Source organism: Caballeronia sp. LZ032 (assembly GCF_031451315.1).
In the GTDB taxonomy this organism is placed as follows: Bacteria; Pseudomonadota; Gammaproteobacteria; order Burkholderiales; family Burkholderiaceae; genus Caballeronia.
On record NZ_JARUXP010000003.1, the window covers coordinates 57,533 to 168,459 of the forward strand.

General features: G+C 65.3%; 105 protein-coding genes and 1 riboswitch. Of the genes, 46 read left to right on the plus strand and 59 right to left on the minus strand.

The window, feature by feature from the left end; all coding sequences use genetic code 11:
• The 3 genes from QCE69_RS21670 to QCE69_RS21680 all read left to right on the plus strand — a co-directional run.
• Nucleotides 1-1,094: MFS transporter (locus QCE69_RS21670; RefSeq protein ID WP_309932915.1), on the plus strand; the 1,094-nt coding region annotated here is incomplete at its 5' end.
• Between the two features lie 77 nt (nucleotides 1,095-1,171).
• Entirely contained in the window at nucleotides 1,172-1,549 is a 378-nt protein-coding gene (locus tag QCE69_RS21675; protein WP_309932917.1) for a potassium channel family protein, read from the plus strand.
• Nucleotides 1,550-1,581: 32 nt separating this feature from the next.
• Nucleotides 1,582-2,283: an SDR family NAD(P)-dependent oxidoreductase gene (locus tag QCE69_RS21680; RefSeq protein ID WP_309923009.1), complete on the plus strand. Its 702-nt coding sequence runs from the start codon at nucleotides 1,582-1,584 to the stop codon at nucleotides 2,281-2,283.
• Between the two features lie 12 nt (nucleotides 2,284-2,295).
• Here the strand turns inward: QCE69_RS21680 and QCE69_RS21685 are convergent, their stop codons facing one another.
• From QCE69_RS21685 to QCE69_RS21730, 10 genes are all read right to left on the minus strand, one after another.
• A complete protein-coding gene (locus tag QCE69_RS21685) occupies nucleotides 2,296-3,339 on the minus strand; it encodes a sensor domain-containing diguanylate cyclase (RefSeq protein WP_309932919.1) in 1,044 nt (347 codons plus the stop codon).
• A 235-nt stretch (nucleotides 3,340-3,574) separates the two neighbouring features.
• Complete coding sequence (locus QCE69_RS21690; RefSeq protein ID WP_309932921.1) at nucleotides 3,575-4,786, minus strand: cyclopropane-fatty-acyl-phospholipid synthase family protein; 1,212 nt, start codon at nucleotides 4,784-4,786, stop codon at nucleotides 3,575-3,577.
• Nucleotides 4,783-5,571, minus strand: a complete 789-nt coding sequence (locus tag QCE69_RS21695; RefSeq protein WP_309932923.1) for a DUF1365 domain-containing protein — start codon at nucleotides 5,569-5,571, stop codon at nucleotides 4,783-4,785. The genes QCE69_RS21690 and QCE69_RS21695 overlap by 4 nt, the downstream gene beginning before the upstream one ends.
• Nucleotides 5,568-6,869, minus strand: coding sequence for an FAD-dependent oxidoreductase (locus QCE69_RS21700; RefSeq protein ID WP_309932925.1), 1,302 nt, complete (start codon nucleotides 6,867-6,869; stop codon nucleotides 5,568-5,570). Before QCE69_RS21700 ends, QCE69_RS21695 begins: the two co-directional genes overlap by 4 nt.
• 72 nt (nucleotides 6,870-6,941) lie before the next feature.
• Nucleotides 6,942-7,538, minus strand: coding sequence for a lipocalin family protein (locus tag QCE69_RS21705; protein WP_309932928.1), 597 nt, complete (start codon nucleotides 7,536-7,538; stop codon nucleotides 6,942-6,944).
• A complete protein-coding gene (locus tag QCE69_RS21710; protein ID WP_309932930.1) occupies nucleotides 7,535-8,656 on the minus strand; it encodes a cyclopropane-fatty-acyl-phospholipid synthase family protein in 1,122 nt (373 codons plus the stop codon). Before QCE69_RS21710 ends, QCE69_RS21705 begins: the two co-directional genes overlap by 4 nt.
• A 40-nt stretch (nucleotides 8,657-8,696) precedes the next feature.
• Nucleotides 8,697-9,476: a DUF1295 domain-containing protein gene (locus QCE69_RS21715; protein ID WP_309932931.1), complete on the minus strand. Its 780-nt coding sequence runs from the start codon at nucleotides 9,474-9,476 to the stop codon at nucleotides 8,697-8,699.
• Between the two features lie 174 nt (nucleotides 9,477-9,650).
• Nucleotides 9,651-10,391, minus strand: coding sequence for an anti-sigma factor domain-containing protein (locus QCE69_RS21720; RefSeq protein ID WP_309932933.1), 741 nt, complete (start codon nucleotides 10,389-10,391; stop codon nucleotides 9,651-9,653).
• Nucleotides 10,388-10,978, minus strand: a complete 591-nt coding sequence (locus QCE69_RS21725; RefSeq protein ID WP_309923028.1) for a sigma-70 family RNA polymerase sigma factor — start codon at nucleotides 10,976-10,978, stop codon at nucleotides 10,388-10,390. Before QCE69_RS21725 ends, QCE69_RS21720 begins: the two co-directional genes overlap by 4 nt.
• 171 nt (nucleotides 10,979-11,149) lie before the next feature.
• A complete protein-coding gene (locus tag QCE69_RS21730; RefSeq protein ID WP_309923029.1) occupies nucleotides 11,150-11,593 on the minus strand; it encodes an SET domain-containing protein in 444 nt (147 codons plus the stop codon).
• 92 nt (nucleotides 11,594-11,685) lie between these two features.
• Here QCE69_RS21730 and QCE69_RS21735 point away from each other — a divergent pair, with 92 nt between their 5' ends.
• Nucleotides 11,686-11,889, plus strand: a complete 204-nt coding sequence (locus tag QCE69_RS21735) for a hypothetical protein (protein ID WP_309932935.1) — start codon at nucleotides 11,686-11,688, stop codon at nucleotides 11,887-11,889.
• 11 nt (nucleotides 11,890-11,900) lie between these two features.
• On the opposite strand, the gene QCE69_RS21740 is transcribed toward QCE69_RS21735, so the two are convergent.
• Together QCE69_RS21740 and QCE69_RS21745 are read right to left on the minus strand one after the other, a co-directional pair.
• Entirely contained in the window at nucleotides 11,901-12,179 is a 279-nt protein-coding gene (locus QCE69_RS21740) for a hypothetical protein (protein WP_309932937.1), read from the minus strand.
• Between the two features lie 32 nt (nucleotides 12,180-12,211).
• A complete protein-coding gene (locus QCE69_RS21745) occupies nucleotides 12,212-13,267 on the minus strand; it encodes a DMT family transporter (protein WP_309932939.1) in 1,056 nt (351 codons plus the stop codon).
• Nucleotides 13,268-13,410: 143 nt separating this feature from the next.
• Here QCE69_RS21745 and QCE69_RS21750 point away from each other — a divergent pair, with 143 nt between their 5' ends.
• Both QCE69_RS21750 and QCE69_RS21755 read left to right on the plus strand, forming a co-directional pair.
• On the plus strand, nucleotides 13,411-13,725 hold the full coding sequence (locus QCE69_RS21750; RefSeq protein ID WP_309932941.1) for a hypothetical protein: 315 nt from the start codon (nucleotides 13,411-13,413) through the stop codon (nucleotides 13,723-13,725).
• Nucleotides 13,726-13,833: 108 nt separating this feature from the next.
• On the plus strand, nucleotides 13,834-14,172 hold the full coding sequence (locus QCE69_RS21755; RefSeq protein ID WP_309923039.1) for a cupin domain-containing protein: 339 nt from the start codon (nucleotides 13,834-13,836) through the stop codon (nucleotides 14,170-14,172).
• Here the strand turns inward: QCE69_RS21755 and QCE69_RS21760 are convergent.
• On the minus strand, nucleotides 14,169-15,071 hold the full coding sequence (locus QCE69_RS21760) for a LysR family transcriptional regulator (RefSeq protein ID WP_309923041.1): 903 nt from the start codon (nucleotides 15,069-15,071) through the stop codon (nucleotides 14,169-14,171). The genes QCE69_RS21755 and QCE69_RS21760 overlap by 4 nt on opposite strands.
• A gap of 144 nt (nucleotides 15,072-15,215) precedes the next feature.
• On the opposite strand from QCE69_RS21760, the gene QCE69_RS21765 reads away from it, so the two are divergent.
• The 5 genes from QCE69_RS21765 to QCE69_RS21785 all read left to right on the plus strand — a co-directional run bounded on the left by QCE69_RS21765 (nucleotide 15,216) and on the right by QCE69_RS21785 (nucleotide 19,939).
• Entirely contained in the window at nucleotides 15,216-16,157 is a 942-nt protein-coding gene (locus QCE69_RS21765; RefSeq protein ID WP_309932942.1) for a hydroxymethylglutaryl-CoA lyase, read from the plus strand.
• 7 nt (nucleotides 16,158-16,164) lie between these two features.
• Nucleotides 16,165-17,322 (plus strand): CaiB/BaiF CoA-transferase family protein, encoded by a 1,158-nt coding sequence (locus QCE69_RS21770; protein WP_309932943.1) that lies wholly within the window; start codon nucleotides 16,165-16,167, stop codon nucleotides 17,320-17,322.
• 112 nt (nucleotides 17,323-17,434) lie between these two features.
• A complete protein-coding gene (locus QCE69_RS21775) occupies nucleotides 17,435-18,874 on the plus strand; it encodes an MFS transporter (RefSeq protein ID WP_309932945.1) in 1,440 nt (479 codons plus the stop codon).
• A 285-nt stretch (nucleotides 18,875-19,159) separates the two neighbouring features.
• A complete protein-coding gene (locus QCE69_RS21780) occupies nucleotides 19,160-19,549 on the plus strand; it encodes a hypothetical protein (RefSeq protein ID WP_309932947.1) in 390 nt (129 codons plus the stop codon).
• A gap of 102 nt (nucleotides 19,550-19,651) precedes the next feature.
• Entirely contained in the window at nucleotides 19,652-19,939 is a 288-nt protein-coding gene (locus QCE69_RS21785) for a hypothetical protein (RefSeq protein WP_309934155.1), read from the plus strand.
• A 37-nt stretch (nucleotides 19,940-19,976) separates the two neighbouring features.
• Here the strand turns inward: QCE69_RS21785 and QCE69_RS21790 are convergent, their stop codons facing one another.
• On the minus strand, nucleotides 19,977-20,288 hold the full coding sequence (locus QCE69_RS21790) for a hypothetical protein (protein WP_309923053.1): 312 nt from the start codon (nucleotides 20,286-20,288) through the stop codon (nucleotides 19,977-19,979).
• An 879-nt stretch (nucleotides 20,289-21,167) separates the two neighbouring features.
• On the opposite strand from QCE69_RS21790, the gene QCE69_RS21795 reads away from it, so the two are divergent.
• A complete protein-coding gene (locus QCE69_RS21795) occupies nucleotides 21,168-22,325 on the plus strand; it encodes a porin (RefSeq protein ID WP_309932949.1) in 1,158 nt (385 codons plus the stop codon).
• 81 nt (nucleotides 22,326-22,406) lie between these two features.
• Here QCE69_RS21795 and QCE69_RS21800 read toward each other — a convergent pair whose 3' ends face one another.
• Entirely contained in the window at nucleotides 22,407-24,800 is a 2,394-nt protein-coding gene (locus QCE69_RS21800) for an ATP-binding protein (RefSeq protein ID WP_309932951.1), read from the minus strand.
• A 298-nt stretch (nucleotides 24,801-25,098) separates the two neighbouring features.
• Here QCE69_RS21800 and QCE69_RS21805 point away from each other — a divergent pair, with 298 nt between their 5' ends.
• Nucleotides 25,099-26,886 (plus strand): ShlB/FhaC/HecB family hemolysin secretion/activation protein, encoded by a 1,788-nt coding sequence (locus tag QCE69_RS21805; RefSeq protein ID WP_309932952.1) that lies wholly within the window; start codon nucleotides 25,099-25,101, stop codon nucleotides 26,884-26,886.
• Nucleotides 26,887-26,906: 20 nt separating this feature from the next.
• On the opposite strand, the gene QCE69_RS21810 is transcribed toward QCE69_RS21805, so the two are convergent.
• From QCE69_RS21810 to QCE69_RS21825, 4 genes are all read right to left on the minus strand, one after another.
• Nucleotides 26,907-29,255 carry a filamentous hemagglutinin N-terminal domain-containing protein gene (locus QCE69_RS21810; protein WP_309932955.1) on the minus strand — a complete coding sequence of 783 codons (2,349 nt, stop codon included), beginning with the start codon at nucleotides 29,253-29,255 and terminating at the stop codon, nucleotides 26,907-26,909.
• 277 nt (nucleotides 29,256-29,532) lie between these two features.
• A complete protein-coding gene (locus QCE69_RS21815; RefSeq protein WP_309923063.1) occupies nucleotides 29,533-29,901 on the minus strand; it encodes a hypothetical protein in 369 nt (122 codons plus the stop codon).
• 95 nt (nucleotides 29,902-29,996) lie between these two features.
• Complete coding sequence (locus QCE69_RS21820; protein ID WP_309923065.1) at nucleotides 29,997-30,341, minus strand: STY0301 family protein; 345 nt, start codon at nucleotides 30,339-30,341, stop codon at nucleotides 29,997-29,999.
• Nucleotides 30,328-30,759 carry a BPSL0067 family protein gene (locus QCE69_RS21825; RefSeq protein WP_309923067.1) on the minus strand — a complete coding sequence of 144 codons (432 nt, stop codon included), beginning with the start codon at nucleotides 30,757-30,759 and terminating at the stop codon, nucleotides 30,328-30,330. The genes QCE69_RS21820 and QCE69_RS21825 overlap by 14 nt, the downstream gene beginning before the upstream one ends.
• Nucleotides 30,760-30,957: 198 nt before the next feature.
• On the opposite strand from QCE69_RS21825, the gene QCE69_RS21830 reads away from it, so the two are divergent.
• Complete coding sequence (locus QCE69_RS21830) at nucleotides 30,958-31,713, plus strand: phosphatase PAP2 family protein (RefSeq protein WP_309932956.1); 756 nt, start codon at nucleotides 30,958-30,960, stop codon at nucleotides 31,711-31,713.
• 1 nt (nucleotide 31,714) lies between these two features.
• On the opposite strand, the gene QCE69_RS21835 is transcribed toward QCE69_RS21830, so the two are convergent.
• On the minus strand, nucleotides 31,715-32,794 hold the full coding sequence (locus QCE69_RS21835; protein ID WP_309932958.1) for a hypothetical protein: 1,080 nt from the start codon (nucleotides 32,792-32,794) through the stop codon (nucleotides 31,715-31,717).
• 241 nt (nucleotides 32,795-33,035) lie between these two features.
• Here QCE69_RS21835 and QCE69_RS21840 point away from each other — a divergent pair, with 241 nt between their 5' ends.
• The 6 genes from QCE69_RS21840 to QCE69_RS21865 are packed head-to-tail and all read left to right on the plus strand — an operon-like array spanning nucleotide 33,036 to nucleotide 39,458.
• A complete protein-coding gene (locus QCE69_RS21840) occupies nucleotides 33,036-34,289 on the plus strand; it encodes an MFS transporter (protein WP_309923072.1) in 1,254 nt (417 codons plus the stop codon).
• Nucleotides 34,286-35,524 carry an FAD-dependent oxidoreductase gene (locus QCE69_RS21845; RefSeq protein WP_309923074.1) on the plus strand — a complete coding sequence of 413 codons (1,239 nt, stop codon included), beginning with the start codon at nucleotides 34,286-34,288 and terminating at the stop codon, nucleotides 35,522-35,524. The genes QCE69_RS21840 and QCE69_RS21845 overlap by 4 nt, the downstream gene beginning before the upstream one ends.
• A 27-nt stretch (nucleotides 35,525-35,551) precedes the next feature.
• Complete coding sequence (locus tag QCE69_RS21850; protein ID WP_309818210.1) at nucleotides 35,552-36,454, plus strand: dihydrodipicolinate synthase family protein; 903 nt, start codon at nucleotides 35,552-35,554, stop codon at nucleotides 36,452-36,454.
• On the plus strand, nucleotides 36,451-37,449 hold the full coding sequence (locus tag QCE69_RS21855; RefSeq protein WP_309923076.1) for a 4-hydroxyproline epimerase: 999 nt from the start codon (nucleotides 36,451-36,453) through the stop codon (nucleotides 37,447-37,449). Before QCE69_RS21850 ends, QCE69_RS21855 begins: the two co-directional genes overlap by 4 nt.
• 12 nt (nucleotides 37,450-37,461) lie before the next feature.
• On the plus strand, nucleotides 37,462-38,697 hold the full coding sequence (locus QCE69_RS21860; RefSeq protein WP_309923078.1) for an amidohydrolase family protein: 1,236 nt from the start codon (nucleotides 37,462-37,464) through the stop codon (nucleotides 38,695-38,697).
• Nucleotides 38,698-38,747: 50 nt separating this feature from the next.
• Complete coding sequence (locus tag QCE69_RS21865; protein WP_309923080.1) at nucleotides 38,748-39,458, plus strand: GntR family transcriptional regulator; 711 nt, start codon at nucleotides 38,748-38,750, stop codon at nucleotides 39,456-39,458.
• Here the strand turns inward: QCE69_RS21865 and QCE69_RS21870 are convergent.
• The 5 genes from QCE69_RS21870 to glcC form a co-directional block, all read right to left on the minus strand.
• Complete coding sequence (locus QCE69_RS21870; RefSeq protein ID WP_309923081.1) at nucleotides 39,445-39,885, minus strand: aconitase X swivel domain-containing protein; 441 nt, start codon at nucleotides 39,883-39,885, stop codon at nucleotides 39,445-39,447. The genes QCE69_RS21865 and QCE69_RS21870 overlap by 14 nt on opposite strands.
• On the minus strand, nucleotides 39,872-41,125 hold the full coding sequence (locus QCE69_RS21875; protein WP_309923082.1) for an aconitase X catalytic domain-containing protein: 1,254 nt from the start codon (nucleotides 41,123-41,125) through the stop codon (nucleotides 39,872-39,874). The genes QCE69_RS21870 and QCE69_RS21875 overlap by 14 nt, the downstream gene beginning before the upstream one ends.
• Nucleotides 41,126-41,201: 76 nt before the next feature.
• Nucleotides 41,202-42,932 carry a D-lactate dehydrogenase gene (dld, locus tag QCE69_RS21880; RefSeq protein WP_309932959.1) on the minus strand — a complete coding sequence of 577 codons (1,731 nt, stop codon included), beginning with the start codon at nucleotides 42,930-42,932 and terminating at the stop codon, nucleotides 41,202-41,204.
• A gap of 7 nt (nucleotides 42,933-42,939) precedes the next feature.
• On the minus strand, nucleotides 42,940-44,253 hold the full coding sequence (locus QCE69_RS21885; RefSeq protein WP_309923086.1) for an MFS transporter: 1,314 nt from the start codon (nucleotides 44,251-44,253) through the stop codon (nucleotides 42,940-42,942).
• A gap of 214 nt (nucleotides 44,254-44,467) precedes the next feature.
• A complete protein-coding gene (gene glcC / locus QCE69_RS21890) occupies nucleotides 44,468-45,235 on the minus strand; it encodes a transcriptional regulator GlcC (RefSeq protein WP_309818218.1) in 768 nt (255 codons plus the stop codon).
• 237 nt (nucleotides 45,236-45,472) lie between these two features.
• Between glcC and fae the strand changes: the two genes are divergently transcribed.
• On the plus strand, nucleotides 45,473-46,006 hold the full coding sequence (fae, locus tag QCE69_RS21895) for a formaldehyde-activating enzyme (RefSeq protein WP_309923088.1): 534 nt from the start codon (nucleotides 45,473-45,475) through the stop codon (nucleotides 46,004-46,006).
• Nucleotides 46,007-46,043: 37 nt separating this feature from the next.
• Here the strand turns inward: fae and QCE69_RS21900 are convergent, their stop codons facing one another.
• On the minus strand, nucleotides 46,044-46,520 hold the full coding sequence (locus QCE69_RS21900; RefSeq protein WP_309932960.1) for a transcriptional regulator: 477 nt from the start codon (nucleotides 46,518-46,520) through the stop codon (nucleotides 46,044-46,046).
• Nucleotides 46,517-46,864 (minus strand): DUF6516 family protein, encoded by a 348-nt coding sequence (locus QCE69_RS21905; RefSeq protein ID WP_309932962.1) that lies wholly within the window; start codon nucleotides 46,862-46,864, stop codon nucleotides 46,517-46,519. Before QCE69_RS21905 ends, QCE69_RS21900 begins: the two co-directional genes overlap by 4 nt.
• A gap of 395 nt (nucleotides 46,865-47,259) precedes the next feature.
• On the opposite strand from QCE69_RS21905, the gene katG reads away from it, so the two are divergent.
• The gene (gene katG / locus QCE69_RS21910) at nucleotides 47,260-49,527 is read left to right on the plus strand and encodes a catalase/peroxidase HPI (RefSeq protein WP_309932964.1); all 2,268 of its coding nucleotides are present in this window, start codon (nucleotides 47,260-47,262) and stop codon (nucleotides 49,525-49,527) included.
• 150 nt (nucleotides 49,528-49,677) lie between these two features.
• Nucleotides 49,678-50,493, plus strand: coding sequence for an isocitrate lyase/phosphoenolpyruvate mutase family protein (locus QCE69_RS21915; RefSeq protein ID WP_309932966.1), 816 nt, complete (start codon nucleotides 49,678-49,680; stop codon nucleotides 50,491-50,493).
• On the opposite strand, the gene QCE69_RS21920 is transcribed toward QCE69_RS21915, so the two are convergent.
• The 5 genes from QCE69_RS21920 to QCE69_RS21940 all read right to left on the minus strand — a co-directional run bounded on the left by QCE69_RS21920 (nucleotide 50,474) and on the right by QCE69_RS21940 (nucleotide 54,842).
• Nucleotides 50,474-50,950 (minus strand): NUDIX domain-containing protein, encoded by a 477-nt coding sequence (locus QCE69_RS21920; protein WP_309923098.1) that lies wholly within the window; start codon nucleotides 50,948-50,950, stop codon nucleotides 50,474-50,476. The genes QCE69_RS21915 and QCE69_RS21920 overlap by 20 nt on opposite strands.
• The gene (locus tag QCE69_RS21925; protein WP_309932968.1) at nucleotides 50,947-52,245 is read right to left on the minus strand and encodes an adenylosuccinate synthetase; all 1,299 of its coding nucleotides are present in this window, start codon (nucleotides 52,243-52,245) and stop codon (nucleotides 50,947-50,949) included. The genes QCE69_RS21920 and QCE69_RS21925 overlap by 4 nt, the downstream gene beginning before the upstream one ends.
• Before the next feature lie 10 nt (nucleotides 52,246-52,255).
• Nucleotides 52,256-52,927 carry an HAD hydrolase-like protein gene (locus tag QCE69_RS21930; RefSeq protein ID WP_309932971.1) on the minus strand — a complete coding sequence of 224 codons (672 nt, stop codon included), beginning with the start codon at nucleotides 52,925-52,927 and terminating at the stop codon, nucleotides 52,256-52,258.
• Nucleotides 52,924-54,018 (minus strand): hypothetical protein, encoded by a 1,095-nt coding sequence (locus QCE69_RS21935; RefSeq protein WP_309932973.1) that lies wholly within the window; start codon nucleotides 54,016-54,018, stop codon nucleotides 52,924-52,926. The genes QCE69_RS21930 and QCE69_RS21935 overlap by 4 nt, the downstream gene beginning before the upstream one ends.
• Nucleotides 54,019-54,086: 68 nt before the next feature.
• Complete coding sequence (locus tag QCE69_RS21940) at nucleotides 54,087-54,842, minus strand: HisA/HisF-related TIM barrel protein (protein WP_309932975.1); 756 nt, start codon at nucleotides 54,840-54,842, stop codon at nucleotides 54,087-54,089.
• Nucleotides 54,843-55,089: 247 nt separating this feature from the next.
• On the opposite strand from QCE69_RS21940, the gene QCE69_RS21945 reads away from it, so the two are divergent.
• Nucleotides 55,090-56,436, plus strand: coding sequence for a pyridoxal-dependent decarboxylase (locus QCE69_RS21945; RefSeq protein WP_309923107.1), 1,347 nt, complete (start codon nucleotides 55,090-55,092; stop codon nucleotides 56,434-56,436).
• A 3-nt stretch (nucleotides 56,437-56,439) separates the two neighbouring features.
• Here the strand turns inward: QCE69_RS21945 and QCE69_RS21950 are convergent, their stop codons facing one another.
• From QCE69_RS21950 to QCE69_RS21970, 5 genes are all read right to left on the minus strand, one after another.
• Nucleotides 56,440-57,318: an isocitrate lyase/PEP mutase family protein gene (locus QCE69_RS21950; protein WP_309818230.1), complete on the minus strand. Its 879-nt coding sequence runs from the start codon at nucleotides 57,316-57,318 to the stop codon at nucleotides 56,440-56,442.
• Nucleotides 57,319-57,352: 34 nt separating this feature from the next.
• A complete protein-coding gene (locus QCE69_RS21955) occupies nucleotides 57,353-58,780 on the minus strand; it encodes an MFS transporter (RefSeq protein ID WP_309932977.1) in 1,428 nt (475 codons plus the stop codon).
• Nucleotides 58,781-58,863: 83 nt separating this feature from the next.
• Complete coding sequence (locus QCE69_RS21960) at nucleotides 58,864-59,550, minus strand: GntR family transcriptional regulator (RefSeq protein ID WP_309932979.1); 687 nt, start codon at nucleotides 59,548-59,550, stop codon at nucleotides 58,864-58,866.
• Between the two features lie 105 nt (nucleotides 59,551-59,655).
• On the minus strand, nucleotides 59,656-60,471 hold the full coding sequence (locus QCE69_RS21965; protein ID WP_309932980.1) for a cytochrome c: 816 nt from the start codon (nucleotides 60,469-60,471) through the stop codon (nucleotides 59,656-59,658).
• 10 nt (nucleotides 60,472-60,481) lie between these two features.
• Nucleotides 60,482-61,264: an IclR family transcriptional regulator gene (locus QCE69_RS21970; protein WP_309923114.1), complete on the minus strand. Its 783-nt coding sequence runs from the start codon at nucleotides 61,262-61,264 to the stop codon at nucleotides 60,482-60,484.
• A 191-nt stretch (nucleotides 61,265-61,455) separates the two neighbouring features.
• Here QCE69_RS21970 and QCE69_RS21975 point away from each other — a divergent pair, with 191 nt between their 5' ends.
• Together QCE69_RS21975 and QCE69_RS21980 are read left to right on the plus strand one after the other, a co-directional pair.
• Nucleotides 61,456-62,781: an MFS transporter gene (locus tag QCE69_RS21975; protein ID WP_309923117.1), complete on the plus strand. Its 1,326-nt coding sequence runs from the start codon at nucleotides 61,456-61,458 to the stop codon at nucleotides 62,779-62,781.
• 13 nt (nucleotides 62,782-62,794) lie between these two features.
• Nucleotides 62,795-63,241: a type II 3-dehydroquinate dehydratase gene (locus QCE69_RS21980; protein ID WP_309923118.1), complete on the plus strand. Its 447-nt coding sequence runs from the start codon at nucleotides 62,795-62,797 to the stop codon at nucleotides 63,239-63,241.
• Here QCE69_RS21980 and QCE69_RS21985 read toward each other — a convergent pair.
• From QCE69_RS21985 to QCE69_RS21995, 3 genes are all read right to left on the minus strand, one after another.
• Nucleotides 63,238-64,842, minus strand: coding sequence for an acyl-CoA synthetase (locus QCE69_RS21985; protein ID WP_309932982.1), 1,605 nt, complete (start codon nucleotides 64,840-64,842; stop codon nucleotides 63,238-63,240). The two genes, QCE69_RS21980 and QCE69_RS21985, sit on opposite strands and share 4 nt — an antisense overlap.
• A gap of 64 nt (nucleotides 64,843-64,906) precedes the next feature.
• Nucleotides 64,907-66,463, minus strand: a complete 1,557-nt coding sequence (locus tag QCE69_RS21990; RefSeq protein ID WP_309932984.1) for an MFS transporter — start codon at nucleotides 66,461-66,463, stop codon at nucleotides 64,907-64,909.
• Nucleotides 66,460-66,963, minus strand: a complete 504-nt coding sequence (locus QCE69_RS21995) for a MerR family transcriptional regulator (protein ID WP_309923124.1) — start codon at nucleotides 66,961-66,963, stop codon at nucleotides 66,460-66,462. The genes QCE69_RS21990 and QCE69_RS21995 overlap by 4 nt, the downstream gene beginning before the upstream one ends.
• Nucleotides 66,964-67,176: 213 nt before the next feature.
• Here QCE69_RS21995 and pssA point away from each other — a divergent pair, with 213 nt between their 5' ends.
• On the plus strand, nucleotides 67,177-67,785 hold the full coding sequence (gene pssA / locus QCE69_RS22000; protein ID WP_309932987.1) for a CDP-diacylglycerol--serine O-phosphatidyltransferase: 609 nt from the start codon (nucleotides 67,177-67,179) through the stop codon (nucleotides 67,783-67,785).
• Between the two features lie 17 nt (nucleotides 67,786-67,802).
• On the opposite strand, the gene QCE69_RS22005 is transcribed toward pssA, so the two are convergent.
• Nucleotides 67,803-69,014: an MFS transporter gene (locus tag QCE69_RS22005; RefSeq protein WP_309932988.1), complete on the minus strand. Its 1,212-nt coding sequence runs from the start codon at nucleotides 69,012-69,014 to the stop codon at nucleotides 67,803-67,805.
• A 162-nt stretch (nucleotides 69,015-69,176) separates the two neighbouring features.
• On the opposite strand from QCE69_RS22005, the gene QCE69_RS22010 reads away from it, so the two are divergent.
• Nucleotides 69,177-70,097, plus strand: a complete 921-nt coding sequence (locus tag QCE69_RS22010) for a LysR family transcriptional regulator (protein WP_309932989.1) — start codon at nucleotides 69,177-69,179, stop codon at nucleotides 70,095-70,097.
• Between the two features lie 153 nt (nucleotides 70,098-70,250).
• Here the strand turns inward: QCE69_RS22010 and QCE69_RS22015 are convergent, their stop codons facing one another.
• Nucleotides 70,251-71,807 carry a diguanylate cyclase domain-containing protein gene (locus QCE69_RS22015; RefSeq protein WP_309932990.1) on the minus strand — a complete coding sequence of 519 codons (1,557 nt, stop codon included), beginning with the start codon at nucleotides 71,805-71,807 and terminating at the stop codon, nucleotides 70,251-70,253.
• Between the two features lie 344 nt (nucleotides 71,808-72,151).
• On the opposite strand from QCE69_RS22015, the gene QCE69_RS22020 reads away from it, so the two are divergent.
• Genes QCE69_RS22020 through aroQ form a run of 3 tightly spaced genes read left to right on the plus strand, consistent with a single transcriptional unit; the run spans nucleotide 72,152 to nucleotide 75,130 of the window.
• A complete protein-coding gene (locus QCE69_RS22020) occupies nucleotides 72,152-73,570 on the plus strand; it encodes an MFS transporter (protein WP_309932992.1) in 1,419 nt (472 codons plus the stop codon).
• Between the two features lie 28 nt (nucleotides 73,571-73,598).
• A complete protein-coding gene (locus tag QCE69_RS22025; protein ID WP_409021224.1) occupies nucleotides 73,599-74,657 on the plus strand; it encodes a Gfo/Idh/MocA family protein in 1,059 nt (352 codons plus the stop codon).
• 26 nt (nucleotides 74,658-74,683) lie between these two features.
• On the plus strand, nucleotides 74,684-75,130 hold the full coding sequence (gene aroQ / locus QCE69_RS22030) for a type II 3-dehydroquinate dehydratase (RefSeq protein WP_309923135.1): 447 nt from the start codon (nucleotides 74,684-74,686) through the stop codon (nucleotides 75,128-75,130).
• Between the two features lie 90 nt (nucleotides 75,131-75,220).
• On the opposite strand, the gene QCE69_RS22035 is transcribed toward aroQ, so the two are convergent.
• Nucleotides 75,221-75,382: a hypothetical protein gene (locus QCE69_RS22035; RefSeq protein ID WP_309923136.1), complete on the minus strand. Its 162-nt coding sequence runs from the start codon at nucleotides 75,380-75,382 to the stop codon at nucleotides 75,221-75,223.
• Nucleotides 75,383-75,488: 106 nt separating this feature from the next.
• Nucleotides 75,489-75,752, minus strand: coding sequence for a hypothetical protein (locus QCE69_RS22040; protein WP_309932994.1), 264 nt, complete (start codon nucleotides 75,750-75,752; stop codon nucleotides 75,489-75,491).
• A gap of 482 nt (nucleotides 75,753-76,234) precedes the next feature.
• Here QCE69_RS22040 and QCE69_RS22045 point away from each other — a divergent pair, with 482 nt between their 5' ends.
• The gene (locus tag QCE69_RS22045) at nucleotides 76,235-77,434 is read left to right on the plus strand and encodes an amino acid aminotransferase (protein WP_309923140.1); all 1,200 of its coding nucleotides are present in this window, start codon (nucleotides 76,235-76,237) and stop codon (nucleotides 77,432-77,434) included.
• Nucleotides 77,435-77,449: 15 nt separating this feature from the next.
• On the opposite strand, the gene QCE69_RS22050 is transcribed toward QCE69_RS22045, so the two are convergent.
• Nucleotides 77,450-77,830, minus strand: a complete 381-nt coding sequence (locus QCE69_RS22050) for a hypothetical protein (RefSeq protein ID WP_309923142.1) — start codon at nucleotides 77,828-77,830, stop codon at nucleotides 77,450-77,452.
• 175 nt (nucleotides 77,831-78,005) lie between these two features.
• Here QCE69_RS22050 and QCE69_RS22055 point away from each other — a divergent pair, with 175 nt between their 5' ends.
• The 3 genes from QCE69_RS22055 (at nucleotide 78,006) to QCE69_RS22065 (ending at nucleotide 81,330) form a co-directional block, all read left to right on the plus strand.
• A complete protein-coding gene (locus tag QCE69_RS22055; RefSeq protein WP_309818267.1) occupies nucleotides 78,006-78,254 on the plus strand; it encodes a hypothetical protein in 249 nt (82 codons plus the stop codon).
• 68 nt (nucleotides 78,255-78,322) lie between these two features.
• Nucleotides 78,323-78,646 carry a hypothetical protein gene (locus QCE69_RS22060; RefSeq protein WP_309923144.1) on the plus strand — a complete coding sequence of 108 codons (324 nt, stop codon included), beginning with the start codon at nucleotides 78,323-78,325 and terminating at the stop codon, nucleotides 78,644-78,646.
• A gap of 155 nt (nucleotides 78,647-78,801) precedes the next feature.
• Nucleotides 78,802-81,330 (plus strand): glucose/quinate/shikimate family membrane-bound PQQ-dependent dehydrogenase, encoded by a 2,529-nt coding sequence (locus tag QCE69_RS22065; protein WP_309932995.1) that lies wholly within the window; start codon nucleotides 78,802-78,804, stop codon nucleotides 81,328-81,330.
• Nucleotides 81,331-81,346: 16 nt separating this feature from the next.
• On the opposite strand, the gene QCE69_RS22070 is transcribed toward QCE69_RS22065, so the two are convergent.
• A complete protein-coding gene (locus QCE69_RS22070; protein ID WP_309923147.1) occupies nucleotides 81,347-81,484 on the minus strand; it encodes a hypothetical protein in 138 nt (45 codons plus the stop codon).
• Nucleotides 81,485-81,678: 194 nt separating this feature from the next.
• Between QCE69_RS22070 and QCE69_RS22075 the strand changes: the two genes are divergently transcribed.
• Nucleotides 81,679-83,427 (plus strand): PQQ-binding-like beta-propeller repeat protein, encoded by a 1,749-nt coding sequence (locus QCE69_RS22075; RefSeq protein ID WP_309932996.1) that lies wholly within the window; start codon nucleotides 81,679-81,681, stop codon nucleotides 83,425-83,427.
• Between the two features lie 10 nt (nucleotides 83,428-83,437).
• Here QCE69_RS22075 and QCE69_RS22080 read toward each other — a convergent pair whose 3' ends face one another.
• The gene (locus tag QCE69_RS22080; RefSeq protein WP_309923151.1) at nucleotides 83,438-84,499 is read right to left on the minus strand and encodes a lipopolysaccharide biosynthesis protein; all 1,062 of its coding nucleotides are present in this window, start codon (nucleotides 84,497-84,499) and stop codon (nucleotides 83,438-83,440) included.
• Nucleotides 84,500-84,918: 419 nt separating this feature from the next.
• Here QCE69_RS22080 and QCE69_RS22085 point away from each other — a divergent pair, with 419 nt between their 5' ends.
• Complete coding sequence (locus tag QCE69_RS22085) at nucleotides 84,919-85,395, plus strand: hypothetical protein (RefSeq protein WP_309923153.1); 477 nt, start codon at nucleotides 84,919-84,921, stop codon at nucleotides 85,393-85,395.
• A gap of 20 nt (nucleotides 85,396-85,415) precedes the next feature.
• Here QCE69_RS22085 and QCE69_RS22090 read toward each other — a convergent pair whose 3' ends face one another.
• On the minus strand, nucleotides 85,416-85,862 hold the full coding sequence (locus QCE69_RS22090; RefSeq protein ID WP_309932997.1) for an ester cyclase: 447 nt from the start codon (nucleotides 85,860-85,862) through the stop codon (nucleotides 85,416-85,418).
• 114 nt (nucleotides 85,863-85,976) lie between these two features.
• Nucleotides 85,977-86,145: riboswitch (yybP-ykoY riboswitch) on the plus strand.
• Between the two features lie 9 nt (nucleotides 86,146-86,154).
• On the opposite strand from QCE69_RS22090, the gene mntP reads away from it, so the two are divergent.
• Nucleotides 86,155-86,724, plus strand: coding sequence for a manganese efflux pump MntP (mntP, locus tag QCE69_RS22095; RefSeq protein WP_309932998.1), 570 nt, complete (start codon nucleotides 86,155-86,157; stop codon nucleotides 86,722-86,724).
• On the opposite strand, the gene QCE69_RS22100 is transcribed toward mntP, so the two are convergent.
• Nucleotides 86,717-87,127, minus strand: coding sequence for a DUF6632 domain-containing protein (locus QCE69_RS22100; protein WP_309923159.1), 411 nt, complete (start codon nucleotides 87,125-87,127; stop codon nucleotides 86,717-86,719). The two genes, mntP and QCE69_RS22100, sit on opposite strands and share 8 nt — an antisense overlap.
• 224 nt (nucleotides 87,128-87,351) lie before the next feature.
• On the opposite strand from QCE69_RS22100, the gene alr reads away from it, so the two are divergent.
• Entirely contained in the window at nucleotides 87,352-88,452 is a 1,101-nt protein-coding gene (gene alr, locus QCE69_RS22105) for an alanine racemase (RefSeq protein ID WP_309923161.1), read from the plus strand.
• Nucleotides 88,453-88,480: 28 nt separating this feature from the next.
• On the opposite strand, the gene QCE69_RS22110 is transcribed toward alr, so the two are convergent.
• From QCE69_RS22110 to QCE69_RS22130, 5 genes are all read right to left on the minus strand, one after another.
• A complete protein-coding gene (locus QCE69_RS22110) occupies nucleotides 88,481-89,245 on the minus strand; it encodes a hypothetical protein (protein WP_309933000.1) in 765 nt (254 codons plus the stop codon).
• Between the two features lie 166 nt (nucleotides 89,246-89,411).
• The gene (locus QCE69_RS22115) at nucleotides 89,412-90,806 is read right to left on the minus strand and encodes a CoA transferase (protein WP_309933002.1); all 1,395 of its coding nucleotides are present in this window, start codon (nucleotides 90,804-90,806) and stop codon (nucleotides 89,412-89,414) included.
• A gap of 104 nt (nucleotides 90,807-90,910) precedes the next feature.
• On the minus strand, nucleotides 90,911-91,912 hold the full coding sequence (pdxA, locus tag QCE69_RS22120) for a 4-hydroxythreonine-4-phosphate dehydrogenase PdxA (RefSeq protein WP_309818294.1): 1,002 nt from the start codon (nucleotides 91,910-91,912) through the stop codon (nucleotides 90,911-90,913).
• 31 nt (nucleotides 91,913-91,943) lie between these two features.
• Nucleotides 91,944-93,200, minus strand: a complete 1,257-nt coding sequence (locus QCE69_RS22125) for a four-carbon acid sugar kinase family protein (protein ID WP_309933004.1) — start codon at nucleotides 93,198-93,200, stop codon at nucleotides 91,944-91,946.
• A complete protein-coding gene (locus tag QCE69_RS22130; RefSeq protein WP_309933006.1) occupies nucleotides 93,197-94,195 on the minus strand; it encodes a 2-keto-3-deoxygluconate permease in 999 nt (332 codons plus the stop codon). Before QCE69_RS22130 ends, QCE69_RS22125 begins: the two co-directional genes overlap by 4 nt.
• A 239-nt stretch (nucleotides 94,196-94,434) precedes the next feature.
• On the opposite strand from QCE69_RS22130, the gene QCE69_RS22135 reads away from it, so the two are divergent.
• Nucleotides 94,435-95,214 carry a DeoR/GlpR family DNA-binding transcription regulator gene (locus QCE69_RS22135; RefSeq protein WP_309923170.1) on the plus strand — a complete coding sequence of 260 codons (780 nt, stop codon included), beginning with the start codon at nucleotides 94,435-94,437 and terminating at the stop codon, nucleotides 95,212-95,214.
• Here the strand turns inward: QCE69_RS22135 and QCE69_RS22140 are convergent.
• Both QCE69_RS22140 and QCE69_RS22145 read right to left on the minus strand, forming a co-directional pair.
• Nucleotides 95,195-96,370: a thiolase family protein gene (locus QCE69_RS22140; RefSeq protein WP_409021225.1), complete on the minus strand. Its 1,176-nt coding sequence runs from the start codon at nucleotides 96,368-96,370 to the stop codon at nucleotides 95,195-95,197. The genes QCE69_RS22135 and QCE69_RS22140 overlap by 20 nt on opposite strands.
• Nucleotides 96,371-96,412: 42 nt before the next feature.
• Nucleotides 96,413-97,714 (minus strand): MFS transporter, encoded by a 1,302-nt coding sequence (locus QCE69_RS22145; RefSeq protein WP_309923172.1) that lies wholly within the window; start codon nucleotides 97,712-97,714, stop codon nucleotides 96,413-96,415.
• Nucleotides 97,715-97,917: 203 nt separating this feature from the next.
• Here QCE69_RS22145 and QCE69_RS22150 point away from each other — a divergent pair, with 203 nt between their 5' ends.
• Together QCE69_RS22150 and QCE69_RS22155 are read left to right on the plus strand one after the other, a co-directional pair.
• Nucleotides 97,918-98,673 (plus strand): SDR family NAD(P)-dependent oxidoreductase, encoded by a 756-nt coding sequence (locus QCE69_RS22150; protein WP_309923174.1) that lies wholly within the window; start codon nucleotides 97,918-97,920, stop codon nucleotides 98,671-98,673.
• Nucleotides 98,674-98,688: 15 nt separating this feature from the next.
• Complete coding sequence (locus QCE69_RS22155; protein ID WP_309923176.1) at nucleotides 98,689-99,492, plus strand: enoyl-CoA hydratase-related protein; 804 nt, start codon at nucleotides 98,689-98,691, stop codon at nucleotides 99,490-99,492.
• 4 nt (nucleotides 99,493-99,496) lie between these two features.
• Here the strand turns inward: QCE69_RS22155 and QCE69_RS22160 are convergent, their stop codons facing one another.
• The gene (locus QCE69_RS22160) at nucleotides 99,497-100,399 is read right to left on the minus strand and encodes a LysR substrate-binding domain-containing protein (protein WP_309933007.1); all 903 of its coding nucleotides are present in this window, start codon (nucleotides 100,397-100,399) and stop codon (nucleotides 99,497-99,499) included.
• Nucleotides 100,400-100,463: 64 nt separating this feature from the next.
• On the opposite strand from QCE69_RS22160, the gene QCE69_RS22165 reads away from it, so the two are divergent.
• Entirely contained in the window at nucleotides 100,464-102,425 is a 1,962-nt protein-coding gene (locus QCE69_RS22165; protein ID WP_309933009.1) for a CoA transferase, read from the plus strand.
• On the opposite strand, the gene QCE69_RS22170 is transcribed toward QCE69_RS22165, so the two are convergent.
• Entirely contained in the window at nucleotides 102,367-104,862 is a 2,496-nt protein-coding gene (locus tag QCE69_RS22170) for a PAS domain S-box protein (RefSeq protein ID WP_309933010.1), read from the minus strand. The two genes, QCE69_RS22165 and QCE69_RS22170, sit on opposite strands and share 59 nt — an antisense overlap.
• 210 nt (nucleotides 104,863-105,072) lie before the next feature.
• Nucleotides 105,073-105,951, minus strand: coding sequence for an NmrA/HSCARG family protein (locus tag QCE69_RS22175; RefSeq protein WP_309933012.1), 879 nt, complete (start codon nucleotides 105,949-105,951; stop codon nucleotides 105,073-105,075).
• A gap of 106 nt (nucleotides 105,952-106,057) precedes the next feature.
• Here QCE69_RS22175 and QCE69_RS22180 point away from each other — a divergent pair, with 106 nt between their 5' ends.
• The 3 genes from QCE69_RS22180 to QCE69_RS22190 all read left to right on the plus strand — a co-directional run bounded on the left by QCE69_RS22180 (nucleotide 106,058) and on the right by QCE69_RS22190 (nucleotide 110,837).
• Nucleotides 106,058-106,915, plus strand: a complete 858-nt coding sequence (locus QCE69_RS22180) for a LysR family transcriptional regulator (protein WP_309923187.1) — start codon at nucleotides 106,058-106,060, stop codon at nucleotides 106,913-106,915.
• A gap of 264 nt (nucleotides 106,916-107,179) precedes the next feature.
• Nucleotides 107,180-109,456 (plus strand): type VI secretion system tip protein TssI/VgrG, encoded by a 2,277-nt coding sequence (locus tag QCE69_RS22185; RefSeq protein ID WP_309933014.1) that lies wholly within the window; start codon nucleotides 107,180-107,182, stop codon nucleotides 109,454-109,456.
• A gap of 10 nt (nucleotides 109,457-109,466) precedes the next feature.
• On the plus strand, nucleotides 109,467-110,837 hold the full coding sequence (locus tag QCE69_RS22190; protein WP_309933016.1) for a hypothetical protein: 1,371 nt from the start codon (nucleotides 109,467-109,469) through the stop codon (nucleotides 110,835-110,837).
• Nucleotides 110,838-110,927 lie beyond the last annotated feature (90 nt).

Consider the following 110,927-nt stretch of genomic DNA (forward strand, 5'->3'; position numbering starts at 1 on the left):
TCATCACGCAATGGGCGGGGTGGCGCTGGATTTTCCTGATGAACCTGCCGATCTGCGCGGTGCTGGCGGCCTGCGCGTGGCGCGGTATCCGCGAGTCGCGCAACCCGCACGCCGGGCCGCTCGATCTGGCGGGAAGCGCGCTGTTCGCCGCCGCGCTGGTGCTCGGCATCTGGGCGCTGATCGACGCGCAAGCGGACGGCTGGGCCGACTGGCGCACCGAATTCCGCCTCGCCGCCTGCGCGGTGCTGTTCGTCCTCTTCGTCCGCGTGCAGCGCACCCGCGCTCACGCGATGATCGACCTGACGCTGTTCCGCCAGCCGCGCTTCGTCGCCGCCGTGCTCGCGATGGCGGGTTACGCCGCCTGCGCGCAGGTGATGATGACCTTGCTGCCGCTCTATCTGCAAAACGCGTTCGGGCTGCCGGCGGTGCGCGCGGGCATCGGCATGCTGCCGTTTGCGATTGCCATGGTGATCGGGCCGCACATCGGCGCGGCGCTCAGCCGGCGTGTGCCCTCGATGACGCTGCTGTCGCTCGGCCTCGCGACCATCGGCGCGGGCAACCTGCTGACAGCGCTGTTCGCCGGCCTGTCGAGTTATGCGCTGATCGCGGTCGGCATGATCGTGACCGGCCTCGGCGCGGGCTTGCTCAACGGCGATACCCAGAAGGCGATCATGGCGTGCGTGCCGCCGAACCGGACCGGCATGGCGTCGGGCATCAGCACGACGACGCGCTTTACCGCCATCGTCACCTCGGTGGGCGTGCTGGGCGCCGTGCTGGCGACGCGCACGCACGCCGCGCTCGATGCCCACGCGTTCGCGCTCGCCGATGCCCGCACCGTTCTCGACGACACGTTCCTCTCGCGTCTGCTGGCGGGCGATCTTGCGCACGCGGGCGCGAGCCTGGGCGGCACGGCCGGGGCCATGGTCGTGCATATTGCGCGCGAGAGTTTCGCGAGCGGGTTCTCCGCTGCGCTCGGCGTGGCCGGCGCCTGCGCGCTGATTGTTGCGGCAGCGGTGTGGTTGCTTGCCGGCATCACGCGAAGCGACACGCAAGCGAAAGCTGCCGGAGAGACTCAATCAGCTATGTCTGAATAAGCAGGCACGGGTCTTACGGACACATGCGGTCCACGAGTAGGATGGGAGCCTCGCGCGCATATCGTGCAGGTCTCCCCATGAACGGCATAACGAAACTTCTGAAGTCAGAGACGATCAATTCGCATCGCGTGACGATCGAATTCATGCGCGCGCTCTGGCATCTGCGTTCGCTGTTCACGACCTTCCTGCTGATCTTCGTCGCGCTTTGCGTCGCGATGCATTACCTCGGCGCACCCATCGATACCCTCACGCACCTGAAAACGTCGTTCGGGGAGACGGTGTATTTCTGCGGCGTGACGGCGTTGACCATCGGCTATGGCGACGTGGTCGCGACCACCGGTCTCGGACGCGCGCTGGCCGTGCTGATCGGCATGTTCGGCGTGCTTGTCATGGGCGTGATCACGGCGGCCGCGGTATTCTCCGTCCAGCGGGCGACGCAGCAAGCCCGCTCGTGACGTTTCATCACGTGTAACGGAGCGAACTCGCCATGGACAGCCTCGCAGGAAAGACGGTCGCCATCACGGGCGGCTTCGGCAGCCTCGGTCTCGCGACGGCGCGCGTGCTCGCCGGGCGCGGCGCGCGCATCGCGCTGATAGGCAAGAGCGCGAGCGCGCAGCCGTTGCCGGCTGAACTCGCCGACGCATGCAGCATCACCGGCATTGACCTCGCGGATGCGCAGTCGGCACGCGAGGCCATCGAGCGCATCGTGCAGCAGACCGGCGCGCTGCATGCGCTCGTGAACGTGGCCGGCGCGTTCCGCTGGGAAACCGTCGCGGACGGCAGCGTCGACACCTGGCAAACCCTGTTCGATGTCAACGTGAAGACGGCGCTGAACGCGTCGAAGGCCGCGCTCGATGCCCTGAGCGCGCAGGAGCACGGGCGCATCGTCAATATCGGCGCGCTCGCGGCGCTGAAGGCGGGGGCGGGGATGGGCGCGTATGCGGCGTCGAAGGCGGCGCTGATCCGCCTGACCGAAGCGCTTTCGGAAGAACTCAAGGATCGCGGCATCACGGTGAATGCTTTGCTGCCGTCGATCATCGATACCGCGCCCAATCGCCGCGACATGCCCGACGCCGACTTCACGCGCTGGGTGAAGCCCGACGAACTCGGCGCGGTGATTGCGTTCCTGTTGTCGCGCGATGCGCAATGCATCACGGGCGCGGCGATTCCGGTAGCCGGGCGCGTTTGAAACCCGGCTTAATCAGCGCGACTGCGCCTTGAAGCCCTCGCCCTGCATGCCGGCGCGATCCACCGCCGCGATGCGATTGCGACCATTGTCCTTCGCCTGATACAGCTGCGCGTCGGTCAGATTGATGAACGTGGGCACGTCGATACGTTCGCCCGGCAGCACCGTGCCAACGCCAAAGCTCGCCGTCACCTGCTGGTTGTGCGGCGAGCGCACGTGCGGGATGGCTGCGTCGGCGATCATCGTGCGGCAGCGCTCGGCGATGCGCATCGCGGTTTCGGCGTCGGTGTCCGCGAGAATCAGCGCGAACTCCTCGCCGCCGAAGCGTCCGAGAAATTGCTGCGGACCCGCCGCCTCGCCGAGCACGCGCGCGATGCGCTGCAGACACGCGTCGCCTTGCAGGTGGCCGTAATAATCGTTGTATGACTTGAAGAAGTCGATGTCGATCATCACCAGCGACAGCGGCTTGCCCGACGCCCCGGCCGCTTCCCATTCGCGCGCCATCACGTCGTCGAAGCGGCGGCGGTTGCCGACGCCCGTGAGACTGTCGCTGAACGAGAGACGCTCCAGTTCCGCCTGCATCTGCGCAAGCTTTTCCTCGGTGCGCTTGCGTTCGCTGATGTCGAACATGAAGCCGATCAGCGCTTCCACCTCGCCATTCTCCTTGCGCACGACATGCACGACGTCGCGCAGCCAGACATAGCCGCCGTCGCGAGTGAGCGCGCGGTAGTCGGCTTCGTGATCCGTGCCCGCCTGAGACTGCGCAACGCAGAAGTTGACGACGGCTTCACGGTCGTCCGGATGCATGCGCTCGGCCCAGTCGGTGACCGTCTTCCACGTCGACGGCGCCCAGCCGAGCAGCGTCTCGATTTGCGGGCCGATATAGGTGAACGCCATGGTCGCCCAGTCGATCTTCCAGGGAATCGCCTTGGTCGATTCCAGCAGCGTGCGGTACACCGCGTGATCGTCCTCGCCGAGCGCGTGTCCGGATGGCGCAAGGGAATCTTCGTGACGCAGGAAAGCGGCCTGGAGCGGGCCTTGGGAGGAATCGGAAGTCATCGTGTCGGTCGGCGTCGAAGCCGGTTATTTTTGTTCTGTGTCTTATCGGCACGGGCGGCGGCGTTCTGAAGTTTCCGCCATCGGCAGCCTCGCTTTCGGAATTTGCCAATGTGCACTTGGCGCGGGTCTGCTTATGCTACTTCACGTAGCTCACGCTACACAAAGGTGGTCTCGAGTTTGGGCCCCTGCTCACGCGGGGCCCGTTTTTTCTCTCGAGCAGACTCGCTGCGGCGTGTCACGTGCCGTGCGAGACCACGAAGTGCATGACGTCCGTGCGGGCTTCGTCGAAGCCCGCTTCGCAATAGGCAAGATAGAGGCGCCAGGTGCGCATGAACGCCTCGTCGAAGCCCAGCGCGCGCACCGCGTCCGCGCGCGCTTCGAACGCGCGGCGCCAGTGGCGCAACGTGCGCGCGTAGTCCGGGCCGAAGGAGAGTGTGGCGTGTGCGTGGAGTTTCGCGCGTCGCGCGGCGCGAACGAAGCGTTCCGGGCTGGGCAGCATGCCGCCGGGAAAGATGCTCTCGCGGATGAAATCGCTGGAGGCGCGGTACGCGGGAAAGTGCGCATCGCCAATGGTGATGGACTGCACCAGCGCCTGCGCGCCCGGTTTCAGGCAGCGTCGCAGCATGCGGAAGTAGGCCGGCCAATACGCTTCGCCCACGGCCTCGAACATCTCGATGGAGACAATCGCGTCATAGCGGCCGTGCAGGTCGCGGTAGTCGCGCAGTTCGAACTCGACGAGACCGGTCAGACCCTCGCGCTGGGTCTGTTCGAGCGCCCAGGCATGTTGCGCGGGCGAAATCGTTACGCCATGCACGTGAATGCCCTGGCGCGCTGCGTGCCGCGCGAAACCGCCCCAGCCGCAACCGCTTTCGAGCACCCGCATGCCGGCACGCAAGCCGAGTGTCTCGATAATGCGCTGATACTTCCGCTCCTGCGCCGATGCGAGGGAACGATGCGCGTCGCCTTCGAAGCAGGCGCTCGAATAGGTCATCGTCGGGTCGAGCCAGAGCGCGTAGAAGTCGTTGCCGAGATCGTAATGCGCGTGGATGTTGCGGCGGCTGCCGGCGCGCGTGTTCAGCCGCAGGCGGTGCCGCAGCGTGTTCCACCCTTGCGCCAGCACGCCGCCCACCACTGTGCGTTGCAGCGCCGCCTCGTTGCGGAGCGCGAGGCGCAGCACGGCGCACGGGTCCGGCGTGTCGAGCCAGCCATCGCGATACGCCTGCGCAAAGCCGATGTCGCCCGCGCGCAGGATCGCCCGGCAGGCGCGCCAGTCATGAATGTAGAGTCGCGCGGCAGGCTGCATCAACGGGTCGCCGAAGACGCACCGGTCGCCGTCCGGCGTCACGAGCACCAGATGACCGACGCGAATGCGCCGCAGCAGACCCATAAAGCACCGTGCGGCGAACGGCATGGCCGTTTGCGCGGAGAATGACCGCAGCAAATTCATGATCGGACCTTGTTGTTGGATTCGTTCGTATGGTTTGGATCGGCTTGACTCGGCGGATGCCGGCCATGGAAAGGCACGCGCTTGAGCCAGAGCCTGAGCGCCTGCCAATGAATCCGCACGATGACCCCGGCGGCGAGCAACGGCTGACGCAACAGCGTGCGCCACGCCAGCGCGGCGGTGAGCGGCCGCGCATCGAGACCCAGTGCGGTCCGGATCAGCAGACCGTCCGGGTCGCGATAGTCGATGGCCAGCGAAAGATGCGCGCCGCGCCGGCGCACCCGGAACGTGTAGTCGCCGGTGACGTCGCAGAAGGGCGAGACATGCAGGGTCTTGCGGCACGTCAGCTCGGTGCCCGCCGTGATGACGGCATGATCCGGCGCGCTCAGCAGATAACCGCGATGCTCGCCGAAGGTATTGCGCACGTCGGCGTAGAGCGCGCGCAACGCGCCCGCCCGATCATGGCAGAACCAGAAGCTCACCGGATTGAAGCCACGGCCCAACACGCGCGGAATGGTCAGCAGCCGGATGACGCCATCGGCGGGAATGCCGGCCTCGGCCAGACGCGCGCGCATCCAGTGTTCGAGATTGCTGCCGTCGCGCGGACCATGGTCGCGTGTGAACAGCGCAAAGAGCCGCGTCCGGTCGATGCCGAACCAGCTGCTTTGCAGCGCGTCGAGCCCGGCGACGTCGCATTCCACGTAACACACCGGATAGTCAAAACGATGGTGCGCGGGGCGCAGCCGTTCGTGCATCACGCGGCCTGTCAGCAGGCGAGCCGTCGTCATGGCTGCGCCCAGGCCGGCGTCACGCCGAAGTCGCGGGCCACGCGCAACGCCGACTTCAGCCCATCTTCGTGGAAGCCATAGCCGGTCCAGGCGCCCGCATACCACGTGCGGCGCGTGCCTTGCAGCGTCGGGAGATGCGCTTGCGCGTCGATGGCCGCGAGGTCGAGCAGCGGGTGTTCGTAGTCGTAGCAGCCGAGCATCGTGCCGGGCGCGGGTTCATCGACGGGATTGAGCGTGACGACCAACGGCGTCTTGAAAGGCAGCGGCTGCAGCTGGTTGAGCAGATAGCTGACGCAGACCGGCGCGGCGTGTTCGTCGGCGTCTTGCGCGCGTGCGCCGCCAAGATAATTCCACGCCGACCACACCCGGCGGCGGCGCGGCAGCAGCGCCGGATCCGTATGCAGCATCGCCACATTGCGCCGGTAGCGCACTGCCCCGAGCAGTGCGCGTTCGGCGGCAGAGGCGTCGTCGAGCAGGCGCAGGCTCGTCGGCGCGTGCGTGGCGAGCACGACGGCATCGAAACGCTCCGGACCGCCTTCATTTGTCATCACCACGACGCCCTCGTCGTCGCGCCGCACGCCGCGCACCGGCGTGTTCGTCCGCACGTCGTCGAGCGTGGCCGCAATGCGCCGCACATAGTCGCGCGCGCCGCCCGCCACGGTTTTCCATGGCGGCCGGTCGTTGACCTGCAACAGCGCGTGATTGAGGCAAAACCGCAAAAAGGTGGCGGCGGGAAAGCGCAGGACGTCGCCGGCGGCGCTCGACCAGATGGCAGCGGCCATCGGCAACAGATAGCGGCGCTGGAACGGCGCGCCGTAACCGTGTTCGGCGAGCAGTTCGCCGACCGAGCAGCGGTTGGCGCTGGCGTGCTCCAGATGCCGCGGCGCGGACGCGTTGAAGCGCAGGATGTCGCGCAACATGCCGAAGAACGACGGCGAGAACAGATTGCGTCGCTGCGCGAAGACGGTGTTCAGGTTCGTGCCGGCCCATTCGAAGCGTCCGCCATCGAGCGACACGGAAAACGACATCTCGGTGCGGTGCGCGGCGACCCCCAGTTCGTCGAACAGCGCGATGAGATTCGGATAGGTGCGGTCGTTGAACACCAGAAAGCCCGTATCGACGGGATGCCGCTCGCCGTCGAGCGTCACGTCCACGGTATGCGAATGGCCGCCGAGATAGTCGGCGGATTCAAAGAGCGTCACACGATGCGCACGCGCCAGCAGGTACGCGCTCGCGAGACCGGCGATCCCCGCGCCGATCACCGCGATGCGCTGTCCTGCTTCTGTCGATGGCTTCATGCTGCGGGTCTCCTCGCGCGCAATGCTCTTGCGGAAGATACGCAGCAGCTTCGTGTCCGGATGCATCCGGCGCTAGTCGCGCTGGCCGGGGCTCTGAAACCCTGGCTGCCCGATCTGCTCGGGCGATTGCGGCACGCGCCGGAAGCGCGCGGTGTCGTAGCCCATCGAGTCGAGGCGGGCGAGCAGCGAACGGTAGACGTCGTCGCTCATGGTCGGCTCGCGGGAGAGGATCCAGCCGAGCTTCTTGTTCGGATAGCCGAGAATCGTGTAGCGATAGTCCGGGTCCACGTACAGCGTCATCTGCGTCACGTGCACCGGCCAGAACGGCTGCACGCTCCATTCGCCGCCGTTGCTGCCGGGCTTCACCGTGTCGACGAAATGGTGCGTCGTTTCCTTTTCCTCGAAGCCATTCTTTCGACCATGAAAGACGTCGTCGATCTTGCCGTCCGGCCGCAGCGACCACTCCACATGCGTGCCCACGTAATCGCGCTCGGCGAAGTAGGGAATGTTCGCGATGACGTACCAGCGCCCCATGTAGCGCGGCAAATCGACAGGCACGGTGCGGAGCGGCTGATCCGCGCGCGGATTCGGATTCGGCGGACTGGAGCACGCGGCCACGGCCGCGACGACGCCCACTCCGATCAACGCCACAATGAGCGCACGCTTCATGATCTGACCTCCGCGACAGGTTTTTCGAGCAGATAGTGCGCGACGCCCCATTCGCCGCCGCGCGCGTAGCCGAACAGTTCCGCGACCGCCATGTAGAACATGCGCCAGCGCTGGAACCAGACGGCGGCGGCGTCGCCATAGGCGTCGCGCAGGATCGGCATGATGCGGGAACGGGCGGCGTCGAGGGCGGCGAGCCACTGGTTGGCGGTGCGCTCATAGTGCGTGCCGTCCAGCCACCATTGCTGCGTGACGCGCAGATCCTCGTCGAAATGCCGCAGCAGGGACGCGGACGGCATTGTGCCGCCGGTGAAGAAGTAGCGCGACATCCAGTCGCTGCCGTCGCGCGACGTGAAGTGATAGGCAAGCGTCCGATGCGCGAACAGATGGACGAACAGCAGCCCGTCGGCGTTGAGCCAGCCTGCTATCTTGGCGAGCAGGCGCCCGTAGTTCTTCATGTGCTCGAACATCTCGATCGACAGGATGCGGTCGAACGGTGCGTCCGCGCCGCGTGTGAAGTCGAATTCGAAATCGACGATATTGCCCGTCACCACCCGCAGGTTGCCGACGCCGCGCTCGCGCGCCCGCGCTTCGATGAACGCGCGCTGGCCGTGCGAGTTCGAGAGCGCCACCACCTGTGCGCGCGGATAGCGTTCGGCGATCCACAGCGCAAGCGCGCCCCAGCCGCAGCCGAGATCGAGAATGCGCTGACCATCGGCGAGACGGGCGCGCTCCGCGTAGAGCTCGAGCATCGCCTGTTCGGCCTGCGGCAGCGTTTCATCGCCGCGCGGATAGTAGCTGCACGAGTACTTCAGGCGCGCGCCGAGATGCGCCTCGAAGAAGGCGTCCGGCAACTCGTAGTGCTGTGCGTTGGCCGCCTGCGTTTCGATGGCGATCGGACTCGCGCGCAGTTCGCCCACGAAGCGCTCGAAGGCCTGCTCGCGCAGGGCGGCATCGTCGGCGTGCTCGTCGGCGAGACGGCGGCGCATCAGCGCGCGCATGCCGGCGCGCATCAGCACATCGGGAACCCAGCCACGCTCGCAGGCGCGGAGGATCCAGTTTTCATCCAGCGCCGGCATGGCGTTGGCAAGCGTGCGCGATTCCGGGACGGTGGAGGTCATCGTGTCGGGGTCTCCTTGTCAGGCTCTGTCAGGCGCGTTTTCAGGCGCGTTTCGGCGGCCACGGCACAAGCACGCTCGTGGTGCGCATGTAGTCGCGATAGCCGTCGCGCGTCGCGGCCAGGCGTGCTTCGAGAATCGGAATACCCGAAACCTTCAGCAGCAGCCACGCCATCAGCACAGGCGGAGCAAGCGTGACCCACGCCCACGGCAGCCCGATGGAAAGCGCCGTGTACGCCAGCCAGTGCACGCATTCGAAGAAGTAGTTCGGATGACGCGAGTAACGCCACAAGCCTTCCTGGCACACCTTGCCGCGATGGGCCGGATCGGCGGCGAAACGCTTTAGCTGCCTGTCGGCAACTGCTTCGCCCGTGACCGCGACGATCCAGATCGCGATGGCCGCGACGATGTTCCCCGCGCTCGCCGGCTCGACGGCATAGGCGGGCACGAAGAACGCGGCCGCGAGCAGCATCGAGATGACGGCCTGCAACTGGAAGAACCAGAACATGTTGCGTGCGGCGCGCTTGCCCCAGCGTTCGCGGAATGCGTGGTAGCGCGGGTCTTCAGGCTTGCCGTGATTGCGGCGCCACAGGTGCAGCGCGAGGCGGCCGCCCCACAGCAGGCCGCCCACGGCGACGCACGCGCGATTGAGTGGCGCACCTGTTGCGCTCGCGGCGATGAACAGCGCGACGATGCCGAGCGTGGCGGCCCACACCGGATCGACCATGCCGGCGTTTTCGGTGCGGAGTTGCTGGAGCCACGCGGCCGCGAAGACCAGCACGAGTCCGGCGACCACGATGACGAGTGTGACGATGAAGGGCATTGGCGGATCCGTATCGATGCTCTCATTGAGCAATACGGATGCCGCGCGTGTCTGGATGCGGTTCGCCGCCGGCGAACGAAAACTCGACGTCTCCCGTGCAAGGGACTTTCGCAGTGACGCCGTGACGCGCGGCGGAGCGCGGCTGCGCTCACGTCCGCCCTGCAATAAAGCGCGTCAGGTTGTATGCATGGCGCCAGTGCCGAGCACCGGTCCGGTCGGCGCGCCCGTGGGCGAACCGCCCGACGGTTCGTCGGACACGGCGAGTACGGCCTGCGCATTCAGCTGCGCCATGATCTCGGGCGGCAAGGACATGGTCGCGGGCTGGTCGGACGGAAACACGCCGAGCGGGATCGGCTTGGCGTTCGGCGGGATCAGCCACAGTTCCGTCGTGCGCCCCGCCGGCAGGGAGACGCGCGCAGCGGGTATCACGACCATGCGTGCGCGCCGCACGTCGACGGTTGCCGTCCAGTGCGGGACGCCGTCCTTGGGCGCGATCGACGCGACCATGTACTCGCTCGACGCGGCCGTGGTGGCCGGCGCCTGCGTCGTCTGGCGCGTCCAGTTGAAGTTCACGCCGAGCAGCACGAGCGCGGCGACGCTCGCACCGATGGTCAGCCAGCGCCACAGGCTCAGGCTGTCCCACCAGCGCTTGCCGGGCGCCTGGGCAACGTCCGCTTGCGGCGACAGGAAGCCCAGGTCGCGGCGGATGCGCGTCCAGACGCGCGCGGGCGGCTCAATCGGGCCGATATCCTGCGCGAGCGGCGCGAGCCGTTGCTGCCATGCGTCGAGCAGGCGTTGCAGGGCGGCGTCGCGCGTCACGTCGGCTTCGAACGCCGCGCGCTCGTTCGCGTCCAGCACGCCGAGTGCGTACTCGGCGCAGCGCAGATCGTCGTCGTCGCGAAGGGGCGTGTTCATTGTTCGAGGCAGGTCTTGAGCTGCATCAGGCTGCGGCGGATCCAGCTCTTCATCGTGCCGAGCGGCACGGCGAGACGCTGCGCGAGTTCGCTATAGGTTGCGCCGGTGAAAAAGGCTTCACGGATCGCGCTTTTCTGTTGCGCTTCCAGCCGGTCCAGACAGAGTTCGAGGCGACGCCGTTCTTCGTTCCATTCCGCGGCGGCAGCGGGCGTGGGCGCTTCGTCGGCGAGTTCAGGGGTTTCATCGTCGCCGAGCAGTTCTTCGCGATGCTGACGCAGCCGGTCGATCGTGCGATTGCGTCCGAGCGTGATGAGCCACGTGATGGCGCTGCCGCGCGCGGGATCGAACGTTTCCGCGCGGCGCCAGGCGCTGGCATAGACGTCCTGCAGGATGTCTTCCGCTTCGGCGCGATCATGCACCATGCGCACGATGACGCCGAACACACGCGCCGATGTGTCCCGGTAGAGCGCGGCAAACGCCTGCTCGTCGCCGCTGGCAACGCTCACGAGCAACCGGTTCGCGCGTTCGCGGCGCTCGCGGTCGGCATCGGCGGAAGGTTCGGTGCTGCCTGCAAAGGGGTCCGTCATGGGCAGAAAGGGCCGCGCTGCGCTCCAGGCTGAGTATGTCGCGCAATATAGCATTGCTGCCCGCCGTTCAGTCCCTGTCACCATTTCGCTTTGCGCTCCGCCGCTCGCCTTCACTCCATACGGATGACGCGGCAAGCAGGATGCGCCGGAGCTTTCGCCGACGGCCGGGGACTAGCGTGGGCGCGACAGCATCGTGCCGCGGCAAGCGCTCGCGAGACAGCGGCACGCATAGAGTTGCTTGACGGCTGCGGTGCGGCGGCCATCGACGGTCAGACGATAGTCGATGAACAATTCCTGACCACGCTCGATTGGCGAGATGGCGCGGATGAACACGCGTTCGCCGTCCTGCTCCGCCTCGCAGTTCGGCGCGCAGCTGTGATTGAGCCAGCGCGCCGAGTTGCCGCCGCGTGCACCGTCGATCACGCTGCCGTCGTCGAGACCGAACAGGAATGTGTGGCCGTCCTCGGGGCTCGAGCGCGCGTGCACGCGTTGCGCTTCCTTCCATGAAACACGCAGGCCTTTGTATTCGAGCAGCAGAGTGCCTGGCGACAGATCGGCGAGGGCGAAGACGCCCCGGCCATGAACGGGCGAAGTCCGGACAGTGATTCGGCGCATGGTGTGGCGGTTCGCGTTTGGGGACGATGAGTAATTGAGGGATGACGTTCGCGTCGTTATGATGTGGCCGTCATAAATCGCTGTCATCTGCCATGCCCGCAGTTTCCCTCCGCAAGAGCACAAAGCGCAAGCCGTCACGCGGCATGCTTGCGCGTTATCGGAACAGGATCGTCGAAGTGCTCGGGGAGGCACGCGGCCAGCGCGTGATGATACGGTCGATTCATGACGACGGCGTGGAGCGGCGCACGGCCGTCAAGTGGATCAACTTGATGACGCTCGAAATGGAACTGTTCTGAAGCGTTCACCGCTAGCCGCGCAACAGGCCGCGCGCCTGTTCGAGCAATGCAGCCGCCGCGAGAAACTCCTTGCGGCCCGCGAGGGTGAGCGCGGCGGTCGCGGTGTCCTTGAAGAGCTCGTCGTTCGACACGGCGGGCGCCTTGGTGTCATTCACGCGCGTTTTCAGCAAGCGAAAATACGCCAGCGTTTCGAACGCTTCCGCGCGTTGCTCCGCGGGCGCGTCTGCCGCGATCAATTCCGCCGCGCCAGTCAATTGCGCGATGGCCTGTGCGTAGTCCGGGCGTTCCATCTGCGTCTCCTTGCTTCGTGGTGAATGGTGCGCTAGCCGTGTGCATGCCGGTGATGCACGTCCGGAAAATGTGCGTGCGTATGGGTGATCGGCAGATGCGCGTGCGGATGCGTATGCGGCTCGTCACCGTCGTAGGGCAAGTCGTGCTCGTGCCGATGATGCGCGTCGTGTGTGTGACGATGCGTGTGCGCGAGCGGCTCGTGCGTGTGTTCGTGCTCGTGACGTTCGCGCACGTGCAGCCAGACGCCGAACGCCATCAGCACGGCGGCGATCCAGAACAACGCGCCCGGCGCATGCGGCCAGATGGCCAGTGAGATCGCGACGCCGAACACCGGCGCAACGGAGAAGTACGCGCCCGTGCGCGCCGTGCCCAGGTGCCGCAGCGCGATCACGAACATCACGAGGCTCACGCCATAGCCGGCGAAACCGGTCGCCATGGCGGCGAACAGCGGCGCCGGCGCGGGCAGACGTGCGCCCAGCGCGAATGCGATGCAGAGATTCGTCACGCCCGCGACGAGCCCTTTCGCGCACGCGATGAGCGTGGCGTCCGCAGCCGAGATCTTGCGCGTCAGATTGTTGTCGATGGCCCAGCACGCGCACGCCAGCACGATCAGCAACGTGCCGCCCGGCAGGCCGCTGCCGCTCGTTGCATCCGGTTGCCAGGCGAGCACGACGCCGCCCGCGACGATCGCCGCCATGCCGAGGAACACTTGCCGGTCGACGTTCTCGCGGAACACGAGCCACGCGATGGCGGCGGTCAGCACGCCTTCGAGATTGAGCAACAGCGCGCTCGTCGAGGCGGGCGTGCTGGTGAGCCCGAGCATCAGCAGCGCGGGACCCGCGACGCCGCCCGCGACGATCGCTTCCGCGAGCCAGGGAAGCTCGCCGGCGCGCAATCCGTTCGAATGATTGGCCCCTGAACGCAACAGGATGACGCCGCCCAGGCCGATGCCGCTGCCCAGATAGAACAACCCCGCGACCATGAACGGCGGCACGCCGCCGAGCAGGATCTTGGCGACGGGCGTGGCGGCGCCGAACAGCGCGGCGGCGCCGAGGGCGATCACGATGGCGGTGAAGCGGCTGGGCATGGCGAGGCGGCCGGGGATTCGACAAAGGTTCAGTGTAGAACGCATCGTCGCGAGCGCGACTCCCTGCGCACGCTCATTTTTCTCTCATTCTCGCGGAGCAGACTCCCTTCATCGACAAACAAACAAGCAGTGAGGAGAGGACCATGAAAACGATCGGCGCAGAAAAAATGAAAATGCTCAAGAAAGTCATCCTCGCGGCCAAGCTGACCTTCGGCATCGCGACGGTGGCTTACGCCCATCCGTTCATCGGCGTGGGCATTCTCGGCGGGCCGGTGTTTCCGGTCGCGTCCAGCGCCCAGAGCGCGCCGCCGCTGCCCGTCTATCCCCGTGCGACGGATTCCGGCCCCGCGCCGCTGCCGCTCGATGCGCCTCCTGTCACGTATGCATCGCCGGTCATCGGCAACTTTGCGGCCATCATGGGCCATGCGAACAATGCCAACGTTCAGGGCGGTATCTGAAACCGGCATGCGTGAATGAAGCTCACATACGCGTCAGAAACATTCGTTTGTGCCGCGTTGCGTGCGGCGTTAGGCTGAAGCGTTCCAGCTGATCGATTGCGTCCGCACATGACCGATTCCATCGACTACGCCGCCCTCGCCGATGCCGCCCGCGACGGCTACCTGAACCGCGTGATCGCGAACGTCAACGATCACGCCGTCCACCTGAGCGTGATGGACGCGCCTTACCGCTGGCATCTCCATCCGGATTCTGACGAGACGTTCATCGGCGTGGAGGGCACGCTGGTCATCGAGTTCGAGGAAGGCGCGGTCGAGTTGCACGCCGGCGAGTTGCTGACGGTGCCGGCCGGCAAGATCCATTGCACGCGTCCCGGCGGCGCGCGCTCCGTCAATCTGACGGTCGAAAAGAAAGACGCCCAAACCGTGTTCTGCGAAGCGCCCGGCTAGCGCCGCGCCCGGGTTTCCAGATGTTCGACGAGACGTTGCGCCGCAGGCTGCAACGTGTCGAAATCCCTGAAGCAGATCACAAAGCGGCGCGCGGCGAAGTCGTCGGACAGCGGGACCGCCGCGATGCCGAGCGCCTCGCGGTAGGTGCCGGCCACTTCCATCGGCACGACGCTGATGCCCAGCCCGGCCGCGACGACGCGAAACGCCGCGTCGAAGCTCGACACGATCACGCGATACGACATCGACTTGCCCGCCTGCGCCGCCGCGCGCTGGAGCATCGTGTGAACGGCGGTGGCGGGCGGCAGGCCGACATGCTCGAACGCGAGCGATTCCTCGAAGCTGACCGAGCGCCGCCGCGCCAGCGGATGATCCGGCGGCACCGCGAGCGCCAGCCGGTCGTGCCGGTAGGTGCGGTGTTGCAGCCCGCGCAGATCGACGCTGTCCCAGCACACGCCCACCGACGCCACGCCTTCGCGCAACTGCCGCACGAGTTCGTGCGACAGCCGTTCTTCCACGTCCACCTTGATGTTCTGGTTGGCCGGCTCGCGCATGAACGACGCGATATCGTCGAGCAGCGCTTCCGCGATCGCCGATGCCGACGCGCAAATGCTCACGCGTCCGACCAGACCGCTGCCGAACGCGGCGACGTCGTTGGCGATGCGCTCCATGGTGAACAGCACGCTGCGCGCGTGTTCCAGCAGCGCGCCGCCGGCCGGCGTGGGTTCGACGCCGCGTCGCGAGCGCGTCAGCAGCGGCACGCCGAGCGCCGTCTCAAGCTGCGCGATGCGCTTGCTGATCGCCGACGGCTCGATATGCGCCTCCTGCGCCGCGCGCGCGATGTTCTGGTGTTCGCAGACCGTCACAAACAGGCGGAGGGTCTTCAGATCGATGTCGCGCATGGCGGGCGGAGGCTCTAATGAGGTTCCGGGCGTTCCGGAGACATTCCGAACCGGAATCGTGAAGCTTCCAAATTACCGCTTTCTCGGCAATTGCGGAATGTCTAGAGTGGAACACATACAAAGAACACCTGGAGACGAAAGCTCATGTCCGCGTTCCCCCCACGCGCCGTGATCCGCGAAGTCGGTCTGCGCGACGGTCTGCAAAGCATCCCCACGATTCTGCCGACGGCGCACAAGATCGAATGGATCGCCGCCGCTCACGCGGCCGGCCAGCGCGAAATCGAAGTCGGCTCGTTCGTGCCGGCGCGCCTCCTGCCGCAACTCGCCGACACGGCCGAACTCGTCGCCTTCGCGAAGCGTCTGCCCGGACTGTTCGTGTCCGTGCTGGTGCCGAACCTGAAGGGCGCGGAACGCGCGCTCGACACACAGGCCGATCTCATGCTCGTGCCGCTTTCCGCCAGCCACGCGCACAGCCTCGCGAACCTGCGCAAGACGCCGCACGAAGTGATCGACGAAGTGGCGCGGATGCGGGCGGCACGCGATGCGTCGGGAGCCAAGACGCTGATCGAGGGCGGCATCGGCACGGCGTTCGGCTGCACGCTTCAGGGCCGCGTCGATCCCGCCGAGGTGCTGCGCCTCATGCAGGCGCTGCTCGATGCGGGCGCGGATCGCGTGAGCATCGCCGATACCGTGGGTTATGCAGGTCCTGCCGCCGTGCGCCGGCTGTTCGAACAGGCGCGGCGCATCGCGGGCGAGCGCTTCTGGTGCGGCCATTTCCACGACACCCGCGGCCTCGCGCTCGCCAACGTCCATGCCGCGCTCGACACCGGCGTCGCGCGCTTCGACGCGACGCTCGCCGGCATCGGCGGCTGTCCGCATGCGCCGGGCGCGAGCGGCAACGCGGCAAGCGAGGATCTCGCGTTCATGCTCGCCGAAATGGGCATTGAGACCGGCATCGATCTTCCCGCCCTGCTGTCGCTGCGTGCGCAACTCGCGCACTGGCTCGAAGGCGAAACGCTGCACGGCGCGCTCGCACGCGCGGGCCTGCCGGTCACATTCGCACAACCCTCCGCAATCGAAGCCTGAGGACCTCATGACTCATTCAGCCCTGCCGCTCGACGGCATTCGCGTGATCGAATTCACGCACATGGTGATGGGACCGACCTGCGGCATGATCCTCGCGGATCTCGGCGCCGAGGTCATCAAGATCGAACCGCCCGGCGGCGACAAGACGCGCAACCTGCCGGGCCTCGGCGTGGGATTCTTTCGCTCGTTCAATCGCAACAAGAAGAGCGTCGTGCTCGACCTGCACACGGACGAGGGGCGCGAAGCCGCGCTGGAACTGATCGGCGGCTGCGACGTGCTGCTCGAAAACTTCCGTCCCGGACTGATGACGAAGCTCGGGCTCGACTACGACACGCTGTCGAAGTCGTACCCGAAGCTGATCTACGTGTCGCACAAAGGCTTTCTGCCAGGCCCGTACGAGAAGCGTCTCGCGCTCGACGAAGTCGTCCAGATGATGGGCGGACTCGCCTTCATGACCGGTCCGGCGGGCCGTCCGCTGCGCGCGGGAACGTCGGTGAACGACATCATGGGCGGCATGTTCGGCGCTATCGGCGTGCTGGCCGCGTTGCGCGAACGCGAACGCGACGGCCGCGGTCAGGAAGTGCAGAGCGCGCTGTTCGAGAACTGCGTGTTCCTGTCGGCGCAACACATGCAGCAATACGCGATGACCGGCGAAGCGCCGCCGCCGATGCCGTCGCGCGTGTCGGCCTGGAGTGTGTACGACGTGTTCACGCTCGCCGACAACGAGCAGTTGTTCATCGGCGCGGTGAGCGACAAGCAGTTCGTCACGCTGTGCGACGTGCTCGAACGGCCCGACCTCGCGCGCGACCCGGCGTTCGCCACCAACGCGATGCGCGTCGCGGTGCGGCCGGCGTTGCTCGCGCGGCTCGGCGAGATTCTCGCGTTGCATCGCGTGGACGAACTCGCGCCGAAGCTCGAAGCCGCCGGCATTCCGTATGCGCCCATCGTGCGTCCCGAGCAGCTGCTCGACGATCCGCATCTGAAAGCGAGCGGCGGCCTCGTGCCGATGCAGACCGACGACGGCGGCTCGACCGATGTCGTCCTGCTGCCGCTCACGATGGGCGGACGCCGGCCCGGCGTGCGGCAACCGCTTGCGGCGGTGGGCGAGCATACCGAAGAAGTGCTGGGACAGCTGACCAAAATGACGAAAACCGTTACGGCGTGATGCATCGCGACAGGCGCATATAACAAACCGCGCCGTCGCTTACAGAGTGGCATGGGTCCGTTGCCGGCCGCAACAACGAGGCAGTCACGGACGCACCAAGGAGACAAAGACAATGCAGCCCACCTTCAGCGCGGTCGCAGAGCCGCTCGCTTCTCCCGACATCCGCGTCGACATGACGCCCGGCGCGCAGATCTCCGCGCGCATGGACCGCCTGCCGATCACGCGGCATTTGTGGATGCTTGTGTTCCTCATCTCGCTCGGCGGCTTCTTCGAAATCTACGATCTCATCTTCACCGGCTATATCGCGCCGGGCATGGCGCGCAGCGGTCTGTTGCAGACCACCACGCATGCGTTCTTCGGCTTCAGCGGCATCGCCGGATTCATCGCGGCGACCTTTGCGGGACTGTTCATCGGCACCTTCTGTTTCGGCTGGCTGCCCGACCGCTATGGACGCCGCAGCGTGTTCACGGTTTCGCTGCTGTGGTACTCGATCGGCTCCGCCATCATGGCGTTCCAGACCACGCCCGAAGGCGTGATCTTCTGGCGCTTCGTGACGGGCATCGGCGTAGGTGTGGAGATCATCACCATCGACAGTTACGTCACCGAACTCGTGCCGCAACACATGCGCGGCCGCGCGATGGCGTTCAACCAGACCGTGATGTTCGCCGCCGCGCCCGTCGCCGCGCTGCTCTCGTACTGGCTCGTGCCCGAGACCGTGTTCGGCCTCGATGGCTGGCGCATCGTGGTGCTGGCGGGATCGGTGGGCGCGGTCATCGTCTGGTTCATCCGGCGCGCGGTGCCGGAAAGCCCGCGCTGGCTCGCAATGCACGGGCGTACGGAAGCATGCGAACGCGTGGTCGGCAACATCGAGCGCGTCGTCGCGCGGCAATCAGGCGAGCCGTTGCCGCCGCCCGCGGCCTTCGTCGAACAGCCGTCGCATCGGCGTGCGGCGCTCGGCGAGCTGTTCAAGGCGCCGTATCGGGCGCGCCTCATCATGCTGATTGCCTTCAACTTCTGCCAGGCGATCGGCTATTACGGTTTCGCCAACTGGGTGCCGACGCTGCTCATCGGACAGGGCGTGACCGTCACGAAGAGTCTGCTGTATTCGTTCGTCATCGCCTTCGCATTGCCGCTCGGCCCGCTGCTCGCGATGTTTTATGCCGACCGCATTCAGCGCAAGTGGTTGATCGTCGGCGGGGCGCTCGTCGTGATCGCGAGCGGTCTGGCGTTCGGACAGATGAAGTCTCCGGTCGCGCTGATCGCACTCGGCGTGCTGATCTCGCTTGCGGGCCAGACCATCTCCGTGTGCTATCACGCCTACCAGACCGAGCTCTTTCCCACTGCCGTGCGCTGCCGGGCAAGCGGCATCGTGTATTCGGCGAGCCGCGCCGGCGCGATGATGTCGGGCTTCATCATCGCGTTCCTGTTGAAGGAGTCCGGCGTGCCGGGCGTGTTCGCCGGCATCACGGTGTGCATGCTGCTGGTGGCGCTGGCGATCGGCGTGTTCGGTCCGCGAACCAACGGCTTGCGGCTCGAAGAACTGAATCACTGAACGCACGTGCATACGCACTTTCAATATCTTTTCGATGCGCAGTGAGTTGAAAAGCTTTCCGCAACCCTGCGCAAGATTTCATTCGAACGCCGATGCAATCGGCTGGACACCAACGCTCACATCGAGGCGTCAAAGCGGGAACAACTTCTGCATCGTCTGCTCTAAGCGATGCGATGCGGTCAACCGACGCTCGCGCACTTCCTTCTTCTTCGCTTCCACGGCAAGGCCCATGCTGGTGCATCGATGCCTGAGGCCCGCCCAGTGGAGCATGCAAGTTCGAGCGCCATGAATACGCAACTCAGTGAGCAATGCAAGTCCCGCCTGTTCCGCATGAAGTTCGAACGTCCGGTCAAAAGCGTTGCGTTTGTCCTCGCGGACAGTCGTGAGGCGGCATGGCGTATTGGCAAGACGGTCATGGCGGTGGTGCATGGTGTCGGCATCCAGAATGTCGAACTGCACGGCATCCAGTCTTTCAGGGAGCTGGTGCGCACCGGAGTGAGTGAAGATCAGGATCTTCGCATCTTCGAACTCGCCACTTCAGGCGATCAGGTCGAACAGTGGTCGCACACGCCTTACTTCTTTACCGACGATGCTTCACTGCTCGGGAAATGGGCCGAACTGCGCGCCGACCTTGCGTCGGATGTCGCGCAAATGGTGCTTCGCCGCGCACGTTAGCTCTCGTTAGGCTTAAACCTCCACAGGCACACGCGATGCTTGCTGCAATGGCAGGCGTCATGCACAGCGCAATTCGCTGCCGATCACGACGCTTCCTTGGGCGTGGTCCACAAGCGGCGGGGTGGCGCAATGATACGGTCGTACAACCACAAGGGCTTCGTGCTCGAAGTCGCGGTGCAAGCAAACGGCCGGATCGTGCCTGTTCCGGTAACCGCGCATTATCTTGCCATTGTGACGATCAGTCGTTCGGGACGGCCCGTCACGGCGTTCTCGCCGCTGCGCGTCGAGAGCGAGCGCTTTCAGACCTTTGCTTCCGCGGAAGACGCACTGATGAGCGGGCACACCGCGGCGCGCGCCATGATCGACGAGTGGACTGAAGCTGCGGGCTAGGCGATTACGCAATCGCCCGAGCGGATGCTGATTGGCGTCAGGCGGCCACGCGCCGGTTTTGCTGACCTTCCTGGACGTCCGCGGCGGAGTCAAGCGCCGAATCGAGCAATGCCAGCTTGCGTTGCAGCGAGGCGACGCGCTGACTTTGCGACGGGACGAGATCGTACTCGGAATCGAGCTGTGCGACGCGCATGTCCCAGTAGCGGGAGGGAAGCCGGTCGGTCGAGGTATTGCGTTCGACGAAGTTCGCCAGGACCATCTCGAGATGCTGTAGCTCGCGCTCGGCGAACTGTGCCGGTCGACGCTGTCGGAATGCGGGGACGGAAACTGCGTTGATGCCTGTTTTCATGTTGATGTTCCAGCTTGGTGCTCAGAGGCTACCACTTGAGCAAGGGATGTACCCCATTGACGTTTTGCGCGGCTTCAAGATGTTTCCAAATGAAAATGTCGGGTGAGCGATCTCGGGCATGCCGCCGTGGCAAGGGGTTGTCGGGCAGTTACAAATTGTCCGAGCAATTGCTCTAATCTTGGCCTTCAGTTAAGTTGCGGCGCTTGCACCTCCCGATACGGCTCCGCGCCATGCGGAAATTCTTCAATCGGAACGAGCGGATTTGAAATGCCTACCTGCGCCCGGCAATGTCGAGGCAGGAGGGTGTCCTGGACGGGCAAACTTGTGCTAATGCGACCGCCTGGGATTGTCGCTGTTGCGATTATTTTTATAATGAGCCAGCGTTATTTCTTCACCCGGACTTCACCCGGAATGCGTCGGTCATTCGGAATTCAAGAAATCGAAATCGAATGAATTGAATATGCAAGGATATTGAAAATAAAAAAAGGAGCGGCCCCCTCTCGCGACGCCGCTCCTCGCTGCAGTAAATGACCTCTCGGAGTTCTGCAGGCATGCGCCAGCTTATCAACGCTTGATGCCGGCTGGAAGTTCGCCTGCCGCAATTAACTTCTCCCGGATGCGCAGCAATGGCGTCGTCCATGCGCAACAAGGGTGACGGGACAATTCAGAATCTGAAACGCGCGATGCCTTTTCTTGAAGAGCTCTGAAACCGATTCGATGTCCATTATTAAAATCTGCAAAATATTATTGCGTCCACACTCTTGCCACATTCCGGCAACCGTCGAATAAAGTGAGTCCCAGTTTCACAAGGTCGAGTGGCCAGTAATTCAGCCGGCCAACCCCCGGAAAGCTTTCGCTTTAAAAGGACTTCGCACAATCATGAAAAGAACTCTCATCATCGCGGGTGTGCTGGGCGCATTCGCCGCGTCGGCGCAGGCGCAAAGCAGCGTCACCCTGTATGGCACGCTGGACGCGGGCCTCGTCTACGCGAACAACGAGCACGGACACAGCAACTGGGGAGAAGGCAGCGGCTCGCTTTCGGACACCTACTTCGGCCTCAAGGGCGTTGAGGATCTCGGCGGCGGCCTGCATGCGCTCTTCAAGTTGGAGAGCGGCTTCAACATCAACAACGGCCGCTACACCGAAAGCAACACGATGTTCAATCGCCAGGCCTATGTCGGCCTGCAACATGACCAGTTCGGTACGTTGACCTTGGGCCGCCAGTACGATTCAGTGGTCGATTACCTTGGGCCGTTTTCGGAGGCCGGCGCCGGCTTCGGCAACAACTTGAGCGCCCATCCGTTCGACAACGACAATCTCGACCATTCGTTCTCGATCAAGAACTCGGTGAAGTATCAAAGCGTCAACTACGCGGGCTTCAAGTTCGGCGGCCTGTATGGCTTCTCGAATGACGCGGGCCAGTTCTCGAACAACCGCGCGTGGAGTGCGGGCGCATCTTACGGCAACGGTCCGCTGAACGCCGCCGCCGCGTACCTGCAAGTGAACAACTCGCCCAACAATCTGAACGCGGCCGGCGCGGTGTCGGCAGGTCAGGGCAACAACGCCAACCTGACAGCGGAACTGCAGCGCACCTTCGGCGCCGCAGTGAACTACACCTACGGCCCAGCCACCGTCGGCTTCGTGTGGACCAACACGCACTTCGACAACCTGATCGCCGGGGCGCAGGGCGGCACGTCAGTCGCCATACCTGACGACGCGAACCTTCACCTGAACAACTTCGAGCTGAACGGCCGCTACATGCTGACGCCGGCGCTGAGCCTCAATGCCGCCTACACCTACACCGACGGCAAGGTGTCGGGCGCGCACGGCTCGGGCGATCCGAAGTGGCAAACCGTCTCGCTGCAAGCCGACTACATGCTGTCGAAGCGCACCGACGTCTATCTCGAAGGTGTGTACCAGCATGCTTCGGGTCAGCTCGGCGATGCCGGCGCGAACGTGGCGATGATCAACACGCTGTCGCCGTCGTCGACCGGCAACCAGGTTGCTGCAACGGTCGGCCTGCGCCACCGCTTCTAAGCGGAAACCTGGCGGTATCAAGCAAAAGCGGCCGCGCTCGAAAGATCGCGGCCGCTTTGTCATGCTGCGCTTGAAGGAAACCTATTCCTTCTTCGGCTCCGGGCCCCCGATGATCTGGCCGACGTCATACGCCGTACCGCCCGTGCCCGCCACGAGCCGCGCCAGCGCTGTGGCAGCCGTGTCGCGCCGCACGCCGCTCTCCGGCCGATACTGCTTCGGCAGCGCCAGATAGAAGGTGGCGCCGGCGTCGGGCGCGCCTTCCGCCCAGACCTTGCCGCCATGCCGCTCGATGATGCGCCGGACATTCGCGAGTCCGATGCCGGTGCCGTCGAAGGCATCGTTGACGTGCAGGCGCTGGAACACGCCGAACAGCTTGTCCACGTAGCGCATGTCGAAGCCGATGCCGTTGTCGCGCACGAAATACACGACATACCCGGCCAGTTCACCGCTGCCATCCTGTGCGCCGACATGAATCTCCGGCTGCGGACGCTGCGCGCTGAACTTCACCGCGTTGGACAGGACGTTCGTCAACGCCACATGCAGGAAGACATGGTCCGCTTCGATGGACGGCAACGCGTCCACCATCCAGCGCACGCGCGCGGACCATTGTTCGTCGATGTCGTTCTGGATCACGGTGTGGACGAGCGCGCGCACATCAACGGGATGCGGCCTCAATGCCGCGCGGCCCAGTTGCGCGAACGAGAGCAGGTCGTCGACCAGACGGCCGCCGAAACGCGCCGACGTCACCACGCGCTCCAGATAGCCGCGTCCGCGCTCGGAGAGCTTGTCGCCGTCGATCTGCTTGAGCAGGTCGGCGAAACTCACGATATGCCGCAGCGGCGCGCGCAGATCGTGCGAGACCGTGTAGGAGAACCCTTCCAGCTCGTGATTGGCGCGGCCGAGTTCGGTCGCGAGCTGGGCGATTTCCTCCGCGCGCCGCAACACGATGCCGAGCACCGCCGCGCGAAACTCGAGCGCGATCTCACGTTCAGCGGACCGCCACGGCAGCGAGCGGTTGCGCACCACGTCGGTCCATGTTTCGAAGCTCAGGCGCGGCGAGAGCGATTCGGCCAGCCCGGTGAGCTTGGCGCGCGGATCGCCGGCCCATTCGATGGTCTGTACCACTTCCTGGCGGAACCAGACGACGTAATTGCGATAGATCTTCGAGATCGACACCGCCAGGAAACCCGCGACGTCCGGCGAGCCGGCCAGCGCCGGACAGTCCTGCGATGCGTGGTCCGACATCACCACGTCCTCGCTCTGGTCATCGAGCCAGTCGACCAGCGCGGTCACCGCATGCTCGCCGGGCGTCACGCCGACCAGCGACGTGCGTCCTTCGAAGATCACCGCGGCCCCCGACGAGCGCGTGAAGCCGAGCAGGTCCGAAGGGTCGTTGACGAGCGCCTCGACGAAGCTGTCGGTATTCGCCATCGACGAAAGCAGCTTGGACAACATGCGCCGCAGTTCGAGCCGGTAGTGCGCCTCGTCCTGCGTCTCGCGCGCCTCGATCTGCAGCGATACGATCTGCGCGACGTGCTCGCACGCGGTGCGCACTTCGAAAGGCGGCAGACGCGGTGTCGCGTGGTGACAGGAGATCAGGCCCCAGAGCGTGTCGTTGACGAGGATCGACATCGACATCGAAGCCAGCGTGCCCATGTTGCGCATGTACTGCAGGTGAACCGGCGACACGCTGCGCAGCGATGCATACGTGAGATCGGTGGGCCGCTTTGTCTGCGGATGCAGCACGGGAACGAGCGGCGCGGCCTCGTAATTGGCGTTCGAGATCAGGCGGATGCGGTTCCTGCGATACAGCTCGCGCGCCTGCGCCGGAATGTCGGAGGCCGGGAAATGCTGGCGCAGATAGGACGGATAGCCGGGATCGACGGCTTCGGCCAGCACATTGCCGTGGCCTTCTTCGTCGAACTTGTAGACCAGCGTGCGACCGAAGCCGGTGATGCGCGAGATTTCCGTCGCGGCGAACTGGCACAGCTGTTCAACGGTGCGCATCGTCTGGACTTCGGTGACGAACGAGCGCACGAGCGGATAGATGGTCGAGAAGACATCGGCGGTGTCCTGTGCCGGCTCGGCTTCGACGAACAGCAGCCCGTCATGCCGATGCACGATGATCGCCATCGGACCGTGCGACGTCCAGCCATCGATCATCACGTTGCCTACGTGCAGGGCCATGCCGTCGCGCGACAGGTGTTTCAGGCTCGCGACCGCGCGCTCGCTGGCGGCCGGGCCGAGCACGTCGGACAGTGCGCGTCCCAGGCAGGCCTCGGGCGCGAGGTGCGCGAACGCGGCGACATTGCCGCTCACCTGCAGGATGTGGCCGTGCGCGTCCACGCTGAAGAACACGCCATGCGGCTGGATTCCACCAGGAATGTGGATCGGCTCGCGTGCGCAGTCGTCGACGGCGAGAGCGTCACGCGGGTCGGGGCGGGCCGTGCCGGCGGTGGAGGTTTTGTCCATCATCGTCCTGAATGCGGTCTGGCTTGTTGATCGCGCCGGTTGCGAAAAGCGGGATTCGGTTGGTCGGGCGGCATGCCGCGCACGGCATTTCGGCGTTTTCTACAGACGCTGCGATAATCCCGCGCGTCATTTCTACTCAATGGACAACGAGTCTTCGAGCCATGACGCGGCAAGCGCAGGAATTGTTCCGCGAAGGGTGCGTTATGACCGTGTCATCGTACGATCGGACACATCTGCGGCGCAGACGCGGCTGATACCATGCGAAGCCCAATGACGATCGCCGGAGCGCGGCGCCGCATGCATGGCTCAGCTTGCCGGAAACCGCATCATACGGGGTTCGCGCCTTCTTGCCGCGACGTTGTCCACGACATTGCTGTGTATCGCGCCGATTCACGACGCCTGCGCGCAATCCTGGCGCGACGTCGCGCCGCTTGCGCCGCCGTCTTCCGAGCGTCCGCGCGAGGCGCCCCGGCCGCCCCAGCCCGGCGACGACTCGCAGCGCGTCGCCATTCAGGATCTGCATGGTCTGGCCTTCACGAGTGCGGACGCGGCGATGGCATCTGCTCCGCAGGCGGGCGCCGGCGGCGCGATCACGGCAGCGAATCTGCCGCTGCTGACGCCTGACTTTCTCGACCGCTTCTCCGACGACCTGCACCGGCCGCTCACCTTCGCGCGCCTCGCCGAGATTCGCCGCGCGGTGGTGGCGCGTTATCGCGAAGCGGGCCAGCCGCTCGTCGATGTGTATGTGCCCGAACAGGATGTGAGCGGTGGCGTCGTGAAGATCGTCGTGGCCGAATACCGGACGGGCCGCGTCGTGCCGAAGGGCAACCGCTGGTTTTCCGACGCGTTGCTCGAACGCGAGATGCCTCTGACGAGCGGCGCGCCGATTCGCGAGGCGGATGTCGCGTCCGGCCTGGCACTGCTCAATGCAAATCCTTACCGCCGTGTCGATGTGGTCTACGCGCCGGGCGCGGCGCTCAACACGACCGACGTCATCCTGCAAACCGAAGATCGCTTCCCGTTCCGGGTCTACGGCGGCTACAACAACGACGGCGTCCGCGCGCTGGGCCGCGACCGGCTTCTCGCGGGCTTCGACTACGGCAACCTGTTCGGCATCGACGCGCGCTTCAGCTATCAGATGACCGCGAGCAATGATCTTGTGAGCGGCAATCCCGATATCGAAGGGCGGCCGGATCGTGCGCGCTTCATCGCGCATGCGTTCAACTTCGTCGCGCCGCTGCATGACGGCGACCGCATCGAGTTGTTCGGCGTGTTTGCACAGAGCACGCCGCGCTTGCCGGACAGCTACGGGCAAACCGGCCTCAGCGCCCAGCTCAGCCTGCGCTACGACTGGCGCCTGCCGCCGCTCGATCACGCGGGCGCGTGGCAACAGCAGGTGCAGATCGGCTACGACTTCAAGCGCTCGAACAATGACCTGGAGTTCGGCGGCTTCCAGGTGTTCAACGCCAACACGCACATTCACCAGTTCGTGCTGGCCTACGATCTGTCGAACAGCGACGCGAGCGGCGACACGCATCTGAACGCCGCGCTGTACGCCAGCCCCGGTTATTTCGACGGCAGCAGCAACGACGTGGCCTACGACACCGCGCGCCTCGGCGCGAAGCCGCGCTACCAGTATGTGCAGTTGGCGGCATCGCGGGATCTGGCCATTGCGGCCACAGGGTTTTCGGTATCGGCGCGCGGACTGGCGCAGTGGACCGGGAGCACGCTGTTGCCGAGCGAAGAACTCGGCCTTGGAGGCGATGCCACCGTGCGCGGTTACGAACCCTACGCGGCGCAGGGCGACCGCGGCTGGAACGTGCAGACGGAACTGCGCGCGCCGGCGCTCACGGCGGGCATTGCGGCGGTGCAGCCCTTCGTGTTCTTCGATGCCGGGCACGTATGGAACCGCATCCCGGAGTTCGGCGAGGTCAACAATGCGTCGCTGGCGAGCGTCGGCGCCGGCATTCGCGTGCAGATGGGACGCTTCGTCAGCGTGCGCGGCACCTATGGTTTTCCGCTGCGCGCCGTGGTGCCCAACGGATCGAAGGCGCCCCTGGGCGAGATCTTCCTTGTGATCGGAAGCTAGGGACGCCTTCGTTCAACGCCTCAATGCGCCTGCTGCCACTGGAGTATCGGATGCGTGGCGCCGGCGGGCATCGCCCATACGCCGCCTGCCGGAATGTTCCAGTCCAGATAGTTCGACGCGTTGCTCATCTGCGCGGTGCTGAGCCCGTTGGAGTCGGGCGGCGCGGTGCCCGAGTTCGACGCGGCGGCGGTGGTGCGGATGGTGGTGTCGCGATTCCAGTAGACGTTGTTGTGGATGGCGCCCGTGTTGTAGCCCGCGATGCCGCCTTCCGGATCGCCCGGAGGCCCGCCGCCGCCCACCTGGCCGGTGGCGAAGGATTCGTTGATGACGCCGGTCGTGCCGTTGCTGTACACGAGTCCGCCGCCGCCGAAGCCGCCGACGCCGCCCGTCGCATACGACTGCGTGATGAGCCCCGAGTTGAACGCGACAAGTCCGCCGGTGTTGCCGTGCGTGCCGCCGCGCGTGAAGCCGGTCGCGTACGACTGCGCGATGGTGCCGTTGTTCACCCCGACGAGCCCGCCCGCCGCCGTCTGGTAGCCGACGTCCGCCGTGCTCGACGAGCGCGCGATGGTGCCGTTGTTGACGCCCGCGACGCCGCCCGCGCCGAAGCCGCCGAAGCCGTTCTGCGAGACGCTGCCGGTGGTGTTGACGTAGGTGACATAGCCGTTGTTCTGCCCGACCAGCAGGCCCAGCCCGCCTGACGTATTGCCGCCCGTGTTGCCGTTCGTGAGGTTCAGGTCGCGCACGACGCCCTTCGTGCCGATGACGCCGAACATGCCGAAGTAGTCGTTGTCGAGGTCGGCGGCGGTGGCGAGCTGGTCGATCGTGTGGCCGAAGCCATCGAACTGGCCGGTGAAGGGCGCGGTAGTGGTCTGGCCGATCGGCGTGAAGTAGTTGGGATACGCGGTTGCGCTCGCGTCGATGTCCTTGCCGAGCGCGTAGTTGCCCGCCAGGTCCTGCGAGACGTTCTTCAGGTCGGCGAGCGTGTTGACGAACTTGTAGCCGGTCGCCTGCGTGACGAGGCCGCTGTATTGCGCCGCCGTCCAGCCGCTGTTCGTGAGCACGGTGCCCGGCGCGTAGCTGCCGTTCATGTCGTAGAGCGCGCTCACGATACCGCCGCTCTTCGACCAGTCGATGGTGCCGCCGTTCGTCACGCTGCCGCCGTTGTCGGCGCCGGCCGAATCGGCGCGCAGGGTGAGATTGCCGTTGCCGCTGTTGGCCAGCGTCGAACCGGCGCCGATCGACACGCTGTGCGCCGCGTTGAGCGTCAGCGAGCCGTTGCCGGTCCACTGGACCGAGCCGTTCACCGCGAGATCGCCGCTGCTGCTCTGGGCCACGACCGACGTGCCGTTGGCGAGACTGCGCGCGAGCGCGGTGCCGGTCGGCTGATCGACGGTGAGCGCGGGCGCGCCGAGCGTCCAGTTGCCCGCATGCACGTCCGCGCCCGCGACATCGAGCGCGTTGGCGTGCGTCTCCACGGAGCCGCCGCTGCCGTCCGCATTGGCTGCCGCGATCGAGCCGTTGGCGTGGACCGCGCCCTGATCGGCGACGAGCCAGACGTGGCCGTCGCGCGTCGCGGTGCCGGTCGCGCGGATCGCCGCGCTGTTGCCGGCGAGCGCGTAAACGTTGCCGTCGGCGGCTTGCAGGCTGGCTTGCGCCGCCTGGATCGCGCCGGCGTTCATCACGGAGCCGCCGCTGCCGGCCTGCACGAAGACCTGCTGGCCGCCCGACGCATCCTGCAGCAACACCTGGCTGCCGCTCGCGAGTTCGGCGGTGCCTTGCGGCGCGCTGATGGTCCCGGCGTTGATGACGGCCGTGCGCGACACGAGGAACACATCGCCGCCGCTCGAACCGATCTTGCCCAGGTTGATGACCATGCCGTTGCCGCCGCCCGCGAGCGTCAGCGGGCCGCCCTGCATGAACGCGGCGTCGCCGACATCCAGCGCGGAGGCGACGAAGCGCCCGCCCGTCGCGACCACGCCGCCGGGGCCGACAAGCACGCCTTGTGGATTGACGAGATAGACGCTGCCGCTCGCGCTCAGCTGGCCGAGCAGCACCGACGCGTCGCCGCCCGTCACGCGATTGAGCGTCGCGCCGCTGCCGTTGTTGAACGTGACCTGCCGGCCGCTGCCGATCGAAAAGCTGTTCCAGTCGATCACGCCGCGCGACGTCGTCTGATTGATGGTGAGCGACTGACCGCCGCCGCCGATCGAACCGCTGCCCGCGACGAACTGCCCGCCGCTTGGCAATGGCGGCGCGGCGTGCGCAACGGTGGCGTAGGCGAGGCTTGCGATCAGAGGCACGAGCGCGGCGAGCGGTCGCAGGCGCGTCGAGGATGGTGAAACAGGCGAATGAATGCAGCGGGGCATGGCGACCTCCGTTCAGTGTCCATTTGTTTTCGGTTGTTTTCGATCGGGTGGCCGCTGACGGTGGTGCCAATTCGCTTCGGGATCAATGAGGATCGCGAGGCGCGAACATCGACGTGCGAGCAGGCGCGCCGATGGTAGCAATGCGCTGCATGCCGCCAATGTGGGGTGCCGCACATTCTTCAGAGCGAAAAAAAAGTCGCTGCCGCAACCTTTGGCGCATCAAGACGCGCGCCCGACGCGGCATGAAATTTGATCGCCGTGCGCGGTCGCAAACGATTCAATGCGGCGGTTTGCCCTTGCTGGCCAGCGTGGCCCGGCACTCGTGATAGACGCGTTGAACCAGCGCGTTCTCGTAGTCGAGCTCCTCGCTGTCCAGAATGCGTTCGACGTCGCCGCGTGCGGTGTCGTTGTCCAGCAGGTTCGACAGACGGGAAGCGAGCGCCTGCGCCGTGACGGAGAGCCGTGCGGTTTCGATCCAGTCGGCGGCGCGATGATGCCGGTCGAGCCAGCGATGCGCCGCGCGCACCTGGAAGGAGGGATCGGGCCAGTCGCCGTCGAGATAGAACGCGCCGAGGAATCCGCACGTGAGCCAGCACAGCAGATGCACCCGGTCATCGGGTCCGAGAGGATAGCGGACGTGGCTCATGAGGGCGGCGCGCGGCAGGCGATACGGGGTGCAATGACGATAGCACGCTGGCCGTGTATCGGGCGGACCGTCTCGCGCATGGGTGCGCGGGTGCGTCACTCGCAGTCGAGCTTCGTCAGGCCGGCGCCGTTGGTCTGGTAGCGGCACACGTCGACGCGCCCGGGAATGGCGATGTCGCGCGTGGCCTGATTGGCGTAGACGCATTGCAGGGTGAGCGCGCGGCCCTGGTCGTACACGTAGCCGATTTTCCAGCTGCCGCGACGAGCGTCGCCCTGGTCGGCGATGAGGGAAACCTGCTCGCTGGGCGCGCCGTCGAACAACTGGACGTAGCGTTCCTGGGTAGCGGGCAGCACCGGACAACTCAGCTGCGCCGCGCTGGCCGGACTCACGGCGGCGGCGCAGGCGCACATTGCCCAAAGCGCAGCCTTACTCGACGACATGAAACCTGTCCCCGTTGTTCACGTCCGATGCATGGCCCCAGCGCAATACCCGTGGGCCAATTGGCTTGCGCGGATGCGCGTACTGGTCATACACGGTGACGCCCGCCGGCCCCTGGCTCGCATAAATGGCTGCATGCCCGTGAAAGTGACCGTGATGGTCGAAGGTGGCGATGACCGTTCCTTCGACGATATGTCCGTTCCCCTTCACCGGCGCTCCCTTTCGCCAGACGGACGTCTCCGGAAGCGAAGGGCAGACTTGCCTGACGTACGACACGCATCCGCCGCAGTAATGCGGCGGGCCTTCGAGTGCGGCGGGAAACGGATCCTGATACGGGCCGTTCGTGGAACCCGGCGCGCACACCCACATGCCTGAGGGCGCGTGGGCGGCGTTCTTGTAGTTTCGGCTGACGTAGCTCATGGGTCCGGACGGGATAGCGAAGGTTGAACGAGCCATGCTGCGGCAATGGCCTGTCGATTCGATCCAAGGCTATCAATGCCGGGCGCTTTTCAGAACGCGAATTGTCCGATTTAGTTACTCGACGCGCGAGGCTGGATGCCGCGTCGGCTAACATGACTCCGCTCAAGCAACCTTCATCGTGCGAGGAACCGACACCCCATGGATTACCCGGCGCTTGCCCAACGCCACGCCTTGACGATCATCGTGGCGCTGCTGCTCGTCGTGCCAGCCGCGGCCTGGCTCGCATGGACGCATGCCGCGCGCCGGCCGCGCATGTCCGCGCCGGGCGTCGCCATCGCCGCGTTCTTGCCGGCGGCCTGCGGCGCGGCGGTCTTCATCGCCATCGCGACGCGTATCGCGCACGGCAGCGCGTTTGCATCGGCGGATCAGCGGGTGCTCGATGCCGTGCGGGACGGCGTGCCGGCGGCTGCCGCGCGCTGGTTCGGGCGCGTCACGCATCTCGGCGATCCCTGGCTTCTCACGCTGTTGTGCGCGTGCGCCTGTGTCGCGCTTCTGTTGGCGCGCCGCGCCGGGCTCGCGGTCTATCTCGCGGCCGCCACCGGCGTGGGCGCGCTGATCAATCACGCGCTCAAGTCGCTCATGGGCCGCGCCCGCCCGTCCGGCGCGCTCGTGCCTTTGCCCGAGAGCTTCGCGTTTCCGAGCGGGCATACGTTCGGCTCCATCGTTTGTTACGGCATGTGCGCGTACATGCTGATGCGCATCGCGCCGACCCGCTGGGACGCGCTCATCGTCGCGCTGGCGTGCCTGTTCGTGCTGATCATCGGGGTGAGCCGCATCGTGATCGGCGTGCATTTTCCGGGCGATGTGATCGGCGGCTTCGCGGCGGGCGGCGCGTGGCTGGCGTTGTGCATCGGCGTCGCGGAACTGGCGCGGCGTCGCATGCCGATTCCGTGATTCAGACGCGCAACGGGTGGCGCAACGCGACATCGAGATTCATGCGCGCCTGTCCGACCACGCGCGCCAACCCGGACCAGTAGTCGTCGATGAAGTGTCGCAGGAACGGGCTGGCGCTCGTCGCGGGCAGGTCGAAGCGCGTGCCGACGTCCTTCGGAAGATCGGCTTGCTTGTCCTGCATGCGGATCAGCGCGTCGCCATCGACGCGATATGAATAGATCTGTCTCGGCTGGGGCGCTCCGCCGTAGCGCGTCACCGTAGCCGGATGAAGGCCCGCGGAGCCGAACGTGAAGGCGGTCGCGCCGCTGGCTGTCGCCGCCGCCGCCGCGAGGCCGCCGCCCAGCGAATGGCCGGCCAGATAGAGATCGCCGGCGGCGCCATGCTGGCGGATCTCGTTGCCGATCTGCACCGCCCGCTCATATTGAGCCGATTTCATCGGCAGGTTGAATGCCTGCGCGAGGTTGGTGCTCCAGTCCCTGACGCTGGGGAGATCGGTGCGTTCGAACGCCAGCGTGGGCTTCAGGTCGTGACCGAAGATCGCCGGATCGGGTTCGAAGAGACGGGTGCCGAGTCCCGAGCCCGGCAGCTCGAGATCGTCCGGCGTCAGGCCGAAACGCGCGAGCTTCGTGGCATCGTCGGAAATGTCCTGCCAGCCGATGGGCGGCATCGAGCGGCGCGTGTGGTCATGCACTGCCTCAACCAGAAACGCCTCTTGCTGGGCAACCGTGTCGCGCGCGAGGTCCGCGGCGGACTGGCGAACTTCCGGCCTTTCGTCCGCTTCACCGCGATGAACCAGGTCCATCGTGTCGCTCCACTGCCGCGCCGCTTCCTGAGCCTGAGGTCCGGTCCAGCTTGTGATTCGCGCGCCTCCGCGCGGCAGCGTGTCCGAACTCGTCAACAACGCGTCAGGCGGCGTCGAATAGTCGGTGAAGCTGGTCTGGTCGAGATAGCCGCTGTATTCCCGGGCCATGTCCTGATCGACATTCGCAGGAAGCGCGGCGAGCGTTTCGTCGGCGGGCGACGCGGCGGGTAATTCATCTGCCGGTGAAAGCAGGCTGGCGGAAGATTCCGGGATCTGCATGACGACTCCATAAAGGCATACCAAGGCACTCTACGGAGCATCGGAACGGGTCATGCGGTAATCCCGCATTCAATCTCATCCGCTCATTTTGGATCCAAAATCCTTGATTCAGAAAAAAGATCGGCGCACAATCGCCCGGAACCGAATCGCCTTGTCCAGATGCTGCATCCTCTCCGGAGCTGTCATGACCGATCGAGCCCAAGCCGTTGCAAGCCCTTACGCCGCAAGCGAAAGTCCACGCATGTCCACGCAGACCAGCCGCGCAGTGACGGCGGCGGTGGTCGGCAATATCCTCGAATGGTTCGACTTCGGAACCTACGCGTTTCTCGCTACCGTGATCGCGAAAGTGATGTTCCCCACCGGCGACGACTTCGCCGCCATGCTCGGCACCTTCGGCGCGTTCGGCCTGGGCTTTGCCGCGCGGCCGCTCGGCGCGATCATCTTCGGCTGGCTCGGCGACAAAAAGGGCCGCAAGTGGACGCTGACCTTCGTCATGCCGCTGATGGCCGCCGCCACGCTGTTCATGGCCTTGCTGCCCACCTACGCGTCCATCGGCATCATGGCGCCGGTCCTGCTCGTGGCGGCGCGCATGCTGCAGGGCATTTCCGTCGGCGGCGAACTGGGCAATGCGGTGGCGTTCCTGGTGGAATGGGCGCCGCCGAAGAAGCGCGGTCTCTACGGCAGCTTCCAGCAATGCAGCACGCTCGGCGGCATGCTGCTCGGCTCCGGCGCGGCCGCGCTGGTGACCACGCTGCTCTCGCCGCAGGCCCTGCTCGACTGGGGCTGGCGCGTGCCGTTCATCATCGGGGCGATCGTGATCGGGCCGATCGGCTGGATCATCCGCAAGCGCAGCGAGGAGACGCCTGTCTATCAAAGCGCCAGCGACGACGCGCCCAAGGCCCCGGCCCGCGCCCCCGCGCTGCTCGGCTTGCAGGCGTGCGGCCTCGTGATCGTCTGGACGGTTTCGCTGTACGTGCTGCTCAACTATCTGCCGTCGTTCACGACGAAGTACGTCGGCATGAATGCTTCGACGGCGCTCTGGCTGAACACGGCGGGTCTGATCGTCATGACGGCGTCGATCCCGTTCTGGGGCGCGGCGTCCGACCGCTTCGGACGCAAGCCCATCTACGCGATCGGCTGCGTGGCGTTCCTCGTGCTGCCCTATCCGATCTTCCATCTGATGCTCGCCTACAAGTCGGCGGCTGTCGTCGGCGCGGTGCAGGTGGTGGGCGGCGTGATCATCGGCATCTTCTCGGGTGTCGGGCCGGCCGTGCTCTCCGAACTGTTCCCGACGAAGATCCGCACGACCTGGATGTCGATCGGCTACGGCATCGCCAACGCGGTATTCGGCGGCTTTGCCCCGATGATCTCGATTGCGCTCATCAAGGCCACCGGTTCGCCGCTGTCGCCCGCGTACTTCGTGATGCTGGCCGCGCTCCTTTCCACGCTCACCGTCATGACCATCCGCGAAACGGCGCACGCTCCCTTGCAATGAACGAAGAAACAAATGATGTCGTGGTAGTCGGCGCCGGTGTGATTGGCCTTGCGTGCGCGTGGGCGGCCCTGCGCGACGGCGCCCGCGTGACGCTCGTGGAGCGCGATTTCGAAGGCGACCGCGCGTCGCACGGCAACGCGGGCGGCATCGCGGTGAGCGAGAGCACGCCGATCGCCGTTCATGGCATGGTCTCGAAGGCGCTGAAGTGGCTGATGGACCCGCTCGGGCCGCTGGCCGTGGACTGGAAGCATCTGCCGAAGGCGCTGCCGTGGTTCATGGCGTTCCGGCGCGTCGCCGAGCCGGAGCGGTATCAGGCCGTGTCGCATGCGCTCGCGCTGCTGAACAACCGCGTCTACGACGACATCCTGCCGCTGTTCGACGACATCGGCGCCACGGGCATGCACTATCGCCGTGGCGCGCTGACCGTCTATGAAACCGATGAAGCCTTCAATGCCGATCAGGACGAATGGGCCTTCAAACGTGAACTGGGCGTGCGCTGGCATGCGCTGAACGCGCAGCAGGTACGCGAATGCGAGCCGGCGCTCGCGCCGGTCTTCAGACACGGCGTGTTCCTCGACGACTGGTCGCACATCGGCGATCCGCGCCGCATCGTCACGCTGCTGCGCGAACGCGTGCGGGCGCTCGGCGCGCGGTTCGTGACCGGCGTGGCGCGCGCGATCGAGGCGCCTGGCAGCGTCGCGCTCGATGACGGCACCCGCGTGAGCGGACGCCGCATCGTCGTGGCGGCGGGCGCGTGGTCGGCGGCGCTGGCGCGCTCCATCGGCGACCGGGTGCTGCTGGAAAGCGAGCGCGGCTACAACGCTACGCTGCCCCGGCACGGCATTGCGCTGAATCGCGAGGTGATCTTCGCGGAACGCAAGTTCGTCGCGACGCCGCTCGACGTCGGCATGCGCATCGGCGGCGCGGCGGAGTTCGCGGGCCTCGACGCGCCGCCGAACTACCGTCGCAGCGACGCGCTGCTCACGCTCGGCAAGCGTTTCCTGCCGGGCATCGACGATACCGGCGCGGCGCGATGGATGGGTCATCGTCCCGCGACGCCCGATTCGCTGCCGGTGATCGGCACGTCGCCGCGCGTGCCTTCGGTCGTCTACGCATTTGGCCACGGCCATCTCGGGCTGACGCAGTCGGCGACCACCGCCGCGCTCGTCGCCGACGTCCTGGCGGGCCGCACGCCGCGCGTGCCGCTCGCGCCTTATTCGATTGCCCGCTTCTGAGCATTCACATCCACTGGAGGAGCAAACATGCAAGTGAACTGGAAAGGTGTCTTCCCCGCTGTCACGACCAAGCTGAAGCAGGACGGCTCGCTGGATCAGGAGGCTATCGTCAGCGGGCTGAACCGGCTGATCGAGAGCGGTGTCGGCGGGGTGGTGATGATGGGCATGGTCGGCGAAAACGCCCAGCTCACGCCGGACGAAAAGCGCACGGTGCTGAAGATCGCGGTCGAAACGGTGAAAGGGCGCGTGCCGGTCATCTCGGGCCTCGCGGAACTGAACACGGCGAACGCCATGCAGTTCGCGAAGGATGCGGAAGCGATCGGCGTGCAGGGCCTCATGGTGTTTCCCGGCCTGACGTATCGCTCGGACGATCGCGAGACCGTGGAGTATTACCGCTCGATCGCGCGTTCGACGCGCCTCGGCCTGATGATCTACAACAATCCGCGCGGCTATGGCGTCGACATGCGTCCGGACCTGCTCGCCCAGCTCGCCGACGAAGCGAACGTCGTCGCGATCAAGGAAGAGACCTACGACACGACCCGCGTGACCGATCTCTATGCGCGCTTCGGTGATCGGTTCGTCGTGTTCTGCGGCGTGGATGACCTGATCGTGGAATCGGTCGCGCTCGGCGTCACCGGCTGGGTGTCGGGCATGGCGAACGCGATGCCGAAGGAATCCGTCGCGCTGCTGAATCACGCGGTCAACGGCGAGTACGACAAGGCGCGCGCGCTGTACCGCGCGCTGATCGACCTGTTCCATCTCGATACGCACGTCAAGCTCGTGCAGTACATCAAGCTCGCGGAGAACATTACAGCCGGCTATCCGGAATACGTGAAGGCGCCACGCCTGATGCTGGAAGGCGAGGAACGCCAGCGGACCATCGAGATCGTGGAGAAGGCGATCGCCAGCGTGCGGGCGCTCGAGCAATGAAGTCCACGTTCTTCTGCATCGACGGACACACTTGCGGCAATCCGGTGCGCGTGGTCGCGGGCGGCGCGCCGCCGCTCGAAGGCGCGAGCATGATCGAACGGCGCGCGCATTTCCTGCGTGAGTTCGACTGGATCCGCACCGCGCTGATGTTCGAGCCGCGCGGCCACGAAGTGATGTCCGGCAGCATTCTCTATCCGCCGACGCGCCCCGATTGCGATCTCGCGATTCTCTTTATCGAGGTGAGCGGCTGCCTGCCGATGTGCGGACACGGCACCATCGGCACGGTCACGACGGCAATCGAGAACGGACTCGTGCGGCCGCGCGAACCGGGCGTGCTGCGGCTCGACACGCCCGCCGGCGTGGTCATCGCGCGTTATCGGATGAACGGCGAGCATGTGGATTCGGTGCAGCTCGTCAATGTGCCGTCCTTCCTGCATTCGCAGGATCTTTCGGTGGACGTGGACGGTCTCGGCGAGATTTGCTTCGACGTGGCCTACGGCGGCAACTTCTACGCAATCGTCGAACCGCAGCGTCACTACGAAGGCTTGCACACGCTGAAGCCTTCGGATATCCAGCGTTTGAGCCCGGTGCTGCGGCAGCGCGCCAACGAGAAGTACCGCTTCGTGCATCCTGAAAACGAAGCAATCAACGGCCTCAGTCACGTGATGTGGACCGGCGAGCCCACCGTGACCGGCGCCAGCGCGCGCAACGCGGTGTTCTACGGCGACAAGGCCATCGACCGTTCGCCGTGCGGCACCGGCACGTCGGCGCGCATGGCGCAGCGGGTCGCGAAGGGCCAGTTGAAGATCGGCGAACGCTTCGTGCACGAGAGCATCATCGGCACGCTGTTCGAAGGCGTGCCGATGCAAGCGGCGCGCGTCGGCGAATACGACGCCATCGTGCCGGCCATCGAAGGCTGGGCGCGCGTGACGGGCCACAACACGATTTTCGTCGACGACCGCGATCCGCTCGCGCACGGCTTCCTGCTCAAGTAACCGGAGAGATTCATGCTGATCCTGAAGAATGCCCGCGTGCTCGACGCCGATCACGAACGCGACGACGGCCGCTATTCCATCGTCATCGACGGCGGCACGATTCGTGAAGTCACGCGCGAGCCGGTGGACGCGGGCGGCGCGGAAGTGATCGATGTCGGCGGCAAGACGGTGATGCCCGGCATGATCGATTGCCATGTGCATGTGATCGCGTCGGTCGCGCATCTCGGCAACAACAGCCGTCTGCCGAACACCTTCGCCGTGCTGCGCGCGGTACCGATTCTCGCCGGCATGCTGAACCGCGGCTTTACCACCGTGCGCGATGCGGGCGGCGCGGACTATGCACTGTCGCGCGCCGTGGAGGAAGGCGTGATCGCGGGGCCGCGCCTGTTCGTCGCGGGCAAGGCGCTCTCGCAGACCGGCGGACACGGCGACTTCCGCGAACGCTTCGACAACTCGGACCCCGATCCGTGCGGCTGCAATCGCAACATGGGGGCGATCGGGCGCGTGGTGGACGGCGTCGATGAAATGCGCAAGGCCGTGCGCGAAGAAATGCGCGCGGGCGCGAATCACATCAAGATCATGGCGTCGGGCGGCGTGGCGTCGCCCACCGATCCGATCGGCAACCTGCAATTCTCCGTCGATGAAGTGAAGGCCGCCGTCGAGGAAGCGGAGTCGCATCAGACCTATGTGATGGCGCATGCCTATACGCCCAAGGCGATTGCGCGGGTCGTGCGGCTCGGTGTGCGGACCATCGAGCACGGCAATCTGATCGACGAGGAAGCCGCCGACGCCATGCTCGAACACGGCGCCTATGCCGTGCCCACGCTCGTCACGTATGACGCGATGGCCCGCGTCGGCGCGCAAATGGGTCTCGGCGAGGATACGCTCGCGAAGAACGAGTCGGTGCGCAAGCGTGGTCTCGAAGCCGTCGCGATGCTGCACAAGCGTGGCGTGAAGATGGGCCTCGGCTCGGACCTGCTCGGCGACATGCATCAGTTCCAGAGCGATGAGCTGTCGATTCGCGCGGAGATCGTTGGCGCGTTCGAGGCGATTCGCCAGGCGACGGCCATCGGCGCGGAGATCGTCAACATGAAGGGCAAGCTGGGCGTCGTGGCGGCGGGTGCGTTCGCGGACTTGCTGGTCGTGGACGGCGATCCGTTGAAGGACATTCGCGTGCTGACGGGGCAGGGCGAGCGCATCGCGGGCGTGATGAAGCAGGGCGTGTGGGTGCGGGAGACCTTGCGCTGAGGCCGCGTGCCAAAATGCCACCTTTAATCGACATCGCATAGCGGAAACACATGTCTTCAGCCGTGACTCCACTCCGCCGCCGCGCCGAAGTGCCCGATTCCGGCGACACCACGCGCAGGATCGTGCGCACGACGACGGTCGAACTCGTCACCACGGCGCTGCGGCAGCGCATCCTGTCCGGCGATCTCGCGCCCGGCGAAGTGCTGCGTCAGGAAGCGCTCGCCGACGAACTCGGCGTGAGCCGCGTGCCGGTGCGCGAGGCCATCACGCGGCTGGTCGGCGAAGGCTTGCTGACCAAGGTTCCGCACAAGGGCGCGTATGTGGCGGAGTTGTCGATCGGGGAAGTGCAGGAGACGTTCGAGATCCGGCTGAGGCTGGAGCCGTGGCTGTTTTCTCAGGCCATTCCGCATATCAGCGACGCCGAGATCGCGCGGGCCGAGAAGCTCGTGAACGAGATGGATCAGGCCGAATCGGGCATGTGGGGCCAGTTGAACTGGCGTCTGCACGAGACGCTCTATCTGCCCGCCGGGCGCGACATCACCTTGCAGATGCTGCGCGGGCTGCACGACCGCAGCGACCGCTATTTTCGTTTTCAGGTCGTGCAGGTGCCGATCCGCGAGCAGTCGCACGACGAACACATGAATCTCGTCGAAGCATGCCGGAAGCGCGATGCCAAGCTCGGCGCGAAGCTGCTCGAACAGCACGTGAAGACGGCCGCGCAGCAGATCATCGCGGTGGTCGAAACCATCATGGCGCGATGAGGCGGACGCGCGCGGGCAGTGCGGCGTCGCGGGCGTCGATGTCGATCTCCATGTGATCGGGCGCTGCCGCGATCTGCGCGAACGCGGCTTCATCGACCATCACGACGGGGACGTGCTTCGCATAGAGCTCGTTCGCGACGATGGCGCCGATCGACAGGATCAGGTCGCGCTCGGTCAGCACGATGCCGACCGGTCCGGTGCCGTTGCGCACGGCTTCCGCCAGCACGCTGCTGCTCGAACTCGACCCGCGTGCACGCGGCATCACGAGGATGCGCGCCGCGAGGCTCGTGCCGTGACCTGCGTGCGTGGCATCGACGATCACGCCGCGCGCCGCGTCATAGCCGCCCCAGAAACTCAGCGGCGGCAACGCAATGCTTGCCGCGCGCGCGTGGCCCGGAACCAGGGCGATTGCTTCAAATGCTTTCATCGAACCACACCTGTCCTTCGAAGGCCGAGCGCACGCATTCGCTCATGCTGCCGAACGCCACCGTCACGCCGATGTTCGCGGGCGCGTAGTGCGCCCATTTGCCGGAATTGGTCATCACGAGCCCCGTCACCTGCTTCATGACCGGCGTGATGTACGTGCAGGTATCCACGACGATCTGCACGCCGCGCTCGCCGAGCGTCTGCGCGATGCCGTCCTGCTCGAGTTGCCACAGCACGAAACGGCTCGTATTGACGTAGAAATCGCTGCGCGGCTTGCCTTCGTGACGGTCGAACAATGCGGCGAGCGTACGGAATTCTTCGACGGAAAAGTGTGGCGTGCCGAGACTCACGGCGGCCAGCGCATCGCCGGGCCGTGCGCGGCTCCAGCGTGCGCGCACCGCCGCGAGATCCGCCGCGCTCACACGCAGCGTGCGCTCGGGCGCGCGGCCTTGCAGTGCGGCGTCGAGCGTCGCGGCTTCCGGCGTGATGCCGACCGCATGGAACAGCGCCACCGAACCGCTCGATGCCGCCGCTGCGCCGAGCGCCTTCAGTTCGTCTTCGGTGGTGTCGGCGGGAAGGCCGGTGATCGCGGCGACCGTCGCACCCACTTCGCCGCCGAGCACGAAGCCGAGCGCGGCGAAGTGCGCGTCGCGATGCGGCGATGCGCTCACGTCCGGCGCCTCGATCACGACGCGCGCCGCGCGATTCTCCGTCACATGCAGTCCCGCATGCGGCACGCGGCCGGTGATGGCGGCGGCGAGATCGAGGAAGTCGCCATAGCGGCTCGTGCGCGCGCCGAGCACCGAATTGGCGAACACGATGGCATTGGATTCGGCCCAGGCAATCTGATCGCCGAGTTTCGGCCGATGCCGCAGTTGATACGGCGCGCACGTGAAGCTCGCCTCGCAGCCGAGTTCGACATGCGCCTGCATCAGCCGCGTGCCCGCGCGGGCGAGTTCGGCGTCGCCGCGAAACAGTTCGGGATGAATCAGATCGAGCGAGCCGACGTTGAGCGTAGTCGGCACGGACACTTTCGCGCCGCTCGCGACGAAGCGTTCCACGAAGTCGAGACTGGCCGCGCCGTGATAGAGACAGCCGTCGATGTGCGCCGACGTGATGTCGATCAACGCGCGGGCGTCCATGACGCGAGCCGTCGCGGCGACGATGCGCATTGCGAGCGCCACGCCTGCGCCGAAATCGCCGTTGAGCATCGCGCGGTCGCGCGGACTGAGAGTGAGCATCGAGCGGAACGAGGTGAAGAGGGTCCGCGTCAGGATAGCGGATTTGCGCCCCGTTCTCAAAGCAAGTCGGCGACCTTTACTCCCGATATGCCGCGAACTTCGAAGTCTTGCCGATGCCCGGATTCAGGCAGTTGCACGGATCGAGCTTGCGATAAAACTCGGCGAGCTGCGGCTTCGCTTCGTACAGATGCCCGACATTGTGCTCGGCCGGATATTCGGCGCCGCGTTCATCGAGCAAGGCGAGCATCTCGTGTTCGAGCGCCATGCAGTCGTGGCCCTTCGCGACGATATAGTCCTGATGGAACACGTGACACAGGAAATGTCCGTAATACAGCTTCCGCAGGATCGGCTGCTCGATCGGCCGCGGCAACTGCTCGAACCACGCGCGATCGTCGCGGCGCAGGGCGATGTCGAGCGCAACGATATCCTCCACCTCCCGATGATGCACCGCGCGATAGCGCACCGCCGCACTCGCCGCCGCGAAGCGATGCAGGAAGGCGCGGCGGCCTTCGTCGTCGGTACATTCGAAGTACGCGCCGGTACGCTCGTCGCTCGCGAAGTGCTGCTCCAGATACGCGCGCGCCTCCGCGACGCCGGCCGCCGGAACCTTCAGCATCAGGTGATGCGCGTAACGCTCGCGAAAGTCCAGCAGACGCGCGGGCAGATGCTCCGGCAGACGCTCGCTGAACCATTGGAGCAGACGGTCCGTCAGGTGCTTCGGCATGAAGCCGAAGCGCTCGAACCAGGCATCCGCGCGCGTCTTGAGATTGAAGAACAGCGGCAGACGGCCCGTGCCGAACCGGTCGATGATGACGAACAGATCCTTGCCGTAACGGCGCGCGACATCGAACGCATCGCGGTGCAGATATTCGCCTGCCACCGGCAGATGTTTGAAATTCGCCAGCACGTGCCGCCGCAGGCGGGTCAGCACGGCGGTGTCGTCGGTGCCGATGTAGAAGACCTGCGCGCCGCGTTCGGCCGCGAAGGTGTCAAGCCGCACCGCGAAGGTCATCACCTTGCCCGCCGAACCCGACGCTTCGAACAGCCGTCGCGGGTCAGCGTTGAAGCGCGCGGGCGTGGGCGCATCGACGTCGCGGACGTGCGTCGCATAGTCGTGATCCGAGGCCGCGGCGCCTGCGTGGACATCGGCGTCGCTGAACGCGCCGCTCTCAATACGTGCCAGGATCTCTTCCGGCGCGCCGCCGAGTTCGATGCCGAGGTGATTGACGAGGCGCGGCAGGCCCGAGGCATCGACGACGGCGAACAGCGCCATTTCCGTGTAGGCCGGTCCGCGATGCACGAGCGAGCCGCCCGAGTTATTGCTGATGCCGCCCAGCACCGACGCCCCGATGCACGACGAGCCGATCACCGAATGCGGTTCGCGTCCGAGCGGCTTGAGCGTGGTTTCGAGCTGATCGAGCGTCGTGCCGCCGATGCACACCACCTGGCTGCCGCCCTTGAGCAGATGCACGCGCCGGATGCGCGTCGTGCTGACGATCACGATGTCGCGGTCATAGCCGTCGCCGTCGGGCGTCGAGCCGCCGGTCAGCCCGGTATTCGACGCCTGCGTGATGACGATGGCGCGCGCCGCGCAGCATGCGGCGAGAGCGTGCCATTGTTCCAGCAGCGTGCCGGGGCGCACCACGGCCAGCACGCGACCGGCGCCGAAGCGATAGCCGGTGCGGTAGCGGCGGGTTTGCGCATCGCCGGTGAACACGTTGCGCGCGCCGACGATCTCGCCGAGCGAAGCCAGCAAACTCTTGCCGGCGTGCGCGAACGGGACGGAGGTCTGGGCCGTATCGGGCATGGCGGTCTCAAGCCTCTTTCGGGCCGGGGGCGGCGGCAGGGGAACCGGCCGTTGCACGCTGCGTGAGCGTCAACAGCGCGCCCAGCAACAGCGCCGCGGCAACCACGGCAAGGCCGGCGTTCGTGCTGTGCGTGACGTCCTTCATCCAGCCGATGATCGACGGGCTGACGAAACCGGCCAGATTGCCGATGGAATTGATCATCGCGATACCGGCTGCGGCAGCGGTGCCCGTCAGCACGCTGCTCGGATAGGTCCAGAAGACCGGCATCATCGAGAGCACACCGGCCGTGCCGAGCGAGAGCGTGAGCATCGCGAGCATCAGGTTGCCGGTGTGCAGCGTGCTCGCATAGAAGCCCACGGCGGCGGCGAGTGCAGCGACGGCAAGATGCCGGCGCCGTTCGTTGCGACGGTCCGAACTGCGGGCCACGAGCGTCATCACGACGATCGCGACCGCGTAGGGAATGGCGGTGAGCAGGCCGACATCGAAGGCATCCTTGACGCCGGCGGCCTTGATGAGCGTCGGCAGGTAGAAGCTCACGCCGTACAGGCCCATCATGCAGCAGAAGTAGATCGCCGCCAGATGCCACACGCGGCCGTTGGTCAGCACGCTTTTCAGCGAGTGATCGGCGTGTTCGGGGGTGTCGCGCGAGATGTTGTCTTCGAGAAGCAGCTTTTGATGCTCGTCGAGCCACGAGGCCGCGCGGATCCCGTTGGGCAGCATGAACAGGGTCAGCACGCCGAGCAGCAACGAAGGAATGGCTTCGAGCAGGAAGAGCCATTGCCAGTTGGCGAGCCCGTGGACGCCGTTGAACGCCGCCATGATCCAGCCGGACAGCGGGCCGCCGAGCACGCCGGCGACCGGAATGCCCATCATGAAGAGCGCGTTCATGCGGCCGCGTCGCGTGGAGGGATACCAGTACGTCAGATACAAGACGATGCCGGGAAAGAAGCCGGCCTCGGCGACGCCCAGCAGGAAGCGCAGCGTGTAGAACATGGTTGGCGTCCTGACGAACAGCGAGGCCGCCGATACCAGCGCCCAGGTGATCATGATGCGGCTGATCCACACGCGCGCGCCGACGCGATGCAGAAGCACATTGCTCGGCACCTCGAACACGAAATAGCCGATGAAGAAAATGCCCGCGCCGAGTCCATAGACCGATTCGCTGAACTTCAGGTCGTTGAGCATCTGCAGCTTCGCAAAGCCGACATTGACGCGATCCAGATAGGCGGCGACATAGCAGATGAAGAGGAACGGCAGCAGACGCCAGGTCACTCTGGCGTACGTGGCGTTTTCGAAGGTGGGGGTGGATTGTGGCGTCATCGCGTGTCTCCTGGTGCGTGTGCGACGTGTGCGGACTTGCGCCGCAACTGAGTGGCTGACGCGCATTGTTCCGCGACCGCACGAGGCTGTCGAGACACCGGACCAGTGGTCCGACCAGTTATTGTTGGCGTGCCAGAGGGGCTGGATCGCCGTGTTCAATCAGGACGCGGCTGAGCGAATTTCCGCACGGCAATGCGGCGCGCGTGCTGCCGGGCTACTGCCAGCCTTTCAGCCGCAGCGTCGCCCGCACGAGGCGCTGTTCCTCCGCCTCGATCTCGCGCAGGCAGGCCGTGGTGGTATCGATATGCGTGCTCGCGGCCTTGCGCGCGAGTTCGGGCTGCTTGCCGAGCACGGTCTTGTAGAGGCGGGCGTGCTGCTTGTCGATGACCCGCTTCTCGGCCGCGCGGTGATAGAGGTTGTTGACCGACGCGAAGACCGAGCTCAACAGCAGGTCGGTCAGGGAGCTGAGCGTGTGGACCAGCACGGGATTGTGCGAAGCCTCGCAAATGGCGAGGTGAAAGTTGTAGTCGAGCTGGGCGCGCTTCGACTCGCCGATCTCGCTCTCGTTGGCGGCAAGCATCTCTTCGTAACGGCGCGTGATGAGCGCGAAATCCGCCTGGGTGCCGCGCAATGCGGCGAGTCGGGCCGATTCGGCTTCGAGCATCGCGCGCACCTCGAAGATGTCGTAGAGCGTGCGGGGCTGCGAGCCGAGCAGATGCATCATCGGCGTGAGCGCGGGCTGCGTCGTGAGCGCGGCGACGAACGAGCCGCGTCCGTGCGAGGTCTCGATGATGCCCCGCGTGCGCAGCACTTTCAGCCCTTCGCGCACCGCTGAGCGCGACGCGCCAAGCTTCACCGTCAGCCGCCGTTCGGACGGCAGCGCCTGACCCGGCTTCAGGACGCCATCGACGATCAGGCTTTCGATACGTTCCGCCACGACGTCCGCGATCTGCGACGCGTCTTCCGGATGGGATGGATGCATGGCATGTCTCACTGGTCCGACCACTTGAAGCACTCTAGCATGGGTCATGCGGGACGAGCATCGATCAGCGCGATCGGCTGAATCTCAGTCAATCTGTCACGCCGCGCGGACAGTGTGTCCCTGCGGACAGACCGAACACAGCGCCGCGCCTTGTCCGGGCGCAATGGCACCGTACTTGCATGAGGGTGGCCCCTTGATCGACCGAATCTTTACTCCGTCCTGAAAGGAGAAGTCTTCATGAATCCGGATCTGACCTTCCGCGCCGGCGAGGCCACCGTGCTTGCCGCTCCCGGACAAACCACCGATGCGATGCCGGAAATATTGATTGGCCGGGTGGACGGTCCCGTGGGTCACGCCTTTGCGAACATGATGGCGCAGTCGAAGGGACACACGGCCATGTTCGCCATTCGCGCGTGCAATCAGATGGTCCGCCCCGCGACCATGATCGTGCCGAAAGTGACGCTGAAGGACATGGCGAACATCGACCTGTTCGGCGGTGTGGTGCAGTCCGCGACGGCGGATGCCGTGGTCGATTGCCTGATCGAAGGCATCTTGCCTAAGGACCAGGCCAACGACCTGTGCATCATCAGTCTGGTGTGGATCGACCCGCGTTGCGCAACGGACGCGAACCTCGACAAGAAGGACATGTACCGCACGAACTACGAAGCCACCAAACTGGCTATCCAGCGCGCGATGAACAACGAGCCGAGCGTCGACGAGCTCATTGCGAACCGCCACAGCATCAAGCACGACATGGACGACTGGAGTTAGTCCGGAGCCATCGCGCGGCACGCAGCGGCTCAGCGGCTCAGCGGCCTCCTGCCGCGCGTGTTTCCTTCTTGCGCGGAGTGGCTTCCTTGCGCGGACCGGGTGACGCGTTCACGGCCTCCGCCGGCAGCGCCGCAGCGAGTGTCTGAGCCGCGGAAGCGGCGGGCTGGGTGAGATCCGCTGTTTTCAAGGTGAAATTGACATGCACCGTGTCATAGGGAAACACGATGCCGCCGCTCTCGTCATGTTCAAGCAAGCCGGTTTCGAGCAGCGCCTTGACGTCGCCGTGAACGCCTTTCACGTCGCGTTCGATACGCCGCGACAGTTCGCGGATGGACATGGCGCCCGCGCCGGTCATGGCGCGGATGATCTGCCAGCGCGACGTGGTGAACGTGCGGAACAGCAGTTCGGGGGTGGCATAGGAGAAGTGCGCGCCCTGAGCCTTGCCGGCGGCTGCGGCCTGTGCGCGTTTCATGACGTCGTCGAGGGACGACACGCTTATCGTGACGGTCTTCATGGTCTTGACCTCCATCTCTGCAAGATTTCCATATCCATCCTGAAGTCGGCCAGCAGCTGATTCAGTGAGGAAGATTCATAAGGCGACCCGGTATTCGTGAAATGACGGTGGTCACCCTTGCGACGCTTGTTGTCGTAGCGCAGCACGCACACGTTCCGCGCGACGAACGCAAGCCTGTACTTCCACGAATGCGAGCATCCCGGAACCGGCACAGGAACTTGCCAGAACTTCATTTCAACGAGCGAGTCTGGCGAGAGCTCATGGCGCTCGCCAAGGATCAGAATGGCTTTGCCTTTGCTGTTGGAAATTGTGACAACACCTTGTGGTGTTGTCAAATCTTCCAACGTTTGCCGGCTGCGCACCATTTGCCGGACGGCGGACTTGACGAAGCATGAGGATCGAGGCTCGCACAGTTCGTCATGCCGGGGCCGTCATACGCTGCTAGACTGAAAAGCTCATTGCGGAGGCGCTCATGCATCCCGCAGCGCAGCATCAGCAAGCCGTGCACGGGTGGCAAGCCTATAGCCGGCCCCTATCGGCCGCATTGCGAAAATCGCATTCTATTGATGGTGGCTGTCACGTATTTTCTGAAATACGGCAGGACCGGCGGTCATGCGAACTCCGCATTGCCGCACGCATCGATTTCATTCACGGGTGCGGGGCGGATTCACCGGACCCGACGTCAAGGCAGGAGCACAGCAGAACAATTAGTGGGACCGTCCTCGCAAGGAGATAGCGCATGTCAAACGAATCGAAGTGTCCGTTTACTCATGCCGCCGGTACCGGCACGACGAACCGTGACTGGTGGCCCAGGCAGCTACGCGTAGATCTGTTGAATCAGCACTCCGGCAATTCCAATCCACTCGATACCGGCTTCAACTATGCCGAAGCCTTCAAGAGTCTCGATCTCGCCGTGGTCAAGAAAGACCTTGCCGCATTGATGACCGACTCGCAGGAATGGTGGCCCGCCGACTTCGGCCACTACGGTCCGCTCTTCATTCGCATGGCGTGGCATAGCGCGGGTACCTACCGCATCGGCGATGGCCGGGGAGGCGGTGGCCGCGGCCAGCAACGTTTCGCGCCGCTCAACAGCTGGCCCGACAACGTCAGTCTCGACAAGGCCCGTCGCCTGCTCTGGCCGATCAAGCAGAAATACGGACAGAAGCTTTCCTGGGCCGACCTCATCATCCTGACCGGCAATGTCGCGCTGGAAACCATGGGCTTCAAGACCTTCGGCTTCGCCGGCGGTCGCGAGGACACGTGGGAGCCGGATCAGGACGTCTATTGGGGCAATGAAAAGACCTGGCTCGGCGGCGATGTGCGCTACGGCAAGGGAGCAGCCGGCAATGACGACGACCAGGGCGTCATCACCGCCGACGTACAGAAGCACGGCGAGGAAGAAAGCCGGACCGACGGCGGCCGCAATCTCGAAAATCCGCTCGGCGCGGTGCAGATGGGCCTGATCTACGTCAATCCGGAAGGCCCGGACGGCAATCCGGATCCGCTCGCCGCCGCGCACGACATTCGCGAGACCTTCGCGCGCATGGCGATGAACGATGAGGAAACCGTCGCGCTGATCGCGGGCGGACATACCTTTGGCAAGACGCACGGCGCGGGTCCGGCCGACAACGTCGGTCCCGAGCCGGAGTCCGCCGATCTCGAAAACATGGGCCTCGGCTGGAAGAACAGCTTCGGCAGCGGCAAGGGCGCGGACACCATCACGAGCGGTCTCGAAGTGACCTGGACCACGACTCCGACGAAATGGGGCAGCGGTTTCTGGGAAAACCTCTTCGGCTACGAATGGGAGCTGACCAAGAGCCCGGCCGGCGCGAATCAATGGGTGGCGAAGGACGCGGGCGAAACCGTTCCGCATGCGTACGACGCGTCGAAGAAGCTGAAGCCGACGATGCTGACCACCGACCTGTCACTGCGCTTCGATCCGGAATACGCGAAGATTTCAAAGCGCTTCTGGGAGAACCCCGACCAGTTCGCCAATGCCTTCGCGCGCGCATGGTTCAAGCTGACGCATCGCGACATGGGACCGAAGGCCCGCTATCTCGGACCGGAAGTGCCGCAGGAAGAACTGCTGTGGCAAGACCCGATTCCGGCCGTCGATCATCCGCTCGTGACCGATCAGGAAGTCGCGGCGCTCAAGCAGAAGGTGCTGGCGTCGGGGCTGTCGGTGGCGGAACTGGTGTCGACGGCATGGGCGTCGGCGTCCACGTTCCGGGGCTCGGACAAGCGCGGCGGCGCGAACGGCGCGCGCATCCGGCTTGCGCCGCAGAAGGACTGGCAGGTCAACGAGCCCGAGCAGCTGGCGAAGGTGCTGAAGTCGCTCGAAGGCATTCAGGGCGAATTCAACGGCGCGCAATCCGATGGCAAGCGCATCTCGATGGCCGACCTGATCGTGCTGGCGGGCGGCGCAGCCATCGAGAAAGCGGCGGAGCAGGCCGGGCACAAGGTGAACGTGCCGTTCACGCCGGGCCGCATGGATGCGTCGCAGGAGCAGACCGACGTCCTCTCGATGTCGGCGATGGAACCGGTCGCCGACGGCTTCCGCAACTACGTCAAGGACGGCATCCGGGTGCCGGTCGAGGCGCTGCTGATCGACAAGGCGCAACTGCTGACGCTGAGCGCGCCGGAGATGACCGCGCTCGTGGGCGGACTGCGGGCGTTGAAGGTGTCATCGGGGAACGGCGCGCACGGCGTCTTCACCGACAAGCCCGAAGCGCTGACCAACGACTTCTTCGTCAACCTGCTCGACATGAACACGGAGTGGCAACAGATGTCGTCCCGCCGCGATGTGTTCGAAGGCCGCGATCGCAAGTCGGGGCAGCGCAAGTGGACCGGCAGCCGCGTCGATCTGATCTTCGGCGCGCATTCGGTGCTGCGGGCGTTGTCGGAGGTGTATGCCAGCGCGGACGGCCAGGCGAAGTTCGTCAATGACTTCGTTGCCGCGTGGAGCAAGGTGATGGATCTCGACCGCTACGATCTGAAGAAGAGTTGAAGACGAGTTGAGGAAGTAAGCGCAGGCCGGCATCCGGCGTGACGAACGGCGACCTTCCCAGGTCGCCGTTTTTCATGGCGGGCGCGTTGATGCCGGAGAGGGTATTGTCTACGCTCACGCTCACGCTCGCACATCGACAGGAGACACGTCATGCCCCGCACCACCGCCGAGAAGCGCGCGGCCTTTCGCGCGCTGCACGAATCGGGCTGCTTCATGCTGCCCAATCCCTGGGATACAGGTTCCGCGCGCTATCTCGAAACGCTTGGTTTCAAGGCGCTCGCGACGACGAGTTCCGGCTTCGCCTGGTCGTGCGGGTACGCGGACAATCACGTCTCGCGCGATGACGTGCTGGCGCACCTGCGCGAGATCGTCGCCGCGACGGACCTGCCCGTGAACGCCGACTTCGAAAGCGGTTTCGGCGCGACCTCGGCCGAGGTCGCGGAAAGCGTCAGGCTGGCGGTGGCGACGGGCGTCGCGGGTTTGTCGATCGAGGATTCGACTGGCGATGAAGCCGCGCCGTTGTTTGCCATCGAAGTCGCGGTGGAACGCATGCAGGCGGCGCGGCGCGCGATCGATGAAACGGGCGGCGATACGCTGCTCGTCGGGCGCGCGGAGAATTTCTTCGCCGGCAAGCCCGATATCGACGACGCCATCGCGCGTCTCAAGGCTTATTCCGCAGCGGGCGCCGATTGTCTCTACGCGCCCGGCATCAAGACGCGCGAGCAGATCGAGGCCGTGGTGCGGGCCGTCGCGCCGAAGCCGGTGAATCTCCTGATCGGCGGCGTGTCCGACTTCACGCTGGATCAGGTCGCGGCGCTCGGCGTGCGGCGCGTCAGCGTGGGCGGCGGACTGGCGCGCGCCGCGTGGGGCGGTTTCATGCGCGCGGCGCAAGGTCTCGTCGACGGCCGTTTCGACGGATTCAAGGACGCCGCCGCGGGCAACGATCTCAACGCGATCTTTCGCTGAGCGCCAACAGGACGCGGTGCGCGTGCAAAGGGTGCGCCGCTTCGACGATGTCGAGCGGCGCATCGAAGCGAAGGCCGGGTTCCAGCGCGAGCGGGATCAGCCAGCGCAGGTTGGGAATGACGCTGTCCGGCAGCGCGTCGACCGGGAAGATGCCGATCTCCTCGGATTCGCCGCGCCGCGCGGAAAACGCCTCGGCGCTGCTAGTGAAGAAGAAGTCGATCCTGTATGAACCGGGCCTGACAAGTCGCACGTAGTTGATCCAGTCGTCAGGCGTTGAGGCGACCATTGCTTCTTCCATGAACTCGCGCGCCATGGCGTCGGCGGCGGTTTCGCCCGGCTCGACCTTGCCGCCCACGCCATTCACCTTGCCGCGCTGCCATTCGGGCTTCAGCTTGGACACCAGCACGACGTGGCGCTTGCACTCGGAGAACATGAATCCGGTGACGTACTCGATCATGCGCTCAGCTCGGCAATTGCCAATGGATGATGGCTGCCGATCCTGATGGTTTCGCTGCGGTCGGCGCCGTAGGAAACGAAGCGGATCTTCGCGGACAGGTGCGACTGGATGAAACCAAGGTAATGCCTGAGTTCGGCGGGAAAGTCATCGACTGAATCATATCGGCCGGTCAATGGCGGCCAGCCAGGCAAACGCTCATAGACCGGTTCGACGTCCTCGAATTGCACCAGCGCCTCATTCGCCGACACCGCGCGTCCATTCAGGCTATAGCCGGTGCAAACCGTTATCTCCTTCATGCCGGCCAGCACGTCCACATTGGTGATGGCGATTTCCGTCACGCCTGCCAGCCTGACCGCATGATCGACCAGCGGCAGATCCAGCCAGCCGCATCGTCTGGGCCGCTTCGACACCGTGCCGTATTCGTGGCCTCGCTCGCGAATGTAATCCGCGCGCTCATCGTCGAGTTCCGTGGGAAACGGCCCGTTGCCCACCCGGATCATATAAGCCTTCATGACGCCTAGCACATGCATCTTGTGCGCAGGGATGCCCATCATGCCGAAGCAGTTCTGCGGCAGCGTTTGATAAGCGACCGTGTACGGATACGTGCCGAATGCGCAGTCCAGAAAGGCCGCCTGCGATGTTTCGAGCAACACGCCTTCGTTAGCCGCCAGTGCTGCGCTGATTTTTTCGTCGGTGAAACACTCGTAGTGTCTGACAGTCTTGCCGAGTTCGAGAAGCTTGTCGAACTCGCAATCGAATTCGAGGTCCAGCGTGCCCCCGAATACCTGTTCGATCTGTTTCTTCCGGATATCCCACAGCAATGAAAGCCGCTGCCGCAGCGTGTCGGGATTCCGCGTGTCGATCAGCCGGATGCCGTGCCGGTTCGACTTGTCCTCGAAACACGCGCCCACGCCGACGCCGACCGAACCAATCTTCTTCGCGCCCTTGAAGTTCTCAGACGCCCGGTTCAGCCGGGCGTGAATCGGCAACACGATATGACAGCGGGGGTCGATATGAATCTTGTTGTCGGGGTGGACGGACTCGATATAGGCGATTTCGCGTTCCAGGGTTTCGAGACTGAGCAGCGAACCCTGGCATACATAAAGTTCCTTCGCGCCTTCGAGCGTGGCGGGAATCTGCGAGAACGCGGCCTTGGTTTCACCGACATTCACCGTGTGTCCGGCATTCGCGCCGCCGTTGAAACGGGCGATATGCTTGTAGCGCCGCGAAAGATAATCGACGAACTTGCCCTTGCCTTCATCCCCGAATTGCAGACCCATTACAGCATGAAACATGAATGACTTCCTAAAGAGATTGATTCAGCGCGATCGCGTCGGCGAACGTCGCGGCTTGCATCAGGGAATGAGCGACAGGTACGCCAACTTGTGAAAGGCGTTCATGGCTATGGGTCCCCGATGAATACAGAACAGCGTGAACACCGGCAGCGCGCGCGGCCAGTGCGTCATCGATCGAGTCGCCGATCACGACAATTGCACCGGCCTCGACGCCATGCGTTTCTTTCAGCAAATCGATGTGCGCGACCAGGTGATCGAGCTTGCCATTGCGCGTAAGCGGAAGATCTCGTCCGTGAACGTAGCAAAAGTACGCATCGATTTCGAAACGGCGGATCATGCCGGCAAGCACGGGGTGTTTGAGCAGCGAGCAGATGGATTGACTCGTCCGGCTCGCGATAACTTCGCGTGCATCGTGAGCCAATGGCGCGAGATGAATCGCATCCCGATAGTAATCGTTGAAGATCACGCCGATGGCATCGAGTTCGGCATCCAGAATTTCTCTTCCGAGAATGCTGCTGTAGAAATCATGTACCGGGACGCAGTAGAGAGCGCGGTAGTCTTCGAGCGATAACTCGCCAAGCTTGAAGTGTCGCAGTGCGCGATTGGTGGCTTCCAGGGCAATGCTCACATCGTTCAATAACGTACCGTTCCAGTCCCAGACAATATGTGCTTCGTTATTCATTGCATCTTGCTATGTGTGCAGGAACACGACTGGACGAGTGCGAAGAACCCGGCCGGCGCGCGCGGGCGGTTTTTCAACGTCGCCATATCGTGTCTCGACTGTTCCATGGAGACCGGCATCGCACCGATATCGTCGACGAGCGACAGCAGCGATGTCGAGAAATCGGCCCATTGGTCGAGCGTCGTGTGGTAGAGATTCGAATCCTCAGCGACAGGAAATTTCCTGAGCAGGCGGTGATGTCTGAAACTCCAGGGAGAGAGCGTATCGAGCCGCTGCGCATCGAAAATGGCTTCGTCATGCTGATAGCCCGTGACGCGAAGCATCTTTTCCCAGTGCAGTTCCGCAGCCCAGGGCCCGACTACCGCGTCAGGCGCCGCATTCAGGATCTCTTCGGCCCGGTTCAATGTATTGCCCGTGCCGCAGTTATCGTCGATGAGACGAATTCTCTTGCAATGGGCAGTACTGCTTCCCCAGATCATGTCCGAATTGTTTTCGGAGTCATCGTAAGCAGAGAGTTTCAGGAAGTTCAGTTGCGCGTCATGAATGGCCGCAAGCAACGCAGCCGGCGCACCGCCGCCCAGCAAAATGCCGATGCAGCAATCCCACTCCGCCTCCCGTGAAAACATGCCGGCCGAGATCGACAGTGCGTGATTGTCGCCTTCGAGAAACACCCGAGGCACCGAATCCAGTACTTCGCGCGGCATGGCATCTCTGGAAAAGCGCGCGGTGGGCGGCACATGCGACGAACCGAGAAGCAGCGCCACCAGTTGTCCGGCGTATTCCTTGATTGCATCGATGAGTGGAATGATCGCGTCATTGCTGATCCGCTTTGTCAGACACGCATCAAGCATTCTCAGCAACTTGTTCAGAAGGTGATCGGCGAGAATGTAGCGGGCGGGGCGGGAGCACAGGTTGTTATCGCATTCGAGGTTCTCGTTGATTGCAGAAAGGACGAGGATTTCTTCCAGCAGGTCGCGGCCGCTCGCCGTTTGATAATAGTTTTTCGAGCGCGATGCCATGCCGCTGTCGTGCGTGCCGATCAGCGCTGGAAAATCTCGCACATCGCGGTGAATCAGATCGAGCTCGTGCAAGCCTCCTCTCATGTCACCGAGGAGGCCGAACGTGGACAGGCTCGGGAAACGGCTCAGCCATGAACGGGTCATACGGTCGCAATCTGCCCTAGCTGTGCTTCGATCTCGCCGTACGACAGACTGCCGCAATGCAGCGCCTGCCCCAGCACCGTTCCTTCCACGCCAATAGCCTCGAGCGCGACGATATCCTCGATGCTCGACACGCCTCCGCCGGAAACGACGGGCTTGCAGGTTCTCTTCTTCATGGCTTCGAGCAGGCGAAGATTGGGGTGATTCATGGTTCCGCCCCGGTTCACGTCGGTCACCACGTAGCGCGGGCATCCGAGTTCATCCAGTGTCGCCAGTTTCGGCCACAAGTCTCCCGATTCGTCATTCCAGCCGCGGCTGGTCAGCGTATAACCGGAATCCGACTCGCGGACGTCCAATGCAATGGCAATCTTTTCGCCATATCGCCTGAAAAGACTTTCGCACCAATGCGGATTTTCGAGCGCCGCCGTGCCGATATTGATCCGGGCGCATCCCGCGTCGATTAATTGGGCAACGTCAGTTTCAGTCCTGATTCCGCCGCAGACCTGCACGTTGGCTTTAACCCGCTTCAATAGTTCGATGATCAGATGCCGGTTGTTTCCCTTGCCTGCGGCGGCATCCAGGTCGACCACGTGAATCCAGCGCGCGCCCGCGTCCTGAAAGGCAAGCGCCAGATCGACGGGACTGCCCAGCTGCTCTGCTTTCATGTCCTGACCGAGCGTGGCGGCAATCGCGGTTCGGGAAGTCAATGCATTCGAATCAACGATATCGACCGACGGATATAAAGTGAAATTCATGCTCCTCCTCGAAGTGTGCTTTTTCGAGAGATTCAATGAGATGACTGGCATCAAAAGGAATGAATCGAATCAAGGGTAAATATGAATTGAAAATATAGGCCGGAGTTATTTTGAGAGTAATCCAGAAGTAATCTGTTCATAGACAACCATCAACTATTAGCTGACTTCAGGCTGCAATCTGGCGATGCGCGCACGATCGGCGCGCGCAGGTGACAATGAGCTTCTTTCCGACATAGCCAGGATTCGCATGGACGAACTCACGCTGCTCGCCGACGCCAACGACCGCGCCCGCCGCTATCTCGAATCCGCCGCCACGCGCCGCGTGTTTCCCGATGCCGCGGCACTCGCCGGCCTCGAAGCCTTCGACGAGCCCTTGCCCGATCACGGCCACCCGCCGTCCGATGGCCTTCGGCTGCTCGACGAAAAAGGCTCTCCCGCCACGGCGGTATCCAACGGCCCGCGATACTTCGGCTTTGTCGTCGGCGCGACGCTGCCTGCCGCTGCTGCGGCTGAACGGCTGATGCTGGCGTGGGACCAATGCGCGTCGTCGTTCGACAACTCGCCGGTCTCGGCGACCATCGAACGCATTGCCGCGCGCTGGGTCGTGGATGTACTCAGGCTGCCGGAGGGCAGCGCGGTCGGCTTCGGCACCAGCGCGACCGCCTGCACGATGGCGGCCATCGCCGCGGCGCGCCGGGCGTTGCTGGCGCGCAAAGGCTGGGACTTCGACGCGGACGGGCTGATCGGCGCGCCCGAAGTGAAAGTGGTGATCTCAGAGATGGCGCACATCACCGTCAGGAAGGCGCTGCGCATCCTGGGCTTCGGCATGAAGCGCGTGATCGTCGCGCCGGCGGACGAATACGGGCGCATCGATCCCGAACGCGTGCCGCCGCTCGACGACATGACCATCTTCTGCATGCAGGCCGGCGAAGTGAACACCGGCGAGTTCGATCCGTTCGCCATGCTCGTGCCGCACGCAAAAGCGGCGGGCGCGTGGGTACACGTGGATGGCGCATTTGGCTTGTGGGCGCGGGCGTCGTCGAAGGCGTTTCTGACGGACGGCATCGACGGCGCGGACAGCTGGACCACGGACGGCCACAAGTGGCTGAACACGCCTTATGACGGCGCCATGGTGATCTGCCGCGACGCCGCCGCGCTCGCGTCCGCGATGAACAGCGATGCCGTCTACCTGACCGGCGCGCCGGACGCGCAGAAGAACCTGACGCTGGAGTTCTCGCGCAGGCCGCGCGGCATTCCGGTCTGGGCGGCGTTGCGCTCGCTCGGGCGCGCGGGTGTCGCGACGATGATCGAGCGGCATTGCGCGCAGGCTTCACGAATCGCCGAGGGCTTGCGCGAGGCGGGCTACGAGGTGCTCAATCGTGTGGTGATCAATCAAGTGCTGGCGCGCGCCGCGACCGACGAGCAGACCGTCGCGATCCGTCAGGCGGCGCAGGCCTCCGGCGATACCTGGTTCGGCGCCACCGTGTGGCAGGGGCGGCCCGCGTTCCGGATCAGCGTGTCGTCGTGGCGCACGACCGACGAGCACGCGGACCAGCTGGTCACGCTGCTCGCCGATCTCAAGCGGCGCGTCTGAACTTCAATCCGCGTGTGCGCGATCGAAAGCCCAGACATCCGGGAAGCCCATCAGTTCGCACATCGCGGAGAACGGATACATCGCGTCCGCTGCGCTCTCCGTGTTCTTGCGGGCGAGGATCTGTCCGTACGCGTCCTTGAGCGCCTTCGCGGCGGTCAGGAAGCCCGTCGCCGGATAGATCGCCAGTGTGAAGCCGAGCTTCTGGAACTCGTCGGGCGCAAGCTGCGGCGTGCGTCCGCCTTCCACCACGTTCACCAGCAGCGGCTGGTCGAAGCTGCGGCCAATCTTCTCCAGTTCCTCGACGCTCTCCGGCGATTCGATGAACAGCACGTCCGCGCCCGCCTTCGCGAATGCTTCGGCGCGGCGCAGCGCTTCATCGAGACCGAGCGAGGTGCGCGCATCGGTACGCGCGATGATCTGGAAGTTGCTGTCGCTGCGGCTTTCCGCGGCGACCTTGATCTTGCGCACCATGTCTTCCAGCGGAATCACGCGACGGCCCGGCGTGTGGCCGCACTTCTTCGGGAACTCCTGGTCTTCGAGCTGGATGCCCGCCGCGCCCGCCTGCTCATAGCCGCGCACCGTATGCGCGACGTTGAGCAGGCCGCCGTAGCCGGTGTCGCCGTCGCAGATCATCGGCGTATTCGTGCCGCCGCAGAAGGCCGCGACGCGGTTGACCATGTCGGTGTAGGTGGCGAGGCCCGCGTCCGGCAGGCCGAGGTACGACGCCACCGTGCCGAAGCCGGTCATGTACAGGCATTCGAAGCCCATGGAATCGGCCATCTTCGCGGAGATCATGTCGAAGATGCCCGGCGCGGTGACGAGGTCCTTGCGCGCGAAACGCGCTTTCAGCGCCTGGCGCTTGCTTTCGTGTGTGACGCTCATGAGGTCTTCCTTTCGTGACGATGTAAAGTAAGGATCAGCGCTGCGATTCGTGCGAAAGCGGCGAGCGGGCAAGCGGGTCGCCAGGTTCGAGCGACGGCGCGATGTCTTCCAGCGAGCGCCGGTTCGTCTCGATGCCGAATACCGCCAGCACGACGGTCATCACGACCAGCGTGCCGATGATCATCGACAGCACGTCCTTGACGCCGCCCGCCGTGTACATCACGACGACGAGCTGCGGCGCGAAGATGCCCGTGATGCGTCCCGCGCAGCCCGCGATGCCGTTGGCGCGCATGCGGTTCTCGGTCGCGAACAGTTCGGGAATATACGTGGCGATGCCGAGCGCAACGAGCAGATAGGTGAGCGTGAACAGCAGGAAGCCGAGCAGCGTCGCCATCTCGACGCCGGTCGAATGTCCGTACAGCCAGCCGACCACCGCCGCCAGCGCCGAGACCACGATGAGCCCGTTCCTGCGGCCGATGCGGTCGGCGAGGAACACGCCGAGCAGCGCGCCCGCCGGTCCGCCGAGCGCCATCAGCGACGAATAGCCCAGCGACGACGCCATGCCGATGCCCTGTTTCATCAGGAAGGTCGGCACCCAGACGATAAAGCCGTAGATGACCATGTTGACCGCCACCTGTACGACGATGGACACGAAGGTGCGGCGAATCTGCGCCAGCCCGAAGAGTTCGAGCAGCGTGGTCTTGCGCGTGACGGTGCGGGGCACGTCGGCGATGGGCGGCAGCGGCGCGGCGCGCGACGACTCTTCCTCGGCGGCGCGCAGGATCGCTTCGGCTTCTTCGTAGCGGCCTTTCGATTCGAGCCAGCGCGGCGATTCCGGCATTTTCTTGCGGATCACCCACACGATCATCGCGCCAACGCCGACCATGGCGAACATCGCGCGCCAGCCAATCGACGGAATGATCAGGTAGCCGAGGAAGGTCGAGAAGAACAGCGCGGAATTCGTCATCAGCGACAGCATCGCCGACCACTTGCCGCGCACGGCGGGCGGCATGAATTCGCCGATCGAGCCATAGCCGACCACGATCTCCGCGCCCAGCCCGAGCCCCATGAAGAAGCGGCACACGATGAGCCACGTCATGTTCGGCGCGAAGGCGCCCGCGATCGAGGCCAGCCCGAAGACCGCGAGATTGAACTGATACGTGAACTTGCGGCCCTTCGCGTCGCCGAGCACGCCGGCCGCGAAGGCGCCGAGCAGCATGCCGATGAAGGTCGACGAGAGAAACGCGGCGTTCAGCTGCAGGTTCGACCAGCCCGTCTTGGTGAGCGCGCCGAGCACGCCGCCTGCGAGATAGACGTCGAACGAATCGAGAAACATGCCCGCGCCGATCAGCCATAGCACGCGCTTGTGAAAGCCGGAAATCGGCAGCCGGTCCAGACGCGGACCGGCATTGACGGTGCTGACGGTGGTGTCAGCGGTGGTGGTGCCTTCGGTGCCCGGCATGTCGTGTCTCCTCTGTCGTCCAAGCGACTTTTTCAACGACGGTTCATCAATGCTGTTGCTGCTCGACGGTCATGCGCGACGCGTCATGCGGATGCCGCATGCTCCCTGTCGTAACGGTCGAGCACCGCCTTTTCGGCGGCAAGAATATGGCAGCGCGTGATGGCTTCCGCCCACGCGACGTTGCGTTGTTCGAGCGCCATGACGATTTCGAAATGCTGGCGCGCGCTGCGTTCGCGGTCCGCGTCGCTATAGGTGTCGAAGGTCCACTTGATGAGCGGCGTTTCCTTCATCGACTTGAGCGAGCGGTCGAGCCGCGCATTGTTGGCGGCCGCCGTGATGATGGCGTGGAACTCGCCGTTGGCGGCGAACCAGGCCTCGCAGGATTCGGGCGTGGATGGATGCTGCGTGATGGCGAACATCGCGTCGGCCAGCGTTTTCAGATGCGCGATGTCCGGCGCACCGATCCCAAGCGCCGCGCGGCCCGTGAGATACGGCTCGACCAGCAGGCGCGCTTCAAAGATCTCGCGCGCATCCTGCAGCGTCCACGCCTTGACCCGTACGCCGTAGTTCGGGCGGGTTTCGACCCAGCCTGCGGCGTCGAGGCGGCGCAGCGCCTCGCGCACCGGTGTGCGGCTCACGCCGAGGCTGCGGGCAAGTTGCTCCTCGCGCAGATACTGGCCCGCGCCGTACTGGCCGCCGGCGAGCGCCTCCTTGATCGCGAGATAGACGTCGTCGGCCGAGCGCGCGGGTTCCGGCGAAGTTGTATGCAAAACTTGCTGAGATTCGGCCACATGACACCTTTTTCACGCGTTCGACGGGATCATTGTATGCAAAGTGAGCCGGTTGAACCGTGGGGGATTTCCCGCAGTGCCTGCTTACTTCCGGTGTTTTGCCATGTAGCCGAGATAGGCAACGAGGGCGTCGAGATCGCTGTCGCTGATGGCGTTCTGGTCGAAGGCGGGCATTTTCATGTCCTGCCACGCGCGGATCGACTTCGGATTGCGGATGAAGGATTGCAACACCCACGGCTGGAAATATTCGGTGGGGTTGTGCGGGAGATTGAGATCGGGGCCCATCGAGGCATCGCCGGCGCCGTTCATCTTGTGGCACACGATGCATTGCGTCACGAACACGGCCTGGCCGCGCCGGATGGGCGAATTTGCCGGCACGCTTCGATCGACCGCGAGTTGCGGCCAACGCGCGGCGAGCGTCGGCGCGACGCGGATCGAGTCGACCTTGTAGGGCCATTGCTCGCTCGATACACCCGACAACGCCGGATCCAGCCACACGACATAGAACGGACCGATGTCGCCGCCTTCGGCCAGGCGCGGCCAGGGCGCGTCCGGCGTCTCGATGGCGAGCCACGGTTCCGCGCGCTTGCCGGGCTGGCCGAACAGCAGTTGCGGAGAAAGAGGTGTGACGAAGCCGTCGCTGGCGGTGATCTGGAGTTCCTGTTCCGCGGGCAGCGCGTTGACGCCGAGCAGCGCGCGCAAGGGCACGGCCCGATAGGTCATCGTGCGATGGAACACGACGTCGTTCGGAACGTGGATGGTGGCGGCGTCGGGACGCGCGAGCAACTGCTCGGTCGTGAGCGAGCGCTCACCGCCGACGTTGATCGCCAGGCTCGCCGCCCACGATGCGGCACTGAAGCCCATCAGGCTCGCTAGAACGAGGACACGGCGCAGGTTCATCGCATGTCCTTCAGCGCGTGTTGCTGAACAGCGGCGAGGCGAGACTGGCCGCCGCCAGTTCGTTCGCTGCGGCGAGCAAGGTGGGGCCGAGCGTGGCCATGCGTTTCTCGGTGAGCCGGATCAGCGGCCCCGCGATGCTGATGACGCCGATCGCCCGATGGCCGCGCCGCTGCACCGGCGCGGCCATCGCCGTCATGCCCGGCGCGAAGACCTCGTTGATGGTCGCGTAGCCGCGCGTGCGGGCCGCATGCACGAATTCGAGCAGGCCGGTCACGGTGGTCGGGGCGCGCGGCCCGTACTGCTTCGGCGTGCCGAAGCCCTGGCGCGACACGAGTTCGAGCGCGCGTTCGTCGCTCATCGTCATCATCCAGGCGTGGCCGGTCGCGCTGCACGAGAGGATGGTGTCCATGCCCATGTCCGGGTCGTAGCGCAGGCCCTTGAGCGCGCCTTGCGCCTTCGCGACCCACGTGAGGCGGTCGCCGTCCACGATGGCCAGCCGCACCAGTTCACCCGATTGTTCGGCGAGGCGATCGAGCATGCTCTGCGCGATATCGACGATGCCGGACGTCGCCAGATAGCTCAGCCCGAGACCGACGAGCCGCGTGGTGAGCACGTAGTCGCCGTGCTCGCGCAGCTGGCGGACATAGCCGCATTGCTTCAGATCCACCAGCAGCCGATGACACGCGCTGCGCGGAATTTCGAGCTGGTCGGAGATCATCGCGAGCGGCGTGCCTTCCATTTGCGTCGCGAGAAATTCGAGGACCGCCATGGTTCTTTCGGTGACGCCGGGCATTGCTTCCTCTTGCTGGGTCGGGCTTTGAAGAGCCGCATGATTGCATATGGCGGGATGAAATTCCACCCTGGAACGATGTCCCAGCGCTGCTGATAATCTGTGCGCCATGCCGGATTTCACGGCGATAAATGGAGAGGAGACACACACCTATGCAAGCCGCGACTCAACCGTCAACACCAGCGCATCAGTCGATGCGTACACGCGCCGTCACGGCCGCCGCCATCGGCACGGCGCTCGAATGGTTCGACTTCACACTGTACGGCGCACTGGCCGCGACCGTCCTGCCGAAGCTGTTCTTTCCGTCGATGGACGCGACCTCCGCGCTGCTCGCCTCGCTCGCGACGTTCGGCGTCGGGCTCGCGGCGCGTCCGCTCGGCGCGATCATCTGCGGACACCTGGGCGACAAGCTCGGCCGCCGCAATCTGATGCTCGGCACTGTTACGGTGATGGGCCTTGCGTCGATGCTGATGGGCTTCCTGCCGACCTACGCGAGCATCGGCGTATGGGCGCCGCTGTTGCTGGTGATTCTGCGTATTTTGCAAGGCTTCGCGCTCGGCGGCGAATCGACCGGCGCGCAACTGATGGCGATCGAACACGCCAGTCCGGATGCACGCGGCAAGTACTCGGGCCTGCTCGGCCTGTGCTCGCCGCTGAGTCAGATCATGGCGAACGGCGTGCTGCTCGGCCTGTCATCGACGATGTCGGCGGAGGCCTTCGACAGCTACGGCTGGCGCATTCCGTTCATCCTGAGCTTCGTGCTGGTGGTGGTCGGCGTGTATATCCGGCTGCGCGTGGCGGAGACGCCTGCGTTCGTGGCGCTCTCGAAGACCGACGTGGCGGACGTCGGCAGCCCGTTGCGCGATGCCTTGCGCCTGCACTGGCGCACCGTGTTGCGCTGGATGCTGTTCTTCTGCGGGCCGGCGGCGATCTTCTATCTGATCGTCGTGTTCTCGCTGAGCTATGTGACCAAGACGCTCGGCGTGCCGAAGCAGACCGGCTTCCTGCTGCTGATGGGCGCGAACGTCTGCGCGATCGTCGGAGCGCTCGCGGGCGGCATGCTGAGCGACCGGATCGGCAGGCGGCGTGCGCTGGCCATCGGCTCGACGGCCACGCTGCTGATGCTGTTCGTGTACTTCCAGATTCTCGACACGAAGAGCTTCCTGCCGATGCTGCTCGCCATGGGCTTCTTCCTCGGCTTCACGCAGTTCCAGAGCGGCATCCAGCCGGTGGCCTTCGCCGAAGCCTTTCCGACCAACGTGCGTTATTCGGGCTCCGCGCTGGCTTACACGGGCGCGAATCTCGTTGCCGGCGGCCCGATGCCCGTGCTCGCGGTGTGGCTCTTCGCGGTCTGCAACGGCTCGCCCTGGGGCGTGGTGGCGGTGTGCGTCGTGTTCAACCTGATTTCGCTCGCGATGATCCTGACCGCGCCGGAAACGCTGGGCATCGACATGAACCGTACCGACTCCGCGGCGGAAGTCGCGGGTGCGTCCTCGCCTTCTTCCCTGCAATCACACTGAACTGACGAAGCTGATGAATCCCACTGTCCATGTCCTGAACGGCTCGAACCTGAACATGCTCGGCAAGCGCGAGCCGCATCTCTACGGCACCACGACGCTCGCGCAAGTGCAGGCGCGCACCGAAGCGCTCGCGGGTGAACTCGGTCTTGTCTGCGAGTTTCGCCAGACCAATCACGAAGGCGTCATGGTGGACTGGCTGCAGGAAGCCTTCGAGAAGGACGCCGCCGTGATCATCAATCCGGCCGGCTTCTCCTTCTCGTCGATTCCCGTGCTCGATGCCATCAAGCTCATCCGCAAGCCCGTGATCGAAGTGCACATCACGAATATCCATCAGCGCGACGAGCAGTATCGGCATTCGCTTGTTTCGCTGGCGGCGCGCGGGGTGATCTGCGGGTTGGGGCCGCAGGGGTATCTGCTTGCGTTAAGGGCGGTTGCGGAGATGTTGCGGGAAGCCGCTTAGCCTTCGCCCGCCGTGAACTGCGCCCGCAACGACTTGCGGATGATCTTTCCTGTCGCGGTCATCGGCAGTTCGGCGGCGAAGCGCACTTCACGCGGATATTCATGCGCGGCGAGCCGCGTGCGCACGTGGTCCTGCAATTCGCGCACGAGTGCTTCGCCGGGTTCGAAGCCCTCGTTGAGCACGACCACCGCGCACACGATCTCCGTGCGCCGCGCATCCGGCACGCCGATGACCGCCGCAAAGCGCACCGCCGGATGCCGGATCAGACAATCCTCGATCGGTCCCGGCCCGATGCGGTAACCGGCGCTCGTGATGACGTCGTCGTCGCGGCCGAGGAAGCGGAAGAAGCCGTCTTCGAGGGTGCCGAGATCGCCGGTCAGCAGGAACTCGCCGCGAAACTTCTGCGCGGTCGCGGCTTCGTCCTGCCAGTAGCCGAGGAACATCACCGGATCCGGCCTCTCAATGGCGATATGACCCGGCGTGCCGTCGGGCACCGGTACGCCGTGATCATCGACCACGGCCACGCGATGCCCCGGCACCGCCCGGCCAATCGCGCCACTGCGCGGCTCGAACCAGCGCGCGCACGATGACAGCACCATGTTGCATTCGGTCTGTCCATAGAACTCGTTGATGGTGACGCCGAGCATCGCGCGTCCCCACGACAGCAGTTCCTCGCCAAGCGATTCCCCGCCGCTCGCCACCGAACGCAGCGCCAGACCGTCAGGCTTCGCACCGGGCGTCGCGCGCATCATCTTCAGCGCGGTAGGCGGCAGGAAGGTGTGGCTCACCTGATGCCGCGTGAGCAGGTCATACGCGGCGGCGCCGTCGAACTTGTCGAAGCGGCGCGCCAGTACCGGCACGCCGTGATGCCACGAAGGCATCAGCACGTCGAACAGACCGCCGATCCATGCCCAGTCGGCGGGCGTCCAGAACAACGTGGCGTCGAGGGGAAAGCATTGCTGCGACATCTCCACGCCCGGCAGATGGCCCGGCAAGATGCGATGCCCGTGCAGCGCGCCCTTCGGCTTGCCGGTCGTGCCGGAGGTATAGATGATGACGGCGGGATCGTCGGCGGCGGTATCGACTAAAGCCGGTTCATCGGATGCGGCCTCGATCGCCGGCCAGAAGTCCGATTCGGCACAGAACACATGATGCAGATCAGGCAAGGCGGCGCGGATCTGCGCAATCTTCGCGGCGCCTTCGGCATCCGTGATGACGGCCTTCGCGCCCGAATGCCCGAGGCGGAATTCAATGGCGTCCATGCCGAACAGCGCGAACAGCGGCACGGCGATGCAGCCCATCCGGTACGCCGCGAGATGCGCAATGGCAGCTTCCACCGACTGCCGCACGAAGATGGCGACGCGGTCGCCGCGTTCGACGCCCCGCGCCTTCATCGCGTTGGCGAAGCGGTTGGAAAGACGCTTGAGGTCATCGAAGCTATAGCGCTGCTGCGAGTGATCAGCGGCTTCGACGATCAGCGCCAGGCGGCCGGAGCCGTCCGCCCATTTGTCGCAGACGTCCTGCGCGATGTTGTAGCGCGCGGGGATGCGCCATTCGAACTGCGCTGCGACGGCTTCGTACGAGTTACCAGACGGGAGCATGGGGCGAGGGCGGGAAGGTTGATCGTGCGGACATCATACTTCGGTGCCCTGCGCGGCAACCGGTTCAGTCGATACGTTTCTGCCAGGCCGCCACCGCCCCGGCGACGAGCGCGACGCCGATCAGATAGTAGAAGCCATCCAGCGAACTCAGGAAGTTGGCTTGCTGCGCAACGAGGCGGCTGATCTCGCCCAGCGCGAGACTGCTGGCCTCGGACGCACTGTGCCCGCTGTTCAGGAAGCCGCCGAGCAGGCTCCGATAGGCATTCTCGAAGACCGGGTTGTACGGATTGATCGTTTCGACAAGCCGCGTCTGATGCAGCGCCACGCGATGTTGTTCGAGAATGATGATGGTCGCGGTGGAGAACGAGTAGGTCAGCTGCTTGACAATGTTCTTGAAGCGATAGCTGTGGCTGTATTCCTCGATCGCGAAGACGCGGAAGGTGAGATTCGCGACCGGCAGCGCGATGAAGAGCAGCAGCATGCCGCGCAGGATCATCGGGGCGATGAGCCAGCCCATGCTGACGTCGGGCGGCAGGCTGACCATCCACGCGCCGATGAACGCGGCCATCAGGAAGCCGGTCATGATGAGCCACTTCTTGTGCTTGATGCGCGCGGAATAGCGAAAGTAGATTACGGCCATGCCGAGCGACACCATCGAGGTCAGTCCGACTAGCCGCCCCGCGTTCTCCACCGGATAACGCAGCCCGCCTTCCAGCAGACGCGAGACGAGGAAGCTCATCGCGTTGTTGATGTAGTAGAACCCGATGTACAGCACGATGCCCACTTGAAACGTCTTCTCGCGCAAGGCCTGAAGGCGCAGCAGCGGACGCGGATGATGCCACTGATGCCAGACGAACCAGCCGAGCGCGAGCACGCCGGAGGCCGTCAGCACGATGAGTTCGGGCGAGCCGCTGAACAACTCGAAGCGCACTTGCTGCATGACGATCTGCAACGCGCTCTGCGCGAACGCGAAGATGATGTAAGGCCAGAAATGGGTGTCGCCGCGTTCTTCGGGCTGTACGCGGCCGGTCGAAGGCACGGCGAGGAAAGCGAGCAGCGCGAGCGTGGCGCCGCCGATTGCCGTGCAGGTGAACAGCGCGCGCCAGCCGAGCCACGCGACGAGATAGCCGCCGCACAGCGGCGCGAGCGCGGTGCCGAGCAGGATCATGTTGAGGAAACGGCGCGTCGCGGGCGGGCGCAGTTGCGGCGTGAAGCGCGTCTGGATCAGGATGCGCGCGGCGCTCATCATCGGGCCGATGAAATAACCCTGGAAGCCGCGCACGAGCGCCAGTTCGAGCGCGGACTCGGCGAACGTGGCCGCGACCGCGCCCGCTGCGAACAGCAGCAGACAGCCGGCGATGTATCGACGGTTGCCGATCCGTTCGATCCACCATTGCTGCTGCAGGATGCCGAGCACCGACGCGACCGCATACGCGCTGGAGGCCCAGACGAGTTCATCGGACGAAGCGTTGATGCCGCCCGCGATGGTGCTCGTGAAGAACGAGAAGACGGCGTTGTCGAAGTAGTCGAGGCCCGTTGCCAGCGCAATGGCCCACGCGAAGGAATCCGTCCGCAGCCTCTCCGCGATCCTTCCCGGCAAGCCGAACGATGCCGAGCTCATGCGTCATCGTCTCCCGCGCTCGCGGGTTTGCGCGGCTTGCGCGCGGCCAGCCGCTCCTGCAACAGCGCTTCCTTGCTTTCGCCCGCGATGCGCCGCCGCAGGTAGTCGAGGTCGTCGGCGAGATCCTTGCGCACCGCCTGCGCTTCCTTCAACTCGCGCCGCACGCCCGCGATGCGCGCGTCCACCGCTTCGATCTGCTGCGACAGCGCCTGCTCGATCTCGCGCAGCGATGCGCTCGAATAACCGGTACGGCCTTCGCCGAGCGTTTCCATCGGCCGCTTGAGCATCTCGACGATGCCCTGCAACGAGAAGCCGAGTGAACGCAGCCGCAGGATGCGCGCGAAGCGTTCCAGATCCTCTTCGCTGTACAGCCGGTAACGTCCTTCACTGCGGCTCGGCGTGACGAGCCCGCGTTCCTCGTAGTACTTGAGCGTGCGCGGGGTGACTTGCAGGCGTTCGGCGGCGTCGCGGATGGTGAGGAGCGCGGAGGGCGTGGACATGACGAATGACAGGAAACGATGCGTCGCAGTATAACGCAAACCTGTACGTTCACGTACAGGTTTGCCGGGCATGGGGCATGCTCGCCTTCGATCAATCGTTGAACGGGAACGCAGTGATAGACTCCAACGGCCTTTCACCGGGCCACGCGGCGCCTGCATCGGACACTGCCTGAACGTCCCGCACGCCACGAACGCCACGAACAAACAATACGAATGAAACGATTCTCGATGATCCGCGATTTCCACCTGGCCGACTGGTTCACGCTGGGCAACGCGGTATGCGGTACGGGTGCGCTGTTCTCGGCGATGTCCTATCTCGACGATTCCGATGTCCTGCACATCTATCTCGCCTGCGCACTGGTGTTCGCGGCGCTCGTCTTCGACGTGCTCGACGGACGCATCGCGCGGTGGCGTCAGAAGGCGTCGCTGCTCGGCAAGGAACTGGATTCGCTCGCGGACGTGATCTCGTTCGGCGTCGCGCCGGCGATCATCGCGTATGGCTTCGGCATGCGCGGCCTGTATGACCGCGTGATCCTGGCGTATTTCGTGGCGTGCGGCGTGTCACGTCTCGCGCGCTACAACGTGACGACGGAAGAGTTGTCGGGCGCCGCCGGGAAGGTCACGCATTTCGAAGGCACGCCCATTCCCACGTCCTTCCTGATCGTGCTGCTGCTGACAGTCGGAGCGGCGCTGGGCGCGATCGGCGAGAACATGTGGTTCGGCTCGGCGCGCATCGGCGGGTTCGTGCTGCATCCGCTCGTGCTGGTCTACGCCATCTCCGGTTCGCTGATGATCAGCCGCATCCGCATCCCCAAGCCCTAAACGCCCGACGGGCTGCGTCAGTGGTGCGACGCGTGATGCCGCCCGACCAGCAGGAAATGCACGAGCGCGAGCAGCGGAAACACCGTCGCGCAGACTGCGACGAGCGGCCAGCCGCCATGCTCGTAGATCTGGCTGGCGAACGCCGAGCCGAATGCCCCGCCCACGAAGATACTTGTCATGTAAACCGCGTTCAGCCGGTTGCGGCTCGCGGCATGCAGCGCATAGATCTCGCGCTGGCCGAGCACCATGTTCATCTGCACCGCGAAGTCGAGCAGGACGCCCGTCACGACCAGCGCGCCCACGCCCCACGCAGGGTGAATCAGAACCGGCAAGTACGCGAGCGCGGCCAGGATCAGCGCGGCGAAGGTGGCGCGCACGGTGTGGCCGGCATCGGCGAGACGTCCGGCGATCGGCGCCGAGGTCGCGCCCATTGCGCCGATCAGCGCGAAGATGCCGATAGCGGTCTGCGAAAGCCCGTAATGCCGCGTGAGTTCGATGGGAATCGCGGTCCAGAACAGGCTGAACGAGGCGAACATCAGCGCCTGATACAGCGAGCGATGACGCAGCACCGGCATCGTGCGGACGAGATGGCCGAGTGAGCCGATCAACTGGAAGTAGGTTGCCTGGTGATTCGGCTGGCGGCGCGGGATCGTGAGCGCCAGGACGGTCGTGATGACGACCATCAGCACGGCGGCTCCGGCGAACATGGCGCGCCAGCCGAAGTGGCCCGCGACGATGCTCGACACCGGCCGCGACAGCAGGATGCCGAGCAGCAGTCCGCTCATGATGGTGCCGACCACCTTGCCGCGCGATTCGTCCGGCGCGAGGTGCGCCGCGAGCGGAATCAGGATCTGCACCGCGACTGACGAAAAGCCGATCAGCAGCGAAATCACCAGGAACCAGCCGGGCGTGTGGGTGAACGCGGCGGCCGTCAGGCTCGCGATGGAGACGAGCGCGGTCGCGATCATCAGCTTGCGGTTTTCGAGCAGATCGCCGAGCGGCACGATGAAGAAGAGGCCGAGCGCATAGCCGATCTGCGTGAGCGAGACGATCAGGCTCGCCGTGCCGCCCGCCATGTGCAGCTCGGGCGCGATGAGTTCGGTGATGGGCTGCGCGTAATACAGATTCGCGACGATGGCGCCGCAGCAGAACGCGAACAGCGCGATCAGGCCGCGCGTGAGTTCGATGTGTTTGGTGCCGTCGAGCGTGGTCGATGTGGGTGTCGACATGAGAATTCCTTGAATGGCAGAGAGCGACTATACGGTGTTGCGGCGCAACCTGCTTGGGACGCCCGCAGCTTGAAGGGAAGCGTAATCGTTGCGTCCGGGTGACGGAATCACTCTAGAATGCAAGCTTGCGTTGCGTGCGATGCAACGAAAAAAAGGCACTGAATGGACAAGCTCCAGGCACTCAATACGCTTCTCGAAGTGGCCCGCGAAGGCGGGTTTGCCAAGGCCGCGCGGCGTCTTGGGGTCGCCACGTCGTCGGTGACGCGGCTGATGGACGCGCTCGAAGCATCGCTCGGCGCCGCCTTGCTCACGCGCACGCCGCGCAAGGTGAGCCTGACCGACGCCGGCGTCGCCTATGTGGACCAGGTCGGCCGTCTGCTCGACGATCTCGCCGAAGCCGACGAAAGCGTCTTCGACAGCGGCGCTGCGCCGGTCGGCGTGTTGCGCGTCGCGGTGCCGTCCACCTTCGGGCGGCTGCGGCTGGCCGGGCATCTGGCGGCGTTCATGGCGGAGCATCCGCGCGTGGTGCTCGACCTCGTCGTCGCGGATCACTACGCCGACCTCGTGACCGAGCGTATCGACGTCGCGGTGCGCATCGGCGTGCCGGACCGAGACGGCACGCTGATCGTGCGCAAGCTTGCGGACAATCCGCGCGTCGTCGTCGCGAGCGGCGGCTATCTCCGGCAGCGTGGCACGCCAGCGTCACCCGCGCACCTTGCCGAGCATGAATGTCTGCGTTTCGCCTATGGCGGCGGCCCTCGCGCGCGGCAGGAATGGACCTTTCGTGCGAAAGGCGGTGAGACGCGCGTGGAAGTGCAGGGGCACCTGCTGTCGAACAATCTGGACATGCTGCTTCAAGCCGCGCTCGCCGGACGCGGCATCGCACTGTTGCCCGCCTGGCTCGTGGATGCCGACGTGCGCGCCGGACGGCTCGTGCGGATGTTCGATCGCCACGAAGCGAGTCCGCACGAGAAGGCCGTGGTGATCCATGCGGCGTATCTGCCGAACCGGCGGCAGTCGAGCAAGGTCCGGGCGCTCGTGCGTTTCCTTGAGGCGCGCCTTGCCGCTCCGGACACGACCTGAACTCGCGTACCGGCTTCCTCTACATATGATTTGCCGCTGCCCGGCCGCTGCGAAAGAGGGACTTCATCGAGCCTGAGGCCGGTCCAGTGCCCGCCGATCTCATCTGCACGGTTCAGGATCACGCCCTCCGAGCAGTGCGGCCAGTCCGCGGCGTCACAGCGAGCGGTCGCGTTCCTCGAGCCCCGTGACGGCCTGCACGCCGTCCTGCGATGCGATTCGGTACGTGCCTCGCGCACACGTCTTCGCTTCGAAGAGCGCGGCGTCGGCGCGCTTCAAGGCGCTTTCGAACAGCTCGCCCGGTCCGGCGAGCGCCATGCCGGCGCTCACGCCCACTTGCTCGGCGATCCCGTCCGTCAGGTCATACGGCTCCGAGAGTTCGCGCAGGATCTTCTGCGCGAAGGCCTCGCCGGAGCTGCTCGCGATAAAGGTCGCGACGATCGCGAATTCGTCGCCGCCCAGCCGCGCGGCCAGTTCGCCGCGCCGCATCGCATTGCGCAGGCGATCGGCGACCTGGCGCAGCAGTTCGTCGCCGGCGTTGTGGCCGTAGGCATCGTTGATGCGCTTGAAGCCGTCCAGATCCACGTACATGACGAAGACTTTCTCGCGTCCCGCGCCGCCCGTCATCAGGCGTTCGGCGTGATCGGACAGATAGCGGCGGTTCGGCAGGCCCGTCAGCGAATCGTGATGCGCCCAGTGCAGGATCTTCGCCTCGGTCCTGCGGCGCTCCGTCACGTCCTCGATGATGATCACCGTGCTGCCGTCCGGCACCGGATTGCGGATCAGCTGGAGCTGGCGGCCATCGCTGAGCGGCAAGTCGAGCGGTGCGTGGCCGTCCTTCAGCCATTGCGCAGATCGCGTGGCGAACTCGCGGCGCAAGGTCTCGCCGAACCTCGCAATGCCCACTTGGCCGATGAAATCCGGCAACGACACGTTCAGGCGCAGCGTGTCGTCGCTCACGCCGAACAGGTCGGCCGCCCGGCGATTCGCGATGATCACCTTGCCCGCCTGATCCACCGTGCACAGGCCGTGCGGCATGTGGGCGAGCGCGGCGTCGAAGCGCGCGGCGATCTCGGCATGGCGATGTTCGGCGGTCATCATCGCGACGAGACCGCGATAGTGGCGGCGCACGACCGCGGACATTGCAGCGAGATAGAGGAAGAGCGGCGGCACCAGAATGCCGTAGCCGGCAGGCGCCAGCAGCGCGCCGATGCCGATCGGCGCCGCGCCCAGGCTGACCTGGGCGAGCGCCAGGTGCGGCGTGCCCGCATTGCGGGAGCCGATGCCGCCGAGCGAGCCGGCTGTCACCATGATCGCGAGTGCGGTCAATACGGCGTCGCCGGACGCGACGCACGCCATCGTGCCGAGACCCGGCGCGAAGCATGCCGCGAGCGCGAACGGCGCATAGCGCCGGGCCCACGGAGCGGGATGCGCCAGCGCGGTGGCGCGCAGGGCGCGATACCGGCACACGATCCCCAGGCGCACGGCGAGCAGCAGGACATCGGTGGCCAGCCAGGCGACGGTCCAGGGCGCATGGAGCCGCACGCAGGCGACGACCGCGACGAACGCGCCCGACAGCCCGGACAGCAGCAGCGGACGCACATCGACGACGAGCGTCGACAGCAGTGCCGCGCGCATGGCGGGCGTGATCGTGCCGTCCTCTGTCGCCGGGGTGGCGAGAATCGAATCGATCAGGGACGGGGTACGTTGCATACAAAGGACCGGCGCGCCGGGAAGAGGAAATGACAGCACCGGCGGTGAGAGTACCGCCGGTGCACGTAATTACGGCAGTGCCTGCAGAAATCTTGAGCGACGGCCGCCGTTCAGCCGTCGCTGGCGCATTGTGCCCGTTCCGCATGATCGTTTGACGACCGAGCGCTGCAAAACACGCGCGACGCGGGTTTTGCCTCATCGAAAGCTTCCGGTTCACGGACGATGATGGATGACGGCCGGCGGCGCGCCGGTCGGTTGCGCCGGGCGCATTGTGATATCGATGTAAAGACAACGTCGTGAAGAAGGCCCGAGAGCCGTCAGGCGATCGATAACAAGGAGACGTCATGAACACGAATTCACGCTCATCCGGCGCACCGGACGGGTCGCACGCCGAACACCGCAAGCAGACCAGGAAGGCCGCGGCGAGCGGCTGGATCGGCTCGGCGCTCGAATACTACGACTTCTTCATCTATGCGCAGGCTGCGGCGCTGATCTTCCCGCAACTGTTCTTTCCGTCCGGGAATCCGAAGGTGGCGATCGTCGCGTCGCTGGCCACTTATGGCGTCGGCTATGTCGCGCGGCCCATCGGCGCCTTCGTGCTCGGCCATTTCGGCGATACCCACGGCCGCAAGACCGTACTCGTGCTGTGCATGTTCATGATGGGCTTCTCGACGATGGCCGTCGGCCTGTTGCCGACGTATCACAGTGTCGGCATGCTCGCGCCCGCGCTGCTCGTGATCCTGCGTCTGGTGCAGGGCTTCGCGGTGGCGGGTGAGATTTCCGGCGCGAGCTCGATGATTCTCGAACACTCGCCGTTCGGCCGGCGCGGCTATTTCGCGAGCTTCACGTTGCAGGGCGTGCAGGCCGGCCAGATTCTCGCCGCCGCCGTGTTCCTGCCGCTCGCGTACTACATGCCGGAGGACGCCTTCAATTCATGGGGCTGGCGCATCCCGTTCCTGCTCTCGGCGGTCGTGCTGATCGCGGGCTACATCATCCGGCGTGAAGTGCACGAAACACCGGCCTTCGAGAAGGAAGGCGAGCGGGGCGCGGTGCCGCGTTCCCCGATCGTCGATGCCTTCCGCTACAACCTCGCCGACATGATCCGCGTGGTCTGCATGGCGCTGATGAACGTGATTCCGGTGGTTGCGACCATCTTCGGCGCGGCGTATGCGGTGCAGGCGGCGTACGGCGTCGGCTTTCACAAGAGCGTGTACCTGTGGATTCCGGTGGTCGGCAACATCCTCGCCGTGATCGTCATTCCGCTGGTCGGCAATCTTTCCGACAAGATCGGGCGCAAGCCGCCGATCATCGTCGGAGCGATTGCCTCAGGGCTGCTGTCGTACCTGTATCTGTATGCCATCAGCATTCATAGCGTCGGCATGGCGATCATCGCGTCGCTGCTGATGTGGGGCGTCGTGTATCAAGGCTATAACGCGATCTTCCCGAGTTTCTATCCGGAGCTCTTTCCCACTCGCACGCGCGTGTCCGCCATGGCCATTGCGCAGAATGTCGGCACGACCATCACGGCGCTGCTGCCCGCGCTGTTCGCCACCGTCGCGCCGCCGGGATCGACCAACATCCCGCTGACCATCGGCTCGATCACGCTGGCCGTCACGATCATCTCGGCCATCGCCGCATGGAGCGCGCGGGAAACCTACCGCATTCCGCTCAGCCAGCTCGGCGAGGCCGATGCGCGGGAAGTCGAGAAGTCCGAATACGAGCGGCTGCGCGCGGAGTCGGTGGCGAATGCGCGCGCTTCGTGAGCTTTCTTTCTCAGACAGGTGAGGTCCGGTGAATCCAGCAGCAGGCAAGACGCGCATTGCCGTGGCGGGCGCGGGGTATATCGGTCAGGCGCACATGGGCGTGGCGCAGCACAGTGCGACCTGCACGCTCGCCGCGATCGTCGATCCGGCGCCCGCCGCCGAGGCCATCGCGGCGCAGGCGCAGGTGCCGCTCTACGCGACGCTCGATCAACTGCTCGTTGGAGACCGTCCCGATGGCATCGTGCTCGCGACGCCCAATCAGCTTCATGTGGAGCAGGCGCGCACATGCCTGGCGGCGGGCGTGCCGGTTTTGCTGGAAAAGCCCATCGCGCCGACGGTCGCCGAGGCGCAGGCGCTCGTCGATGACGTGGAGCGCTCGGGCGCGAGGATGCTGATCGGGCATCATCGCGCGCATAGTCCGATCATGGCGCGCGCGAAGCAGGTGATCGAGGGAGGGCGGCTCGGGCCGCTGGTCGCGGTGATGGGCAGCGCCGTGTTCTTCAAGCCCGACGAGTACTACGCCGGCGCGCCATGGCGGCGCGAGCCGGGCGGCGGTCCGATCCTGCTCAACATGATCCACGAGATCCACAACCTGCGGATGCTGTGCGGCGATATCGTCGCGGTACAGGCGTTCGCTTCGCACGCGACCCGCGGTTTTGCCGTCGAGGATACTGTCGCGATCAACCTGCGCTTCGCCAGCGGCGCACTCGGCACCTTCATGCTGTCTGACACGGCCGCGTGCCCGCGCAGCTGGGAGCAGACGTCGCAGGAGAATCCGGCCTACTCGACCTATCCCGACGAAGACTGCTACGTGATCGCCGGCACGTTCGGCTCGCTTTCGGTCCCGACGATGCGCCTCAAGTCCTACGCCACCCCCGCCGACCGTTCCTGGTGGAAGCCCTTCGACGAGGAAATCGTGACGATGCAGCGCGCCGATCCGCTCGCATTGCAGATGGAACATTTCGGGCGAGTGGTGCGCGGCGAAGCTGAGCCTATTGTCAGCGCGCGCGACGGACTGCAGAATCTGCGGATCACCGAGGCCATCGTCGAGGCCGCGCGCAGCGGCAGAATCGTCGAGACCGTCTGAATTTCCTATCCCATCGAGGACAAGTCATGGCAAAAATCCTGACGCTGCACGGCGTCAATCTCAACATGTTCGGCAAGCGCGACCCGAAGCAGTACGGCACGGCGACGCTCGCGCAGATCGATTCCGAAATGAGCGCGCTTGGCAAGGAACTGGGTGTGGACGTGGAGGGCTATCAGACGAACATCGAAGGCGAGATGTGTTCGCGCATTCATCGAGCCTTCGAGGAAAAGGTCGATGCCATCGTCATCAACGCCGGCGCGTGGACGCATTACAGCTATGCGATCCGCGATGCGCTCGCCATTCTGACGGTGCCGGTCATCGAGGTGCACATGTCGCACGTGCATGCGCGCGAGGAGTTCCGCCACAAGTCGGTGTTCGCGGAGATCGCGAAGGGGCAGATCTCCGGCTTCGGCGTGGACAGCTATCTGCTGGGATTGCGAGCCGCTGTTTCCGCGATCGGCGCGGGGAAGTGAGGCTCGGGTAGAACGGCTTCTGAAACGTGTCCGGCGTGGCGGTCAATCAGGCCGCGCCGGTGTCGGGCAAAGGCGTTGCGGTCGGGTGGGTCAGACCGTGTGGCCGAAATCCTTGGGCTTGGCGCCGGATTTGCGTTCCGCCGCACGCACGCGAACCGGTTGTTGATCGCGCCGGGTGGCGCCCCGGATGAACAGCACCGCACAGAGTGCGCTGATGGCCCAGACAGCTGCAATGATCGTCAAGTAGTTCATGTCGTTCTTCCTGATGCTTCTTCGTGCTGCCTGTGCGGTTCGTCGACGCGGGCGGCGGTCCTGAGGTCCAGTCCGTCCCGCGCGCTTTACCCGTCTTGTCTCAAACTCAAGCCTGCGAGGCCGGCATCGTCAGAAGACGGCCGATCAGCCGTTCCGCGATGGCGTGTTGCTCGGTGAGGGTGATGGCGTCGTCGCTTGCGGCGTCCGGCGCGGCGCGCAGCGTGCCCGCCAGGCGCATGATGCTGTCCGACACCGACTGCAGCTCTTTCAACAACTCGGCTTGCGTCGCCGACACGTTCTGCTGACTGTTCCCTGCAAGCACTTCAGCCGTGCGATGCGGCCTTGCGTTACCTTCCATCGTCTGAAACATGTCGACCCCCGTGAGTGGATGATGCGATTCTCCCGCCGCTGCTCGAAAAGCAATCCTCCGAACAACACCTGATTCCGGCCTCAAATCATTTTGTGGCCCGTAACCGATGCCTCGCTGAATTTGCAGCAGGTCCGCCCAGCAAGGCTTTGCGGCCATCGGGCAAAAACATCGCGAATTTTTCGTGGCTTCTTTTTCGGACTGACAGCACGAGCGTGCTGGACGGAAAGGGTGGGCCGCTCAAAAAAACAACACTTTTTACACGAAAGGGCGCGACGGCACGTGGGCGAAATGACCCAAATTTTTGGGGTCGCAAGAGGCGTGCGGTAAATATTGCGGCGTGGCGCGCGCTTTGGGGGATTCCGCGAGGCGGATAACGGGCGGAATCGGCTACTATCTCGGAACCATAAAGACTCATCAGGCGGTCACGCACTGCGCGTCAATCGTCCCAACCCTCGCTGATCTCTCGTCCTGACACGCTCACCATGTTCGAACACATCGATGCCTATCCCGGCGACCCCATCCTGTCGCTAAACGAAAACTTCCAGAAGGACCCGCGCACCAGCAAGGTCAACCTGAGCATCGGCATCTACTTCGACGACGAAGGCCGTCTGCCCGTCATGAAGGCGGTGCGCGAGGCGGAACTGTCGATCCTGAAGGATCTCGGTCCCAAGCCCTACCTGCCGATGGCCGGTTTTGCCCATTACCGCGACGCCGTGCAGGCGCTCGTGTTCGGCAACGACAACCCGGCGCGCGCCGCCGGCCGCATCGCCAGCGTGCAGACGCTTGGCGGCTCGGGCGCGCTGAAAGTGGGCGCGGACTTCATCAAGCGCTATTTCCCGCAGTCGAAGGTCTGGGTGAGCGACCCGACGTGGGAAAACCACCGCTTCATCTTCGAGCGCGCGGGCTTCGAAGTGAACACCTACCCGTACTACGACGAGGCCAGCGGCGGCCTGCTGTTCGACGCCATGCTCGCCGCCATCGACAAGCTGCCGGCAAAAAGCGTCGTGCTGCTGCACGCGTGCTGCCACAACCCGACGGGCGTCGACCTCGACGACAGCCAGTGGCTCAGGATCATCGACGTATTGCAGAAGCGCGATCTGCTGCCCTTCGTCGACATGGCCTATCAGGGTTTCGGTTCCGGCCTGGATGAAGACGCCTTTGCCGTGCGCGAACTCGCGCGCCGTGGCGTGCCCGGCTTCGTCGCCAATTCGTTCTCGAAGAATTTCTCGCTGTACGGCGAGCGCTGCGGCGGCCTGCACGTGATCTGCGACGACTCCGCCGCCGCCGACCGCGTGCTCGGCCAGCTGACGAGCGCGGTGCGTTCGAACTACAGCAATCCGCCGACGCACGGCGCGAAGATCGTGACGCAGGTGTTGAACACGCCGGAACTCAGGCAGTCGTGGCAGGACGAGCTGGCGTCGATGTGCCAGCGCATCGCGCGCATGCGTCAGGCTATCCATGACGGCCTCAAGGACCACGTTCGAGGCGAAATGCTGACGCGTTACATCAAGCAGCGCGGCATGTTCACCTACACCGGACTCGTGGCGGAACAGGCGGACCGCCTCAAAGAGGAATTCGGCGTGTATATCCTGCGTTCGGGTCGCATGTGCGTCGCGGGCCTGAACGACAGCAACGTGCAGATCGTCGCCGATGCGATCGGCAAGGTGCTGGCGGCCAAGTAAGTCTCCTCCACGGCGCTACATCGCGGGACAGGACAGTACTTTCTGCGGCGGCAGGCTGCCCGGTCCCGTGTCCACTTTCGTCCCGCGTGTCGGCGTCAGGATGAGCCGCACGCTGTTCGTGCCTTCGTTCGCGAGTACGTAGACGTCGCCGCTTCCCTCCGGCTGCCAGTACACGCGATACACCTCCCCTTCCTTGTAGACATGCAGCGCGCCATGCCGCACCGCGCCGCTGCGCCAGAAGTTCACGCTTTCGCCCTCGCGCAGGGTGATCGGTGCGTCCTGTCCGCCGGTCGCGCTTTCGAGCGTGCCACAGACGGCGTCGTCGGCGCGGGCGGACAGGCTGACCGTAAGCGCCATCAGCGCGCCGGCGCAGATCGTCAGGGATGAGCGTTTCATCGTCATGCGTCTCCTTTCAAGAACACCGGCGCGCGTGCGCCGTGCCGCGCTGGTTGCAAGATACGCGCCGCCGTTCTTTTTCCCGTGTGCTACTTTGAATGAAGCAGGCCGGCCCGGATGCCTGCATGCGCAAGGCGGCCGGCCCGGCAGGCGGCGTTCGATCATGGAGGCCCTCATGTCAGTGATCGCACCGGACGAAAGAGCGGAGTTTCTGGCCATCCTGACGCGCCATCGGCTCGACGAGCAGGATTTCCTCGTGCAGGAGGGCGGTCAGAACGATGTCGTCGATGACGTGTATCCGTTACAAGGGCTTGTCACCATCACGCGGCGCTCCACGCTCAAGGAGCGCGAATATCGCATCGGACACGGCACGAACTGGACCGCTGCGTTCGAGAAGGATTTGAACAAGGGCGTGTTCCGTTGAGCAGCACGCCTGAAGGAAGTGAGCTGAAGCAGTCTTCCATCACGCATCTTTTTGACGCGGAGCAGGCGATGAGACCCATCGAATTCAAGTCGTTCAAGGCGCATGTCGCGATGATGCTGCGCGATCTGCCGCGCGGCGTGACCGCCGATCTGACCGACGTCGCCGTCGCGTACTGGAACGGGACTCAGGTGGTGGGCGCCTATCTGCGCGACCACGGCCGCCTCGACGAGGACTTCGACTTCGACGAAAACGCCTGGGGCAACTGGGGCGAAGAGTTCCTGATGTGGCTGGAAGCGCCGCGCTTCACCGAACGCGCCGACCTGAAGGCGGCGTTTGCCGCCGGTGCGGTCGCGGCGTTGCCGCCCGGCGGACTCTGGCCGCGACCACGCTGACTTTTATCGTAAGTCACCTGTAAAGCTTTACCCATGGCGCGCTTTCATCCGCCGAAACGGCACGTTGATTGCTCCTGACGACGACGCGACAGCGTCCGAACCACGACCGCCCGCCGGCCGTGTCTCGCCATTCATCGTCACTGAGGGAGTCCAGCATGGCTGGCAACGGAAGACTTCATTCGCTCACGTTCTTCACGGCCATCGTGTTCGTCGTCATCGGCGTGCTGCTGGGGATCGGCGGCGCTTACCTCGTGGCGGTGAAAGGCTCGTGGTACTACGTGGTCACGGGCGTGGCCATCGTCCTGACCGGATTGCTGCTGCTGATCCGGCGCCGCTCGGCGCTCCTGCTGTTCGCGCTCGTGCTGTTCGGCTCGACGCTGTGGGCCGTCTTCGAAGTGCATTTCGATTTCTGGCAACTGATGCCGCGCCTGTGGGTCTGGCTCGTGCTCGCCATCTGGCTGCTGATTCCGTTCGTGCATCGCGGGGCCATGTTTGGGCCGCCTTCCACCGCGCGGGCCGCGCGTACGCCGCTGGCGGCGGCGATCATTCTCACGTTGCTGCTCGGCGCCGGCACGTATTTCCGCGATCCGCACGACCTGTCCGGACGCATCGACGTGGAAGCCGCCGCCGATGCCAATCAACCCGACACGAACGCCGGCACCGGACGCAAGCCGGGCGACTGGACCGATTACGGCGGCTCGCCGCTCGCGCAGCGTTATGTGCCGCTGACGCAGATCACGCCGGAGAACGCGCATCAGCTGAAAGTGGCCTGGACCTATCGCACCGGCGACATGCCCGGTTCCGGCGATCCCACCGAGACCACCGACGAGAACACGCCGATCAAGGTCGGCGACACGATTTTCCTGTGTACGCCGCATAGCAAGGTGATCGCGCTGGATGCCGCGTCGGGCAAGGAAAAATGGCGCTTCGATCCGCAGATCCAGAGCCCGGTCGGCTTCAAGCATTGGGAGCATATGACTTGCCGGGGCGTCGCTTATTACGATCCGGCAATGCATGCGGCTGCTGCTCCTTCCGATGCGGCCGCTTCCGCGCCTTCAGACGCCGCCGCATCAGCTCCTTTGGATGTGGCCGCTTCCGCTCCAGCCGATGCCGCCGCAGCATCAGTACCCGCCGCACCCGCACCCGTAACAACGCCCGCACAAACCACCGCGCTTGCCGAGTGCCCGCGCCGCCTGTTCCTGCCCACCGCCGACGCCCGCCTGATCGCCCTCGACGCCGACACCGGCAAGCCCTGCGCGAGCTTCGGCAAGGACGGCGCGATCGATCTGCGCGCCAACGTCGGCCCGTTCACGCCGGGCGGCTATTACTCGACTTCGCCGCCGGCGCTGTTCCACAACCTCGTGATCGTCGGCGGCCACGTGACCGACAACGAATCGAACAACGAACCTTCCGGCGTGATCCGCGCGTTCGACGTGAACGACGGCCATCTCGTCTGGAACTGGGATCCGGGCAATCCGGACGCCACCGAGCCGATCGCCGCGGGCGGCACCTACGTCCGCAATTCGCCGAACATGTGGTCGATGTTCAGCGTCGACGAGAAGCGCGGCATGATCTACCTGCCAATGGGCAACCAGACGCCGGATCAATGGGGCGGCCAACGCACGCCGCAGGCGGAGAAGTTCGGTGCGGGACTCGTCGCGCTGGACGGCGCGACCGGCAAGCTGCGCTGGAACTATCAGTTCACGCATCACGACCTGTGGGACATGGACGTGGGCGGGCAGCCGACGCTCGTCGACCTGCAGACGGCGCAGGGCACGCAGCCGGCGATCATCGCGTCGACGAAGCAGGGCAGCATCTACGTGCTGAATCGCGAGACCGGCCAGCCGATCGTGCCGATCAATGAAGTGCCCGTGCCGCAGGGCGCGGCCAAGGGCGACCATACATCGCCGACGCAGGCGGTTTCCGCGCTCAACTTCAATCCGCCGCGCATCCGGGAGGCGGACATGTGGGGCACGACGCCGTTCGATCAGCTCTGGTGCCGTATCAAGTTCAAGAGCCTGCGTTATGACGGACCGTTCACGCCGCCGTCGGAGCAGGGCACGCTGGTGTTCCCCGGCAACTTCGGCGTGTTCGACTGGGGCGGCATTTCAGTCGATCCGGTGCGGCAGATCCTGATCGCGAATCCGGACTATATGGCGTTCGTGTCGAAGCTGATTCCGCGCGAGAAGATCCCGGAAGGCAAGAGCGACGGCGTGGTCAGCGAGACCAGCGGCATCAAGCTGGCGCGCGGTACGCCGTTCGGCTTCGAGATCAACCCGTTTCTTTCGCCGCTCGGCATTCCCTGCCAGGCGCCGCCGTGGGGTTACATGGCGGGCGTCGATCTGCGCACGAACAAGATTGCGTGGCAGCACAAGAACGGCACGATTGTCGACAGCGCGCCCTTGCCCATTCCGATGCCGCTCGGCGTGCCGAGTCTGGGCGGAACGATCGTGACGGCGGGCGGCGTTGCGTTCCTGACCGGCACGCTCGATCAATACGTGCGCGCCTACGACGTGCACGACGGCCGGAAGCTGTGGGAAGCGCGCTTGCCGGCGGGCGGACAGTCGACGCCGATGAGCTATGCGGACGCCAGCGGCAAGCAGTATTTGCTCGTGACCGCGGGCGGACATGGCTCGCTCGGCACCAAGGCCGGCGATTACGTCATTGCCTACACGCTGCAATGACGGTTGGGGCGCGAGATTACTGCGCGCGCCGGTAGGCTTCGGCCATCAGCGCGCTGACCTTGGCGCGGGTATGAAGCGCGTCGCGCGTGGCTGCGCGAAGCTTGGCGGCGAGGAAGGAAACGAGGGCGATCGGGGTGGCGGCGATGATTCCCATGGCGGACTCCATACTAGGGGTAACTAACTAGGTAATAACCCTAGGTTAGCACACTTTGATGCGGTGCAATAAAACGCTTTCATAAAACCGCATCCGTGTGGGCATTTCGTAAGCTGATTAGACGGATCGCCGTCGCGTTGAAGTGTCGGCGCGATGGTTCCAGATCGTCCCGTCTCTCCGTCGAGGAGTTGCACATGAAAGCGCCCGTTCCTGCCTGTGCCGCTGCTATCGGCGTCACGCTGCTCGCGATCATCATCGGCGCATGCAGCGGGGGCGGCTCCGGCGGGGACGCCTCCTCATCCGCGGCGGGCGGCGGAGGGGCTTCGGGGGCATCGAGCCCAGCGGGGGCATCGAGTGCATCAGGTGCATCAGGCGCCTCGGGCGCTTCCAGTCCTTCCGGCAGCAACGGCAACGGCTCGACCACCGCCGTCAGTCATCCGATGGACGTCACCACCTGGCACAACGACATCGCCCGAACCGGCCAGCAACTGGCCGAAACCGTCCTGACGCCGTCGAACGTCAATACGGCGACGTTCGGCAAGGTGGGCGTGTTCAACGTGGACGGCGCCGTCGATGCCCAGCCGCTCTTTCTGGCCGGCGTGCCGATCGCGGGCGGCACGCGCAATGTGCTGTACGTCGCGACCGAGAACGCGAACGTCTATGCCTTCGATGCCGACAGCGGCGCCGTGCTCTGGAAAGTCTCGACGCTCGGCAACGGCGAGTCGCCCAGCGACGACCACGGCTGCGCTCAGATCACGCCGAACATCGGCGTCACGGCGACGCCGGTCATCGACCGTTCGCGCGGCCCGCATGGCGTGATGTACTTGATCGGCATGTCGAAGGACGGGTCGGGCGGCTATCACCAGCGCATCCACGCGCTCGACGTCACCACGGGCGCCGAGCTCTTCAACGGTCCGACCGAAATCACCGCGAGCTATCCGGGCAACGGCGCGGGCAGCCAGAACGGCCAGGTGCCGTTCACGCCGGGCCAGTACGCCGAACGGGCCGCGTTGCTGCTGTTGAACGGCGTCGTGTACACGTCCTGGACTTCGCACTGCGATTTCATGCCGTACACCGGCTGGGTCATCGGCTACAACGCCGACACGCTCCAGCAGGCAAGCGTGCTCAACCTGACGCCGAACGGCCAGATGGGCGCGATCTGGATGAGCGGCGCGGGGCCGGCATCGGACGGGCAGGGCATCTATCTGCTCGATGCCAACGGCACCTTCGACCCGACGCAAAACGCCCAGGAAATGCCGATCAACGGCAACTACGGCAACGGCTTCCTGCGCATCGACCCAAATCCGCTGCGGGTGCAGGATTACTTCGAGGCGTCGAACACGGTGCAGGAGTCGAACGAAGACGAGGACCTCGGCTCGGGCGGCGCGATGGTGTTGCCCGATTTCACCGATGCAAACGGCACCGTCCAGCATCTTGCGGTGGGCGCGGGCAAGAACTCGACCATCTACGTGGTCAACCGCCTGTCGATGGGCAAGTTCGATTCGAACGCCGACCACATCTATCAGGAACTCGTCGGGCAGATCACGGGGCCGATGTTCGCCGGGCCGGCCTACTTCAACAACACGGTGTACTTCGGTTCGATCGGCGACAGCATCAAGGCGTTCGCGGTAGCGAACGCTGCGTTGTCCGCGACGCCCACCAGCAAGACCGCGAACACCTTCGGCGCGCCGGGCGCGACGCCGAGCATTTCCGCCAATGGCGCCACGAACGGCATCCTGTGGGCTGCGGAGAACGGCACCATCGCCGGGCTGCGCGCCTACGACGCAAGCAACCTGGCGACCCAGCTCTACAACAGCGGCGACACCAGTGGACGCGACCAGTTTGGTCAGGGCAACAAGTTCATCACGCCGACCGTCGCGAACGGCAAGGTCTATGTGGGCACGAAGAGCGGCGTCGGCGTGTTCGGGCTGCTGGCGAAGTGAGCGCGCGATCTCACGGCGCCGGATGCGCCGCGACGAACGACTTGAACGCGCTGTAGGCCGGCTTGGGCGTCTTGCCGTCGTTCAGCATGATGCCGTACGGGCCTTCGCCGCCGCTGGGGTCGTCGTAGAGTTCGTAGACCTGCAGTGACGTGATGCCGTATTGCGTGGAGATCGACTTGAGCGCGCCCAGCATGTTGACCGACAGGTAATCGGCGGCCTGTTGCTGGGTGCCCGGAAAGCTCGGCCGGATACCGACTTCGTTGATCCACACCGGCTTGCCGAAACTCTTCAAGGTGCCGATCACGTTGTAGCAGCCCGTGCCGCCGCACGCGTGGGTGATATCGCCTTGCTCGGAATACCAGTGCCAGGCCGTCACGTCCCAGGTGACTTTCGGATGACCGGTCGTGCCGTCGGGCTGCGTGCCGTTCGCGAGCATGACATCGAAGCCATAGTGCATCCAGGTGTTGCCGCCGATCACGATCTTGCCCAGCGGATCCAGCGACTTTATCCCCGCGATCAACCCGCGCACCACGCCGCGTGCAATCTGGAAGCGCGTGTTGTCGAAGTCGGTGCTGCGCACGCCGTCCACCCAGCCGACGAGACATTGCGCCGCGAGTTCGTTGGTCACTTCGTAGTACGCGTAGCGCTGCACCGCGACGATCTGCCGGGCGATGGAATACGCGGCGCTGTAGGCATCGCTCTCGCCGGCGAAATTGAGTTCGAGCAGGATGACCGGATACACGGTGATGCCGCTGGCGGCCATCGTCCTGGCGACGTTGGCGAGGGTTCGGGCGCCTGGCGCATCGCGCACCTCGATGCGGTACATCTTCACGTTGAGATCGCGCAATTGCGACCGTTGCAGCGCCGGGCTCGAAAGGGCGTACGCGCCGGTGTTGTTGTGGCCGTTGATGCCGTAGGCGATGTCGCGGGCACTCGGGTACGTGAGCGGCGCGGGAATGACCGGGCGCGCGGCATCGCTGACCGCGGCGGGGCCGGCGCTGTCCGAGCCGCCGCCGCACGCCGCGAGCAACAGGGGCAGCGTGAGCGCGCCGAACTTGTGGACGAGTTTCATGATGAGGAAGGACGCGAGAAATATCGAAGCGATACCCCGAACCGTTGCCGATATCGAATTAGTTGGGCGGATGCGAACCGGAGGGACGCGGCGTTGTGATGGTTCGATGGGAATGCGCGTCGGCGGCGGGCGTCTGGCCGGTGCACGCACGTTCTGCGGAAGGGACAGGAAGAGGCCGCGAAGGCCTTGTTTGGCGAAGCTGCGGGAACGTGTGGGAGCGTGCGTAGATGACTATAGACGCTGGTTGCGCGCGAAATCAAGGCGTGGCGTCGCCAGGCAAACGCACGAAACGGTAGACCCTCGGAAGCCCTGCTTTTGATTGGGCCGAACGGTCGGAATGCCGTGTCAAAGACGGATGCGTTATATTTCAAAATACATAGCGCATTGCATTCAACGCGAAGAACCTGTCACTGGCTACCATGTTGACCCGCACACGATCACGATCACCCGCCACGTCCGCCCCGGCCGATTCGAGCCTGGGCGCCAGCATCATTACCGTGCAGGCCGCGCGCGATCGCGAACGCGCCGAGCCGCTTCGGGATCTCGTCGATGCGCATCGGCGCTTGCAGGGCAGCGTGTTGCGCTTTCTCTCGTTATTCGTGGAGAGCGTGGAGCCCGCGCCGCTGGACCAACTGGTGGCCTGTCTGGAAAAGAAGGCGCGCGCGGCGGGCTTTGCGCGCATGCCGGAATTGAGCGAAGCCGTGCAGGCGACGCGCGAAGCCGCCCGGCAGCGCGAGTGGCTGTTCTCCGATTCCTTCGGCACCGATGCCGCCGCGCTCCGCGAAGCCGCTCGCGCGCTGGAGCGCCTGGACGCGACGCTCGTCGGCTTGTGTGTCGAACATGTGGTGCGGCAGACCGCCTCGCGCGGCGCGAAAGGCAAGGCGCGGCGCGCCTGAGCATCAATCCGGAAGTACTTTCAGGGCGATGGCCTGATCCCGGACGGCACGGCGTCGAGCTGGCGGAATACGCTGAGCCAGTCTTCGAGATGCCAGGTTTGCGAGACGCGGTCGCCGCGTATCTCGTGGAAGGAGTGAATCGCGAAACGAAGCGGCTTGCGGGTGGCGGCGATGCCCATCAGCGGCCCGGCCTGTGTGCCGCTCACTTCGGCGCGTACGCCCACGCGATCATCCTGCACCAGCATGTCCAGGATCTCGATGCGCATGTCGGGTAGCGCAATGGCGAGATCGGCGAAGATGGGAATCATCTGGTCGGGACCGGGACGCTCTCCGGGCGGTTCGGGAAGATACGCCCAGTCCGGTGTGACGGCCTCGCGCAGCAGCATGAGATCGTGCGTGGCAAATGCGCGATAGAGCCGTTCGACTGCGTCTTTCGCAGCCGCGTGGGTAAGCTGGCCTGCCTGCATGGCGCCTCCGTCATGAGCGGGTTGGCATGCGGTGGAAACTGCGGCATAACGTACCCACTGTACCGCAACCTGTCGTGAACGCGCAGGAACGGCCCAGGAGTCATGTTAAGCTCACGGCTCTTCGCTGGGGAGTAGCCGGCTTTCCGTTCGGGAAAGCGTCCATGTCAACACGCTCGGTCGTTCGGACCGTGGCATGGGCAACCGTCAAGGGTTGGCAAGACCATCGACAGAATCCGCGACCGGTCGGGCGCGCGTTCTGTCGTTCCATCTTGCCCGACCAGAGCGCTACTCGATGAACCTCGCCTCCACACTATTCCTCGCCTTCGCCATGTCCACCGACGCCTTCGCGGCCGCCGTCGGCAAAGGCGCCACGTTGCACAAGCCGCGCATTGCCGAGGCCCTGAAGACCGGCGTGATCTTCGGTGTGATCGAGGCGCTGACGCCGCTCGTCGGCTGGGCGCTTGGCAAGGCGGCCGCGCAGTACGTCACCGCGTGGGACCACTGGATTGCGTTCGCGCTGCTGGGTCTGCTCGGCGCGCGCATGATTCGCGAAGGCCTGCGCGCCGTGGAGCATGAGGAAGAAAAGCCCAACTCCCACTCGTTCTGGGTGCTCGCGCTCACCGGCTTCGCCACCAGCATCGATGCCATGGCGGTCGGCGCGGGCCTCGCGTTCATCGATGTCGATATCTTCTCCACGGCCGCGACCATCGGCTTCGCGACCATGCTGATGGTGACCATCGGCGTGATGGTCGGGCGGCTCGTGGGCGCGACCATCGGCAAGCGGGCGGAGATTGTCGGCGGGCTGATCCTGATGGGCGTCGGCTGCGTGATCCTGGCCGAGCATCTCGGCTATCTCAACTGAGCTTGCCTGCCTGCCCGCGGCGCGGCGTGAAGTACGCGAGCGCGGCGGCGACGATGAACAGCGCCGGCACATCGCCGGCCAGATGGCCGATATGCGCATGAGACTGCGTGCCGCCGAATGACTGCACGGCCATGATGGCGCCGTGCACGATGCTCGACCACACCGTGAACCAGATGAGACTCAGGTGCCGCAGCGGATCGCGCGAGGCGATCAGCAGGAACACGCCGAGCGTCGCGTAGAGGCCGACGATCATCAGCGCGTACTCCGAGCGGCCTTCGTGCGTGCCTTCCCAGGCCCAGCCGGAAGGCCAGAGCAGCATCAGGGGATAGACGGCGAACAGCGCGATCAGCCCAACGATCACGAGCACGATGCGCAGGCAGGCAAGACGACGGGCGTCGGTCATGGCGATCTCCTTCGCCGCATGCGGCGTGAGCCTCACGATACGCCGGAAAGCACGCGTCGCGAAGCTTGGGCTGCGTGTTTGGCGGGCAGCGTCTTCCACCAAAATTCGGCGCGAATACGATAACAAAAACTGCCTTCCGGCCGATACGATTCGTGCTTCCACTGCCTTCTTTCACAAAAGCAGCATGGCGCGTCCGATCAGGCGGCCCATGCCGGGGAGCACGCATGCCACGTCCGATTTCCGCACGCATTCTTCTCGACGCCATCCGTCACAACCTGCAATTCGTCCGGGACACGGTGCCGACATCGCGCGTGTGGGCCGTGATCAAGGCGAACGCGTATGGTCACGGCATCGAGCGCATTTATCCGGCGCTTGCCGAGGCCGACGGCATCGCGCTGCTCGATCTCGACGAAGCCGTGCGCGTGCGCGAGCTCGGCTGGCACAAGCCGGTGCTGCTGCTGGAAGGCGTTTTCGAACCGGCTGACGTGCTGGTGGCGGACCGGTATCGCCTGCATGTCACCGTGCACTGCGACGAACAGCTCGACATGCTCGAAGCCGCCCGCCCGCGTGAGCGCATCGACATCCAGTTGAAGATGAACTCGGGGATGAACCGGCTGGGCTTCCGTCCGGCGGACTATGAGCGTGCGTGGCTGCGTGCGTCGCGGATCGGGTCGATCGGTTCGATCGGGCTGATGACCCATTTCGCCAACGCCGATGATGGCGCGATCGACTGGCAAGTCGACGCCTTCGACGCCGTCACGCGCAACCTGCCGGGCACGCGGTCACTGTCGAACTCGGCGGCGGTGCTGTGGCACCCGCGGGCGCATCGCGACTGGGTGCGGCCCGGGACGATCCTCTATGGCGCGTCGCCGAGCGGGTGCGCGCGTCATATCGCGGGCAACCCGCTGCGCGCGGCGATGACGCTGGAAAGCCGCATCATCGGCGTGCAGACGATGCAGCCCGGCGAGACGACCGGCTATGGCCGAACCTTCACGACGGATCGACCGATGCGCGTCGGCGTGGTGGCGTGCGGTTACGCGGATGGCTATCCGCGGCACGCGCCGGCCGGCACGCCGGTCATGGTGGCGGGCGTGCGGACGCGGATCGTCGGGCGCGTGTCGATGGACATGCTCACGGTCGATCTCACGCCCTGCCCGGCGGCGGGTATCGGCGCGCCGGTCGAGCTGTGGGGCGCGCATGTCAGCGTCGATGAAGTGGCGGAGCCGTCCGGTACGATCGGCTACGAGTTGCTGTGCGCGTTGGCGCGTCGGGTGCCGGTGCGGTGCGAGGTGGCTGAAGGGGCAGCGGCGATCGTCTACGAGTGACCCCGGTGACGTGCCGCTGCGCGAAGAATCAGCGCGTCGCCGCCATGAAGAACGCCGTGGAACGCTGCGGCGTCACGCCCACGATGCTCATCTGATTGTTCACGACGGTCGCCTCGACCGGCATCGTCACGCCGCCGCCGGTGGCGCACGCGGCGCTGGTGAAGTTGAGCGAGCCGTCGAGAATGTGCTTGCCGGTCGCGCGCGGCTTGAAGTTGCCGGTGAACGTGCAGGCGCCCTGCGAACCGGTAACTGCGCCGTTTGCGGCGAAGGTGATCGTCGAGACGGTCGTGATGCTGCCCGGGTTGGTCCACGTGCCCAGCACATCGCCGATGGCGAGCGGCGTGTCGTAGGTGGCGTTGTAGTTGCCGTTGAAGTTCAGCGCGGTGGTGTTCGGCTTGGTGTTGATCGAACTCGTCGCCGAGAACGCGCTCTTCGCCGTGAAGGTGCCGCTGAGCGTGCCCGCGATGATCTCGCCGGTGTAGTGCAGCGCGACGACCGCCGGATCGGTGAATGCGCCGTTGGTGGCGGTGACGAAGCCTTCGGTCATCCAGACCAGATCCTGATTCAACGTATAGATGCTGAAGTACTGCCCGGTCTCGAGCACGATGGTCTGCGCGGCAAGGCCCGTGTCCGTCGCGCCGAACCAGATGCCTTCGGGAATCGCATGCGACGTCCTGGCGACGCAGGTCTTCGTGAGGTCTCCGTTCGTGACACATGTTTCGTCGCTTCCTCCGCCTCCGCAGGCGGCGAGAACGGGCAGGGCTAGCAGCATCACTTTCGGGAGCAGTTTCATGGGAACGTTGGAGGTTGTTCTTGTCGATGAGCATGGTGGGCGCGCGGGAAGGCGCGCCTGCCACGCGTTATCGGAACGTTCGGACGAAACTTGAGATGAGGTTTGTATCCAGGGCGCTATGCCATTCCTGATCGGCACGCTGTGGCATTGATTGGCGGGACATTCCTCACCACCGCGCCTCCCCCGCCCCCGGCCTCACCGACTCCCGCGCATACCCCGCCGGCGTCCGCGCCAGTTGCGCGCTCGGCGTCACCGCCACCAGCTCGCCAAAGCCCGACGCATACCGCGTCATGAACGGCGCGACCTCCGGCGTCGGTGCGGCGATGCCGCCTTCCACGCGCCCCAGTCCGCGCAACCACTGCCCCGTCTGCGCGAGCGAGACCTGCACATGCCAGCTCCCGCCTTCGCGCTGTTGCCGCCACAGCGCCGCCGCCGCGCCGAACGCCATCAGGAAGCCGCTCGCCATGTCGAGCATCTGCATGGGCAATGCACGCGGCTTGCCGTCGCCGGCCGCTTCGCCTTCGGCTGCGTTGAAGCCCATCGCCGTCTGCACGAGCGAATCGAACCCGCGCCGTTGCGCCCACGGTCCTTCCGTGCCGTACGCCGTCAGCGAGACATAAACGATGCCCGTCCGCCGCGCCGCCAGCGCATCCGGCCCGAAACCGAGCGCCGCCAGCCCGCCCGGCCGATAGCCCTGCGAGAACACATGCGCCTCGTCGATCAGTTGCCCGAGCGCCGCACGATCCCGCTCCGTGCGCAAGTCGAGCAGCGCCGAACGCTTGCCGCGACTCGTGTCCGCGATCGCCGGAATGTTCGGCGGATGCGGCGCGTTCACCAGCATGACGTCCGCGCCGAACGCAGCCAGCGCGCGCCCGCCGACCGGTCCCGCAAGAATGCGCGTGAAGTCGAGCACACGAATGCCGTCGAGCGGCCGCGCGGCTTCTGCCAACGCAGGCAGCGCGCGCGGCGGCGCATCGCCGATACGGGTCAGCGTCATCAACGGCTGCGCGGCGATCGCACGCGCCTGAGGCGTCGCGTCCCATTCGTCGAAGGTGCGCAGCATCGTGACGACCAGCCCTTGCGCCGCCGCAGCGTCCTCGAATTCACGGCCGCGCCAGGCCAGCATCGCGTGCTCTGCGTCCGCGCGCGTCGCCGTCTTCGGATCGAGACCGAGCAGGCGCAGCGCGCCATCCTGATGATGTTCGAAGTTCGCGTGAATGCGCACGTAGCCGTCGGCGCAGCGATACAGGCCGGAGAAGCGTCCCCATGTCTCGGGTGCTTGCCCATCGACGGTGAAGGCGCCCGTGCATTCCACGGCCGCGTGCGTCATGTCCACTGACACGCGCTGCCGCTCGACGCCCCGCGCATGCGCCAGTTCGCACGCGGCAAGCGCCGCTGCGGCGACGCTCGCCTGCGCCGCCGTGCCAATGGCGAAGCTCGATGGAAAGACCGGCTCGCGGCCCGGGAGGTCGATGAAAGAAAGCGCATCGTCGGGCAAGCCGGCGATGCGCCAGAGCGCGTGAAGCGTATCGGAAGCTGAAGCGGACGTTTGAGCGGACATGATGGATGGGCGCGCGTGCTTCGTGAGGAAGAAGCCCCCATTGTCGCGCTGACCGCGCGCTCGCGCTCGACCCGCCGCTCAGTGACGTAGCTCAGTGACCTAGCTCAGTGACGCCGCGTCGCCAGTTCCGCGCCTTGCCGCAGCGCTTCGAGCATGCTGCCTTCATCGGCGATGCCCTTGCCGGCGATATCGAATGCCGTGCCATGATCCACCGACGTGCGGATCACCTCCAGCCCGACCGTCACGTTGACGCCCGCTTCGAGACCCAGCACCTTCACGGGACCGTGCCCCTGGTCGTGATACATCGCGACGACGAGATCGAAATCGCCGCGTCCGGCGCGATAGAACAGCGTATCGGCGGGCAGCGGGCCGGTCACGTCGAGGCCGCGTTCCTGCAGCACCTTCACCGCCGGAATGATCTTCTCTTCTTCCTCGCCATAGCCGAACAGACCGTTCTCGCCCGCATGCGGATTGATCCCGCATACGCCGATGCGCGGCTTGCTGATCCCCGCCTTGATGAGCGTCGCGTTGCCGCGTTCGATCGTGCGCTGGACCAGACCCGGCTCGATCTTGCGGATGGCGTCGATGATGCCGATATGCGTCGTCACGTGGATCACGCGCAGTTGCGGCGCGACCAGCATCATCGAGACTTCGTCGACGCCCGTCAGGTGCGCCAGCATTTCCGTGTGGCCCGGATACTTGTGGCCGCCCGCATGCAGCGCTTCCTTGTTCAGCGGCGCGGTGCAGATCGCGTCGATCTGGCCGGCCTGCGCGAGTTCGACTGCGCGCGCGATGTATTGATACGCGGCATCGCCCGCGACGGCGGACAGCTGGCCGAACGGCAGATCATCGGGAATCAGGCCGAGGTCGATGCAATCGATCGTGCCGCGCTCATAACGCGCTTCCGGCGCGCCCTGGATGCGTCGCACGCTGGCGCTGACGCCGGTGAGTTCGATCGCGCGTTCGAGGCGGCGCGCATCGCCGATCACGAGCGGACGGCACTGCTGGTAGACCGCATCGTGCGCGAGGCTCTTGACGACGACTTCCGGACCGACGCCGCTTGCGTCGCCCATCGTGATGCCGATTACGGGGAGGTAGTTGCTCATGATGTTTCGTCTGGATTCGGGGTGAATTCGGTTACTGGCGCGCGACGGGAAGGTCCGCGCCGCGCAAGTGCAGGTAGGCGCCAAGCAGCGCATGCTCGCTGCCGAACGCGCCCGCCTTGGTGACGATGGCCGGCCCCGCGCCGTTCGCGGGCCTGCCGAGCGCGACGCCGGCTTCCACCTCGCGCAACAGCTCGAGACTGCCGACACGGGCGGCAGCGAGCATCGCGCGCGCGGTTTCGCCGCCGGTCGCGATCAGTCCGCCCAACTCGTTGAAATGAGGCGCGACGAGCGCGGCAAGAGCGTTCGACAGGCGCGCGCCTTCGGCCGGATCGAAGGCATCGTCGCGGCCGATGCGCACGATCGCGTCCTCGCGATCCCGCACCGTTCGGCCAATGCGTTCATGCCACGCTTGCCACTCCGGATGACGCGCGCCGTCGCGCAGCACGGCGGGCGGCACGATCATCTCGCGGACGCCGGCTTCCGCGCCGAGCAGCGCGCACTGGCGCTCCGAGATCGCCGAGAGACTGCCGACCAGCGCGAGGATCGGGCCTTGCGTGCCGTCGAACGGACGGGCGCCGTGGGTATCGGCTTCGGTGGCGAAGAGATCGGGCAACGCGGCGAGTTCGCGCGCAAGCCCGCCCGAGCCGACCCAGAAGAACGACGCATCGAGCGCCGCCGTCACGCGGGCGAGCGAGGCGAGATCCTCGCTGGTCTCGGCATCGACGATGATGGCATCGACGCCGTCCGTTGAAGCCGCCGCCGCCATCACCATCGCCGCGACATCCTGCGGCGCGGCGCGGAACGCTTCGAGCGATACATGCGCGACGCGCAGTCCCACCATGTCGAGCATCGCGCGCAGTTCGGGGTTCTGGCCGGCGTGTTCCAGCTGCCAGGTCTCGGTTTCTTCGAGCGGCACGCCGCGCACGATCACGCGGCCATCGCGCACCGCGCGGCCGGTGGCCGGAAAGGCGGGCGCGACGATGGCTGGTCCCGCGAGCCGCGCGAGCGCCGCGACTTCGGCGGTCCAGTTGCCGCGCAAGGTCGAATCGATCTTCTTGTAGAGCCGCCGGCCCGGCGCGCGCAGCGCCTGCCACGCAGCAGCCACGCGCTGCGCGGCTTCGGCGGGCGCGAGGCGGCGCGTGTCGGTATCGGCGGCGATCACGGCTGCGTCCTGAGGCGGCGTGTGCGCGTCGAGCGACACCACCGTCCTGCGGCCCGCCGCCGCAAACGCGATGGCGCAGTCGGCGGCGCCCGAGAGATCGTCGGCGACGATCAGCAAGCTGTTCATTGCGTGGCCTCGCGTGTCTTCGCGGTGGCGCGCGCCTGATCCCGGGCGTTGGCGCGTTTCGCGATCGACGCTGTCAGGATCGGCGAGACGATGGCCGTCACCACCACGCAGGCGGCCACCAGCAGCGTCGCCGATTTGGCCGCTTCGTTATAGACCGGATTGGCCGCCGCGATCAGCGCCGGCACCGCCGCTGCATTGCCCGCGGTATTCGCGGCCGCCGCACCGGCGACACCCGTGCCACCACTGAGACGGTCGGCGAAATACAGCGGAATGCCCGTCACGATCACGACCGCGAAACCCAGACCAATGCCGAGCAATCCCGCCTGCCAGACCTTGTGGAGATCGAGGCTTGCGCCGAGCGCCAGCGCAAAGAACGGAATCATCACCGGCACGGCACGGCCGAGGAACGCGCGCATCTCGCGGTCGAGATTGCCGAGCAGCATGCCGACTGCGAGCGGCAGGATGCTGCCGACGAGCGTCGGCCACGGAAACGCCGAAAGGCCCGCGACGCCCAGCGTGACCATGGTCAGGAACGGACCGGATTCGAGCGACATGATGGTGTATGCGCCCACGTCCTCCGAGCGGCCGTACTGGCCCATCAGCGCCATGTAGAGACCGCCGTTGGTGTCGTTCATCGCGGCGACGACGGCCAGCGTCGAGATGCCCGCGAACAAGCCCGAGCTGACCGGCTGCTCGCCGAGGAAATGCCCGAGCACGATGCCCGCGACAATCGCCGTCCCGACCTTGGTCGCGAACAGCGCGCCGCCCTTGCGCAGCAGGTAAGGCGTCGCCTTCACGTCGATGCCCGCGCCCATGCAGACATAGAACACCGCGAGAATCGGCAGCGAACCGGTGAACAGCGCGTTCGTGAACGAGCCGAAGAACTTCGGCATGCCCGGCGCGAAAGTCGCGATCAGCGAGCCGATCAGCAGGGGGACGATCATCATCCCGCCGGGCACGCGCTCGACGGCGCGCTTGATGTGAATCTGAGCCATGCATGTCTCCAAGTGGTTTCTGGCCGAATCACGCAGAATATGATTGATTCGATCAATTTGGAGTGTAGCGCTATCGCCCGGTTCGCGCAATTTGCGCAGTGTGCGGGTTTCTACTGATCGTTTCGATCATTTGGTGTATCGGAAGATGAGCGAAACGATCAAACAGCAAGCGTGCGGCGAGCCCGCCGGGTTCGCTACACTGTGCGTCCCGCCGGGAAGCCATCGAATCAGGAAACAGGATGAAAGTAGAGAAACGCCGCGAAGCGATGCTCAAGGCCGTGCTGTCCGGCATGAACGACGTCGCCGCGCTGTGCGAGCACTTCGGCATGTCGGAAGCGACGGTGCGCCGCGACCTGAGCGCGCTCGCCGGCGAGCGGCGGCTCGTGCGCACCTACGGCGGCGCGGCGTCGGTGGGCATGCATGAACCGGAGGAATCGCTGGACACGCGCCGCGAGAGTTTCCGGGAACAGAAGGAAGCGATCGCCCGCGCGGCGGTGCGTCACGTGCAGGACGGCGACACCATTTTCCTCGACGGCGGCACCACGACCGCCGCACTGGCACGCCTGCTTGCCGGGCGCACGGCGATTCATGTGGTGACCAACAATCTGCTCGCCGTGGGCGCGCTCGCGGCGGCGGATGTGCGCGTGACGCTGATCGGCGGCGATGTGCGGCCGTCCAGCATGAGCACGCTCGGACCCATCGCGCAGGTGGGGCTGACGCGCGTCACCTTCGACAAGGCGTTCCTCGGCGCGGACGGCGTCGTCGCGGGCCGCGGGCTGTGCGAGGCGACGGCGGAGCAGGCGTATCTGAAGGAATGCATCGTTGCGCAGGCGGCGGGCGTGTTCGTGCTGGTCACGTCGAACAAGCTCGAACGCGCGAGCCAGCAGCACTGGACGCCGCTGGACCGCAACTGGACGCTCGTCACCGATGCGCTGGCCGAAGCGCCGCTGCTCGCCCGTTTCAGCGAGCGCGGCAATGTGACGGTGGAAGCGGGGCCGCTTACGTCGAAAGAAGCGTGACCAGCGCGACCGCCGAGTCGCCCGCGAGCTGACCGCCGTTGTTTTCCGCGAGCGCGACCTTCGCGCCCGGCCGCTGCCGCGCGCCGGCCTGGCCGCGCAACTGCTGCGTCAGCTCGACGATCTGCGCCACACCCGTCGCCCCGACCGGATGGCCACGCGACAGCAGACCGCCGCTCGGATTCACCGAAATCCTGCCGCCGATGCCGGTATCGCCCGAACGGATCAGCTTCGGTGCATCGCCGGGCGCGCACAGGCCGAGGTTCTCGTAGTGGATCAGCTCGGCGGGCGCCGAGGCATCGTGCAACTCGACCACATGCACGTCCTCCGGACCGATGCCGGCCTGTTCATACGCCTCGCGCGCGGCGCGCACCGCGACCAGTTCGCCCGTGCCGTCCGCTTTCGCCGATACGATCGAACTCGCGCGAATGAACACCGGGCGGATGTCGTGCCGCGCCGCGAAGGACTCGGAGCAGATGAACACGGCCGCGCCACCGTCGCCGATGGATGAGCACATGAACAGCGTCAGCGGATCGCTCACCATGCGGCTCGACAGCACTTCCTCGACGCTCGTCTCCTTGCGAAACTGCGCGTGCGGATTGAGCGAGCCCGCATGACGGCTTTTCACGACGACTCGCGCGAAGTCGCTGGCCTCGGCGCCGGTCCGGGCCATCCACTTGCGTGCCTTCGCCGCGTACAGATCCATGAACAGCGAGCCGGTGCCGGCCGTCACGCCTTCGGGCAGCGGCTCTTCGAGATCGACGGCCTTGGCGAACGCGCCGAACGACACCGCCTTGTCTTCGTGCGAGAGCTTTTCCACGCCGACGACCAGCGCCGTCTCCGATTGACCCGACGCCACCGAAAGCCAAGCGAGATGCAGCGCCGAACTGCCGGACGCACAGGCGTTCTCGACGTTGAACATCGGCTTGCCGTCGAGTCCGGTATGGCGCAGCGACGATTGCGCCCGGATCATCTCCTGTCCCGTGACGACGCCCGCCGCTGCATTGCCGAAGAACACGCGATCCACGTCATCGACGTGCACATGCGCGTCCTTCAGCGCGAGCGACACCGCCTCTTCCGAAAGCGACTTGAGATTGCGTTCGAGAAACTTGCCGAATGACGTCATGCCGACGCCGCCAATCACCACGTTGCGCATCATTGCCTCCATTGCATTGGGATAAGGAAATCGGTCAAGCGGGTCTTAGTCGAGCGTCTTGCCGCGCGTTTCCGGCATGCGCGCATAGACGATGCAGCCGAGCACGCAGACGGCGGCCACATAGATCCACAGGTAATCGACGATGCCGGCGTTCGCCATCGCGGTGACGATGGTGGGCAGCGTGCCGCCGAAGAGCGCGGCCGAGAGCGCATAGGGCAGCGCGACGCCGGTGGCGCGGACGTGCGCCGGGAACTGTTCGGCCATCACGGTGGCGCAGGTCGCGGCGAATCCGGACGAAAGCAGCATGCCGAGGGTGACGATGACGGTCGCGCTCCAGTAGTCGTTCGAGAGGAAGTGCAGCGCCGGCCACGCGAACAGCGCGGAACCGGCGGCGAACGCGAGCAGCACGGGCTTGCGGCCGATGCGGTCCGACAGCATGCCGAGCAGCGGAATCGCGACGAGCGACACCACGATGGACACCACGCTGGCACTGAAGGCATCGCGCAGCGGCAGGCCGCGCATGTGGGCGAGGGTCGGGAACAGCACGAGCCAGAGATAGATGCAGAGATTGCCCGCCATGGCGATGCCGATCACGCGGAGCGCCGCGCGTCGATGCTCGCGGATGATCGTGACGAACGGATGCCGCGTGTGTTGCCGGGCGGACGCGGTCTTCCTGAAGGCATCCGTTTCGGCGACGGCGAGCCGCACCCACAGCGCGACGAAGCCCATCAGGCCCGCGATCGCGAAGCCGATGCGCCAGCCCCACGCGGCCATCGCGGGGGCATCGATGACCGACGTCAGCAGCGCGCCGATGGAGGCCGCCACGAGCACGCCCGCGTTGACCGCGAAGTGCTGCCACGAGCCCGCGAAGCCGCGTCGCGCGGGCGCCGCCGATTCCATCAGGAAGGTCGATGCCGAGCCGAACTCGCCGCCGGCCGCGAAGCCCTGCACGAGCCGCGCGGCGACCAGCACGAGCGGCGCCGCGACGCCGATCGACGCATGGCCCGGACACACGGCGATCACGAGCGAGCTGCCCGCCATCAGCGCGACCGAGAGTGCGAGGCCGTTCTTGCGGCCGTGCCGGTCGGCATAGGCGCCGAGCAGCGCGCCGCCGATCGGCCGCATCACGAAGCCCACGGCGAACACGGCGAAGGCCGCGAGCAGCGCGATGCCGGGGTTGTGCGCGGGAAAGAACTGCCGCGAGAACAAAGAAGCGAAGGTCGCGTAGATGATCCAGTCCGTGAACTCGACGATGGTGCCGAGCGTGGCCGCGACGATCGCTTTCTTTTGCGTTCGGCTGAGCGGCGTCGCGGCGGGTTCCGCGACGTGGGGCAAGGTGGTGTGCATGGCGGCGTCTCCGTGTGGGTATGTGCTGGACGCATCCTAGGTTCGGCCCGCCGCGCGCTCAAACGACATTTTTTGCGTGCTCGATTGACTTCTTCTCAATCGAAAACGCCATCACGAAAACTCAATCAAGCGCGCAAAAAATGTCGTTTGAGCGCATGACAGGGTGCGGCCTACGATCAGGGCATTCGTTCACGGAGACAGCAATGAATGCTTCAGCAAGCGAGGTCGCCATCGTCACGGGCGGCGCGAAGGGAATCGGCTTCGGCATCGCACAGGGCCTGGCGCGCGACGGCCGGCACATCGCGCTGTTCGATCGCGATCGTGCGGCGCTCGACGAGGCCGCCACGACGCTCGCCGCAGCCGGCGTCGACGTCATGGCGCTGGCCGTCGATGTAACCGACAGCGCATCGGTCAGCCAAGCCGTGGAAAGCGTGATGGAACGCCATGGACGCATCGACGTGCTGGTGAACAACGCGGGCATCGTGCGCGACAAGCGCATCACCCGCATGAGCGACGACGACTGGGACGCCGTGATCGACGTCAATCTCAAGTCGCAGTTCCTGTGTTGCCGCGCGGTGCTCGGACACATGAGCGCGGCGCGTCATGGGCGCATCGTGAACATCTCGTCGCGTGCGTGGCTCGGCGGCGTGGGCCAGGTGAACTATTCGGCGGCGAAGGGCGGCGTCGTGAGTCTCACGCGCAGCCTCGCGCTCGAATGGGCACGCGATGGCGTGACGGTCAATGCGGTCGCGCCGGGCATCGTCGATACGCCGCTGTTCCAGGCCTTCGATACCGCGCTTCAGGAGAAGCTGAAGCAGTCGGTGCCGGTGCAGCGCATCGGCACGCCGGAGGACATCGCCGAGGCCGTGCGTTTCTTCGCGCGGCGCGAGGCGTCGTACATCACCGGCCAGACGCTTTATGTGTGCGGCGGGCGCTCGCTTGCGTCGCCGAGCGTTTGAGACACGGAGGCCATCATGACGATTCGCTATGCCGTGTCCGCGCACGTCGCCACGCTGACACTCGACCGGCCCGAAGCGCTCAATGCGCTCGATCTCGATACGCTGATTGAACTGCGCGCGCGTCTCGCCGATGCCCGCGACGACGATGACGTGCGCGTGATCGTGATCACCGGCGCGGGGACCAAGTCGTTCTGTGTCGGCGCGGATCTCAAGCGCAGCTTGCCGCCTTCGACCTCGTTCGGCGCGTCCTTCGTGAAGCCGCTCGAACGCGCCGGCGCGGAGGGCATCTACGTGCGTCTCATGGAACTCGGCTCGCTGCGCATCTTCAAGCCGCTGATCGCCGCGATCAACGGCTATTGCCTCGGCGGCGGCCTCGAACTGGCGCTGCAATGCGATCTGCGCATCGCGTCGAAGAGCGCGGTGTTCGGCTTGCCGGAAGCGGTGGTTGCGAGCATTCCGGGCGTGTGCGGGATTCAGGCGCTGCAACGCGCCGTGCCGTCGGCCATCGCGATGAAGATGCTGCTCACCGGCGGCAGGATCGACGCAGCCTATGCGCATCGAGTCGGTCTCGTATCCGATCTGACGGAACCCCAAGCGCTGCTGGAAGAAAGCCTGCAACTCGCGCGCACGATCGCCGCGAACGGACCGCTCGCCGTGCAGATGATCAAGAAGGTCATCGAGACCAGCGCCAACGTACCACTCGCGCAGGCGCTCGAATTCACGGAGATGGCGTGGGGCGCGCTGCGCGATTCCGAAGACCGCATCGAGGGGCGCAAGGCATTCGCGGAAAAGCGCGCGCCGCGCTATGCCGGGCGCTGATGCGTCAGCGTTGCGCGTCGTCGCCGCTGGACAGCAGCCAGGTGCGGAACGCGGCGAACTCCGGACTCGCAAGATGGGCAGGCGGATAGATCAAGTAGTAGGTGAACGCGCCGAGATCCAGCACGAACGAAAACGGCATGACGAGCGTGCCCGCGCGCAGTTGATCGGCGACCAGCACGCGCTGCGCGATCGCGATGCCATGGCCCTGCGTCGCCGCGAAGTACGCAAGGATCGAGCTTTCGTAGGAGAGCCCGCCCAGCGGATTCACGCCGCGCACGCCGGCTGCGTCGAGCCACTTGGCCCAGTCCTCGGGACGCGCAAGCGAATGCAGCAGCGGAACGTGACACAGCGCTTCGGGCGTGGCGTCGTCGAGTCCGGGATGCGTGCGCAGGAAATCCGGGCTGCATACCGGCACCAGTTCGTTCGGCACGAGCCGGTCGAAGCCGAACTCGGAGGACGGCGCGTGCGACAGGCGGATCGCGCCATCGACGTCCTCGGTGTTGAAGTCCACCGGCTGCAACGAGGTGGTCAGGCTCACTTCGATATCCGGATGGTCGCGATGAAACGTCGACAGGCGCGGCAACAGCCAGTTCATCGAGAAAGTGGTGTAAGCGCGGATCTTGAGCGTGCGGCGGCGTCGCGCCTCGGTGAGATTCACGGTCGCGGCGCGCAGCGTCTCGAAGCTGCGGATGACGTCGGCGAGATAGCGCGAACCCATGGGCGTCAGCGTGATCGCGCGATGGCCCCGCTCGAACAGCAGCACGCCGAGCTGGTCTTCCAGCAGCTTGATCTGCCGGCTGACGGCGGCGGGCGTGACGTTCAGCTCGTCGGCGGCGAGCTGGATGCTGAGCAGCCTGCCGCAGACTTCGAAGGCGCGCAGGGCATTGAGTGACGGAAGGGTTCGCATCGAAAAATGGTAGCAATGCGCGCGCGGGCGCGCCAGCCGTGAAGACACGGAGAAGGAGACGATCATGCTGGACGGTGTGCGGGTTCTCGCGTGCGGCGCGCGCGATGCGGTGCGCTTGTGCGCGGTGCTGCTCGAACAGGCGGGCGCGTGCGTCGGGTTCGACGGCGCCGATGCGACGGGTTACGACGTCATCGCGGTGTCGTCGGATAGCGGCGAGACGGGCGGCATCGCGGGATGGAAGGCGGGAGGCACGCATATCGTGTGCGATATCACCGCGACCGGGCCGCAGGATTCGCGCGCCGGCACGGCATGGACGGACGCGCAAATCCAGGCGATGAGCGGCCTGATGGACACCACCGGTTTCACGCAGGGCGCGCCGGTGCGGATCGGCATTCCACTGACGGAGATCTCGGCGGCGCTGTACGCGGCGGCGGCGATTGCTGCGGCGGTGCGCGTGAAGCGCCTGGGCGGCGGGGTGCAGAACATCGACGTCACGCTGAGCGGTTGTGCGGCGAACGCGCTCACTACCTTTTTGCCCGCCGTCTTTGCGCGCCGCATGGCGGGGCGCGTGGGCAACCGCCATCCGGCGAGCGCGCCGTGGAACGCGTATCGCACGCGCGACGGCTGGATCCTCATCTGCACCAGCACCGACGAGCAATGGCGCAAGCTGAAGTTGGCCGCGGACATGCCGCCGCTCGACGACGCGCGTTTCGCGACGCTCGCAGGCCGCGTGCGTCACGTCGACGAACTCGATGCGCTGCTCGAGAGCTGGACCATGACGCTCGGTACCGAAGAATGCGTGCGCGTGTGCGAGCGTATCGGCGTGGCGGCGGGACCGATTGTCGGCATGCACGAGCTGGCGGCCGAACCGAATTTCCGCCTGCGTCATGCGGCGGCGGCACATGCTATCGATACGGCGGGCGTCGGTGCGCAGACGTATCGGCAGGTGCCGATTTTCACGGAGTCGCCGTTGAGCGAGGTGCATGGCGTCGCTCGGCCGGACCTGCACGCAAGCGGCAATCCGGCGCCGCTCGCGGGCGTGAAGGTGATCGAGATCGGCCAGTACACGACGGCGCCGCTCGTCGGCAAGCATCTGGCGGCGCTTGGCGCAGAGGTCGTGAAGATCGAGCCGCCCGATGGCGAAGCGGCCCGCGCGTGGGCGCCCGGGCAAGGCGGGACCAGCTATTTCTTCGCGCTGAACAACACGGACAAGCAGACCCTCGCGCTCGATCTCAAACAGGAAGCCGACCGCGCTCACTTGCGCGAACTGCTCGCGGACGCCGACGTGCTCGTCGAAAACCTGCGTCCCGGCGCGCTCGCCAAACTCGGCTTCACACGCGAGACGCTCGGCGCCATTAACCCGACTCTGATCTATTGCTCGATCTCGGGATTCGGGATGGCGTCGGCGTATCCGTCGCGGCCAGCCTTCGACACGGTCATACAGGCGATGAGCGGCCTCATGGACCTGACCCGCAGCGATGGCATACCGGTCAAGACCGGCGCGTCGGGCGCAGACATCCTGGGCGGGCAGGCCGCGCTGTTCGCGATCCTGGCGCGGCTTGCGGGGCGTGCGAGGCGTGCATCGGGCACGGGCGCGTTCATCGAGATCTCGATGCAGGACGTCGCCGCGTGGTGCGCGTTGTTCGCGGCAGGCCGATCGCCCGTGCGCGGCGAAGTGCTCGCCTGTGTGGACGGTCATGTATGGATCGAACGCGAAACCTCGGACGCCGAGCGTGAGCGGTGCGCCGGATTGCCAAAGGCGCGGGCCGCGCAACAGATGGCGTCAGCCGTGCCCGTGGTCCGCGTGGACGAATTGCTGCACGACGGCAATTTTCTCGCCGACGTGCTCTCCGCCGCACGCGATGAACATGGTGGGTTCTGGCCCGTGCTGAAGCCGCCCTATCGGCTGGCGAAGACGCCTGCCTGCGTGCGTGGCATTCCGGGCGCGCCGCGACGTGTCAGTGAGTTCAGCCCCGTCCCGCCAGCGCCAGCACGCGTTCCAGTTCCGGAAGATCGACCGGCTTGACGAGATGCGCATCGAAGCCCGCGGCGCGGGTGCGCGCGCGGTCTTCATCCGAGCCGAGCCCGGTCATCGCCGCGACGACCACGCGCGCGCCATCATCGCGCATGCGGCGGATGACATCGAAACCGGTCAGGCCGGGCATCGAGAGATCGAGCAGCACGACCTGCGGCCGCTCCGCCTCGAACAAGGCGAGCGCTTCAGAACCGTCATAGGCCGGGCGCGTGCGATGGCCCAGCATGTCCACGAGCAAGGTCATGCTGTCGGCGGAATCGCGGTTGTCGTCGACCACGAGCACGTCGAGCTGACGGGTCGCGGCCGTGCCGGACGTCGTGCTCGCGGGCGCGCCCGTGGCCGGCGGTTCCGCGAGCGGCAGCCACAGCGAGAACGCGCTGCCCTGGCCCGCACCGCCGCTCCTGGCTTCCACATGGCCGCCGTGCAGTTCCGTGATTGCCCGCACGAGCGTCAGGCCGATGCCCAGCCCGCCTTCATCCGGATGCGCGCCCGGCGGATGTTCCTGCACGAACAGGTCGAACACGATGGCGAGCGCTTCCGGTGAGATGCCGCGCCCCTGGTCGATCACGCGCACCATCACCGACGAGCCGCGCGGACCCACTTCGAGCGTGATGGTCGAGGCGGGCGGACTGAACTTCGATGCGTTGTTGAGCAGGTTGTTGAGCGCCTGCACGAGGCGCGTGGGATCGCCGTTGACGTACAGCGGCTGGCCGCTGTCCTTCACGACGATGCGCTGGCCGCGTGCGTCGATCAGCGGCTGGCTGGCCTCGACGCTCAGATGCACGACCGTGGCGATGTCGATGATGTCGGTACTGAGGCGGATCTTGCCCGAGCTGACGCGGCCGGCTTCGAGGAGATCGTCGACGAGCCGCGTCAGGTGTGCGAGCTGCCGGTCGACGATCTGACGGCTGCGGATCACTTCTTCGTCGCTGGTGGCCTTGAGCTTCAGGATGCTGACCGCGTTGCGGATGGGCGCGAGCGGATTGCGCAATTCGTGGCCCAGCAGCGCGAGAAATTCGTTCATGCGCCGGCTCGACGCCTCCAGTTCCTCCAGACGCCGCCGCGCGGTCATGTCGCGCGTGATCTTGACGAAACTGCGCTCGCCGTCGGAACCGTTCGGCAGCGCGCTCAGCATCACGTGCGCCCAGAATTCCGAGCCGTCGCGACGCATGTGCCAGTCTTCGTGTTCCACCCGGCCGCGTTCGGCGGCCAGCATCAGGTCGTCCATGGGACGGTCGCGGCCGTGTTCGTCCGACGGGTAGAACAATGCGAAATGCCGGCCGATCGCCTCGCTGGCCGTGAAGCCATAGATGGCGCGCGCGCCCTCGTTCCACGAGCGCACGTAGCCGTTCTGGTCGAGCATGCAGATGGCGTAGTCGCTGACCGAATCGATCAGCAGACGCAGGCGTTCGTTCGCCTCGCTCGCGCGCCGCCGGTCGGTGATGTCGTGCACGAAGCAGGCAAACTGGCGCTGGCCTTCGTACCAGACTTCGCTGATGGTCAGTTCCGCGGCGAATTCGCTGCCGTCGCGGCGCAACGCCGGCAACTCGACGCGCCGGTTGATCATGCGCGCCTCGCCGGTGGCGAGATAGCGCGTGAGCCCGGCGCGGTGCGCGTCGCGCAGACGTTCCGGCACGATCAGCGCCGCCAGTTCGCGGCCCGCCGCTTCCGGCGCTTTCCAGCCGAACAGCAGCGCGGCGGCCTCGTTCCAGTCGACGATCATGCCCGCTTCGTCCATCGACACGAACGCGACATGCGCGTTGTCGAGCACGGTCTGGCGGCGGCGCATGGCGTCGGCGAGCTTCTTCTCGTACTCGAGCCGCAGCGACGACTCCACCGTGAGATCCGCCGCGACGCTCGCGTTTTCCTTGAGCAGCTTGCGGTTTTCCTGCGCGAACTCCTCGCGCGCGATGGTTTCCGCGATGCAGGCGCAAAACGCGTTGAGAATGCTGATGTCGGACGGACCGAAGAAATCGGTTTGCCCGGAAATCAGTTTCAGGACAGCGACCGAACGGCTTTCATAGATGACCGGAGCCACCACCATCGACACCGCGCCGACCGCCTTGCACGCGGCGCGGTCCACGCGATGATCCGTGGCTGTATCACGGCAGATGAGGGCCTGCTGCCGCGTGATGCACAGTCCCGACAGGCTGCCGGCGGTAGGCAGACGCACGCCGATATGCGCGGCCGCCGCGCCGCTCGCCGCCTGATAGACGAGTTCGTCGCCCTCGATCCATTCCACCACCGCCGATGCGACGCCTGCGACTTCCCTCAAGGTTTCGGTGACTTTTTGCAGATAGGCGGGCAGCGGCAGCCGCGAATGCGCGAGACTGGCGAAGGTGGCGAACCAGCGCTGGAAATGCGCCTGACGCCCGTCTTCCGCATTGTTGCGCTTTTCTGAAGTCGATGCCTCGGATTGAGTCCGCATGAGCCGAATATCCAATCGATGATTCGCGATGGTAATCGCGAAAGTAATCGCGGGGTTTAAACAGATAATCAGATCAATTGGAACACAAAACAGCGACCAAACGTTTGCTCTGTGAGGGTTTTTATTAAAACAGATTCGGAACCGGGCGTTCGCCAAAATCCTCGGAGCGCATGGCTGACCCCTTTGCGAATGCCCGATTCGAGGCTCCTTTTATTCGGTTGCCCATTGCTGCGCACATTCGGCAGCGAAATCGCGGTATGTACGCGGCGCACGTCCGAGCAGTCCGGACAGACGCTCGATTTCATGCGCGTTCGCCACGGCGCCATCCTGCTGGTAACGCTGCATCATGAGGCGGATGTCGTAGGCGAGCCAATCGGGTCCTGCGCCTTTCATTCGCGCTTCGAGCATGTCGAGATCGTCGCCGCCGTAGTGGATTTCGCGGTTCAGCGCGGCGCTCCAGATCGCGGCGATGCTGTCCGCCGTCAGCGCATCCGGTCCGACGAGCTCGTAAGTGACGCCCGGCAGCGGTTCCGCGCTGCGTTCGCGCCGCAGCAGTTCGCGAGCGGCGACCTCGCCGATATCGCGCACGTCGACCATCGAGATGCCTTTCGCGCCGATCGGCATGCCGTAGACGCCGTGCTTCAGGAGCGCCTCCTTCATGCGTGCGTCGTTCTGCATGAAGTACGCGGGGCGCAGGACGGTCGCGGGCAGGCCGGCCTGCTCGATCATGCGTTCCACTGCATGCTTGCTGGTGAAATGCGGCACGTCCGCATACACGTCGCCCTTGAACACCGACAGATACACGATGCCTCGCACACCGGACTCGCGCGCGATGCTCAGCGCCTGCAATGCCTGCGTGAGTTCGTCCGCCGCGTTGGGCGCGAGGAGGAACAGCGTGTCGACGTCCTTCAATGCGTCGCGCAGCCCGCCGATGTCGCCGAGTTCGCCCTTGATGGCTTCCACCCCGGCGGGGAATTGCGCGCGCTCCGGCGAGCGCGTCAGGGCGCGCACGCTCGCGCCGCTGCCTTGAAGATGGCCGAGAACCTGATTGCCGATTACGCCGGTGCTGCCCGTCACGAGAATGGTCATTTCAAAGCTCCTTACTGATCGGGTTGGGATGCTGCTACGATAATCGTTCCGATTGGGCGTCGATAGACCTCGGTTCGAGACGCATCGTCTCGTGGATGGAACGAAAATGGACCTGGTTGCACTCGTCGATTTCAATGCCGTCGCGTTGCATGGCGGTTTCGGGCCTGCGGCGCGCCAGACCGGACGGCCCAAGGCGACGCTGTCGCGGCATGTCGCCGAACTGGAGCAGAGCCTGGGCGTGCGGCTGATCGAGCGCGGTGCACGCACGCTGCGCCTCACCGAAGAGGGCCGCGCGCTGCATGAACGCACGCGCGGCCTGCTTGCCGAGATCGATGACGCCGGAGAAGCGCTCGCCGCGCGCGCCCCTGTACCGCGCGGACGCCTGCGCGTGAGCGCGCCGATCGTGTTCGCGCACGTGATGTTGCCGGGCATTGCGTCGCGTTATGCGCGGCACTATCCGCAGGTCGAGCTGGAAATCGTTGCCGAGGATCGCGTGGCGGACCCCGTGCAGGATGGCTATGACCTCGTGATCCGCGTCAATCCGGACGCCGATGAATTGCTCGTCGGACGTTGTGTCGCGACTGACCGGCGCACGCTCGTGGGGCCGCGCGGCTTCAAGGCGGAAGCGGACGCGCCGACACTGCCTGCGGTCGTGCTGGCGCGCATGGCGAACGAAGTGTGGCGGATCGAGGATCCGGATGGCGGCACGCGCGCGCTCACGCCTGAACCGGTGTTGCGGCTGTCGTCCTTGCTGATGGCGCGCGAGGCCGTGCTGCAAGGCGCGGGCGCGGCGTTGCTGCCGGGCATGCTGGTCGAAGCCGATGTGGCGGCGGGCCGCCTCGAACTGCTCGGATACGAAGCCGGGCCGCCCGTGGAGCTTTGGGCGCTCTATAGTTCGCGGCGTCTGTTGAGTGCGAAAGTCCGCGCGTTCATCGACATGTTGAATGCGGATTACGACGCTTGATTTGCATCCTGTCAGCAGTAGTGTCGGGCTTTGAATCTCCTGAAAACAGGTTGATCTCGATTAATGATGCTCATTGGCATCGATTATTTCGGATGCCTGTTCTTGACTGCATGCGTACTTTTAAGAATTAAGAATAGTCGCGTTCATTCGCATGCGCTCGCGGGGATACATTGGCAGTCGGTCGAATACGCAATCTCGCGTGTTCCGCTTCAGATCGATTGTCGAGGTTTCATCGTGTCGAATGCCGGGATGCAGAATAGTGGAATGCTCGAGCGCAGCGCGGCGGACATCGCCGGGAGCGTGCTCGGCTCGAAACGCAGCACGATTACTCTGAGCGGGGCAGCGCTGCCCGTCGCGGCCACAGGCGAACCTGCGTTGCGCTTGCGGTCGATCGAGGGCGAGGAAGTGCTGTCCCGGCTGTATGCGTACACCATCAAGTGCGCCACGCCGCTCGATTCCGTGATGCCCGGTCAGGCGGCGGCGAACCTCGACCGAAACGCGATGATCGGCAAGGAACTGACCGTGTCCATCGAACTGGAGGGCATGGGATTCGGCGGCGTTGGCAATATCGGCGCGGGCGTGCGCGAGATCAGCGGCCTCGTCACGCATGCGGACTACATAGGCCAGTCCGACCGTCAAAGCCTCTACCGGCTCGTGCTGCAACCCTGGCTGGTGCTGCTCGCGCAGCGCTCCGATTACCGGATATTCCAGCGCAAGACGGTGGTGGAAATCATCGAGGAGGTGTTCGAGAACTACCTGTACTCGTATGAAATGCGTCTGTCGGAATCCTACCCGGTGCTGGACTACCAGGTTCAGTATGGCGAAACGGATTTCGAGTTCATCCAGCGGTTGATGGCGGAGCACGGCATCTACTGGTTCTTCGAGCACAGCCAGTCTTTCCATCGCATGGTGCTGGTGGATCAGGTCGGCGCGCATCGGCCTGTACAGAGTGTGGCGTATCAGACGCTGGGGTACTTTCCTCCGGGTTACAAGACCGACGCCGAACACATCAGCAAGTTCGAGGTCAACGGCAGTCTCCAGCCGGGGCGTGTCACCACCAACGACTTCGATTTCAAGAAGCCGCGCGCCACGCTGATCAAGCAAAACGAACTGCCGCTGGAAACCGATCACAACCGTCTGGAGCGCTACGAGTGGCCAGGCGACTACACCGATCCCTCACACGGTGAACAGTTCGCGCGGATGCGCATGGAAGAGTGGCGCGCGCAGGGTGAACGCGCTTCCGGTTCGGGCAATGTGCGCGATATCGTCTGCGGCACGACCTTCAAGCTCGAAGGCTATCCGCACGAAGCGGCGAACCGGGAATATCTGGTCATCGAATCGCGGATCACCGCGTCCGAACCGGATCAGACCAGCAACTCGGGCCACTATCTGTTCGTGGCCTCGTTTGTGGTGCAGCCGGCTACGGTCGCGTTTCGGCCCTCGCGCAAGGACTATCCCAAGCCGCGCACCAGCGGGCCGCAAACCGCCATCGTCACGGGACCGGCCGGCCAGGAAATCTGGACGGATCAATACGGCCGGGTGAAGCTGAGCTTTCATTGGGACCGCTCGGGCGTGAAGGACCAGAACTCGTCGTGCTGGGTGCGCGTGTCGTATCCGTGGGCCGGCGGCGGCTATGGCGGCGTGAATATTCCGCGCATTGGCAGCGAGGTGATCGTCGACTTCGAGAACGGCGATCCGGACAGGCCGATCGTCGTGGGACGCGTCTATAACGCGGAGTCGATGCCGCCCTGGCCGCTGCCGGCCAACGCGACGCAGAGCGGAATGTTGTCACGTTCGATGAAAGGGGGCGTCGAGACGGCGAACGGTATCCGCATGGAGGACAAGCAGGGCGGTGAGGAACTCTGGGTGCAGGCCCAGAAGGACATGAACACGACGGTCAAGAACAACGAGACGCACAAGGTTGCGGCGGATCGCACCAAGTCCGTGGGAGGGAACGAAGTCACAACGGTCACCGGCACCCGCACCGAGACCGTGACGAAGGACGAGACCATCACCCTCAAGGCCAACCGCAAGCGCGAGGTGACGGCGAACGATACGTTGACCATTGGCGGGGATCAGAAGACCGACATCACCGGCACGCAGACGCATACCGTCGGCAAGGATCGCACATCGACTGTGGTGGGGAAGGACACCTTTACGGTTCACAAGGATCGCGAGGCCGAGGTTATCGGCGCGGAGCACGAAACGGTTCACCTGGCCAAGACTTCGGACTTCCTGAACAGCCACACGGTGAACGTCACGGGTCATCAGAAGTTCGTTGTCGGGGCCGGTCAGGAAGTTCACGTAACGGATAACGTGGTGCTTACGTCGACGACGCAGATCAAGCTTCAGTGCGGCGCGTCCAGTATCACGATGATGCAGGACGGCACCATCACGATATCGGGCGTCAAGATCACATCGACAGGCACGGACAGTCATGCGATCAACGGCTCGACCGTCACCTTCGACGGCTCGACCATCACCAGTAGCGCAACGGGCGAACACACGGTTCAGGGCGCCAAGCTGAAGCTCAATCCTTGATGCCGTCCTCATGCAAGACTGGAAACCCACCAATCCGGTAGAGCGCCGGCTGATGGCCGCGCATGAAGACTGGCTTCGCTTCGCCCACGACCCCGACGCGCGTTTGCTCTATTGGCACGCCAATCCGGCCGACGTCGAGCTGCTGAAGACGTTCTTTCAGGGGCAACGGGAACTGTCGAATGCCGTGCTGGAGTTGAGCGCGCCTTTTGAAGACGCGGATCAATACGTCAATGCTTTGACCGACGAGGTCATCCGGTTCTATGACGTGCGTCGCGAGGGGTCTCCAAGGGCGGGCATCGTCGCGGACTGGCAGCCTCCAGTGAGAAATCGTGAGCCGGCAGCGGCTTATTTTCTCGCGATGCTTGCCAGTCTGATGCGGCATCACCCGGAGGTATTTCCGGGCGTGGTGCTGGTGCTCGTTCCTGAAAGCATCAAGAAGCCCAAGGCGTTCGAGGCGTGTCTCGAGAGCCTGTTGCTCTTGCTTGAAAGCACTATTGCGGAACTTTCCCGGCGGCTCAGGCTGACGCTCTACGGAACCGAGCCGACGTTGCTCGACCGACTCGCGCAACGGCAAGCTCACGCCGTGCGCCTGATCCATGGACGCTATCAAATGGATGCGCTGCCTCGGGAACTCGCTGCGCAATCGGGCGAGCGTGGGACGTCGGGGCAGTTCAGGCGGCTGTTCGTCGAACTCTCGGAAAGCGTGTCGCACGGGGATGCCGCTCGCCTCGAACGCTTGCGTGTCGCCGCGCTTGCGGTGAGCAACGGCCGTCAATGGTTCGATCAGAGTGCGACCGTGCATCTGCTGGCGGGCGCGGCGTATCTCAAGTGGGGCGACACCGACCGTGCGTTGCATGCCTATCGCGAAGCGGCCGCTTCCGGGCAGCAGGCGCGCGCCGTAGCAGCGCCCGCTGGCAACAAGCTCGTTCTCAACGGCTTGTTCGGCGAAGCGAGCGTGCATGTCATGGGCGAGCGCTATCTCGACGCAGCGCGCTGCTACGCCGGTGCGGCGCCGTACGCGCAGGCGGAGAACGACGCCATCATGCTCGTCGAGGCTTTTCGGATGCAGGCGTGGTGTCTGGATCGCAAGCGCGAACGCGCGGCCGCGCTCGAAGCGGGCTTCAACGCGCTGAACGCCGGCATGGGCATCGATCCGGCGTTGCGCGCGAACAGCAACCTGCAACTTGCGGTCGCGTGGATGCTTGCGCGGATCGACTGGCTGCACGCGCAGCGCAGTCAACTGGAAGGCGCACTGCGATCGCTCTATGGCATCGACTGGAAACAGGCAGTCCAGCCGCTGGCGCCCGCTGAGGTCTCGGCCCGCCTGACTGCGCACGACGCCGACAACAATAACGCAGGCACGGGGACGCAAGCGACATGACGATGCTGGCAGTGAACCACCTGACGCCGGTGGTCGGCATCGACGTGCATTGGGTCAATCTCCCGCCGTCGCCCGCGCCTGTTCCGCTGC

Excerpts from the sequence above, each read along its gene's own strand:
- QCE69_RS21675 (WP_309932917.1), top strand. The coding sequence starts at position 1,172 with ATGAACGGCATAACGAAACTTCTGAAGTCAGAGACGATCAATTCGCAT.
- QCE69_RS21680 (WP_309923009.1), top strand. The coding sequence starts at position 1,582 with ATGGACAGCCTCGCAGGAAAGACGGTCGCCATCACGGGCGGCTTCGGC.
- QCE69_RS21685 (WP_309932919.1), bottom strand. The coding sequence starts at position 3,339 with ATGACTTCCGATTCCTCCCAAGGCCCGCTCCAGGCCGCTTTCCTGCGT.
- QCE69_RS21690 (WP_309932921.1), bottom strand. The coding sequence starts at position 4,786 with ATGAATTTGCTGCGGTCATTCTCCGCGCAAACGGCCATGCCGTTCGCC.
- QCE69_RS21695 (WP_309932923.1), bottom strand. The coding sequence starts at position 5,571 with ATGACGACGGCTCGCCTGCTGACAGGCCGCGTGATGCACGAACGGCTG.
- QCE69_RS21700 (WP_309932925.1), bottom strand. The coding sequence starts at position 6,869 with ATGAAGCCATCGACAGAAGCAGGACAGCGCATCGCGGTGATCGGCGCG.
- QCE69_RS21705 (WP_309932928.1), bottom strand. The coding sequence starts at position 7,538 with ATGAAGCGTGCGCTCATTGTGGCGTTGATCGGAGTGGGCGTCGTCGCG.
- QCE69_RS21710 (WP_309932930.1), bottom strand. The coding sequence starts at position 8,656 with ATGACCTCCACCGTCCCGGAATCGCGCACGCTTGCCAACGCCATGCCG.
- QCE69_RS21715 (WP_309932931.1), bottom strand. The coding sequence starts at position 9,476 with ATGCCCTTCATCGTCACACTCGTCATCGTGGTCGCCGGACTCGTGCTG.
- QCE69_RS21720 (WP_309932933.1), bottom strand. The coding sequence starts at position 10,391 with ATGAACACGCCCCTTCGCGACGACGACGATCTGCGCTGCGCCGAGTAC.
- QCE69_RS21725 (WP_309923028.1), bottom strand. The coding sequence starts at position 10,978 with ATGACGGACCCCTTTGCAGGCAGCACCGAACCTTCCGCCGATGCCGAC.
- QCE69_RS21730 (WP_309923029.1), bottom strand. The coding sequence starts at position 11,593 with ATGCGCCGAATCACTGTCCGGACTTCGCCCGTTCATGGCCGGGGCGTC.
- QCE69_RS21735 (WP_309932935.1), top strand. The coding sequence starts at position 11,686 with ATGCCCGCAGTTTCCCTCCGCAAGAGCACAAAGCGCAAGCCGTCACGC.
- QCE69_RS21740 (WP_309932937.1), bottom strand. The coding sequence starts at position 12,179 with ATGGAACGCCCGGACTACGCACAGGCCATCGCGCAATTGACTGGCGCG.
- QCE69_RS21745 (WP_309932939.1), bottom strand. The coding sequence starts at position 13,267 with ATGCCCAGCCGCTTCACCGCCATCGTGATCGCCCTCGGCGCCGCCGCG.
- QCE69_RS21750 (WP_309932941.1), top strand. The coding sequence starts at position 13,411 with ATGAAAACGATCGGCGCAGAAAAAATGAAAATGCTCAAGAAAGTCATC.
- QCE69_RS21755 (WP_309923039.1), top strand. The coding sequence starts at position 13,834 with ATGACCGATTCCATCGACTACGCCGCCCTCGCCGATGCCGCCCGCGAC.
- QCE69_RS21760 (WP_309923041.1), bottom strand. The coding sequence starts at position 15,071 with ATGCGCGACATCGATCTGAAGACCCTCCGCCTGTTTGTGACGGTCTGC.
- QCE69_RS21765 (WP_309932942.1), top strand. The coding sequence starts at position 15,216 with ATGTCCGCGTTCCCCCCACGCGCCGTGATCCGCGAAGTCGGTCTGCGC.
- QCE69_RS21770 (WP_309932943.1), top strand. The coding sequence starts at position 16,165 with ATGACTCATTCAGCCCTGCCGCTCGACGGCATTCGCGTGATCGAATTC.
- QCE69_RS21775 (WP_309932945.1), top strand. The coding sequence starts at position 17,435 with ATGCAGCCCACCTTCAGCGCGGTCGCAGAGCCGCTCGCTTCTCCCGAC.
- QCE69_RS21780 (WP_309932947.1), top strand. The coding sequence starts at position 19,160 with ATGAATACGCAACTCAGTGAGCAATGCAAGTCCCGCCTGTTCCGCATG.
- QCE69_RS21790 (WP_309923053.1), bottom strand. The coding sequence starts at position 20,288 with ATGAAAACAGGCATCAACGCAGTTTCCGTCCCCGCATTCCGACAGCGT.
- QCE69_RS21795 (WP_309932949.1), top strand. The coding sequence starts at position 21,168 with ATGAAAAGAACTCTCATCATCGCGGGTGTGCTGGGCGCATTCGCCGCG.
- QCE69_RS21800 (WP_309932951.1), bottom strand. The coding sequence starts at position 24,800 with ATGATGGACAAAACCTCCACCGCCGGCACGGCCCGCCCCGACCCGCGT.
- QCE69_RS21805 (WP_309932952.1), top strand. The coding sequence starts at position 25,099 with ATGGCTCAGCTTGCCGGAAACCGCATCATACGGGGTTCGCGCCTTCTT.
- QCE69_RS21810 (WP_309932955.1), bottom strand. The coding sequence starts at position 29,255 with ATGCCCCGCTGCATTCATTCGCCTGTTTCACCATCCTCGACGCGCCTG.
- QCE69_RS21815 (WP_309923063.1), bottom strand. The coding sequence starts at position 29,901 with ATGAGCCACGTCCGCTATCCTCTCGGACCCGATGACCGGGTGCATCTG.
- QCE69_RS21820 (WP_309923065.1), bottom strand. The coding sequence starts at position 30,341 with ATGTCGTCGAGTAAGGCTGCGCTTTGGGCAATGTGCGCCTGCGCCGCC.
- QCE69_RS21825 (WP_309923067.1), bottom strand. The coding sequence starts at position 30,759 with ATGAGCTACGTCAGCCGAAACTACAAGAACGCCGCCCACGCGCCCTCA.
- QCE69_RS21830 (WP_309932956.1), top strand. The coding sequence starts at position 30,958 with ATGGATTACCCGGCGCTTGCCCAACGCCACGCCTTGACGATCATCGTG.
- QCE69_RS21835 (WP_309932958.1), bottom strand. The coding sequence starts at position 32,794 with ATGCAGATCCCGGAATCTTCCGCCAGCCTGCTTTCACCGGCAGATGAA.
- QCE69_RS21840 (WP_309923072.1), top strand. The coding sequence starts at position 33,036 with ATGTCCACGCAGACCAGCCGCGCAGTGACGGCGGCGGTGGTCGGCAAT.
- QCE69_RS21845 (WP_309923074.1), top strand. The coding sequence starts at position 34,286 with ATGAACGAAGAAACAAATGATGTCGTGGTAGTCGGCGCCGGTGTGATT.
- QCE69_RS21850 (WP_309818210.1), top strand. The coding sequence starts at position 35,552 with ATGCAAGTGAACTGGAAAGGTGTCTTCCCCGCTGTCACGACCAAGCTG.
- QCE69_RS21855 (WP_309923076.1), top strand. The coding sequence starts at position 36,451 with ATGAAGTCCACGTTCTTCTGCATCGACGGACACACTTGCGGCAATCCG.
- QCE69_RS21860 (WP_309923078.1), top strand. The coding sequence starts at position 37,462 with ATGCTGATCCTGAAGAATGCCCGCGTGCTCGACGCCGATCACGAACGC.
- QCE69_RS21865 (WP_309923080.1), top strand. The coding sequence starts at position 38,748 with ATGTCTTCAGCCGTGACTCCACTCCGCCGCCGCGCCGAAGTGCCCGAT.
- QCE69_RS21870 (WP_309923081.1), bottom strand. The coding sequence starts at position 39,885 with ATGAAAGCATTTGAAGCAATCGCCCTGGTTCCGGGCCACGCGCGCGCG.
- QCE69_RS21875 (WP_309923082.1), bottom strand. The coding sequence starts at position 41,125 with ATGCTCACTCTCAGTCCGCGCGACCGCGCGATGCTCAACGGCGATTTC.
- dld (WP_309932959.1), bottom strand. The coding sequence starts at position 42,932 with ATGCCCGATACGGCCCAGACCTCCGTCCCGTTCGCGCACGCCGGCAAG.
- QCE69_RS21885 (WP_309923086.1), bottom strand. The coding sequence starts at position 44,253 with ATGACGCCACAATCCACCCCCACCTTCGAAAACGCCACGTACGCCAGA.
- glcC (WP_309818218.1), bottom strand. The coding sequence starts at position 45,235 with ATGCATCCATCCCATCCGGAAGACGCGTCGCAGATCGCGGACGTCGTG.
- fae (WP_309923088.1), top strand. The coding sequence starts at position 45,473 with ATGAATCCGGATCTGACCTTCCGCGCCGGCGAGGCCACCGTGCTTGCC.
- QCE69_RS21900 (WP_309932960.1), bottom strand. The coding sequence starts at position 46,520 with ATGAAGACCGTCACGATAAGCGTGTCGTCCCTCGACGACGTCATGAAA.
- katG (WP_309932964.1), top strand. The coding sequence starts at position 47,260 with ATGTCAAACGAATCGAAGTGTCCGTTTACTCATGCCGCCGGTACCGGC.
- QCE69_RS21915 (WP_309932966.1), top strand. The coding sequence starts at position 49,678 with ATGCCCCGCACCACCGCCGAGAAGCGCGCGGCCTTTCGCGCGCTGCAC.
- QCE69_RS21920 (WP_309923098.1), bottom strand. The coding sequence starts at position 50,950 with ATGATCGAGTACGTCACCGGATTCATGTTCTCCGAGTGCAAGCGCCAC.
- QCE69_RS21925 (WP_309932968.1), bottom strand. The coding sequence starts at position 52,245 with ATGTTTCATGCTGTAATGGGTCTGCAATTCGGGGATGAAGGCAAGGGC.
- QCE69_RS21930 (WP_309932971.1), bottom strand. The coding sequence starts at position 52,927 with ATGAATAACGAAGCACATATTGTCTGGGACTGGAACGGTACGTTATTG.
- QCE69_RS21940 (WP_309932975.1), bottom strand. The coding sequence starts at position 54,842 with ATGAATTTCACTTTATATCCGTCGGTCGATATCGTTGATTCGAATGCA.
- QCE69_RS21945 (WP_309923107.1), top strand. The coding sequence starts at position 55,090 with ATGGACGAACTCACGCTGCTCGCCGACGCCAACGACCGCGCCCGCCGC.
- QCE69_RS21950 (WP_309818230.1), bottom strand. The coding sequence starts at position 57,318 with ATGAGCGTCACACACGAAAGCAAGCGCCAGGCGCTGAAAGCGCGTTTC.
- QCE69_RS21955 (WP_309932977.1), bottom strand. The coding sequence starts at position 58,780 with ATGCCGGGCACCGAAGGCACCACCACCGCTGACACCACCGTCAGCACC.
- QCE69_RS21965 (WP_309932980.1), bottom strand. The coding sequence starts at position 60,471 with ATGAACCTGCGCCGTGTCCTCGTTCTAGCGAGCCTGATGGGCTTCAGT.
- QCE69_RS21970 (WP_309923114.1), bottom strand. The coding sequence starts at position 61,264 with ATGCCCGGCGTCACCGAAAGAACCATGGCGGTCCTCGAATTTCTCGCG.
- QCE69_RS21975 (WP_309923117.1), top strand. The coding sequence starts at position 61,456 with ATGCGTACACGCGCCGTCACGGCCGCCGCCATCGGCACGGCGCTCGAA.
- QCE69_RS21980 (WP_309923118.1), top strand. The coding sequence starts at position 62,795 with ATGAATCCCACTGTCCATGTCCTGAACGGCTCGAACCTGAACATGCTC.
- QCE69_RS21985 (WP_309932982.1), bottom strand. The coding sequence starts at position 64,842 with ATGCTCCCGTCTGGTAACTCGTACGAAGCCGTCGCAGCGCAGTTCGAA.
- QCE69_RS21990 (WP_309932984.1), bottom strand. The coding sequence starts at position 66,463 with ATGAGCTCGGCATCGTTCGGCTTGCCGGGAAGGATCGCGGAGAGGCTG.
- QCE69_RS21995 (WP_309923124.1), bottom strand. The coding sequence starts at position 66,963 with ATGTCCACGCCCTCCGCGCTCCTCACCATCCGCGACGCCGCCGAACGC.
- pssA (WP_309932987.1), top strand. The coding sequence starts at position 67,177 with ATGAAACGATTCTCGATGATCCGCGATTTCCACCTGGCCGACTGGTTC.
- QCE69_RS22005 (WP_309932988.1), bottom strand. The coding sequence starts at position 69,014 with ATGTCGACACCCACATCGACCACGCTCGACGGCACCAAACACATCGAA.
- QCE69_RS22010 (WP_309932989.1), top strand. The coding sequence starts at position 69,177 with ATGGACAAGCTCCAGGCACTCAATACGCTTCTCGAAGTGGCCCGCGAA.
- QCE69_RS22015 (WP_309932990.1), bottom strand. The coding sequence starts at position 71,807 with ATGCAACGTACCCCGTCCCTGATCGATTCGATTCTCGCCACCCCGGCG.
- QCE69_RS22020 (WP_309932992.1), top strand. The coding sequence starts at position 72,152 with ATGAACACGAATTCACGCTCATCCGGCGCACCGGACGGGTCGCACGCC.
- aroQ (WP_309923135.1), top strand. The coding sequence starts at position 74,684 with ATGGCAAAAATCCTGACGCTGCACGGCGTCAATCTCAACATGTTCGGC.
- QCE69_RS22035 (WP_309923136.1), bottom strand. The coding sequence starts at position 75,382 with ATGAACTACTTGACGATCATTGCAGCTGTCTGGGCCATCAGCGCACTC.
- QCE69_RS22040 (WP_309932994.1), bottom strand. The coding sequence starts at position 75,752 with ATGTTTCAGACGATGGAAGGTAACGCAAGGCCGCATCGCACGGCTGAA.
- QCE69_RS22045 (WP_309923140.1), top strand. The coding sequence starts at position 76,235 with ATGTTCGAACACATCGATGCCTATCCCGGCGACCCCATCCTGTCGCTA.
- QCE69_RS22050 (WP_309923142.1), bottom strand. The coding sequence starts at position 77,830 with ATGAAACGCTCATCCCTGACGATCTGCGCCGGCGCGCTGATGGCGCTT.
- QCE69_RS22055 (WP_309818267.1), top strand. The coding sequence starts at position 78,006 with ATGTCAGTGATCGCACCGGACGAAAGAGCGGAGTTTCTGGCCATCCTG.
- QCE69_RS22060 (WP_309923144.1), top strand. The coding sequence starts at position 78,323 with ATGAGACCCATCGAATTCAAGTCGTTCAAGGCGCATGTCGCGATGATG.
- QCE69_RS22065 (WP_309932995.1), top strand. The coding sequence starts at position 78,802 with ATGGCTGGCAACGGAAGACTTCATTCGCTCACGTTCTTCACGGCCATC.
- QCE69_RS22070 (WP_309923147.1), bottom strand. The coding sequence starts at position 81,484 with ATGGGAATCATCGCCGCCACCCCGATCGCCCTCGTTTCCTTCCTCGCC.
- QCE69_RS22075 (WP_309932996.1), top strand. The coding sequence starts at position 81,679 with ATGAAAGCGCCCGTTCCTGCCTGTGCCGCTGCTATCGGCGTCACGCTG.
- QCE69_RS22080 (WP_309923151.1), bottom strand. The coding sequence starts at position 84,499 with ATGAAACTCGTCCACAAGTTCGGCGCGCTCACGCTGCCCCTGTTGCTC.
- QCE69_RS22085 (WP_309923153.1), top strand. The coding sequence starts at position 84,919 with ATGTTGACCCGCACACGATCACGATCACCCGCCACGTCCGCCCCGGCC.
- QCE69_RS22090 (WP_309932997.1), bottom strand. The coding sequence starts at position 85,862 with ATGCAGGCAGGCCAGCTTACCCACGCGGCTGCGAAAGACGCAGTCGAA.
- mntP (WP_309932998.1), top strand. The coding sequence starts at position 86,155 with ATGAACCTCGCCTCCACACTATTCCTCGCCTTCGCCATGTCCACCGAC.
- QCE69_RS22100 (WP_309923159.1), bottom strand. The coding sequence starts at position 87,127 with ATGACCGACGCCCGTCGTCTTGCCTGCCTGCGCATCGTGCTCGTGATC.
- alr (WP_309923161.1), top strand. The coding sequence starts at position 87,352 with ATGCCACGTCCGATTTCCGCACGCATTCTTCTCGACGCCATCCGTCAC.
- QCE69_RS22110 (WP_309933000.1), bottom strand. The coding sequence starts at position 89,245 with ATGAAACTGCTCCCGAAAGTGATGCTGCTAGCCCTGCCCGTTCTCGCC.
- QCE69_RS22115 (WP_309933002.1), bottom strand. The coding sequence starts at position 90,806 with ATGTCCGCTCAAACGTCCGCTTCAGCTTCCGATACGCTTCACGCGCTC.
- pdxA (WP_309818294.1), bottom strand. The coding sequence starts at position 91,912 with ATGAGCAACTACCTCCCCGTAATCGGCATCACGATGGGCGACGCAAGC.
- QCE69_RS22125 (WP_309933004.1), bottom strand. The coding sequence starts at position 93,200 with ATGAACAGCTTGCTGATCGTCGCCGACGATCTCTCGGGCGCCGCCGAC.
- QCE69_RS22130 (WP_309933006.1), bottom strand. The coding sequence starts at position 94,195 with ATGGCTCAGATTCACATCAAGCGCGCCGTCGAGCGCGTGCCCGGCGGG.
- QCE69_RS22135 (WP_309923170.1), top strand. The coding sequence starts at position 94,435 with ATGAAAGTAGAGAAACGCCGCGAAGCGATGCTCAAGGCCGTGCTGTCC.
- QCE69_RS22140 (WP_409021225.1), bottom strand. The coding sequence starts at position 96,370 with ATGATGCGCAACGTGGTGATTGGCGGCGTCGGCATGACGTCATTCGGC.
- QCE69_RS22145 (WP_309923172.1), bottom strand. The coding sequence starts at position 97,714 with ATGCACACCACCTTGCCCCACGTCGCGGAACCCGCCGCGACGCCGCTC.
- QCE69_RS22150 (WP_309923174.1), top strand. The coding sequence starts at position 97,918 with ATGAATGCTTCAGCAAGCGAGGTCGCCATCGTCACGGGCGGCGCGAAG.
- QCE69_RS22155 (WP_309923176.1), top strand. The coding sequence starts at position 98,689 with ATGACGATTCGCTATGCCGTGTCCGCGCACGTCGCCACGCTGACACTC.
- QCE69_RS22160 (WP_309933007.1), bottom strand. The coding sequence starts at position 100,399 with ATGCGAACCCTTCCGTCACTCAATGCCCTGCGCGCCTTCGAAGTCTGC.
- QCE69_RS22165 (WP_309933009.1), top strand. The coding sequence starts at position 100,464 with ATGCTGGACGGTGTGCGGGTTCTCGCGTGCGGCGCGCGCGATGCGGTG.
- QCE69_RS22170 (WP_309933010.1), bottom strand. The coding sequence starts at position 104,862 with ATGCGGACTCAATCCGAGGCATCGACTTCAGAAAAGCGCAACAATGCG.
- QCE69_RS22175 (WP_309933012.1), bottom strand. The coding sequence starts at position 105,951 with ATGACCATTCTCGTGACGGGCAGCACCGGCGTAATCGGCAATCAGGTT.
- QCE69_RS22180 (WP_309923187.1), top strand. The coding sequence starts at position 106,058 with ATGGACCTGGTTGCACTCGTCGATTTCAATGCCGTCGCGTTGCATGGC.
- QCE69_RS22185 (WP_309933014.1), top strand. The coding sequence starts at position 107,180 with ATGCTCGAGCGCAGCGCGGCGGACATCGCCGGGAGCGTGCTCGGCTCG.
- QCE69_RS22190 (WP_309933016.1), top strand. The coding sequence starts at position 109,467 with ATGCAAGACTGGAAACCCACCAATCCGGTAGAGCGCCGGCTGATGGCC.